At 41.1% G+C, this 115343-nt stretch carries 114 protein-coding genes and 1 tRNA gene (2 of these 115 running past the window's edge); 68 read left to right on the top strand and 47 right to left on the bottom strand.

Features of this window, described 5'->3' with window-relative positions; translation table 11 throughout:
* The 5 genes from BA81_RS11865 to BA81_RS11845 form a co-directional block, all read left to right on the top strand.
* Window positions 1-311, top strand: partial view of a hypothetical protein gene (locus BA81_RS11865; RefSeq protein ID WP_034282304.1) — the 3' end only. It extends 1156 nt beyond the left edge of the window; the window shows 311 of its 1467 coding nt (coding positions 1157-1467); its start codon lies off the left edge, out of view; the stop codon is at window positions 309-311.
* Window positions 295-1200, top strand: a complete 906-nt coding sequence (locus BA81_RS11860) for a PqqD family protein (RefSeq protein ID WP_034282303.1) — start codon at window positions 295-297, stop codon at window positions 1198-1200. The genes BA81_RS11865 and BA81_RS11860 overlap by 17 nt, the downstream gene beginning before the upstream one ends.
* Entirely contained in the window at window positions 1197-1478 is a 282-nt protein-coding gene (locus BA81_RS11855) for a hypothetical protein (protein WP_024425332.1), read from the top strand. Before BA81_RS11860 ends, BA81_RS11855 begins: the two co-directional genes overlap by 4 nt.
* Window positions 1479-1539: 61 nt before the next feature.
* On the top strand, window positions 1540-2196 hold the full coding sequence (locus BA81_RS11850; protein WP_034282302.1) for a hypothetical protein: 657 nt from the start codon (window positions 1540-1542) through the stop codon (window positions 2194-2196).
* A gap of 127 nt (window positions 2197-2323) precedes the next feature.
* Window positions 2324-2397: transfer RNA gene (locus BA81_RS11845), tRNA-Gly, on the top strand.
* 98 nt (window positions 2398-2495) lie between these two features.
* On the opposite strand, the gene BA81_RS11840 is transcribed toward BA81_RS11845, so the two are convergent.
* Complete coding sequence (locus BA81_RS11840; RefSeq protein ID WP_227001709.1) at window positions 2496-3092, bottom strand: hypothetical protein; 597 nt, start codon at window positions 3090-3092, stop codon at window positions 2496-2498.
* A gap of 83 nt (window positions 3093-3175) precedes the next feature.
* Here BA81_RS11840 and queG point away from each other — a divergent pair, with 83 nt between their 5' ends.
* From queG to BA81_RS11790, 10 genes are all read left to right on the top strand, one after another.
* Entirely contained in the window at window positions 3176-4324 is a 1149-nt protein-coding gene (gene queG, locus BA81_RS11835; protein ID WP_024427417.1) for a tRNA epoxyqueuosine(34) reductase QueG, read from the top strand.
* A 61-nt stretch (window positions 4325-4385) separates the two neighbouring features.
* Window positions 4386-5288: an amidase domain-containing protein gene (locus tag BA81_RS11830; protein ID WP_024427418.1), complete on the top strand. Its 903-nt coding sequence runs from the start codon at window positions 4386-4388 to the stop codon at window positions 5286-5288.
* Between the two features lie 43 nt (window positions 5289-5331).
* The gene (gene trmL, locus BA81_RS11825) at window positions 5332-5805 is read left to right on the top strand and encodes a tRNA (uridine(34)/cytosine(34)/5-carboxymethylaminomethyluridine(34)-2'-O)-methyltransferase TrmL (protein WP_034282301.1); all 474 of its coding nucleotides are present in this window, start codon (window positions 5332-5334) and stop codon (window positions 5803-5805) included.
* Window positions 5806-5978: 173 nt separating this feature from the next.
* Window positions 5979-6686, top strand: coding sequence for a YrpD family protein (locus tag BA81_RS11820; protein ID WP_034282300.1), 708 nt, complete (start codon window positions 5979-5981; stop codon window positions 6684-6686).
* Between the two features lie 375 nt (window positions 6687-7061).
* Window positions 7062-8957 (top strand): PrkA family serine protein kinase, encoded by a 1896-nt coding sequence (locus tag BA81_RS11815; protein WP_024425326.1) that lies wholly within the window; start codon window positions 7062-7064, stop codon window positions 8955-8957.
* A gap of 139 nt (window positions 8958-9096) precedes the next feature.
* The gene (gene yhbH / locus BA81_RS11810) at window positions 9097-10260 is read left to right on the top strand and encodes a sporulation protein YhbH (protein WP_034282299.1); all 1164 of its coding nucleotides are present in this window, start codon (window positions 9097-9099) and stop codon (window positions 10258-10260) included.
* 364 nt (window positions 10261-10624) lie between these two features.
* Window positions 10625-11257 (top strand): biotin/lipoyl-containing protein, encoded by a 633-nt coding sequence (locus BA81_RS11805; RefSeq protein WP_024425324.1) that lies wholly within the window; start codon window positions 10625-10627, stop codon window positions 11255-11257.
* A gap of 39 nt (window positions 11258-11296) precedes the next feature.
* Window positions 11297-12916 carry a DHA2 family efflux MFS transporter permease subunit gene (locus tag BA81_RS11800; RefSeq protein WP_034282298.1) on the top strand — a complete coding sequence of 540 codons (1620 nt, stop codon included), beginning with the start codon at window positions 11297-11299 and terminating at the stop codon, window positions 12914-12916.
* A 17-nt stretch (window positions 12917-12933) separates the two neighbouring features.
* Complete coding sequence (locus BA81_RS11795; protein WP_024425322.1) at window positions 12934-13458, top strand: NAD(P)H-dependent oxidoreductase; 525 nt, start codon at window positions 12934-12936, stop codon at window positions 13456-13458.
* Window positions 13459-13471: 13 nt separating this feature from the next.
* Window positions 13472-13831, top strand: a complete 360-nt coding sequence (locus BA81_RS11790) for a hypothetical protein (protein ID WP_034282297.1) — start codon at window positions 13472-13474, stop codon at window positions 13829-13831.
* A gap of 113 nt (window positions 13832-13944) precedes the next feature.
* Here the strand turns inward: BA81_RS11790 and cspB are convergent, their stop codons facing one another.
* The gene (gene cspB, locus BA81_RS11785) at window positions 13945-14145 is read right to left on the bottom strand and encodes a cold shock-like protein CspB (RefSeq protein ID WP_008349061.1); all 201 of its coding nucleotides are present in this window, start codon (window positions 14143-14145) and stop codon (window positions 13945-13947) included.
* A gap of 211 nt (window positions 14146-14356) precedes the next feature.
* A complete protein-coding gene (locus BA81_RS11780; RefSeq protein ID WP_034282296.1) occupies window positions 14357-15448 on the bottom strand; it encodes a GGDEF domain-containing protein in 1092 nt (363 codons plus the stop codon).
* Between the two features lie 238 nt (window positions 15449-15686).
* On the opposite strand from BA81_RS11780, the gene BA81_RS19920 reads away from it, so the two are divergent.
* Window positions 15687-15926: a hypothetical protein gene (locus BA81_RS19920; protein WP_227001710.1), complete on the top strand. Its 240-nt coding sequence runs from the start codon at window positions 15687-15689 to the stop codon at window positions 15924-15926.
* Between the two features lie 34 nt (window positions 15927-15960).
* On the opposite strand, the gene BA81_RS11770 is transcribed toward BA81_RS19920, so the two are convergent.
* The gene (locus BA81_RS11770) at window positions 15961-16359 is read right to left on the bottom strand and encodes a hypothetical protein (RefSeq protein WP_024426613.1); all 399 of its coding nucleotides are present in this window, start codon (window positions 16357-16359) and stop codon (window positions 15961-15963) included.
* Between the two features lie 151 nt (window positions 16360-16510).
* On the opposite strand from BA81_RS11770, the gene BA81_RS11765 reads away from it, so the two are divergent.
* Entirely contained in the window at window positions 16511-17017 is a 507-nt protein-coding gene (locus BA81_RS11765; protein ID WP_034282294.1) for a YhcN/YlaJ family sporulation lipoprotein, read from the top strand.
* A 156-nt stretch (window positions 17018-17173) separates the two neighbouring features.
* The gene (locus BA81_RS11760) at window positions 17174-18046 is read left to right on the top strand and encodes a hypothetical protein (protein ID WP_034282333.1); all 873 of its coding nucleotides are present in this window, start codon (window positions 17174-17176) and stop codon (window positions 18044-18046) included.
* A 24-nt stretch (window positions 18047-18070) separates the two neighbouring features.
* Here the strand turns inward: BA81_RS11760 and BA81_RS11755 are convergent, their stop codons facing one another.
* The gene (locus BA81_RS11755) at window positions 18071-18715 is read right to left on the bottom strand and encodes a spore coat protein (RefSeq protein ID WP_034282292.1); all 645 of its coding nucleotides are present in this window, start codon (window positions 18713-18715) and stop codon (window positions 18071-18073) included.
* A gap of 144 nt (window positions 18716-18859) precedes the next feature.
* Here BA81_RS11755 and BA81_RS11750 point away from each other — a divergent pair, with 144 nt between their 5' ends.
* From BA81_RS11750 to BA81_RS11740, 3 genes are all read left to right on the top strand, one after another.
* Window positions 18860-22240: a CheR family methyltransferase gene (locus BA81_RS11750; RefSeq protein WP_034282291.1), complete on the top strand. Its 3381-nt coding sequence runs from the start codon at window positions 18860-18862 to the stop codon at window positions 22238-22240.
* 86 nt (window positions 22241-22326) lie between these two features.
* Window positions 22327-25230 (top strand): 5'-nucleotidase C-terminal domain-containing protein, encoded by a 2904-nt coding sequence (locus tag BA81_RS11745; protein ID WP_034282289.1) that lies wholly within the window; start codon window positions 22327-22329, stop codon window positions 25228-25230.
* Window positions 25231-25275: 45 nt separating this feature from the next.
* Entirely contained in the window at window positions 25276-25842 is a 567-nt protein-coding gene (locus BA81_RS11740; protein WP_034282287.1) for a class D sortase, read from the top strand.
* A 38-nt stretch (window positions 25843-25880) separates the two neighbouring features.
* Here BA81_RS11740 and BA81_RS11735 read toward each other — a convergent pair whose 3' ends face one another.
* Window positions 25881-26789 (bottom strand): RluA family pseudouridine synthase, encoded by a 909-nt coding sequence (locus BA81_RS11735; RefSeq protein WP_034282286.1) that lies wholly within the window; start codon window positions 26787-26789, stop codon window positions 25881-25883.
* A gap of 109 nt (window positions 26790-26898) precedes the next feature.
* Between BA81_RS11735 and BA81_RS11730 the strand changes: the two genes are divergently transcribed.
* The 14 genes from BA81_RS11730 to BA81_RS11665 all read left to right on the top strand — a co-directional run bounded on the left by BA81_RS11730 (window position 26899) and on the right by BA81_RS11665 (window position 43499).
* Entirely contained in the window at window positions 26899-27246 is a 348-nt protein-coding gene (locus tag BA81_RS11730; protein WP_024425310.1) for a DUF5365 family protein, read from the top strand.
* 310 nt (window positions 27247-27556) lie between these two features.
* On the top strand, window positions 27557-28222 hold the full coding sequence (locus BA81_RS11725) for an HAD family hydrolase (protein ID WP_034282284.1): 666 nt from the start codon (window positions 27557-27559) through the stop codon (window positions 28220-28222).
* A 15-nt stretch (window positions 28223-28237) separates the two neighbouring features.
* Window positions 28238-29776 (top strand): bifunctional GNAT family N-acetyltransferase/carbon-nitrogen hydrolase family protein, encoded by a 1539-nt coding sequence (locus BA81_RS11720; RefSeq protein ID WP_034282283.1) that lies wholly within the window; start codon window positions 28238-28240, stop codon window positions 29774-29776.
* Window positions 29777-29904: 128 nt separating this feature from the next.
* Window positions 29905-30321, top strand: coding sequence for a VOC family protein (locus BA81_RS11715; RefSeq protein ID WP_034282281.1), 417 nt, complete (start codon window positions 29905-29907; stop codon window positions 30319-30321).
* A gap of 80 nt (window positions 30322-30401) precedes the next feature.
* Window positions 30402-31319: an AEC family transporter gene (locus BA81_RS11710; RefSeq protein ID WP_034282279.1), complete on the top strand. Its 918-nt coding sequence runs from the start codon at window positions 30402-30404 to the stop codon at window positions 31317-31319.
* Between the two features lie 33 nt (window positions 31320-31352).
* The gene (locus tag BA81_RS11705) at window positions 31353-32945 is read left to right on the top strand and encodes a PucR family transcriptional regulator (protein ID WP_034282277.1); all 1593 of its coding nucleotides are present in this window, start codon (window positions 31353-31355) and stop codon (window positions 32943-32945) included.
* A gap of 255 nt (window positions 32946-33200) precedes the next feature.
* Window positions 33201-34541, top strand: a complete 1341-nt coding sequence (locus BA81_RS11700; RefSeq protein WP_034282275.1) for an aspartate aminotransferase family protein — start codon at window positions 33201-33203, stop codon at window positions 34539-34541.
* A gap of 167 nt (window positions 34542-34708) precedes the next feature.
* A complete protein-coding gene (locus BA81_RS11695; protein WP_024425304.1) occupies window positions 34709-35266 on the top strand; it encodes a glycerol-3-phosphate responsive antiterminator in 558 nt (185 codons plus the stop codon).
* A 215-nt stretch (window positions 35267-35481) separates the two neighbouring features.
* The gene (locus BA81_RS11690; protein ID WP_024425303.1) at window positions 35482-36297 is read left to right on the top strand and encodes an MIP/aquaporin family protein; all 816 of its coding nucleotides are present in this window, start codon (window positions 35482-35484) and stop codon (window positions 36295-36297) included.
* Window positions 36298-36312: 15 nt separating this feature from the next.
* Entirely contained in the window at window positions 36313-37809 is a 1497-nt protein-coding gene (gene glpK, locus BA81_RS11685; RefSeq protein WP_034282273.1) for a glycerol kinase GlpK, read from the top strand.
* 140 nt (window positions 37810-37949) lie between these two features.
* The gene (gene glpD / locus BA81_RS11680) at window positions 37950-39611 is read left to right on the top strand and encodes a glycerol-3-phosphate dehydrogenase (RefSeq protein WP_034282271.1); all 1662 of its coding nucleotides are present in this window, start codon (window positions 37950-37952) and stop codon (window positions 39609-39611) included.
* Window positions 39612-39805: 194 nt separating this feature from the next.
* Window positions 39806-41551: a phospho-sugar mutase gene (locus tag BA81_RS11675; protein ID WP_034282270.1), complete on the top strand. Its 1746-nt coding sequence runs from the start codon at window positions 39806-39808 to the stop codon at window positions 41549-41551.
* Between the two features lie 155 nt (window positions 41552-41706).
* The gene (locus tag BA81_RS11670) at window positions 41707-42852 is read left to right on the top strand and encodes a GAF domain-containing sensor histidine kinase (protein WP_034282268.1); all 1146 of its coding nucleotides are present in this window, start codon (window positions 41707-41709) and stop codon (window positions 42850-42852) included.
* Complete coding sequence (locus tag BA81_RS11665; RefSeq protein ID WP_034282267.1) at window positions 42849-43499, top strand: response regulator; 651 nt, start codon at window positions 42849-42851, stop codon at window positions 43497-43499. The genes BA81_RS11670 and BA81_RS11665 overlap by 4 nt, the downstream gene beginning before the upstream one ends.
* A 374-nt stretch (window positions 43500-43873) precedes the next feature.
* Here BA81_RS11665 and BA81_RS11660 read toward each other — a convergent pair whose 3' ends face one another.
* Complete coding sequence (locus BA81_RS11660) at window positions 43874-44122, bottom strand: YhdB family protein (protein ID WP_024426598.1); 249 nt, start codon at window positions 44120-44122, stop codon at window positions 43874-43876.
* A 248-nt stretch (window positions 44123-44370) separates the two neighbouring features.
* Between BA81_RS11660 and BA81_RS11655 the strand changes: the two genes are divergently transcribed.
* Entirely contained in the window at window positions 44371-44634 is a 264-nt protein-coding gene (locus BA81_RS11655) for a YqzG/YhdC family protein (RefSeq protein WP_227001728.1), read from the top strand.
* Between the two features lie 110 nt (window positions 44635-44744).
* On the opposite strand, the gene BA81_RS11650 is transcribed toward BA81_RS11655, so the two are convergent.
* Together BA81_RS11650 and BA81_RS11645 are read right to left on the bottom strand one after the other, a co-directional pair.
* Window positions 44745-46220, bottom strand: coding sequence for a catalase (locus BA81_RS11650; RefSeq protein ID WP_034282264.1), 1476 nt, complete (start codon window positions 46218-46220; stop codon window positions 44745-44747).
* Window positions 46221-46379: 159 nt separating this feature from the next.
* The gene (locus tag BA81_RS11645) at window positions 46380-46811 is read right to left on the bottom strand and encodes an Rrf2 family transcriptional regulator (protein WP_034282262.1); all 432 of its coding nucleotides are present in this window, start codon (window positions 46809-46811) and stop codon (window positions 46380-46382) included.
* A 183-nt stretch (window positions 46812-46994) separates the two neighbouring features.
* Between BA81_RS11645 and BA81_RS11640 the strand changes: the two genes are divergently transcribed.
* Entirely contained in the window at window positions 46995-48194 is a 1200-nt protein-coding gene (locus tag BA81_RS11640) for a globin domain-containing protein (protein ID WP_034282260.1), read from the top strand.
* A gap of 67 nt (window positions 48195-48261) precedes the next feature.
* On the top strand, window positions 48262-49683 hold the full coding sequence (locus BA81_RS11635) for a SpoVR family protein (RefSeq protein WP_369810444.1): 1422 nt from the start codon (window positions 48262-48264) through the stop codon (window positions 49681-49683).
* Window positions 49684-49721: 38 nt separating this feature from the next.
* Here BA81_RS11635 and garD read toward each other — a convergent pair whose 3' ends face one another.
* The 7 genes from garD to BA81_RS11600 all read right to left on the bottom strand — a co-directional run bounded on the left by garD (window position 49722) and on the right by BA81_RS11600 (window position 58879).
* On the bottom strand, window positions 49722-51299 hold the full coding sequence (gene garD, locus BA81_RS11630; RefSeq protein ID WP_051627351.1) for a galactarate dehydratase: 1578 nt from the start codon (window positions 51297-51299) through the stop codon (window positions 49722-49724).
* 13 nt (window positions 51300-51312) lie between these two features.
* The gene (locus BA81_RS11625; protein ID WP_198423012.1) at window positions 51313-52005 is read right to left on the bottom strand and encodes a FadR/GntR family transcriptional regulator; all 693 of its coding nucleotides are present in this window, start codon (window positions 52003-52005) and stop codon (window positions 51313-51315) included.
* A gap of 83 nt (window positions 52006-52088) precedes the next feature.
* Entirely contained in the window at window positions 52089-53453 is a 1365-nt protein-coding gene (locus BA81_RS11620; RefSeq protein ID WP_034282254.1) for an enolase C-terminal domain-like protein, read from the bottom strand.
* A gap of 27 nt (window positions 53454-53480) precedes the next feature.
* Window positions 53481-54857, bottom strand: coding sequence for an MFS transporter (locus tag BA81_RS11615; RefSeq protein WP_046310382.1), 1377 nt, complete (start codon window positions 54855-54857; stop codon window positions 53481-53483).
* A gap of 65 nt (window positions 54858-54922) precedes the next feature.
* Window positions 54923-56389: an alpha-ketoglutaric semialdehyde dehydrogenase GucD gene (gucD, locus tag BA81_RS11610; protein WP_034282252.1), complete on the bottom strand. Its 1467-nt coding sequence runs from the start codon at window positions 56387-56389 to the stop codon at window positions 54923-54925.
* 21 nt (window positions 56390-56410) lie between these two features.
* The gene (gene kdgD / locus BA81_RS11605; protein WP_034282251.1) at window positions 56411-57337 is read right to left on the bottom strand and encodes a 5-dehydro-4-deoxyglucarate dehydratase; all 927 of its coding nucleotides are present in this window, start codon (window positions 57335-57337) and stop codon (window positions 56411-56413) included.
* A 180-nt stretch (window positions 57338-57517) separates the two neighbouring features.
* The gene (locus BA81_RS11600) at window positions 57518-58879 is read right to left on the bottom strand and encodes an alkaline phosphatase (RefSeq protein ID WP_034282249.1); all 1362 of its coding nucleotides are present in this window, start codon (window positions 58877-58879) and stop codon (window positions 57518-57520) included.
* Between the two features lie 353 nt (window positions 58880-59232).
* Between BA81_RS11600 and BA81_RS11595 the strand changes: the two genes are divergently transcribed.
* Together BA81_RS11595 and bcaP are read left to right on the top strand one after the other, a co-directional pair.
* The gene (locus BA81_RS11595) at window positions 59233-60063 is read left to right on the top strand and encodes a C40 family peptidase (protein ID WP_034282248.1); all 831 of its coding nucleotides are present in this window, start codon (window positions 59233-59235) and stop codon (window positions 60061-60063) included.
* Between the two features lie 452 nt (window positions 60064-60515).
* A complete protein-coding gene (gene bcaP, locus BA81_RS11590) occupies window positions 60516-61916 on the top strand; it encodes a branched-chain amino acid transporter BcaP (RefSeq protein WP_034282247.1) in 1401 nt (466 codons plus the stop codon).
* 64 nt (window positions 61917-61980) lie between these two features.
* On the opposite strand, the gene BA81_RS11585 is transcribed toward bcaP, so the two are convergent.
* The 3 genes from BA81_RS11585 to BA81_RS11575 are packed head-to-tail and all read right to left on the bottom strand — an operon-like array spanning window position 61981 to window position 63801.
* Window positions 61981-62271: a hypothetical protein gene (locus BA81_RS11585; protein ID WP_024425288.1), complete on the bottom strand. Its 291-nt coding sequence runs from the start codon at window positions 62269-62271 to the stop codon at window positions 61981-61983.
* Window positions 62259-63317 (bottom strand): anti-sigma factor, encoded by a 1059-nt coding sequence (locus tag BA81_RS11580; protein WP_034282246.1) that lies wholly within the window; start codon window positions 63315-63317, stop codon window positions 62259-62261. Before BA81_RS11580 ends, BA81_RS11585 begins: the two co-directional genes overlap by 13 nt.
* Window positions 63310-63801 carry a sigma-70 family RNA polymerase sigma factor gene (locus BA81_RS11575; protein ID WP_024425287.1) on the bottom strand — a complete coding sequence of 164 codons (492 nt, stop codon included), beginning with the start codon at window positions 63799-63801 and terminating at the stop codon, window positions 63310-63312. Before BA81_RS11575 ends, BA81_RS11580 begins: the two co-directional genes overlap by 8 nt.
* A 370-nt stretch (window positions 63802-64171) precedes the next feature.
* On the opposite strand from BA81_RS11575, the gene BA81_RS11570 reads away from it, so the two are divergent.
* Window positions 64172-64774 (top strand): lysophospholipid acyltransferase family protein, encoded by a 603-nt coding sequence (locus BA81_RS11570; RefSeq protein WP_024425286.1) that lies wholly within the window; start codon window positions 64172-64174, stop codon window positions 64772-64774.
* Between the two features lie 39 nt (window positions 64775-64813).
* On the opposite strand, the gene BA81_RS11565 is transcribed toward BA81_RS11570, so the two are convergent.
* Both BA81_RS11565 and BA81_RS19285 read right to left on the bottom strand, forming a co-directional pair.
* Window positions 64814-66145 carry a hemolysin family protein gene (locus BA81_RS11565; protein WP_034282244.1) on the bottom strand — a complete coding sequence of 444 codons (1332 nt, stop codon included), beginning with the start codon at window positions 66143-66145 and terminating at the stop codon, window positions 64814-64816.
* Window positions 66146-66203: 58 nt separating this feature from the next.
* Window positions 66204-66644 (bottom strand): MerR family transcriptional regulator, encoded by a 441-nt coding sequence (locus BA81_RS19285; RefSeq protein ID WP_034667702.1) that lies wholly within the window; start codon window positions 66642-66644, stop codon window positions 66204-66206.
* 337 nt (window positions 66645-66981) lie between these two features.
* Between BA81_RS19285 and BA81_RS11555 the strand changes: the two genes are divergently transcribed.
* Window positions 66982-68364 carry a hemolysin family protein gene (locus BA81_RS11555; RefSeq protein ID WP_034282243.1) on the top strand — a complete coding sequence of 461 codons (1383 nt, stop codon included), beginning with the start codon at window positions 66982-66984 and terminating at the stop codon, window positions 68362-68364.
* A 90-nt stretch (window positions 68365-68454) separates the two neighbouring features.
* Window positions 68455-68847 carry a hypothetical protein gene (locus BA81_RS11550; RefSeq protein ID WP_034282242.1) on the top strand — a complete coding sequence of 131 codons (393 nt, stop codon included), beginning with the start codon at window positions 68455-68457 and terminating at the stop codon, window positions 68845-68847.
* Here BA81_RS11550 and crcB (BA81_RS11545) read toward each other — a convergent pair.
* Genes crcB (BA81_RS11545) through BA81_RS11535 form a run of 3 tightly spaced genes read right to left on the bottom strand, consistent with a single transcriptional unit; the run spans window position 68844 to window position 70326 of the window.
* Entirely contained in the window at window positions 68844-69209 is a 366-nt protein-coding gene (gene crcB / locus BA81_RS11545) for a fluoride efflux transporter CrcB (protein WP_034282241.1), read from the bottom strand. The genes BA81_RS11550 and crcB (BA81_RS11545) overlap by 4 nt on opposite strands.
* A complete protein-coding gene (gene crcB / locus BA81_RS11540; protein ID WP_034282240.1) occupies window positions 69210-69605 on the bottom strand; it encodes a fluoride efflux transporter CrcB in 396 nt (131 codons plus the stop codon).
* 4 nt (window positions 69606-69609) lie between these two features.
* A complete protein-coding gene (locus BA81_RS11535; RefSeq protein WP_034282238.1) occupies window positions 69610-70326 on the bottom strand; it encodes a glycerophosphodiester phosphodiesterase in 717 nt (238 codons plus the stop codon).
* A 305-nt stretch (window positions 70327-70631) separates the two neighbouring features.
* On the opposite strand from BA81_RS11535, the gene BA81_RS19555 reads away from it, so the two are divergent.
* The 3 genes from BA81_RS19555 to BA81_RS11525 all read left to right on the top strand — a co-directional run bounded on the left by BA81_RS19555 (window position 70632) and on the right by BA81_RS11525 (window position 72747).
* Window positions 70632-70733, top strand: a complete 102-nt coding sequence (locus BA81_RS19555) for a YhdX family protein (RefSeq protein ID WP_017360338.1) — start codon at window positions 70632-70634, stop codon at window positions 70731-70733.
* Between the two features lie 164 nt (window positions 70734-70897).
* Window positions 70898-71986, top strand: a complete 1089-nt coding sequence (locus tag BA81_RS11530; protein ID WP_034282237.1) for a mechanosensitive ion channel family protein — start codon at window positions 70898-70900, stop codon at window positions 71984-71986.
* Between the two features lie 29 nt (window positions 71987-72015).
* Complete coding sequence (locus tag BA81_RS11525) at window positions 72016-72747, top strand: NAD-dependent protein deacylase (protein ID WP_034282330.1); 732 nt, start codon at window positions 72016-72018, stop codon at window positions 72745-72747.
* A 40-nt stretch (window positions 72748-72787) separates the two neighbouring features.
* Here the strand turns inward: BA81_RS11525 and BA81_RS11520 are convergent, their stop codons facing one another.
* Entirely contained in the window at window positions 72788-73642 is an 855-nt protein-coding gene (locus BA81_RS11520; protein WP_034282235.1) for a polysaccharide deacetylase family protein, read from the bottom strand.
* Window positions 73643-73938: 296 nt separating this feature from the next.
* On the opposite strand from BA81_RS11520, the gene dat reads away from it, so the two are divergent.
* Window positions 73939-74796 carry a D-amino-acid transaminase gene (dat, locus tag BA81_RS11515; protein ID WP_034282234.1) on the top strand — a complete coding sequence of 286 codons (858 nt, stop codon included), beginning with the start codon at window positions 73939-73941 and terminating at the stop codon, window positions 74794-74796.
* 45 nt (window positions 74797-74841) lie between these two features.
* Here the strand turns inward: dat and BA81_RS11510 are convergent, their stop codons facing one another.
* On the bottom strand, window positions 74842-75348 hold the full coding sequence (locus BA81_RS11510; RefSeq protein ID WP_034282233.1) for a universal stress protein: 507 nt from the start codon (window positions 75346-75348) through the stop codon (window positions 74842-74844).
* A 556-nt stretch (window positions 75349-75904) separates the two neighbouring features.
* On the opposite strand from BA81_RS11510, the gene bmrC reads away from it, so the two are divergent.
* Together bmrC and BA81_RS11500 are read left to right on the top strand one after the other, a co-directional pair.
* On the top strand, window positions 75905-77662 hold the full coding sequence (bmrC, locus tag BA81_RS11505) for a multidrug ABC transporter ATP-binding protein BmrC (RefSeq protein ID WP_034282232.1): 1758 nt from the start codon (window positions 75905-75907) through the stop codon (window positions 77660-77662).
* Window positions 77659-79674 carry an ABC transporter ATP-binding protein gene (locus BA81_RS11500; RefSeq protein ID WP_034282231.1) on the top strand — a complete coding sequence of 672 codons (2016 nt, stop codon included), beginning with the start codon at window positions 77659-77661 and terminating at the stop codon, window positions 79672-79674. The genes bmrC and BA81_RS11500 overlap by 4 nt, the downstream gene beginning before the upstream one ends.
* 117 nt (window positions 79675-79791) lie before the next feature.
* On the opposite strand, the gene BA81_RS11495 is transcribed toward BA81_RS11500, so the two are convergent.
* From BA81_RS11495 to BA81_RS11465, 7 genes are all read right to left on the bottom strand, one after another.
* Window positions 79792-80409 (bottom strand): NAD(P)-dependent oxidoreductase, encoded by a 618-nt coding sequence (locus BA81_RS11495; RefSeq protein WP_034282230.1) that lies wholly within the window; start codon window positions 80407-80409, stop codon window positions 79792-79794.
* Window positions 80410-80694: 285 nt separating this feature from the next.
* The gene (locus BA81_RS11490; protein WP_034282228.1) at window positions 80695-80898 is read right to left on the bottom strand and encodes an alpha/beta-type small acid-soluble spore protein; all 204 of its coding nucleotides are present in this window, start codon (window positions 80896-80898) and stop codon (window positions 80695-80697) included.
* Window positions 80899-81135: 237 nt separating this feature from the next.
* Window positions 81136-82242 (bottom strand): ABC transporter ATP-binding protein, encoded by a 1107-nt coding sequence (locus BA81_RS11485; RefSeq protein WP_034282227.1) that lies wholly within the window; start codon window positions 82240-82242, stop codon window positions 81136-81138.
* Between the two features lie 144 nt (window positions 82243-82386).
* Window positions 82387-83262, bottom strand: coding sequence for a helix-turn-helix domain-containing protein (locus tag BA81_RS11480; RefSeq protein WP_034282225.1), 876 nt, complete (start codon window positions 83260-83262; stop codon window positions 82387-82389).
* Between the two features lie 20 nt (window positions 83263-83282).
* A complete protein-coding gene (locus tag BA81_RS11475; RefSeq protein ID WP_003211787.1) occupies window positions 83283-83492 on the bottom strand; it encodes a YheE family protein in 210 nt (69 codons plus the stop codon).
* Window positions 83493-83644: 152 nt separating this feature from the next.
* Window positions 83645-85003, bottom strand: coding sequence for a YheC/YheD family endospore coat-associated protein (locus BA81_RS11470; RefSeq protein ID WP_034282224.1), 1359 nt, complete (start codon window positions 85001-85003; stop codon window positions 83645-83647).
* Window positions 84996-86072, bottom strand: a complete 1077-nt coding sequence (locus BA81_RS11465) for a YheC/YheD family protein (protein WP_034282328.1) — start codon at window positions 86070-86072, stop codon at window positions 84996-84998. Before BA81_RS11465 ends, BA81_RS11470 begins: the two co-directional genes overlap by 8 nt.
* Window positions 86073-86287: 215 nt before the next feature.
* Between BA81_RS11465 and BA81_RS11460 the strand changes: the two genes are divergently transcribed.
* From BA81_RS11460 to BA81_RS11435, 5 genes are all read left to right on the top strand, one after another.
* On the top strand, window positions 86288-87421 hold the full coding sequence (locus tag BA81_RS11460) for a DUF445 domain-containing protein (protein ID WP_034282223.1): 1134 nt from the start codon (window positions 86288-86290) through the stop codon (window positions 87419-87421).
* Between the two features lie 121 nt (window positions 87422-87542).
* Complete coding sequence (locus BA81_RS11455; protein WP_024425750.1) at window positions 87543-87899, top strand: YlbF/YmcA family competence regulator; 357 nt, start codon at window positions 87543-87545, stop codon at window positions 87897-87899.
* A gap of 451 nt (window positions 87900-88350) precedes the next feature.
* Window positions 88351-89217: a Cof-type HAD-IIB family hydrolase gene (locus BA81_RS11445; protein WP_034282222.1), complete on the top strand. Its 867-nt coding sequence runs from the start codon at window positions 88351-88353 to the stop codon at window positions 89215-89217.
* Between the two features lie 113 nt (window positions 89218-89330).
* The gene (locus tag BA81_RS11440) at window positions 89331-90830 is read left to right on the top strand and encodes a coproporphyrinogen III oxidase (RefSeq protein ID WP_034282220.1); all 1500 of its coding nucleotides are present in this window, start codon (window positions 89331-89333) and stop codon (window positions 90828-90830) included.
* A 75-nt stretch (window positions 90831-90905) separates the two neighbouring features.
* Window positions 90906-92180 carry a lysine N(6)-hydroxylase/L-ornithine N(5)-oxygenase family protein gene (locus BA81_RS11435; protein WP_034282219.1) on the top strand — a complete coding sequence of 425 codons (1275 nt, stop codon included), beginning with the start codon at window positions 90906-90908 and terminating at the stop codon, window positions 92178-92180.
* 37 nt (window positions 92181-92217) lie between these two features.
* Here the strand turns inward: BA81_RS11435 and BA81_RS11430 are convergent, their stop codons facing one another.
* From BA81_RS11430 to BA81_RS19280, 3 genes are all read right to left on the bottom strand, one after another.
* Window positions 92218-93441 (bottom strand): cation:proton antiporter, encoded by a 1224-nt coding sequence (locus tag BA81_RS11430; protein ID WP_034282218.1) that lies wholly within the window; start codon window positions 93439-93441, stop codon window positions 92218-92220.
* Window positions 93442-93444: 3 nt separating this feature from the next.
* Window positions 93445-93942 (bottom strand): cation:proton antiporter regulatory subunit, encoded by a 498-nt coding sequence (locus tag BA81_RS11425; protein WP_024425442.1) that lies wholly within the window; start codon window positions 93940-93942, stop codon window positions 93445-93447.
* Window positions 93943-94006: 64 nt separating this feature from the next.
* Complete coding sequence (locus BA81_RS19280; protein WP_227001712.1) at window positions 94007-94333, bottom strand: potassium:proton antiporter; 327 nt, start codon at window positions 94331-94333, stop codon at window positions 94007-94009.
* 181 nt (window positions 94334-94514) lie between these two features.
* Here BA81_RS19280 and BA81_RS11410 point away from each other — a divergent pair, with 181 nt between their 5' ends.
* Window positions 94515-95288, top strand: coding sequence for an enoyl-CoA hydratase (locus BA81_RS11410; RefSeq protein ID WP_051627350.1), 774 nt, complete (start codon window positions 94515-94517; stop codon window positions 95286-95288).
* 31 nt (window positions 95289-95319) lie between these two features.
* Here the strand turns inward: BA81_RS11410 and BA81_RS11405 are convergent, their stop codons facing one another.
* The gene (locus BA81_RS11405; protein ID WP_034282213.1) at window positions 95320-95508 is read right to left on the bottom strand and encodes a YhzD family protein; all 189 of its coding nucleotides are present in this window, start codon (window positions 95506-95508) and stop codon (window positions 95320-95322) included.
* 171 nt (window positions 95509-95679) lie between these two features.
* On the opposite strand from BA81_RS11405, the gene BA81_RS11400 reads away from it, so the two are divergent.
* From BA81_RS11400 to BA81_RS11385, 4 genes are all read left to right on the top strand, one after another.
* Window positions 95680-96894 (top strand): metallophosphoesterase family protein, encoded by a 1215-nt coding sequence (locus BA81_RS11400; protein WP_034282212.1) that lies wholly within the window; start codon window positions 95680-95682, stop codon window positions 96892-96894.
* Between the two features lie 16 nt (window positions 96895-96910).
* Window positions 96911-99697, top strand: a complete 2787-nt coding sequence (locus BA81_RS11395; protein ID WP_034282211.1) for an ATP-binding protein — start codon at window positions 96911-96913, stop codon at window positions 99695-99697.
* A gap of 62 nt (window positions 99698-99759) precedes the next feature.
* Window positions 99760-100707 (top strand): 3'-5' exoribonuclease YhaM, encoded by a 948-nt coding sequence (gene yhaM, locus BA81_RS11390; RefSeq protein ID WP_024425447.1) that lies wholly within the window; start codon window positions 99760-99762, stop codon window positions 100705-100707.
* A gap of 117 nt (window positions 100708-100824) precedes the next feature.
* On the top strand, window positions 100825-101055 hold the full coding sequence (locus BA81_RS11385; protein ID WP_034282326.1) for a sporulation YhaL family protein: 231 nt from the start codon (window positions 100825-100827) through the stop codon (window positions 101053-101055).
* A 53-nt stretch (window positions 101056-101108) separates the two neighbouring features.
* Here BA81_RS11385 and BA81_RS11380 read toward each other — a convergent pair whose 3' ends face one another.
* Complete coding sequence (locus BA81_RS11380; RefSeq protein ID WP_034282210.1) at window positions 101109-101993, bottom strand: peptidylprolyl isomerase; 885 nt, start codon at window positions 101991-101993, stop codon at window positions 101109-101111.
* Window positions 101994-102154: 161 nt separating this feature from the next.
* Between BA81_RS11380 and BA81_RS19275 the strand changes: the two genes are divergently transcribed.
* Together BA81_RS19275 and BA81_RS11370 are read left to right on the top strand one after the other, a co-directional pair.
* Window positions 102155-102241 carry a YjcZ family sporulation protein gene (locus BA81_RS19275; protein WP_008361129.1) on the top strand — a complete coding sequence of 29 codons (87 nt, stop codon included), beginning with the start codon at window positions 102155-102157 and terminating at the stop codon, window positions 102239-102241.
* A 145-nt stretch (window positions 102242-102386) separates the two neighbouring features.
* On the top strand, window positions 102387-102476 hold the full coding sequence (locus BA81_RS11370; RefSeq protein WP_017360317.1) for a YjcZ family sporulation protein: 90 nt from the start codon (window positions 102387-102389) through the stop codon (window positions 102474-102476).
* A 51-nt stretch (window positions 102477-102527) separates the two neighbouring features.
* Here the strand turns inward: BA81_RS11370 and BA81_RS19915 are convergent, their stop codons facing one another.
* Both BA81_RS19915 and BA81_RS11365 read right to left on the bottom strand, forming a co-directional pair.
* On the bottom strand, window positions 102528-102713 hold the full coding sequence (locus BA81_RS19915) for a hypothetical protein (protein ID WP_072368131.1): 186 nt from the start codon (window positions 102711-102713) through the stop codon (window positions 102528-102530).
* An 82-nt stretch (window positions 102714-102795) separates the two neighbouring features.
* The gene (locus BA81_RS11365; RefSeq protein WP_034282208.1) at window positions 102796-103317 is read right to left on the bottom strand and encodes a DUF3267 domain-containing protein; all 522 of its coding nucleotides are present in this window, start codon (window positions 103315-103317) and stop codon (window positions 102796-102798) included.
* A 232-nt stretch (window positions 103318-103549) separates the two neighbouring features.
* Here BA81_RS11365 and BA81_RS11360 point away from each other — a divergent pair, with 232 nt between their 5' ends.
* Window positions 103550-103894 (top strand): YhaI family protein, encoded by a 345-nt coding sequence (locus tag BA81_RS11360; protein WP_024426566.1) that lies wholly within the window; start codon window positions 103550-103552, stop codon window positions 103892-103894.
* On the opposite strand, the gene BA81_RS11355 is transcribed toward BA81_RS11360, so the two are convergent.
* Both BA81_RS11355 and BA81_RS11350 read right to left on the bottom strand, forming a co-directional pair.
* Window positions 103872-104492, bottom strand: a complete 621-nt coding sequence (locus BA81_RS11355; protein WP_034282207.1) for an HTH-type transcriptional regulator Hpr — start codon at window positions 104490-104492, stop codon at window positions 103872-103874. The genes BA81_RS11360 and BA81_RS11355 overlap by 23 nt on opposite strands.
* A gap of 187 nt (window positions 104493-104679) precedes the next feature.
* Window positions 104680-105036 carry a YtxH domain-containing protein gene (locus tag BA81_RS11350; RefSeq protein WP_024425453.1) on the bottom strand — a complete coding sequence of 119 codons (357 nt, stop codon included), beginning with the start codon at window positions 105034-105036 and terminating at the stop codon, window positions 104680-104682.
* A gap of 128 nt (window positions 105037-105164) precedes the next feature.
* Here BA81_RS11350 and yhzF point away from each other — a divergent pair, with 128 nt between their 5' ends.
* Entirely contained in the window at window positions 105165-105356 is a 192-nt protein-coding gene (yhzF, locus tag BA81_RS11345; protein WP_024425454.1) for a membrane protein YhzF, read from the top strand.
* 252 nt (window positions 105357-105608) lie between these two features.
* Here the strand turns inward: yhzF and BA81_RS11340 are convergent, their stop codons facing one another.
* The 3 genes from BA81_RS11340 to BA81_RS11330 form a co-directional block, all read right to left on the bottom strand.
* Window positions 105609-106127, bottom strand: coding sequence for a tryptophan transporter (locus BA81_RS11340; RefSeq protein ID WP_024425455.1), 519 nt, complete (start codon window positions 106125-106127; stop codon window positions 105609-105611).
* A 127-nt stretch (window positions 106128-106254) separates the two neighbouring features.
* Window positions 106255-107334, bottom strand: a complete 1080-nt coding sequence (gene serC / locus BA81_RS11335; protein WP_034282206.1) for a 3-phosphoserine/phosphohydroxythreonine transaminase — start codon at window positions 107332-107334, stop codon at window positions 106255-106257.
* Window positions 107335-107493: 159 nt separating this feature from the next.
* Window positions 107494-107922, bottom strand: a complete 429-nt coding sequence (locus BA81_RS11330) for an HIT family protein (protein ID WP_024425457.1) — start codon at window positions 107920-107922, stop codon at window positions 107494-107496.
* 485 nt (window positions 107923-108407) lie between these two features.
* Here BA81_RS11330 and BA81_RS11325 point away from each other — a divergent pair, with 485 nt between their 5' ends.
* From BA81_RS11325 to BA81_RS11315, 3 genes are read left to right on the top strand one after another with little or no spacing between them, the layout of a single operon-like run.
* A complete protein-coding gene (locus BA81_RS11325) occupies window positions 108408-109148 on the top strand; it encodes an ABC transporter ATP-binding protein (RefSeq protein ID WP_034282203.1) in 741 nt (246 codons plus the stop codon).
* Window positions 109141-110361: an ABC transporter permease gene (locus BA81_RS11320; RefSeq protein WP_034282200.1), complete on the top strand. Its 1221-nt coding sequence runs from the start codon at window positions 109141-109143 to the stop codon at window positions 110359-110361. Before BA81_RS11325 ends, BA81_RS11320 begins: the two co-directional genes overlap by 8 nt.
* A gap of 45 nt (window positions 110362-110406) precedes the next feature.
* On the top strand, window positions 110407-111114 hold the full coding sequence (locus BA81_RS11315) for an EcsC family protein (protein WP_034282199.1): 708 nt from the start codon (window positions 110407-110409) through the stop codon (window positions 111112-111114).
* 27 nt (window positions 111115-111141) lie between these two features.
* Here the strand turns inward: BA81_RS11315 and BA81_RS11310 are convergent, their stop codons facing one another.
* The gene (locus tag BA81_RS11310; RefSeq protein WP_034282198.1) at window positions 111142-112329 is read right to left on the bottom strand and encodes a M20 family metallopeptidase; all 1188 of its coding nucleotides are present in this window, start codon (window positions 112327-112329) and stop codon (window positions 111142-111144) included.
* Window positions 112330-112612: 283 nt separating this feature from the next.
* Here BA81_RS11310 and BA81_RS19910 point away from each other — a divergent pair, with 283 nt between their 5' ends.
* Window positions 112613-112765, top strand: a complete 153-nt coding sequence (locus tag BA81_RS19910; RefSeq protein WP_224426392.1) for a hypothetical protein — start codon at window positions 112613-112615, stop codon at window positions 112763-112765.
* A gap of 64 nt (window positions 112766-112829) precedes the next feature.
* On the opposite strand, the gene BA81_RS11300 is transcribed toward BA81_RS19910, so the two are convergent.
* Window positions 112830-113315, bottom strand: coding sequence for an antibiotic biosynthesis monooxygenase family protein (locus BA81_RS11300; RefSeq protein WP_034282197.1), 486 nt, complete (start codon window positions 113313-113315; stop codon window positions 112830-112832).
* Between the two features lie 127 nt (window positions 113316-113442).
* Here BA81_RS11300 and BA81_RS11295 point away from each other — a divergent pair, with 127 nt between their 5' ends.
* On the top strand, window positions 113443-115343 hold the 5' portion of the coding sequence (locus BA81_RS11295) for a transglycosylase domain-containing protein (protein ID WP_034282196.1). Its footprint extends 235 nt past the window's final position; 1901 of the gene's 2136 nt are visible here — the first part of the coding sequence; it begins with the start codon at window positions 113443-113445; the stop codon falls past the right edge of the window.

Here is a 115343-nt window from a genome sequence, read left to right as displayed (position 1 = left end):
TGACAACGCTGACGCTTCCTGATCAGATTTGGCACGCATTGATTGGTGCTGCTGTCTTATGCAATGCCACTGCGCTCTTTTATGTGGTGGGTATCTTACTTCCTCTTGATCGAAACAATCCCTATACAGGTATTTTTTCATTTGGAGCGCTTATTTTACTCATGATTCCGATTGTTTTTATTGGGAACTATGTCATAGGGGCGTCTAGTCAAGCGCTTCAGTGGCTGCTTATGGCTGCATTTGAGGGTCTGCTCATCTTTGCCATATACAAAGGTTTTTCATGGAGGTATTCACATGATTCAACTTCTTAACAATAAGCTAAAGATTGAGCGGGTACCGGCACTAGCGCCGTATGTGACCTTACAAAAGAGGCATCTCACGGATACGCAGTATGGAAGCACACTCCCGATCAATGAAAGTGCCTATCATATGTTAACGAAAGTGGACGGTAAAAGAACTGAAGCGAGTATTACCGCAGAGCTCGCCGATTTGTTTCAGGTCGATGAGTCGGTGATTGCTCGTGACTTTTATCAGCTGATGATGGGATTGAATCAGCATCACTTGCTGTCTATTCATTATCATTCACCATATCGGATTGTGACAGCCTGCTGTCAATTTTTCAAGCAGTATCAAGTCAAAATGAAGGAACGATTTGATTGTACTGGTCACTCGTTCCTTCACATTTTTGGGACGGCTTTGCTCATGGTGACACGTAAAATCATCTTTTTCTGGATGCTTTTCATGGTCATGGCAGGGATCGCTTTTTTATTCATTCCTGATCCGTCGATTGCAGCCATTGCGATTTATTTTACGATTATTTATTTCGGGTTAATTACCGGAACCGCCTTACATGAGGCGGCACATGGCTATGCGCATCGAAAATTTGCAGGGCGGGATGGGCCTCAAGGCTTTTTTGCGAGTGACATGATGTCAGTGAAGTTTGTAAGGCCCGTATTAGATCCATTTCAGAAAAAGCAGGTATGGATTACGCTGCTTGGCCCGCTTGTTCCCGGTGTGATTGGCGCAGCAGGCATCATCGTGACCATTTTATTTCTAAAAGAAAACCCGGTTTCGACAGGATTTTTCATTTTTTCAATCACGTATTTTATTCAATTACTCTATCTTCTTCCGTTTATGGGGGATGGTAAGTCCATTATGAAGCAGCTATTGCTTGGGGGAATGGGAGGACAACGATCATGAACGTACAGGCGATGAAACAAGGCGCGATAGTCGGTAGTTTTCTCGGATTCTTAGGCTTTCCGATGCTGACAATCGGTGTACTGTTCTATCATTTATTTCAATCAAAAACGAATGATGCTTTATTATTTAACAGTCTCGCTTTTGAAATGGAAGGCTCGTCCGCATTTACTTTTCAGATCAAGCCAAACTTTTTTATTTATATGATGGTGATTTTTGCTGTGAGTTTTCTCATTGTGGCATTCCTATCAGCCATGAAACAGAAAAAAGCAAAAGGTTAGGAGAATTCTCCTAACCTTTTTTTAGTATAATAGGAAATAAAAAACATCAAAGGGGATCACAATGTTTAAAAAATGGAGCATTCTTATCTTCACTGTTTTTCTATTAGCTGGATGCGGCGAGAAGGCCGAAGTAACCACGACAACCGAGAAGACGGTTTCGACCATAAAAACAGAGCCTGCCACTAAAAACCAAGTAACCATCGAACAAATGAAACTCTCAAAAAAAGAAAAAAACTTACTAGAAGCAGCAACGGCTAATGAAAAGGTGGCTCTGACACTGAAAGGATTAACGAAGAAGAATAAGAGTATTACGTTTATCGGGAGTCATTACAAAAATGGACGATTAGTGAATAAGGAAGCATCATCTGCTACCTTTTCTTTACACCAGGATGGAACCGACCAAACGGTGAATGTACTTCTTCAATTACATCATGAGAAAGATACATATGAATCACAATTTAGTATTTGGTCAAATAAAAAGAATGATGGGATGACGAAAGCGACATCAAGCTTCCCGTTCAAAGTAAGTGACTATGTATTTTCTGCACAATCTGAAACTGTCAAAGTTGCTTCCGGAGGAAAGGCACTGATTGCGTATACAGCGGCGATGGGGAAAGACGGGGGTTCAATAATATTTGAAGAGATTGAGGAGAATCCAAAGCAAGCACTGAAGAATAAGTCACATGCATACTTATTTTATATCCAGCTAGATAAATAACTATCGTAATATATACGGAGAATATGAAGTTTTTTGACGAAAAATTTTCATATTCTCTTGACGAATTGTTAAGAAAGTTGTAACATAATAAAAGTCAACGCGATGACGTCGCTTTTAAAAGATTGATGCGGGTGTAGTTTAGTGGTAAAACCTCAGCCTTCCAAGCTGATGTCGTGAGTTCGATTCTCATCACCCGCTCCAATACATAATTTTGTTTATAACGCAGTATTTCGTTTCTTAGATAAACGAAGTGTTGCGTTTTTTATTATGTCAGTATAATGTGAAAAAGCACTGTCAGGCTACAGTGCTTTTTCAATGAGTTCATATTTGCTTTCTCCGCCATGTATTTGTACAAACATCTTCGTCAAGGATTGAATAAGAGCTTCACTCTTTTCCCGGGAAATAGATGGCGGGAAAAGGATGATTTGAAGAATGTTCTTTGTGTCTTGAGAAATTTGTGCTTTACTTGTTTGAGAAAATAATCCATTCAGTCCTGCGTTGTCCTGCCATTCGATGTCACCAGCCTCATGTTTTGCCAGTGAAAGCGGTCCTTTGATGCGATCGGCATCTAATGTCAGGATAGGTAAGAAATATTTTAGTGAGAAAAATATCGACAAATCCTGTACGGAATTGGTCGAGTCAATAAATTGTTCCTTTTGGATGTTAGAAAGAAGTGGAAGGAAAGGAACGTCTTTTAAAAGATCCGTCCATTCTTTGATGGCTGGTACTTCTTCTAAGACTTTATCTTCGTATTCAAAAAATAAAGATTCTTGAAACAAGCGTAAGCGGCCTTTTAACATTTGAGGTGATGTACCCACTTCAATATGTGAATATTCAATCTGCCCAACATGGATAGACGGGTTTTGAGGATGAGAAATTTCCATATGTATCTTCACAGTGACTCACTCCAATCGGTCATGATACACTCGTATTATACTGAAAACAACAGAAGAAACAAAGAAAGGAGGTTTGCAAGGTGATTCATGTTGGAGAATTAAAAGAAGAATTGATTCAATATGCGAAAGAAATTGGTGTCGATAAAATTCGATTTGCAAGTGCCGATACATTTGATTCATTAAAGGACCGCCTCATCTTACATGAATCGTTAGGGTATTTGTCAGGTTTTGAAGAGCCTGATATTGAAAAAAGGACAAACCCTTCTTTGCTGCTTCCGAAGGCCAAATCAATTGTTGCGATAGCGCTCGCGTATCCTTCCAAAATGAAAGATGCTCCTCGAAGTACAAAGGATGCGAGACGGGGGATTTTTTGCCGGGCTTCATGGGGAACAGATTATCATGTTGTGCTGAAAAAAAAGCTTGATATGCTCGAAGAATTTCTGCGAAGCAAACATGTCGATATACGGACAAAATCAATGGTGGATACAGGAGAATTATCTGATCGTGCTGTAGCAGAACGTGCTGGCATTGGTTTTAGTGCAAAGAACTGTATGATTATCACGCCAGAGTTTGGATCTTATGTGTATTTGGCTGAAATGATCACAAATGTTCCGTTTGAACCGGATGAGAAAATTGAAGACCAGTGCGGAACTTGTAATAAATGTGTGGATTCGTGTCCAACGGGTGCGCTTGTGAATCCAGGGCAGCTGAATTCTCAGCGGTGCATTTCATTTTTAACGCAGACAAAAGGGTTTTTACCTGACGAATTTCGTTCGAAAATAGGGAATCGATTGTACGGGTGTGATACATGTCAAACTGTCTGCCCGATCAATAAAGGAAAAGACTTTCATCTGCATCCTGAAATGGAGCCGGACCCTGAAATTGCGAAGCCGCTGTTAAAGCCGCTTCTGACAATCAGCAATCGTGAGTTTAAGGAAAAATACGGTCATGTTTCAGGTTCATGGCGGGGGAAAAAGCCCATTCAGCGGAATGCAATTTTGGCACTCGCTCATTTTAAAGATACATCTGCCTTACCAGTGTTAATTGAGTTGATGCACAAGGATCCAAGACCGGTCATTCGGGGAACGGCTGCTTGGGCAATTGGCAAAATTGGCGATGATCAGCAGCTCCCAGAATTGGAAAAGGCCCTTGAGCGGGAAAGTGATGAAGAAGCGAAAGAGGAGATTGTGAAAGGGATTGAGCTTTTACAGACACCTTTAAATACTAAATAACATCCCTGTGAACATAGAATGAACCAAACAAAGTTTTTAAAAAATGTTTGGTGGTGTTTGTGTGAAACAATTATTAGAGAAAACTTTAGAAGACAGGCTGGCGTATTTAATCAATGACCGTGCAATCAAACAGCCGCAGCTTATGTCTGATGTGGAAGCAGTAGAGCGGAAAAAAGAGCTTTTTGCTAGAAGACAGGTTGAGATTGTGAAGGCGAAAGCAAAAACAAAACTTCTCGATTCAGCCATTCAAGATGATGGCGCTCAGCATGTGCAGTACCTTGCTCATCTCACATATGTATGTAAGGATGTAGACGATTCTTTTTATTTAGAGGAACAGGTGGAAAAAAGAGAAGCGTTTCTTTATAACAACATGCTTGTTAAAGATCGGATGATGTTAGAAGAGCGGCAAAGCGAAGAGCATATGGATGAGCGCTTTCAGATCGAAGAACAATTCGGGAGAGCCTTTCATTATGACCGGCGGGCAGCCGTGAAGTATGCGGAGACATATTGGAATAAACGGAATCCAGCCTATAAAAACTTTGAAGATAACTGTACAAATTTTATTTCACAATGTTTGAAAGCAGGGAACGCGCCAACGAGAGGGTATCCGAACCGCGGGTCTGGCTGGTGGGTGCGTCCGCATACGTGGAGCTATAGCTGGACGGTGGCTCATTCGATGAAAAATTATTTAGCGAATTCGAAAGCGGGTTTGAGAGCAAAGAAACTCAAAGAAGCCCACGAGCTTCAAATTGGTGATGTCATTTGCTACGATTTTGAAGGTGATGGAAGGTATAATCATACAACCATTGTCGTTGATCATGACAAAGGCGGAATGCCTCTTGTGAATGCACAGACGTATGACTCCCGCATGCGTTATTGGTCATACGAGGATTCGACAGCCTATACACCTGCTATTCGATATATGTTTTTTCACATTTTGGACGATGCCGCGAAGGATAGTTAGTGGTATAATGTTGAGCGGAAATGAAAATTAGAGGTGAACTTTTTTGGGACTTCATGTCGTTTTATATCAACCAGAGATTCCAGCTAATACTGGAAATATTGCGCGTACATGTGCAGCAACAAATACAACCCTTCATCTGATTCGTCCGCTTGGTTTTTCGACAGATGACAAAATGCTGAAGCGTGCAGGACTCGATTATTGGAAATATGCCAATGTGGTCTATCATGATTCACTTGATGAATTATTTGAGGCACATCCGAAGGGGCAATTTTTCTATATCACAAAATTTGGCCAAAAGCCGCATACAACATTTGATTACTCTCAGCTGGATGAAGACTATTTCTTTGTGTTTGGAAGAGAGACAAGTGGATTGCCAAAAGATTTGATTGAACAAAATATGGACCGTTGTCTTCGTTTACCGATGACAGAGCATGTTCGTTCTTTGAATCTGTCGAATACGGCAGCCATTCTTGTATATGAGGCACTTCGCCAGCAGCAATATCGCGATCTCATATAAGATCATGATTAAAAGCCGAGATACTGATCTCGGCTTTTTTATGTGAGTTAAGAAACAGAAAGATGAAAAATATGACTTAATTATACTTTTTTTAACATGTTAAAAAATAGGTAGTATGATAGATTGTGATCACGTTTTCAAAAAATGATGAATCCATTAGGAGGAATAATGAGATGAAAAAGCTACTGATCACTAGTGCCATTAGCTCAGCAATTTTAATGGGGACGCTTCCAGTCAGTATTCCAGGACTCTCTCAGACGCAGGAGATAGAAGCAGCGCAGTTATCAAAAGGGATTGGCGGGCGTACTTATATCAATAGTAACGGATCCATATTGGTCACAAAAATTCAACTCCCTTCCACAATGAGTGTGTCAAATGGTACAGCTTATATTTATTCTGGATTCACAGGTTCAAAGGAAGCGGATATTGGTCTTCAATACAGTTCAACCTATAATGTGTGGAAACCTACGATGAAAGTAGGAGCAAATAATCAAGAGACATATATCGAAGGAAAAGATGACTTCACGTATACAAAGGGATTTAAACCTGGAAGTACTGTTCAAATGACGATTTATAAAAATTTGAATGGGCATACAAGAGCGACGTTCTGGGGCACAAATAATGTTGGTTATACCGGCCGCATTATTACAGAAATTCAAAACTCAAACATTGGCTCTGTGACCAAGTGGAAACTACTGTCGACGGTAGCAGTAACTGACGATATTTATCGAAAAGACATTCGGGCGAATTTCTCTACTCGTTTTACTGACATCACATTGGATAATCGTGCCGTTACACCTGTGGTCGATACGCAAGACTTTACGAAGGTGCAGGTGTCAGGGAATACAGTGAATATGCAAGTGCTGAAAACAACGAACTAAATGAAAAAGGATGTTCCGCAAATGGAACATCCTTTTTTTCATTTACCAGGCTTGCCTTCGTAGCCAGCAGTGAAAATGGATACTAAAAACGTAATGATGACGCCCATCATAATGACCGTTCTCATATAAGCTCCCCCTTATCCCTTTGTTCCGTTCGCTGCCTGTTTCATATGATGTGAAGTTCACCTTGAAAAGCAGGAGAAGAAAATCATTTTTCTCCTATTTTTCCTTTATTATGAAGGGTCTTGCGGATGGTTGTCAATTCAGTTTGCCAATTCGTCATTTTGAAGAACGAAAGCATGTAAGAGGACGCCTCCGCATAGATTGTAAAACAGTATCTGATTTCTAGCTTCAATCTTGAAAGAGGAGGTTCATATGGATATTTTAAAGAAAATCGAACAGCACAGAGAAGAAGAGCAGCGTCTGAAATGGGAAGGCACATTCAGCGATTATTTAGACATTATTAAGGAAAATCCACTTGTCGCTCAATCTGCTCATTCTCGCGTTTATCATATGATTAAAGACAGCGGGATTGAAGAGGAGAATGGGGTCAGAACCTACAAATTTTTTGATCAGGAGCTGTTTGGGTTAGAGGAATCACTCGAAAGATTAGTGGAGGAATATTTTCACCCTGCTGCAAAGCGGCTGGATGTCAGGAAGCGTATTTTATTACTGATGGGACCAGTAAGCGGGGGAAAATCGACGCTTGTCACTAGATTGAAAAGAGGACTTGAAGAATATTCACTCACAGATCATGGCGCAGTCTATGCGATCAAAGGCTGCCCTATGCATGAAGATCCGCTTCATCTCATTCCGCAAAATCTGCGGGAGGATTTCTATAGAGAATATGGGATTCGTGTGCAGGGGAATTTGTCGCCTCTGAACATGATGAGACTAGAAGAGGAATATGGCGGCAGAATTGAGGATGTAAGGGTCGAGCGGATCTTTTTCTCTGAAGATAAACGGACCGGCATTGGTACCTTTAGTCCGTCTGATCCGAAATCTCAGGACATTGCCGATTTAACAGGAAGCATCGATTTTTCAACCATTGCTGAATTTGGATCAGAGTCAGATCCCCGCGCCTACCGCTTTGATGGAGAACTCAATAAAGCAAACCGAGGGATGATGGAGTTTCAGGAGATGTTAAAGTGTGATGAGAAATTTCTCTGGCACCTTCTGTCATTAACGCAGGAAGGAAATTTTAAGGCAGGAAGATTCGCCTTAATTAGTGCAGATGAATTGATCGTCGCCCATACGAATGAAACCGAGTACCGGTCGTTTATTTCAAATAAAAAGAACGAGGCGCTCCATTCAAGAATTATTGTGATGCCAATTCCTTATAACTTAAAGGTCACAGAAGAAGAACGCATTTATCATAAAATGATTTCAGAAAGTGATGTCTCAGATGTGCATATTGCCCCGCATACGCTGAAGGTAGCAGCAATGTTCTCCATTTTGACGAGACTGAAAGAGCCGAAGCGTTCTGATATTGATTTGGTGAAAAAAATGCGTCTGTATGACGGAGAAAGTGTCGAAGGCTTCCAATCAGTCGACATTGATGAGATGAAAAAGGAATTTCATGACGAAGGGATGAGCGGAATTGATCCGCGGTATGTGATTAACCGAATTTCATCTACCATCATTCGAAAGAATATGGAATCGATCAATGCACTGGATGTCCTTCGCTCCTTAAAAGAAGGGCTCGATCAGCATCCGTCTATCTCCAGCGAGGATCGGGAGCGTTATTTGAATTTCATTTCAGTCGCGCGAAAAGAGTATGATGATATTGCGAAGAAGGAAGTGCAAAAGGCCTTTGTGTATTCCTATGAGGAGTCTGCGAAAACGCTGATGGATAATTACTTAGATAATGTCGAGGCATACTGCAATAAAAACAAGCTGCGTGATCCGTTAACGGGTGAAGAAATGAATCCTGATGAAAAGCTCATGCGTTCAATTGAGGAGCAGATTGGTATTTCTGAAAACGCCAAAAAGGCATTTAGAGAAGAAATTCTGATTCGTATCTCGGCTTATGCGAGAAAGGGAAAACGCTTTGATTATAATTCACATGAGAGATTGCGGGAGGCCATTCAGAAGAAGCTGTTTGCTGATCTAAAAGATGTGGTGAAAATCACGACATCGACGAAGACACCGGATGAACAGCAGCTGAAGAAGGTCAATGAAGTAGTGGCTAGATTAATTGATGAGCATGGCTATAATTCAACAAGTGCAAATGAACTTTTAAAATATGTAGGCAGTCTTCTGAATCGATAATAAATGAAGGAGGCATTATTGGCGCATCAGCACCGGTAATGTCTTTTTTAGAAATGATCGTCAACTTGGATGACGAGCAGCATAGGATAAAGGAATCGATGGCTAGAAGAATTGTGCAAATAGGTGAGGAGGGGGATGGATGTCCCGGCAAGAAAAAAGTCAGTTTATTGTGTCTCAGGAAGACTGGTCCCTCCATCGAAAAGGCTATGACGACCAGCAGCGTCATCAGAAAAAAGTCAAAGAGGCGATTAAAAATAATTTGCCGGATCTTGTTACAGAAGAAAGCATCATCATGTCGAATGGAAAAGATGTTGTGAAAATTCCGATCCGTTCATTAGATGAATATAAAATTCGGTATAACTACGACAAAAATAAACATGTGGGTCAAGGCGATGGAGACAGCGAGGTTGGCGATGTTGTTGCGCGTGACGGCTCAGACAGCAAGCAGGGTCAAGGAAAGGGGCAGGGTGCTGGAGATCAAGCTGGTGAGGATTATTACGAAGCAGAAGTCTCATTAATGGATCTCGAGGAAGCACTGTTTCGTGAACTGGAGCTGCCAAACCTCAAGCAAAAGGAGCTTGACGACATCATTGTTGAACAAATTGAGTTTAACGATATTCGCAAAACCGGGTTAACAGGAAATATCCACAAAAAACGAACGATGCTGTCGGCATTTAAACGAAATGCGATGACAGGCAGTCCTTCCTTTTATCCGATTTACCCAGAGGATATCAAGTATAAAACGTGGAATGAAGTGACCAAACCAGAGTCGAAAGCTGTCGTTTTGGCGATGATGGATACGAGCGGAAGTATGGGGCTTTGGGAAAAATATATGGCGAGAAGTTTTTTCTTTTGGATGACACGTTTCTTACGGACAAAGTATGAGACGGTCGATATTGAATTTATTGCCCACCATACAGAGGCGAAGGTGGTAGACGAAGAACATTTCTTCTCACGGGGTGAGAGCGGGGGGACCATTTGCTCGTCTGTCTATCGAAAGGCACTAGAGCTCATAGACGAACGATACCCGCCGTCGCGATATAATATTTATCCTTTTCATTTTTCTGATGGTGACAATTTGACCTCAGACAACGCCCGGTGTGTGAAACTTGTTTCTGAGATCATGAAAAAAGCCAATTTATTCTGCTATGGTGAAGTCAATCAATATAACCGGCATTCTACGTTAATGTCAGCATATAAACACATTCAGGATGAGAAATTTAAGCATTATATTTTGAAGCAAAAATCAGACGTTTTTCTCGCACTAAAAAAATTTTTTCAGCAGGAAGAAGTTCATTCATAACGAGCACATTTGAAAAAACCTTTCAGCATAAGGGCTGAAAGGTTTTTTGTGTGGAGAAGGAAAGGATCGCCAAAAAAAAAGTAAAACTTTCTCTTTGACATTTCAATTTTCATTTATTAATATTTAATCTTGTTAAATATAAGTTTTTCAAAAAAGATGCCGATCGTCTTTTCTTCTTTTTCTGCTCTTTGCTCATAAGTGAACAATAAGTATAAATGGGCTGCACACCATGATAGGGGCGGGAGTAGAAGAAGGGAAAAGGACAGAGTGTTGAGCTTGTTTCATATTCTGTCAGATGATGGGCATTCTAAGTTTGCTAAAGCAGATGACACTATATTTTTATACATGAAAGGAGAAACAAAACATGAACAGAGGGCGTTTATTGCTAACGAACATTATTGGCCTTATTGTGATTCTTGCCATTATTGCCGGAGGTGCTTATTACTACTATGAAAGCACAAACTTTGTCAAAACAGATGAGGCAAAAGTGACAGGTGACATGTATCAAATTACAGCACCAGCAGCTGGACAAATCAAAGGCTGGGATATCAACGAAGGTGACGAAGTGGAAAAAGACAGCACAGTTGCAAAAGTTGAAGGACAAACAAAAACAAACATTAAAGCAGTGGCTGATGGCACATTAGTCAAAAAAGAAGTACAAAACAATCAACAAGTGCAGCCTGGTACAGTTCTTGGTGAAACAATTGATTTAAGCAAGCTTTACATCACAGCAAATATTAAGGAAACAGATATTAAAAACATTGAAAAAGGCGACAAAGTCGACATCGTTGTAGATGGAGATCCTGATACAACATTTGAAGGAACTGTTGAACAAATTGGTTATGCGACAAACTCAACATTCAATATGCTGCCAGCAACTAATTCAAGTGGAAACTATACAAAAGTAACGCAAAAAGTAGCAGTGAAAATTTCAATTAAAAATCCATCAGACAAAGTGCTTCCAGGTATGAATGCTTCTGTCAAAATTTCATCTTAATGATGATTGATATCAAAATATGAAAGGAGGTTGTCTGAGATGGCAAATCAACCTGCAACGACAAAACAGGGAACAGGCTCCTTGTCTTTACTGATCATTTTAATGGCCGGTTTGTTCGTAGCGATTTTAAACCAAACGCTTTTGAACGTAGCTATGCCCCATTTAATGACAGAATTTAATGTGAGTGCAACGACGATTCAGTGGCTGACAACAGGCTACATGCTTGTCAACGGTGTGCTGATTCCGTTGTCTGCGTTTTTAATCACACGTTTTGGACAGCGCAGCTTATTCCTAGTGGCTATGATCTCGTTTACACTAGGTACATTTATTTGCGGCATTGCGCCAAACTTTTCAACGATGCTTATTGGCCGTTTGATTCAGGCTGTCGGCGGCGGTATCTTACAGCCGCTCGTTATGACAACAATCCTTTTTATTTTCCCTCCGGAAAACAGAGGGAAAGGAATGGGGATTTTTGGTCTTGCGATGATGTTTGCTCCTGCAGTAGGACCAACATTATCTGGTTACATTATTGAACATTATTCTTGGCGTATTATGTTTTATGGACTTGTGCCAATCGGTGCGATTGTCATTATCGCGGCTTTCTTTATGTTTAAAAATATTGTAGAGCCTAAAAAAATCAAGCTGGACAGTCTTGGTGCGATTCTTTCAATCGTCGGTTTTGCTTCCCTTCTATACGGTGTGAGTGAAGCAGGAAGTGATGGTTGGACAGATCCGATCGTCTTATCTACGATTATTATTGGTGCGATTGCGATCATTCTCTTTATTTTCCAACAGTTGAAAGTTGATAATCCGATGCTTGATTTCCGCGTATTTAAATACAGCATTTTCTCATTATCAAGTGTCATTAACATCATTATTACGGTTGCTTTATATACGGGGATGTTCTTACTTCCGATTTATCTGCAAAACCTCGTTGGGTTTACGGCATTGCAATCTGGGCTATTAATGCTTCCAGGGGCACTCGCGATGCTCATTATGTCCCCGATTTCAGGGATCTTGTTTGATAAATTTGGACCTCGTCCGCTTGCCATTGTGGGGATGCTCATTACCGTTGTCACGACGTATGAGTTTACGAGGCTGACCATTGATACTTCCTATAGTCACATTGTGCTCATGTATGCAGTACGCGCATTTGGTATGTCACTCTTGATGATGCCGGTTATGACAGCAGGGATGAACCAATTACCGCAGCACTTAAACAGCCATGGTACAGCGATGTCTAATACATTAAGACAAATTAGTGGTTCCATTGGTACGAGTTTGATCACAACGATTTATACGAATCGGACGACATTCCATTATTCCAATATGGCGGATCAAACAAATACTGCGGACCCGTTCTTTATGAATTCATTCCAGGCGGCTGTATCGAATGTGATGCATCATATGGGCATGACAGCAGAAGCTGCTCAAAAATATGTATCTACCCAGCTCTTTACAAAAGCACAGGTTGATTCAAACGTGATGGGCATCAACGATGCTTACATGTGGGTGACATTATTCTGTGCCGCTGGTGTCATTCTCAGCTTGTTCCTGCGAGATGTTCGTAAGGATAAAAAGCGAAAAGAACAGCAGCATAAGAAACAAGAAATATCACTGCTTCCGGCACCTAAGGAAGCTAACCAAGATGCAAGATAAGTGTGGAGGGACCGTACATGAAAATTTATGTTGTATACGATAGTGAAGGTGACCATACAAAAGCACTTGCAGAAGCGATTGCAGCAGGCGCAGGTGAAACAGAGCAAGCTGAAGTATTCATTGATCACGTGAAAGATGCAGACATTCGCAAACTCGATCAAATGGATGCGATCATTTGGGGCTGCCCTGGTCACTTTGGTACCATTAGTTCTGGGTTAAAGACATGGATTGACCGTCTCGGCTACTTATGGGCAGAAGGAAAACTAATCGATAAAGTCGGTGCTGTTTTCTGTACAACTGCTACAACACACGGCGGTTTAGAAATGACAATGCATAATTTGATTACACCAATGTTCCACCAAGGAATGCTTGTTGTCGGCCTTCCTGGAAATGTTCCAGAGAATGCTTTATACGGCTCTTACTATGGAGCTGGTGTGACATGTCCGATCGATTCAGATGAATTGATTTCGACTGAAGGCATTGAACTTGGAAAAGCACTAGGAAGACGTGTAGCATCAGTCACTGCATCATTTAAGCGATAAGGAGAGGGTTCTTTTGGCGACGATTATTGTAGCATTAGTAGCTGCTGTTCTAGTCATTATTGGATTAGTAGCGTTCAATGTCAGACACGCATCAGCCGATAAGGAAGAGATCAAAGAAGATGTCTCCAATCAGCCTGACGTGCCGCATAGCGAGCCAGAAGCTGTGGCGAGACCTGTAGAGCCTGAAGTTGAAAAAAAAGCGTCAGAGCCTTCTCGAACGGATGATGCTGCGTCTGGCGACGATTTCTATAGACAGGCGCTTCAAAAGTTTAAACAGCCAGAACCACCTGTCAAAGAAGAAGAACCAGAGACAAAAATGAATGATGATATGTATCGTTCTGCTTTGCAGAAGCTAAAGCAGAAGGACAAATAAAAAAGAGAACCTCTCAACAGGTTCTCTTTTTTTATGGCACAAAAAAACCGCCGGCAGAAGCCGGGCGGTTTTCCTTCACTCTATAAAGTGCTAAAAGAGCAGATGCTCTTAAATTACGCTTTGTTAACGTTAGCAGCTTGTGGTCCACGGTTACCTTCAACGATTTCGAAAGAAACTGATTGACCTTCTTCTAAAGTTTTGAAGCCTTCGCCTTGGATAGCAGAGAAGTGAACGAATACATCGTCTTGACCTTCTACTTCGATGAATCCGAAACCTTTTTCAGAGTTGAACCATTTTACTTTACCTTCTAACATGAAATTTCCTCCTAAAGCGATCTTAACGCTTAAATTCACTATTCTTGCTCTTACACAAACTTCAAAGACGAAAACTCTTTCAAAACTTTCTTCTTAAAGATGATACGAACAAAAATAATTACCTTTACTTTACCAGTGTTTGCGGGAAAAAACAACTGTTATACGAAAACTTTTTTAAAAATAATTAGTGCTAACAAATTGAGGAAAATGCCTATGTTAAATGGTCTTTTTTTCTCTCTGAAAAGCTCACTTGATTTCGGCCAGACTCCTTCGCTTTATAGAGCTCCTGGTCAGCTATAATTGGTAATTGCTTGATGTCTGCACTCGTTCCATGAGAATAAGCACATCCAATTGATACCGTAGTGTGAATGGACATACCATTTTTTAAATAAATCGGCTGATCGGCTATTTTTTTTCGTAAGCGTTCTGCAATCTGCCATGTTTTTTCAATTGTACAATTTGGTAGAAGGACAGCGAATTCTTCACCGCCAATCCGACCAATATAATCAGAGCTTCTTGTGTTTTTAATCAGCCTTGTACCGATTTCTTTTAAAACAATATCTCCCTCATGATGCCCATATTGATCATTGATGGTTTTGAAGTAATCGATGTCTAGGTAAATAAGGGACATTTGATGGATAGGCTGCTTCAACTTCTTAGTAAAAGCTTCTCTTAATACCTCATCGAACTTCCGTTTATTTAAAACACCTGTTAAAAAGTCATAATGAGCTTGGAATTTATATAAATTTAACAGCTGATATGCTTTTGTTTGATGTTCAATGACATAAAAGTTAAACAATCCAGCAATATATGAGAAAATCCAATATGTAGAATGCAGCTGAAATGATGTCTCATGCACGATCAAGATGAACAGGCTTGTGGCAACCACATTACCAATCGTAATGGATAACAGCATTTTCACAACATGATTCATATGACGCTCTGCAATCAAAAAAGAAGAGGCTGCGATAAACATCATGGAAAAAATATTGATGGAAGAAGCGATGTTGGCTTCAATTAATAATCGGCCAATGATCACAAAAAAAGCTGCAATCATTGTTTGGGCGATGCCTCCATAAAAGGCCGTTAAAATAAGGGGAATATGTCTTAAATCGATGATCGCTGGTCCTGTTTTAATAGAGAAGAACATTAAAAGGACACCGAGTAACCCAGAAAGCATGCCTTTGCATATTTGCCTGAGCAAGGTATCTTCTTTCTTCAGAAAATTCTCTTTAAACACAAGCATAAATAAATAATGGAAAGTGACAAGAATTGTTAAATTAATAAAGAGGTCTCTTAGCAAAATAGAATCACCTTTTTAAAATTACTAAAATTTGTTGCAAAAGAAAAGGGGAAAAAGGATAATTAATAAAAATTTTAATGATGAGGAATTGAAGAAAATGCGGGGAAAACGCTTTCCAGATCAAACGGACTGGCTTTCTTTTTTTGAAAAAATGCCAGATGCCTGATTTGAAAAAGAAATGCCGGTTGAATATCAAGATTTGACGTTTCGGTTCGAGAATCAGGAGGAGCGATTTGTTGTGAACATGTCGCTTGCTATGCAGGAGTTTACCTTAAAGGTCGTTCGAAAAAAGACCGAATCCGTTTTAGGAATATATGATTTTAAAACAGTCCAGCATGTAGAGATTAAAAAAGATCGGAAGGAAGAAAAGGAGCTGTTGCTGATATTAGAGCATCGTGACGACTTCATCACAACAATCGAAATCACATTTCTACCTTCCTTTTGTCTTATGGTCAAAGAACATTTTTCAGGAGAATAAACAGGAGCCTCTTTTTATGAAGGCTCCTGTTTTATTATTTGTGCTCGATGTCATTGATGACTTGCTGGATCGATTCATCATCCATCACATTCATCACACTTTCATCAATGTGAAGAGATTGCGCATAAGATTCTCTTGGCTGATGAGTTCTTGATGGTGATTGGTGCTGGTTCGTTTGATTTGGCTGGACAGCTGTGAATGCCTGCTTGATCATTTGGCCAACTTCACCTGTTCCTTTTGATTCCTTATGTGAGCGGGACTCATGACGAGATGAATCTTGGTGCTGATGGTTTGCGCCTTTCATCATTGAAGACATATTCATTTGTGTCATGCTTTTCAGTCTTCTTCGTAAAACCGGGGAGAATAATGCAATGATTGCTGTTGATACTGCGATCATTGCGCCAGTGCTCATACCTTTTCTTTTTTTAAACAAACGAATCCCTCCATTTGATCGTGATGATCTTTCATCAAGTTTAGGATGACCAATCACAGCTGAATTATGAATTCATTTTGCGGAAAGAGAGGATATGTGCATAAAAAGCCGGCTGGATGAAAAACCTATGAGCAAAAGGAGGGAATAATTGATGAATAAGAAATGGATGCTATCTTTACTGCTCGTGCCAACATTAATCACCGCTGGGTGTGGAATGAACAACCAAGGCGATGAGCGTAGAGGAACAATGAAAAGGCAGTATGAAAATGTCACATATAAAAATGACAACATGAGACAGGATCAGCCAGATGTTCAAACACCTCAGAAGGTCAAAGTGGCAGATAAGGCGTCAGAGCTTGTAGCCAATATGTCTGAAGTGAAGACAGCAAACGTGCTTGTCACAGGAAAAAATGCATTTGTTGCCGTTGTACTTGAAGGCAATAAAAGCGGTGATGTGACGGACGATCTGAAAAAGAAAATTTCAGACAAAGTCAAATCAACGGATCAACAAATCGACAACGTGTATGTATCTGCTAATCCAGACTTTGTCGATCGTATGCAAGGTTATGGAAAACGTATTAAAAGCGGAGAGCCGATTTCAGGATTTTTCGATGAATTTACTGAAACGGTTAGACGTGTCTTCCCTGAATCAAAATAGCTACGACAAAAGCCGTATGTCATATGCGGCTTTTTTGTTTGGAACCGCACCTCGCGCACCTGACTGCATAAAGTAAAAAATATATCACCTCTTGTTGATCTTTGTTTCTTCATAGAGAGAGAAAGAGGGTTCAGGATGAATTCAGGTGGGGAGCAAATGAAAGCAGGGCCGTCATTGATTCATAAAAAACTTGTAAGCGGGATGATTGCAGCAGGTCTGATTTTTTATGCTTTCACCGCGTACTTGATTTATGTTGCGTTTCAGCTGACAGGACAATATTTGGAGCAGTCTTCTCCTAAAACGGTTATCACGGAGGGACTCAATAAGCAAGTCTATGAACATATTCGAATCTACTATGCAGAGGAAGAGGATGCTTTTGTTGATCTGACCATAGAGGCCATGAAGCAGGCAGAGAAGAGGACAGCGTCAGTGTTTCAATTTGAAGCTGACAGACCTTTAGACGTTATTTATTTTGATGATAAAGAGACGATCGAACAAATCGCTGGTATCAAGCATATTACGGGATTTTACTCCGATCATGATCAAATGATTGGGTTATATCCAGATAAACGGGAAGCATTATTGAAGAAAGAGACACTGCCTTTATACTTTTTCAATACGCTTTTTATTCATGAGTATGCTCATTTTGTTTTCTATGAAAAGGTCCATTCATATGAAGTATCTCCAGGCATTTTTCCGCTTTGGTTTCACGAAGGAACAGCAGAGTGGACGGCCTATGATGTGTTAAATGCTACGTCTGAACGCTTCGATGTAATTCCATTTCAATCTCTTCATTCTGATCAAGACTGGCAGAACTCCCGGGTAACGTATGAGACAGATGTCTATTTACAAAGCTATTATATGATCTATGAGCTGGTGCAGCTTTACGGACGAGACATCATACATGAGATCATGGAGGAAACTGCGAAAACGGGCCAATTTGCTAGCGGTTTTGAACAGGCGACGGGGGAGAGGCTCACAGATTTTGAAGAACAGTTTAAAGTGATGTATCAAAGAAAAAACGGCTGACCAGAGAAGGGGTCAGCCGTTTTTTTAATGAAGCGGTTTTTGTTGATCTGCCTTGCTAGGAGGCATTTGAACCTGCCCCTGAAGCGGTGCAAAAGCTGACGTCATGGCTGTCATATCTTGTTTGGAAAGCTGAGGAACTTGATAGTAGCCATGCTTGTTTTGATACAAGAAAATTTCATATGCCATTTCGATAAAGTTCGGAATCTGCGCAGCAAGCACACGTCTGACAACAGGATTTGTTACTTCTAATGCGGACATGGAAAGTAGCCCAGCGTGTGATTTGACTAGGCTGAGCATATGTCCTGTGATGCCTAAGTCTTTTACATCCTGTAATGACTGATTCGGCTTCTTCGGCTGAGAAGGTTTGATTCCGTATGTCACTTGTGTGTGTTCTTTCATCATATAAGTAGCGGTTTCTTCACTAGGCTTTTGGCCTGTAGAAAAACAATCTACAGTGACATTGTACTGTGATAAAACGAACTGATATTGTCGATCCAGGATGTCGCATAATGCAGGATCTTGAATAAATTGCCGCAGGATCATATATTGATCCAAAATATTAATCGTGCCGGCTAAAATTTCATGTAAATCGAATAACTCATGCCCGCCATGGTTGAGCTCAGGCTGCTGAGCGCTTCCTTGAAACATTGGCTGCTGATCGTTTTGCATTGATATTCCTCCTTCTGTTTATACAATCTGTTTTAATGTGAGGATATTTTCTCGTTTTCATGCAAAAAACATTATTTACAATTAGAGGGTTTTCTTTCTTTTTGTCGAAAAAAAGTATCAGACGAATGAACATGGGGGTACCAGATGCAGGACAAAATCATTAATCGTTTGATAGAAGACGAACATGTGCAGGCACCAGTGATCGGCATCGGTGTTTCGCCGTTTGAACAGCATCATCTTGAGGCTTTTTTTCAATCGTTGCCACATGAATTAAATGCCTCTTTTATTGTTGTGCAAAATCACGTGACAGGCGATTGTATAACAGATTTGGAAGCACTTGTTTTACCGATTGGCTACCGGGCAAAAACGATTAAACATGGTGAGAAAGTCATGAAGAAGACCATCTATTTTTGTCCGCAGCATGCGGCTGTGACGTTAACAGAAGATCATCGGCTTCATGTATCTGAGCAGCTGCCAACAAACAAGGGATGCTCTGTCGACTCGCTTTTTAAGTCACTTGCCAGTGTTCAAAAGGAAGAGGCGTTTGCGATCTTTTTTCAAAAAGGTCATTGTGTGGGGAGTGGATTGCTTCGGTTGGTAGAGCAAGGCGGTACAGCGTTATCGTGCAGTGAGGTAGAGAGTGGTTTTGACAGCATGTATCATCACACATTCAAAAATCCATCCACCCTTGCAGCTTATATGGCCAATATCATCAATGTCCCGCATGCGGATGAGACGGATCCAGCTTTACTAAGAATCATTGAACGTCTCGAAATGTATAAAGGGATTGCCTTTTCAACCTATGAAAAGAAAAGGCTGCTTTCTGTTATTCAAAAACGCATGCGCACTGCAAACGAACCAATGTCATTATTAACAGAGTACGATCGTTTATTAGAAAGAGAACCAGATGAGCTTGACCGCCTGCATGCCCAGCTCCTAAGCGGCACGACTGCTTTCTTTAGAGATATGGAGGCTTTTCGAGTATGTGAACAGAAGGTGATCCCGTCAATCATTGACCATTCGATGAACAACGGGAAATCTCGGTGCCGAATTTGGATTGCGGGATGTTCGACAGGGGAAGAAGCTTATTCTTTTACGATTTTATTTTTAGAAGAAATGAAGCGAAGAGATGTGTCCATTGAACTTCAAGTCTTTGCGACAGATATCAACCGAAAAGCCATTCAAATAGCTAGTAAAGGTCTTTACTCGATAGAGTCTATGGCAAGCATACCGGAAAAATGGCGGGCGCGATATTTCGAAAAAAAAGGTGACGCTTTTATTGTGAAGCAGTCGCTTAGAAAACATATTGTTTTTGCTCCTCACAATTTATTGATTGATTCACCTTTTATCCACCTCGATTTTATCAGTTGCCGAAATGTTCTGATGTACTTTGAGCCAGAAGTACAAAAACGAGTATTATCCCGATTCCAATATGCTTTAAAAGATCAAGGGGTGTTAATCTTAGGGCCAAATGAAACTGTTCCCAATATTCCTCGATTGTTTCAATTGTTCAATGAGAAGTGGAACATTTACACCTATTCAAATGTTCCTGCATCTAGTGTCCCTTGGGTATATGACGCTCGTGATGCCGAGTTAAAAAAGCGAGCTGCACAATATATGGAAGAAGTGGGCGGAGAATATGACGCATGCATGGTGATCAATGATTGTGATAAAATTCTGGCGATGTCAAATGGGGCCTATTCCTTTTTAGACCGTACAGAAGTGTCAGATCAATCATGTGAATATGTCACACCTGATTATTTGAAAGAGATGTTGAGTCAAACCTTTCAAAAGGTATGGACGGACGAGACAGAGGTTGTGTTTCAGCATGTCCTCATTTCGGAAAAAGGAAAAAAGCAGTATGCGGATTTTATTGTAAAGAGTTTTGATCACCGTTTTAAAGGGGTATACGTCATTCTCATTCGAATGAATGAGAGAGGGAAAATCCAAAAGAACAGCAGGGAAAAAGGGATGCCAGATCAGAATTCAGTTTATCAGCAGCGTATTGTCGATTTAGAAATTGAACTCAATGAAATTAAACAAAAAGAGCAGGAGGCAAGGGCTCAATTAAAAGTGAAAAACACGCAAATAGCGGAGCTTGAGAAAAAACATGAACATTTTATTAATATCATAAACAACTTAAGGGTAACAAGGGAAGAACTGTATAGACCTTCTGTTAAGCCTCAGCTTGCGACGTTGTTTGTGGACCGGGACATGAATATTCGCTATTACACTCCTACAGCCGCCTCTTTATTTACTTCAGCACAAATAAGGCAACAGCAATCCTTTCAGGCGATGGCTAAAAAGCTTACACAGGAAACACTCTATCATGACATACAATCGGTTATCTCGGACAGGCGCGTCATCGAACGAGAAATTGAAACGAATGAAGGAGAACAATTTACTGTTCACATCACACCTATCTTTGATCAAGATCATGAGGGAGCGGTGATGACGTGGATTAAAATGACGGAAATGACAAAAATCAAACAGTCACTCCATCTAGCGGTAACAGCACTGGATAACAGCCATATCCATATTGTTGTTGCAACTGAGGAAGGGGTCATTCAATGCGTGAATCAGCGCTTTTGCCAGTTTGTACAGCAGCATGAATATGACCTGATCGGCAAAGATATTTTTTCTGTCTATCATTCGCTGTGTCAATGTGATGATTTAGAAAAGCAATGGGACGTTTGTTTAAAAGAAGGCAGCTGGACTGGTGAGCTGTACTTTCAGGATTTATCAGGCCGTGAACGATGGGAGAGAGTCTCTTTACACCGAATTGATGATCCTGACAAAATGCAGTCAACCGTGATGCGGATTTCTGAGGACATTACCAATCAAAAGCAGTCAGAGAAGATGCTGATGAAGTCCGAGATGCTGTCCGCAGTTGGTCAGCTTGCAGCCGGCATCGCCCATGAGATACGGAACCCGCTGACGTCGTTAAAGGGATTTTTACAGCTGATGATTCAAAGTAAGAAATATCAGAAGGATTATGCAGATGTGATGATGTCTGAATTTAATCGGCTTGAAGCCATTATTAATGAATTCCTTGTGCTCTCTAGAAGCAAATCGGTGAAATTTGAGCCGGTACATGTCAATCTTCTGCTCGAAGAAGTGATCATGGTCGTTGAATCACAGGCGGTTTTAAAAGGCGTGTCTATTCAGAAGAATTTGTCTCCGTCGCTGCCAAACATTCAAGGTATACCAAATGAGCTGAAACAAGTTTTCTTAAACATTCTTAAAAACGGAATTGAAGCGATGGATGGTGTGACAGGTGTCATTCAAGTCACATCCGTATTGGAACATAATCAGATGATGCTGATTTTTGAAGACCAAGGAAAGGGCATACCAGAAGAAGAACTAGGGAAACTGGGTGAACCTTTTTATACAACGAAAGAAAAAGGGACTGGCCTTGGTTTAATGATGACGATTAAAATCATTGAAAGCCATGGCGGCAGCATTCGTTTTGAAAGCAAAAGCTTTGAGGGGACACGAGTGATTATTACGTTTCCAATGAGCTGACAGACATAAGATTTACAAGAAATCCATCTACCATCAATATTTACTTAGTACACTATGAGAGATAAAGCTCGGAAGGGGAGGGTCTAATGAAACGTGTTCGTTCCATTCGAATGATCTGCTGTCTGGTTTTAGTGATCTTTAGTCTGCAATCCTTACTGCCTGGCATGATTACAGCAGAACAAGCCATTGCGTCTGAAAAGAAGGAAACGGTTTGGAACCAAAAGAAGCCAATGAAAATCAAGAAAGCCCGTCTGCTGATCGGAGAAACGGTGACGGTGAGTGGAATTGTGACAGCAGACCAATCGGCTATAGGCAATGGGAAACTGTCAACGTACATTCAAGACAAATCAGCTGGAATCAATATTTATTCAGCACAGCCCAACAACTTCCCAGAACTGAAAAGAGGCATGAAGGTGACAGTAACGGGGAAGATCACGTCTTATAAAGGACTGATTGAAATTGTGCCGGATCGAGTTGCCCTGAAGGTAGATGCTGTCAATCAAACCTTGCCAAAGCCGAAGCGAGTCTCACTGAAACAACTAGAAACGGATCAGGCACATAAACATGAAGGAAAACTTGTGAAGATCAAAGGCTATGTTGAATCAAAGCCAGAGCAGCCGGCTGGCGGTGGATATAATGTCGTGATTATTGATAAAAAATATCACAGCACCATCCTTAGAGTGATGGTGGATACAAGTGCCATTGATGAAGTAAAGACAGGGAAATGGTATGAGTTTACAGGAGTTTTAAGCAGATATGATACGCTGCAGGTGCTTCCAAGACACAAGGGTGATATCAGTCTGCTGAAACGCCAGCCAAAGCCGCCAAAAATCAAGAAAGAATACGAGGCAACGGTTGACCGGGTAGTGGATGGTGATACGATTCATTTAAAGAAGCCTGTGCTTGGTACAACAAAGGTGCGCTTTGTGAATATGGACACGCCGGAAACGTACCATAAGCCAAAAAATGAATTAGATCAAAACCAGCTGCGTTTTGGACAGAAGGCGGCGGACTATTTAAATACGCTGCTTTCAAGCGGAGATAAAGTCACATTAAAGATTGGTCCTGAAGCGAAGGACGACTATGGACGTCTTTTAGCTCAAGTGAAAACCAAAAAAGGGGTCAATACGAATTTAGAGCTTGTGAAAAAAGGATATGCTCCCACGTATTTCATCTGGCCGGTTGGAGATGAAAAGGACTATCAGATGTTCCAAAAAGCGGTCAAAGAGGCGAAAGAAAAAGGGCTGGGCATATGGAACGAAGCGGACCCGCTGCTGGAACAGCCGTTTGAATTTAGAGCACGTGAACAGAAAAAAGGACTGACACGCTACGTCGGTGATTCATCAGCGAAAACGTACGTATCGCCTGACAGCTGGAAAGAAATCGCTGTAGATAAACGCATCTTTTTTGCTTCAAAAGAAGAAGCAGAACAGGCTGGCTATCAGACGGCAGAGGAAGCTGAGGAAGTCCCGTTAACCATTTTAAGCATGAATGATTTACACGGGAAAATTGATCAACAATACGAGCTGGATCTAAAAGGTGATGGCAATAAAGGAACGTATGGACGGATGGATTATGTGGCGGCTTATATGAAACAAAAACAAGCAGCAAACAAAAATACGATCACAGTTCACGCCGGAGATATGATTGGCGGCAGCTCTCCAATATCGTCTCTTCTGCAGGATGAACCAACTGTTGAACTCATGGAGAACATTGGTTTTGATGTTGGCACGGTTGGTAACCATGAATTTGATGAAGGGGTGGACGAGCTATTACGGATCATAAATGGCGGAGATCATCCTAAAGGCACAAAGGGATATGACGGACAGAATTTTCCGCTCGTTTGTGCAAACTGTGAATACAAGGATACAGGTAAACCACTTTTACCTGCTTATGAAATCATGGATGTCGAGGGAATTCCTGTAGCATTTATCGGTGTTGTGACAAAGTCAGCCGCAGGAATGGTGATGCCAGAAGGGATTAAAGACATTCAGTTTACAGATGAAGTCAAAGCCGTTAATGAAGCCGCGAAGGAATTAAAACAAAAAGGGATCAAAGCCATTGCGGTCTTAGCTCATATGACAGCCTCTCAAAATGGAGATACCATCACTGGAGAAAGTGCGAAGCTGGCCAAAGAAGGCGATGATGAAATTGATGTCATCTTTGCAGGGCATAATCACGAAGTGGTAAACGGAGAGGTCAATGGGAAATTAATTGTTCAAGCCTTTGAATATGGGAAGGCCGTTGGCGAAGTCAATGTAACACTTGACCGCAAAACGAAGGATATTGTCAAAAAGAGTGCAAATATCCAGTATGTAGACCAGTCTGGTATTGAAAAGGACAAGGAAGCAGCCGGCATCTTGGCTCATTACGGGAAAGAAGTTGAGCCGATTATTAGTGAGGTAGTTGGAGAAGCTGGTGTCAAAATGGAAGGCGGCTATTCAAATGATGGAGACACGCCGCTCGGTAATTTGATTGCTGATGGTATGAGGTATTCTATGAAAAGTGATTTTGCCATGATGAATGGCGGCGGCATCAGGCAAAACCTTGAAAAAGGGCCGATTACGTGGGGAGATCTGTTTAATATTCAGCCTTTTGGCAACGTCTTAGTTAAACTTGAGATTAAGGGGAAAGACTTGGCTGAGATCATTGAAGCGCAAATTTCTCCTCAATTTGGACCAGATTATAGCATTTCGGGTTTTTCATATTCCTATGATCCGGTAACATATAAAGTAGTCGACTTAAAGCTGCCAGATGGATCAGACGTTGCGCTCGATCAAACGTATACACTCACGGTGAATAACTTTATGGCAACTGCAACTGGCAGTAAGTATGCACCGATAGGAAGGCTGGGGAAAAATCCTGAAACAGGTCCAGAGGATTTAGAAGCCACTGTCGCTTTTGTGAAGAGCTTTGAAGGAGCTTCCATTGTGTATCAAAAAGAGGGACGCATTCAAAAAGCAAAACAAGAAGAAAAAGCAGCAAGCTAAAGAGCGTTTCATCTAAGGAAATGTAACAGGTAAAGGAGTTTAAGCATGAAAAAGTGGCTTGCACTTACTGTGATGACAGCAGGAATTGTCTTGCTCGGCTGGGGAATTTGGCAAATCGCCTCTACACACCTTCAAACAGCACAATCATTAGAAGCCGCGAAGAAAGCGGTAGCGGACGATCAAAGGATGTCAAAGAAGCAGTTTTCTCCTGAAGTGGGGAAAGCCTCTGGCATCCTGACGATTCCGAAATTAAAAGCAGACCTTCCCATTGTCGAAGGGACAGATGCGGATGATCTTGCCAAAGGAGTCGGGCATTACAAAGGCAGTTATTACCCTGATCAAAAGGGACAAATCGTCCTATCTGGCCATCGCGACACGGTATTTCGCCGAACAGGTGAGCTGGATATTGGGGATCAGCTGAAAATCACTGTGCCGTATGGTGAGTTTCTTTATGAAATCACACATACGAAAATCGTGGATCAGCATGATACATCCATTATTACTTTGCAGAATGAAAAGGAAGAGCTCGTGTTAACGACATGCTATCCATTTCATTTCGTGGGCAATGCACCAGAGCGATATATTATTTATGCAAAAAGAGCATCTGTCTAATGAAAAAAGAGCCTGCATTTAATCAGCAGGCTCTTTTTTTAATGAATGATCTCGTCCATGAGCTGAGCCATATCTGGTGGAAGCGGCGCTTCTATGCTCAGTTGCTCACCTGTAAAAGGATGTGTCATGTCTACTTGTTTGGCGTGAAGAGCGCATCTGTTGATATAAGCGCGAGCACCGCCATAAAGTGAATCCCCGGCTAAAGGATGCCCAAGACTGCTAAGATGGACACGAATTTGATGTGTTCTTCCGGTCTCAAGTTGCAGCTTAACCGCTGTCATTTGCAGACGTTTATTAGTGTCCATAACCTGAAAATGAGTCACAGCACTTTGACCAGTAGGAGAGATTCTTCGTCTGACGGCATGATGCTTGTCACGGCCGATCGCTGCATCGATCGTGCCTTTCTTTTTCTTGAAAAGTCCTTCTGCGATAGCGATGTATGTTCTACGGATCGTTTTCTTAGAAAGCATTTGATCAAGCACAGCATGAGCTAACCTGTGTTTAGCAAAAATGACCGTGCCGCTTGTATCTTGGTCAAGCCTGTGGATATGTCTCACTCGCTTTTCCTCGCCATTTGCTTGAAAATGAAAGGCCACAAGGTTTGCCAGTGTGCCCGTTTGTCCCTTTTCATTCGGGTGCGTTGGCCGTCCAGCGGGCTTTTGCACAATCAATAAGTGCTCGTCCTCAAAGAGCACCTCTAATTCACCATATTCTGGCGTCACATCACTCTCTTCCATTTCAAATAAATCGATCAAGATGTGATCGCCTGTACTGACTTTTGCCGCGTGATGGGCAGGCTTTTGATTTAAACGTATTTTTTGATGCTCCATCCAAAAATGGATAATCGGTTTTGAGGCCGATACGGCTGTTTTTAAAAACTGACTAAGTGAAGTGTCATGATGCTGCTCACCTGCTTTTAGTGAGAGCGTGTGCCCGTTAATATTCATAATATCCGTTCCTCTCTTTGGGTATATATAGGAAACACTTACCTTGGCGAACGCCTTTTTTTCTGTGCTATTCTGAATGGAGAACTAACGACAGAGAGGTAGATGCCACGTGAGAATAATGAAAGCTGCTACAGACCTGCAAGAGCAGGCAATTGAAGAAATATCAAAGGATGTTGAAGATCTTCTATCCCATGCTGTCGGTGAAAACCCAGCTGCGCGTCAACAAGAACGCCCGCTGACCTTTGTTGAAGGGGTTTATAACGGAACGATGGACGATGCTTTTCGTATTTTATCGGGACTTCAGCTATTACATACCATTATTGTAAAACCTAAACGCCATATTACAAAGCGTGATCGTGAGCTATTCGAGCGAAACCGTGAGCAGGTCAATGCATGCGGCTTTTCTTTTCCGTTTGATTTAGACGATTTTGCCAGCCGCCGCCTTCAAAATGCGTAAAAGTTGGTGTGAACTTCCTTGTTAACTTACAAGGCTGCCGCACATACTATTTTTAAGGGAACGGAGAAACCTTTAGATCTGTAATACCAAACCCGCTCTTTTTCAACATTGCCTATTTCTCCACGAATCGGAGCGCTTGGACCTCTTGCAGAATAAACCGAACACGGGTAGGAGCCTGACAAAATGGTACAGGCTCCTTTTATACATAATTATTTTAGCAGACATTCATCTTTGAAAGTCAATTTTATTCACGATATGATAGCATTGAGTATCATATTAAAGACTTTCGTAAAAAAAAGGAGTGGCCTCGTTGGTAAAGGCGATTATATTTGATTTTGACGGATTAATTTTAGATACAGAAACACATGAATATGAAGTTTTACAAGAAATGTTTGCAGAGCATGAGTCGGAACTGCCTCTTTCTGTATGGGGCAACGTCATCGGGACGCAGGCGGGCTTTAAGCCTTTTGAATACTTAGAAAAGCAGCTAGGAAAGACGCTCGATCATGAGGCACTCACAGCGGACCGGCGTTCTCGTTTTCAAAAGAGAATGAAGGATGAATCAGCACGACCTGGCGTAGAAGCTTATTTACAGGCAGCGAAGGAGCTTGGAATCAAGATTGGACTTGCTTCCAGCTCAGACTATAAATGGGTGTCTGATCACCTGAAGCAAATCGGTCTTTTCGATTACTTTGAATGTATCCGTACGTCAGATGATGTGGAAGAAGTCAAACCTCATCCAGAGCTTTATTTGCAAACCGCAAGCTGCTTAGGTGTAGAGCCAAAGGATTGTGTGGCATTTGAGGATTCAGTGAATGGATCAATTGCTGCCAAACGTGCAGGCATGAAATGCGTCATCGTCCCAAACAAAGTGACGAGCACGCTGCAGTTTGAAGAATATGATGTCAGATTAGAATCCATGGCTGAAATCGAATTGCTCCAGCTATTCCATCAGCTTGAAAAAGAGGATCAGTAAGGGGGCAAAAACATCATGGCAGAAAAACTCGATTTAACGCGGTTTGAAAAAAGAATGGTGATCCGTAATATCCGGGAAGAAGATATTGATCGAATCATCGCCTTGCAGGAGGTATGCTTTCCGGGCATGGACCCTTGGAAACGAGAGCACCTTGAAAGCCATCTTGAGCATTTCCCAGAAGGTCAGTTTTGTGCTGAATTTGAGGGAGAAATCATTGGCTCTTGTTCAAGTTTATTAATTAACTTTGATGAATACGATGACCGTCATACTTGGCAGGACATCACAGATGATGGGTACATCACTAACCATAATCCAGATGGGATGAATATGTATGGAATTGAAGTGATGGTTAGTCCTGAATACCGCCGCATGAAAATTGGCCATCGTTTATATGAAGCAAGAAAAGACTTAGCTAGAAGATTAAATTTAAAAAGCATCATCATTGGCGGACGCATCCCGAATTATCATAAATACCAAGAGGAAATGACGCCTCGTCAATATGTGGAGCAGGTCATGCTTCACCAAATTTATGATCCTGTTTTATCTTTTCAGCTGTTAAATGAATTCAGCCTCATGCGGATCAATCCGAATTACTTGCCGGATGATAAGGCATCCAGCACATATGCGACGTTAATGGAATGGAATAATGTTGATTATCGTCCGCAATCGAAAAGATTTTATAAATCGGCGTTCCCAGTTCGCATTTGCGTCATTCAATATGCGATGAAACAAATTCATTCCTTCGAGGAATTTATGAATCAGGTGGAGTATTATGTTGATGTCGCATCAGATGCGTCAGCTGACTTTGCCGTATTCCCAGAAATTTTTACAACGCAGCTCATGTCTTACTTAGAGGAGCGCTCCCCAAGTCTTGCAGTTCAGCGGATCACGGAATATACCGAGGATTACATTAATTTGTTTACAGACCTTTCTGTGAAGTACAACATTAACATCATCGGCGGATCACATTTCGTTGAAGAGGAAGGGAAAATCTACAATATCGCTTATTTATTTAGACGAGATGGAACGATTGAAAAGCAATATAAGCTCCATATCACTCCGAATGAAAGAAAATGGTGGGGGATTTCAGCAGGTGATCAAGTTCGGGTATTTGATACAGACTGCGGTAAAATTGCGATCCAAATTTGCTATGATATTGAATTTCCAGAGCTTGCTCGGATTGCAGCTGATAAAGGAGCGAAAATTATCTTTACGCCGTTCTGTACAGAAGACCGCCAAGGCTATTTAAGAGTGCGTTACTGTGCACAGGCTAGAGCGGTTGAAAATCAGATTTATACCGTGATCTCAGGAACTGTCGGAAACCTTCCGCAAACCGAAAATATGGATGTCCAATATGCACAGTCAGCAATTTTTGCGCCATCTGACTTTGAATTTGCAAGAGATGGGATTGTAGGTGAGTGTAATCCGAATATAGAAATGGTTGTCGTTGGCGATGTCGATTTAGAAATTTTAAGAAGACAGCGGCAAGATGGAACGGTACGTCAGCTCAAAGACCGAAGAAGAGACGTGTACCATATTGAATATAAGAAATAATGAAAGGAAGCGCCTATTGTTGAGGCGCTTCTTTTTGATGACATCAGATTTTTTCAATTGACAAAGGGATGCTGGAGAAAAAGCCGAATATACTGAAAGGAGATTATGTGTTCAAAAAGGAGAGGAACATGGGGCGACAATCTAAACATTTGTATATCAATTTGCCGGTAAATCATGTGAAGGAATCTATCGCTTTTTTTGAGCGGCTGGGTTTTGACTTTGAGCAGCAGTTCACGAATGATCAGGCGGCCTGTTTGGTCATTGATGACACGATCACCGTCATGCTGTTATCTCTTAGGCATTTTCAATCCATTTCAGAGAAACAATTAGTGGATGCAAAAAAAGCATCAGAGGTGATAATCTCTATGCGCGTTCATTCACGGGAAGAGGTCGATGAGCTGGTGGAGCAGGCGATGGCAGCAGGCGGGTCACCGTTTAAGGAAAAGCAGGATCATGGGTACATGTATGGCTGGAGCTTTCAGGATCTTGATGGTCATTTGTGGGAAGTGTTCTATTTGGATGAAGAGAGAAGCGGCCTTTCATAAGGGTGCTTCTTTTTTATTGTTTAGCAGTGGTATGATTATGAGGAAGAATAGGAATTCATCTAGAGAAAAGTAGGTGCAGCATGGAGTTTTTAATTGTCTTACTGCCAGTGTTCGGTATCTTTCTTATCGGGTATATTGGGCAGAAGGCCATTGGTTTTGACATACATACGCTCTCATCAATGTCTTTATATTTAATGTCACCATTTCTTGCGTTTGAAACCTTTTATCAAAACAAAGTATCGATGGACTATGTGTACCTATCTATTTTTGTCGTCGGACTTTGTCTTTCACTTGTTTTATGCGTTTTTATTTTATCTCGTATTTATGGTTATTCGAATGAAATGTATTGTGCCATGATTCTGTCGTCAGCATTTATGAACAATGGGAATTACGGCACACCCGTTGTCCTGCTTGTCTTCGGAGCTGCTGGTTTAGATATTGCCATCGTTTTAATGGTACTGCAGCAGCTTGTCATGAGTACAATCGGTATGTATTATGCAGCAAAGGGCGGAGAGGATGCAGGAGATGGAAAGGTTGTGCTGAAAAAAGTGCTGCGTATGCCTGTTGCATATGGGGCACTCCTCGGGCTATTATTTCAGCTGCTTGATCTTTCATTACCTAAAGAGGTGATGACGGGTGTCCAGCTTGTGGGGGATGCCGCCATACCGACGATTATGCTTATTTTAGGCATGCAGCTCGCCGTCATTTCTTTTAAGCAAGTGGATTATCGAAATATTTCTTATGCTGTATTGCTGAAGCTGTTTATCTCACCTCTCATCGCATTTGGTTTTACGCTCATTTTACCGGTAGATGATTTGGTGAAACAAATTATGATCTTAGTTGCAGCCATGCCGACAGCAGCAAATACCACGCTGATGGCTGTACAATTTCGAACGAAGCCTGAGTTTGTCTCAAGCACGACATTTCTCAGTACCGTTTTAAGCATCGTGACATTACCAGTTTTATTATGGATTTTATCTATGCACCCTCTGGGATAGGGGATAGGCGGCAAAACAAAGGGGGACATATCAATGAATGCAGATGTTCATTTTCAAGTGAGTGATGTGTTGAAAACAAAGTATTTTGCCCATGCAAAAGTGTTAGCAGGAGAAAAGGGATTGTTTCGGCAGGTCAAATGGGTCCATGTGCTAGAAGTGCCTGCTGTAGAAGATTTGTTAAATGGGGGAGAGCTCATACTAACAACAGCCGCAGGCTTTCATGATCAATTGGATGTGTTTCAAGCATTTTTAAAACAGCTGATCGATTCTGGTGCGGCAGGCTTGTGTATTGAATTTGTTCCGCTCAGATTCGATGTGCCGGAAGAACTGATTGCGTATGCAGAAGAAAGAGATTTTCCGCTGATTCTGTTTACAAAAGAAGTGAAATTCGTCAACATTACACAGCATCTCCATACGAGGATGATTGAACGCCAGTATCAAATGATGGCTGATTTAGAAGCACTGTCATCAAAGCTGAATGAGCTTTTATTGACTCCCCATCCGCAGATGGATATTTTGGATCAAGTGTATCAGCACGTAAGGGGCATTCTTTTACTCATTCCTGTTCAGGGGGAGCCGATTATTTTATGTGATTCCTCTAAACAAACCGAAGAGCTGGTCATGAATTATTTACAGTTTGCTTCCTTGCCAAAAGGATATGAAGTGACCAAAAAAGAAGTGCTTGCACTCAAGCAGACATTTGCAGACCTTGTGCTCATTCATCAAACAAACACACTCTCAGAATTCGAACTGCTCGTTATGGATAAAGGAGCAAATGCTCTTGCCCAGCAAACGCTAAGAGAGCTTTATACAGAAGAATTGAAGAAGACAAAAGAGAACGAATGGCTGCAAAAATGGTTCCAAGAAGAGCATTCAGAAAGAGATATTTTAGAGCATCTTGAAGAAACAGAAGGATTGAAAAAACCAACCGGCTGTGTGGTCATGCTCTTTCAAAAGAATCATCAAATCGAAGAAATTGCAGGAAATCTTTATTTTCTCGTATCGTGCCGCTCCATCTTTCAGCGAGCAGGTTTCCACTTGATTCCGTATGAGCATCAAGGACAAACCTTGTTTATTTTATTGAACACGAGAAAGAAGGAGGACTGGAAAGAGCGTGCAGAGAAGGCGGCAGCTGACATCAAACAATTGTATGATCGGGAGCAGCCACGAGGAACTGTGATCAATTTTGGCATCGGTCCATATTGTGAACAGTTTCAGCATATGAGAAAAAGCTTTCAGGCAGCCAAGGAAGTGCTGCATATAAAGAAAGTGATGCCCCAGCGGGTGGAAAGCCCATTTTATCAAGATTTGCATATGCTCCGTCTTATGCCTGTCATGCAGGAAAGCGGACTGCTTGAATGTATGGTGAAAGAGTATTTGGAGCCTGTGATTTTATATGATAAGCAAAATAGCGGAAGACTCTATCAAACGCTGAATATCTTTTTACAGACAAACGGTTCTAAAAAGGAAACTGCAAGCCGGCTCTATATTGTCAGGCAGACCCTTTATCATAGACTCGATAAACTGCATGCATTGCTTGGTGAGGATATGATGCAGGCACCGAAACGACAGGCGCTTGAATTTGCGATTCTTGCATATGAATTCCTGCAAGGAAATCGTCGTTAACAACGTATGTTAGATTTGCTAAGGCAACCGAGTAGAGTGTCTTATGGTTCTTTTCAATCAGTTGACGATCTGTCTAATGTAATCAGCCCGTCCCCTTTTTTATAATGAAAGTAACGATTGGTTCTCTCTTACGGGCGGCCTAGTTTCAGTTTCATATGCCTCCCTTTTCATCCATATAATGAATGGAGAGGCAGTGTGCTGCTGAACCGGTCTAAGCTTCTTTAATGATGAAAACGGATACATGGGGGCGGGAAGATGAAAATACATGAGCAGGCTCAAAATCTTCAGGCGAAAGATGATCAGTTGATCTGGCACCATATGAAAGGGACAAACAAGGAAAATGAAAGCATGGTCATTCACGAGGCAGAAGGCGCATGGGTGACTGATATTCATGGGAATCGATATTTAGACGGGATGTCAGGTCTTTGGTGTGTAAATGCCGGTTATGGCAGAAAAGAGCTGGCAGAAGCTTCATATAAGCAGCTAAATACAATGCCTTACTATCCGCTGACGCAAAGCCATGTGCCAGCGATTCAGCTGGCTGAAAAGCTAAATGAATGGCTTGGCGGGGACTATGTCATCTTCTTTTCTAACAGCGGTTCTGAAGCCAATGAAGCCGCATTTAAGATCGCCAAACAATATCATGCGCAAAAAGAAGAGAGCACAAGAACAAAGTTCATCTCCAGGTATCGGTCGTATCACGGCAATACAGCAGCAGCCCTTGCCGCAACGGGGCAGGCGCAGCGTAAATATAAATATGAACCATTAGGTCAAGGCTTTATCCATGTCGCACCGCCTGATATGTATCGTCATCCTGAGGATCAAGATACATTGGCAAGTGCAGCGGCAATCGATCAAGCCATGACGTGGGAACTAAGTGAGACCATTGCTGGGGTCATTATGGAGCCGATTATTACAGGCGGCGGTATCTTAATGCCTCCGAAAGGGTATTTGAAGAAGGTCAAAGACATCTGTGAGGCTCATGGAGCGCTTCTCATTGTGGATGAAGTCATCTGCGGATTTGGCCGGACAGGGAAGCGGTTTGGTTTTATGCATGAGGAAGTAAAGCCGGACATTATCACAATGGCAAAAGGGATCACAAGCGGCTACTTACCTCTTTCTGCAACGTGCGTGAAACGAGAAATTTATGAAGCGTACGCAGGGGAAGATACGTATGACAGGCTGCGCCATGTAAATACATTTGGCGGTCACCCTGCTTCTTGTGCGGTTGCACTTGCCAACCTAGAGATCATGGAAAACGAGAAATTAGTAGAACGGTCTGACACGCTTGGGCAAGACATGCTCGAACGTTTGCAAGAGTTAAAAGAGCATCCATTTGTCGGTGATGTCAGAGGGAAAGGCCTGCTGTTTGGAATTGAGCTTGTCCAGGATCAACAGTCCAAAAAACCAGCTGATCCACAGGTTGTCGGTCAATTGATTGCTGAATGTAAAAAACGCGGACTGATCATCGGGAAAAATGGTGATACGGTTGCCGGCTATAATAACGTTGCCCAGCTTGCACCTCCGCTAAATATAACAGCCGAAGACGCTTCGTTTATTATCAACACGCTAAAAGAAAGCATGGCACAGTTATAGCAGAGAGATTTCTCTGCTTTTTTCTGTGGAAAAAGCACATACATAGATCCAGTAAGATGCTGCTAGGTGAAATCAGCATTGGATACACTAGGTGTATTGAAAAATAGAAGAGATTCTATTACTGTTAGGAGAAGACTGAACCAATACACTTTAGAAGGAGACGGCATATGAGTTTTCATGATCAACCCATTCTACCTGCTGTTCGCAATATGAAGCAATTTGAGGAATTTTTAAAAAGTCCATTTACATACGGGGTGTTACTTGATGTCCATTTAGGCCGGCTAAAGGGCATCATGAATGAGGCAAATGCCCATCATAAAAAAATGTTTGTCCATGTCGATCTCATTCATGGGATCAAACATGATGAGTATGGAACGGAATTTATTTGTCAGGAAATGAAGCCGGCAGGAATTATTTCTACTAGGTCTTCTGTCATAGTAAAAGCTAAGCAAAAGAAGGTATATGCCATTCAGCGAATGTTTTTACTTGATACAAGTGCCATGGAAAAAAGCATGGAGTTCGTAGGGAAACATCGCCCAGATTTTATTGAAGTATTGCCAGGGGTTGTGCCGGATTTAATTACAGAAGTGCGCGAGCGAGCTGGTATTCCAATATTTGCAGGCGGGTTTATCCGCACAAAAGAAGATGTAGAAAGAGCACTTGAAGCAGGAGCTACAGCTGTGACAACATCGAATACAGCCCTTTGGAAAGCGTTCCAAAAGTGAAAAAGATAAAATGTGAAAATTGATTGACAACGTTTTCATCCTCTGATACTATAGCACTAAGTTAATATCATGTGATGGAGAAACGGAGATCCACAACAGCGCTTTACTAGGTGACAAATGACCCTGATGTAAAGTATGTTTGTTGTGGATCTTTTTTCTTTATCTATTTTTACACATTCATAGGGGATGGCAACTGAACCAGAGGAGGAATTTTCATGACACCATTTTGGGGTGAAGTCGTAGGTACAATGCTTCTCATTATTTTTGGAGGCGGTGTATGTGCGGCAGTCAATTTAAAGAAATCGCTCGCATATCAGTCCGGCTGGATTGTAATCGCTTTCGGATGGGGATTTGCAGTAGCCATAGCAGCTTATGCAACAGGTGGAATCAGCGGAGCGCATTTGAATCCAGCACTAACAATTGGGCTTGCGCTTGAAGGAAGTTTTCCTTGGGCTGACGTACCAATGTATATTGCCGGTCAAATGCTTGGCGCATTAATAGGAGCTATTATTGTCTTTTTACATTACTTACCGCACTGGAAAGCAACAGACGATCCAGGTGCAAAGCTGGGTGTATTCTCAACTGGTCCTGCGATTCCGCATACTTTTGCAAACGTACTTAGTGAAGTCATCGGTACATTTGTATTGGTTCTAGGAATCTTAGCGATTGGTGCAAATAAATTCGCAGACGGAATCAATCCGCTGATTGTTGGATTCTTAATTGTGGCAATTGGTCTTTCTTTAGGCGGAACAACTGGTTATGCAATCAATCCTGCACGTGATTTAGGTCCGAGAATTGCACATGCGATTCTGCCGATTCCAGGTAAAGGCCCATCGAATTGGAAGTATGCTTGGGTGCCAGTCGTTGGTCCAATTTTAGGCGGCGCATTTGGCGGTGTTTTCTACAATGCAGCCTTTAAAGCGAACATCACTCCAGCCTTTTGGATTGTAAGCGTTATTTTAGTTGTGGTATTGTTAGGACTCTATGTCTCTACGAAAAATCAAACAAATGCTGTAAATGAAAGTATGTAAGGGGAGGAAAACATCATGGCAAAAGAAAAATATATTCTCGCTTTAGATCAAGGGACAACAAGCTCAAGAGCGATCTTATTTGATCAAGAAGGCAAAATTGCTCATACAGCACAGAAGGAATTTAATCAATATTTTCCGAACCCAGGCTGGGTAGAACATAATGCAAATGAAATTTGGAGCTCTGTTCTATCCGTCATTTCAACTGCTTTAATTGAATCAGGCATTGAAGCAGATCAAATCGCCGGTATCGGAATTACGAACCAGCGTGAGACAGCAGTTGTTTGGGATAAACATACAGGCGCACCCGTTTATAATGCAATTGTTTGGCAGTCTAGACAAACGTCTGGCATTTGTGAAGAGTTAAAAGCGCAAGGACACAATGAAACGTTTAGAAATAAAACGGGTCTTCTCATTGATGCTTATTTCTCAGGGACAAAAGTAAAATGGATTTTAGATAATGTAGAAGGTGCTCGTGAGAAAGCAGAAAATGGCGACTTGCTGTTTGGCACAATTGATACATGGCTCATTTGGAAGATGACAGGCGGTCAATCACACGTCACAGATTACTCCAACGCGTCAAGAACATTAATGTTCAACATTTACGATCTGAAATGGGATGAAGAATTACTTGATATTCTTGGCGTACCTGCTTCTATGCTTCCAGAGGTGAAACCATCCTCACACATCTATGGTGAAACAACAGACTATCACTTCTTCGGCAGAAATATCCCGATTGCAGGAGCGGCGGGAGACCAGCAGTCTGCACTATTCGGTCAGGCTTGCTTTGAAGAAGGAATGGCGAAGAACACGTATGGTACAGGATGTTTCATGTTGATGAATACAGGGGAAAAAGCAATTAAGTCGGATCATGGTTTATTAACGACAATTGCATGGGGCATTGACGGTAAAGTTGAATATGCTTTAGAGGGAAGTATTTTCGTAGCTGGTTCAGCGATTCAGTGGCTGCGCGACGGACTGAGAATGTTTAAAGACTCAAAAGACAGCGAAGCCTATGCAAAGCGCGTTGAGTCAACAGAGGGCGTATATGTCGTTCCAGCATTCGTTGGTCTAGGCACACCATACTGGGACAGTGATGTCAGAGGCGCTGTATTCGGATTAACACGCGGTACTTCTAAAGAGCACTTTGTCCGTGCAACGTTAGAATCACTTGCTTATCAAACGAAGGATGTTTTAGATGCGATGGAAAAGGATTCAAACATCTCATTAAAAACGTTGCGTGTGGATGGCGGAGCTGTAAAGAATGATTTCTTAATGGGCTTCCAAAGTGATTTGCTGGATGTACCAGTAGAGCGTCCAGAAATTAATGAAACGACGGCACTCGGTGCGGCCTATCTTGCGGGAATAGCAGTTGGCTTCTGGAACGACCGTTCAGACATTGCAAAACAATGGAACCTTGACAAGCGCTTTGACCCTAAAATGGAAGAGGACAGCCGCGACTCGTTATACAGCGGGTGGAAAAAGGCTGTAAAAGCAGCTCAAGCTTTCAAATAAACCAAAAGTATGGTATACTTCAAAGTAAGTTAATAGAACGGTTGGAGAACTGGAGAGACCGCAGGCACCGAAGTGTAGAAATACGCTTTGGGTGTTTGCGGTCTCTTTTTCTTTACCGTACAACATGGGAGGAACAAGAGATGACTTTTTCTAGCTTAGAAAGAGAACAAATGCTGCAGGAAATGACAAAAAAACCATATGATGTGTTTATCATTGGTGGGGGTATAACAGGCGCTGGTACAGCACTTGACGCGGCTTCACGCGGAATGCGTGTCGGTCTTGCAGAAATGCAGGATTTCGCTGCAGGTACGTCTAGCCGCTCAACGAAACTAGTGCACGGCGGACTTCGTTATTTAAAACAATTTGAAGTGAAAATGGTCGCAGAGGTCGGTAAAGAGCGTGCCATTGTATACGAAAATGGTCCTCATGTCACAACGCCAGAATGGATGCTTCTTCCGATGCATAAAGGCGGGACATTTGGTAAGTTTTCAACCTCTATTGGGCTTAGAGTGTATGACTTTTTAGCTGGCGTAAAGCATAGCGAACGCAGAAGCATGCTAAGTGCAAAAGAAACACTTGAAAAAGAACCGCTTGTCAAAAAGGACGGCTTAAAAGGCGGCGGCTACTATGTTGAATACCGTACAGATGATGCACGCCTCACAATCGAAGTCATGAAAGAGGCTGTGAAATTTGGAGCGGAGGCGGTCAACTATGCGAAAGTAAAAGAATTTATTTATGATAAAGGCAAAGTGGTTGGTGTTGTCATTGAAGATGTCATGACACAGAAAACCTACGATGTGTATGCGAAGAAGATCGTCAATGCGACAGGTCCATGGGTAGATCAGCTGAGAGACAAGGACCACTCAAAAGAAGGAAAACATTTACAGCATACAAAAGGAATTCACTTAGTATTTGACCAATCGGTCTTTCCATTAAAACAAGCGATTTACTTTGACACACCTGATAAACGTATGGTCTTTGCCATTCCAAGAGAAGGCAAAACGTACGTTGGAACAACAGATACAGTGTACAAGAAACAGCTGGAGCACCCGCGTATGACAAAGGCCGATCGTGACTATGTCATCCAAGCGATTCAGTACATGTTCCCTGATCTCAATATTACAGAAAAAGATGTAGAATCCAATTGGGCCGGTCTTCGTCCGCTCATTCATGAAGAGGGCAAGGATCCTTCAGAAATTTCTCGTAAAGATGAAGTGTGGACATCATCTTCAGGCTTAATCACCATTGCTGGCGGTAAATTAACAGGCTACCGTAAAATGGCTGAGCATATTGTCGATCTAGTACGTGATGGACTGAAACAGGAAACGGGCAAAGATTATGGACCGTGTAAAACAAAACATATGCCAATCTCAGGCGGCCATGTAGGCGGATCTAAAAACATGGCAGCCTTTGTTCAAGCGAAAACAGCAGAAGGTGCATCTGTTGGTTTAACAGAACCGATTGCACAAAAACTAGCTGAAAAATATGGCTCAAATGTCAGCAGTCTCTTCAAACGTGTCGAGCAGCTTCAAGGGGAAGCAGACAAACGAAATATTCCAGCGTATGTACTGGCAGAGCTTGTCTATGCGATTGAAGAAGAATTAGCCGTTACTCCTGTTGACTTCTTCTTAAGAAGAACAGGAAGCCTATTATTTAATATCAATTGGGCAAAAAAATATGCACAGCCAGTCATCGATTATATGGCAGAACGTTTTGGCTGGGATGAAGCAGCAAAACAGAAATATCAAACAGAATTAGATCAACTATTCCATGAAGCAGTCGTACCGCTTGATGCTGAATAAAAAGAAGACAAAGGGCTAAAGCAAGATCATTTTAACCCTTTGTGAACAAACTGAAAGCCGATCATGTATCGGCTTTTTTTATTTGTGCAGCATTTTTTCCAACTGCTAATGATATAGCATGACATAAAGGATGATTCCATATAAAATAACAGTAGATGTTATTTTATTGATGATAAGAGCTGGGGAGGACGACCATGAGTTGGAAGACGAATTATGAGCGATGGATCAATGAGAAGCACCTGGATACTGAACTAAAGGAATGGCTGGAGACGCATCAAGATGACCACCAGGCCCTTGAAGACTGTTTCTACAAAAACCTTGAGTTCGGCACTGGAGGAATGCGCGGTGAGATTGGTGCAGGCACGAACCGAATGAATGTGTACACTGTTCGTAAAGCATCAGCAGGTCTTGCTGCGTATATTGCGAAACATGGAGAGGATGCAAAAAGAAGAGGCGTCGCCATTGCATATGATTCACGCCATAAATCGCCTGAATTTGCAATGGAAGCAGCCAGAACACTTGCTTCACAGGGCATTCAAACGTACGTATTTAATGAATTGCGTCCGACACCAGAGCTCTCCTTTGCGGTTCGTGAGCTGCATGCATTTGCTGGAATCGTCGTGACAGCAAGTCATAATCCACCAGAATATAATGGCTATAAAGTGTATGGTGAAGATGGCGGGCAGCTGCCTCCATTTGAAGCAGATCAAGTCATTCAAGAAGTAGATGCAATTGAAAATGAACTGTCGATTTCAGTTGATTCTGAAGAAACGTTGAAACAGCAAGGGCTGATCAAAATAATCGGAGAAGAAATCGACCATGCTTATATTGAAAAATTAAAAACTATTAGTGTGCACCCTGAGCTGGCACATGAGGTCGATGTCAAAGTCGTGTTTACTCCGCTTCATGGGACAGCCAATCACCCTGTCAGAAACGGGCTGCAGGCTCTTGGATATCAGCATGTCACTGTTGTGCCTGAGCAGGAAAAACCAGATCCACAATTCTCAACAGTGACCTCGCCGAATCCAGAGGAGCATGCAGCATTTGAGTACGCCATCAAGCTTGGTGAAAAACAAAATGCAGATATTCTCATTGCCACAGACCCAGACGCTGACAGGTTAGGCATTGCGGTCAGAGATCACGAAGGAGAATTTACTGTCTTAACAGGCAACCAGACAGGCGCCCTGCTGCTTCATTATTTATTGTCTGAAAAACAAAAGCTGGGTCAATTGCCGCCTCGTCCCGTTGTGATGAAAACCATTGTCACAAGTGAGCTTGGGCGCGCTGTAGCATCAGCTTTTGGTGCCGACACGATAGACACCCTCACAGGCTTTAAATTTATTGGAGAAAAAATTAAGCAGTTTGAAAAGAGCGGAGAATACACGTTTCAATTCGGTTATGAAGAGAGCTATGGCTATTTAATCGGTGACTTTGCCCGAGATAAAGATGCGGTGCAAGCGGCACTTTTAGCCGTTGAAGTTGCTGCTTTCTATAAAAAGCAGGGCAAGTCCTTGTACGATGCGCTTGTCGATATTTTTAAGCAATTTGGATTTTACCGGGAAGGATTAAAGTCGTTAACCTTAAAAGGAAAAGAAGGAGCAGAGCAGATTTCAGCGATCCTTCATACCTTTAGAACAAATCCGCCAGCTGCCATCGCAGGGCAGCGCATCACAGTGATTGAGGATTATCAATCAAGTCAAAGACAACTTGTGGCTGAAAAGAAAGAGGAAACCATTCACCTGCCAGCATCAAATGTGCTGAAATATTTCCTTGAGGATGGTTCGTGGTTCTGCTTAAGACCTTCCGGCACTGAGCCTAAAGTGAAATTTTATATTGCAGTCAAAGGCACGTCTTTAACAGATAGTGAAGAAAAGCTAAAGCATTTGTCAGAAGAAGTGATGAAAGTCGTTTATGATATTGTGGAAGAAACAGCGAAATAACGAAAGACAAGGCCATCGTGTATGAATGCATGATGGCCTTTTCTCAGCCAAAAGGATGAGAAGAAATCATTCTTTTGGAGAAAGAGCGACGAGGGGGCTCATGGTATAATGAGCGTAATGATAAGTGAAGGCTGCAAATGCCGGGGGTAAACAGTATGGGAGAATACCAAGAGAAGGTTGAAACATTAAAAACGTTAAAAGAAATTGCTGAAAAGCTAAATGAAGGCATGGAAATGAAAGAAACGCTCCATGAAGTGCTCCATATGCTGATGGATGTCACAGGCTTTCATTCAGCATGGATTTATTTTATAGAAAAAGACGGGTCATATGAACTGATGGCAGAGGTTTCCTTACCTGAAGCACTTGCAAAGCATCAAAAGCAGCTCATGTGTCAAAATGATTGTTATTGCATCAACCGATACACAAAAGGCTCGCTGCAATCAGCCACCAATATTATTAACTGCAAACGGATTGAAACGGCAATTGAAGAAAAGTTTGGGGATACAGAAGGAATTACTCATCATGCGACTGTACCGCTAAAAGCGTGTAAGCGTACGTTCGGCTTATTAAATGTGGCGGCAAAAGGAAAAGTCACATTTACGCAAGAGGAGCTGAATTTGCTTGAAAGCATTGCACTTCAAATTGGCACCGCCATTCAGCGGATGAAGCTTGTGCAAAATGAACAGCAGCACGCACTTCTGGAAGAAAGAAACCGGCTCGCACAGGACTTGCATGATTCTGTCAACCAAATGCTGTTCTCTGTGAGTCTGACTGCTAAGGCTGCACGGCAAATGACAAGCGATCAACATCTAGGGGAAATGATTGATTTTATTCAGCATTTGTCACAAGATGCTCTGATTGAAATGCGGTCACTCATTTGGCAGCTGAGACCCAGAGGCCTTGAAAAAGGGTTTACGACAGCAATTGAAGAGTATGCACAGCTTTTAGGATTACGCTGCACTTTATCTTTATCAGGCTGTATAGAAATGGACCATTCTCACAATGAAACTTTGTTTCGGGTATGTCAAGAAGCGCTCAATAACTGTCAAAAACATGCGGAAGTAGAAGAAGTCGAGGTCAAGCTTGAGCAATCAAAAGACACGTTGGAGATGAAAATCATTGACCACGGAAAAGGTTTTCAATATGACGAGCAGATGAGCCTTCCTTCACTTGGGCTGAAAGGGATGTCTGACCGCATCCGAAGAGCAGGTGGTACATTTTGTATCCATTCAGAGTTAGGTAAAGGAACTACGATTCATGTAAAAGTGCCATTTTCACAAGAAAGGAAGGGATCGTCATGAGAGTTGTCATTGCAGATGATCATCATATTGTGAGAAAAGGGCTTGTGTTTTTCTTGCAGACACAGTCTGATGTGGACATCGTTGGTGAGGCGTCCAATGGGCAAGAGGCATTAGAGGTTGTCAGAGAAACCCGGCCTGACATTGTCTTAATGGATTTGTCTATGCCTGTAATGAATGGCATTGAGGCAACGAAACAAATGACGCTGGAAATGCCGGACTCCCGCATTGTGATCCTGACAAGCTATGCGGATAAAGATTATGTCATTCCCGCCATTCAAGCAGGGGCGAAAGCCTATCAATTAAAGGATGTAGCACCAGAAAAGCTGCTTTCGACCATGATTGAAGTTCAAAATGGCACCTACCAGTTAGATGGTCATATCACGACCTTTCTCGTGCAGCATCTGACAGAGCCAAAAGAGCAGAAATGGGCATTGATGAAAGAGCTCACCAATAGAGAGCGAGATGTCTTATTTGAGATTGCAAAAGGCAAAAGCAACAAAGAAATTGCCTCATCGCTGTTTATTTCTGAAAAAACTGTCAAAACGCACGTATCTCATGTATTATCAAAATTAGAGCTGGCAGATCGAACCCAAGCGGCTCTGTATGCAGTGGATTATCAAAAAAATCAGCTGAAAGAGCTGCTATGACAGAAGGAGATCTAGGCGTCATGCTAAAACGTTTAAGCGCTCATTCAATTCAATGAATTGAATAAAAAAGAGAAGCATGAACAGTCTAATTTCTAATAGAAAAACCATAAAAGACTTGATGAGTGTATGCTCATCAAGTCTTTTTTTATTTTAAAGGAGGTGATGAACCGGTCAATCACAGGTGAATGTAAAATAGGAGGGGATCTAGTGGAGGCATATGAATTAGTAAGTGATTTTCGTCATGATGACAAATTAAAAGAGAACTTGAATAAGCTTGCGATCCATACATTATCTCTAACGCTTCCCATTACAGCGCACTGCTAATTGTATATAAAAGGGAAGGGCTAAAAAAAATTCATTTTAGCCCTTTTTCTTTATGTGTACATCGGTTGTGAATAAACTTCAGAAGCAGCAGCCTCTGAAGCATGATCAATGTACTGCAGGAGCCCATATAAACATTTTTCAACATCTGCATCGTTCCGGTTAAATTGATACGCATGTAAGAAATGCTCAATACGTTTCGAGAGCAAATCATCTTGCGTACGTACCATAAGAATAAGTAAATTATCCCATTGCGAGCGATGCGTATAATAAAGTGCTTTATCATAATCCGCCACATTCATTAAACCTTCTCCTTTCCCTTGAGAAGTCTTCATTAGTTTGCTCGGATCATATCGACTTTTTCAGGGGAAAAGTTGGTGTCCGCATCAATCGTGTACCGGGAATTATAGGCTGAATAATTGCTTCATGTATGAAAAAGGACAGGCTTGCTAAACCTAAACAAAACATATATGAAAGTGAGTTCAATGATATCATGCAGCCGAAATGGTGGATGCTTATTGCAGCAGGAATCGTTTTGCTTGGCAGTTTGATGATTCATCCTGCATCAAAAGCAGCGGTGCTGCCGTTTGAAAATTGGGAAAGACTTGCGTACACAGCGTTTAAAGATGAATATAAAGGTGCCGCTTTAAATGATTATCATTACATTGGCCGGACAGAAGTGAATGATGAGCAGACAAAAGATGTGTTTCGCGTCACTGTAAAGGAAGGATCAACTCGCTTTGCCGCACATGCAGAAATTTATTTTCATCCGGTGACTGGTCATTTGATTAGTATTAACGTGTTTCGACTATAAAGAAGCACCTTTTTTTGTAAAGGGTGCTCGAGGCGTTCAGTCAAAAAAGACAAAGGGCTAAAATAAAGATCATTTCAGCCCTTTGTCCAACAATTTTTTTCGAAATGGAATTACTTCATGCTACCTTGAAGATAAGCGCGAATATCCACACCAAGTGAATCTGCTAATCGCTGGCCGTAATCTTCATCGGCACGATAGAAGTTGCAGATTGCAAGTAATTTTGTTTGGTCATTCACATCTTTCAAATCAGCTGTGAGGTTTTTAATCAATGCTTGTTTCTCTTCTTCAGAGTAGCTTCGATATTTTTCTCCAGCTTGTTTGAAATCGTTCGGTTTTTCAATTTTTTGTCTCACCATACGGTCACCGTGAAGAACTGGCTCACTTTCTTTGTAGTGAGGGTTTTCTTTTGGCTGATCGGCATAGCGGTTTGGTTCATAGTTAATATGACCGCTTGGACGAGTCGTTGTCATAAAGCCATCCTGCTGGTTATTGTGTACAGGTGCATAAGGGCAGTTAACCGGAATGCGCATGTAGTTCGCACCAAGTCGGTGGCGCTGCGTATCAGGATATGAGAACAGACGGCCTTGAAGCAGTTTATCTTCAGATGCCTCAATTCCTGGAACAAATGCACTTGGCGTGAAAGCAGACTGTTCTGTTTCAGCAAAGAAGTTATCAGGATTGCGGTTGAGTGTCATGCGTCCTACTTTTTGAAGCGGGTAATCTTCCTCGCTCCACGTTTTTGTTGGGTCACATGGATCATAATCAAGTTCATCATAATCGCTAAGCGGCATAAGCTGAACATATAAGTCCCATGCTGGGAAGTTGCCTTTTTCAATGCGGTCATATAAATCTCTTGTCGCATGCTGGAAATCGTTTGCTTGAATTTCCGCTGCTTCTTCCATAGATAAGTTGCGAATACCTTCAGAAGGTCTCCAGTGATATTTTACATATTTTGCTTCGCCGTATTTATTCACCCATCTAAATGTATGCACACCAGAACCGCGCATTTCAGCATAGTTTGCAGGGATTCCTTCGTCAGAGAAAAGCCATGTGAGCATATGAGTGGATTCAGGCGTTAAGGTCATAAAATCCCAATAACGGTCAGGATCTTGAATATTGGTTACAGGATCTGGCTTGAGAGAGTGAACCATATCAGGGAATTTCAATGCATCACGAATAAAGAAGATCGGCAAGTTGTTACCAACGAGATCATAGTTGCCTTCTTCTGTATAAAATTTGACAGCAAAGCCGCGCGGGTCACGCAATGTTTCAGGTGAACCTTTCGGATGAATAACGGTGGAGAAGCGAACAAAAACGTCTGTTTGTTTTCCTTCTTCACTTAAGAAGGCTGCTTTTGTATGTTTCTCCATGCTGTTTTCTACTTCAAACACACCGTAAGCGCCGGCGCCTCTTGCATGAACGACGCGCTCTGGAATACGTTCACGATCAAAGTGTGCGAGTTTTTCAATCAAATGGTAATCATCAAGAAAGGTAGGTCCGCGGTGACCAGCTGTTCTTGAGTTTTGGTTATCGCCAACAGGCACGCCTTGGTTCGTTGTCAAATTTTTATGATTTGAATTTGTCATTCTTTTCTCCTCCTGTAAACAAAAAAGTGTTTTCTAGCAATCTATATACCCTAATTATATTGAATCAAACATGATAGTCAATATTTATTTATAATAATTTTAAATAAATTATTATTACAAGAAGGTAAAGAAAAAGACGAAAGAATAAATTCTTTCGCCTTAAAGCAGGAGCTCTCTAAGAGCATCTTTGTTTCGTGTTAAATCGTTTAGTGTGTATCGGTCTAGAACGCTTAAATAAGCAGTGAGTGCTTCATGAAGTACATGCTTTAATGAACAAATTGGGGAGATAATGCAGCTGTTTTTCTTTGGATCAAAGCATTCAACCATGACTAAATCATCCTCTGTATAACGGACAACCTCTCCAATATTAATGCTTTCTGGGCTTTTTCCAAGCCTGATCCCGCCATTTCTTCCGCGAATCGTTTCCACATACCCGCGTTTTCCAAGATGATAAATCACCTTCGTCAGATGATTTTTAGAAATGCCATAAACATCGGCGATCTGCTGAATATTTGACAGTTCATTATTTTCTCTCGAAGCTAAATAAATGAGTACCCTTAATGAGAAATCTGTGTAATTCGTAAGTTTCATTTTGACGACCTCTAAACCTAATAGAGTTTTGTATCATCGTAACACATTTTAGACAAAAACTGTTCGAGAAAGTGTAAAATGTGACAACATTTAAAACATGTATTATAAATATTGCTTTTAGAGACTGTCATCCATTACGATAAAGATGTATTTAAAATACTTCTTTTGAAAGAAGGAATGACGATGTTATCTAAAGATCAAATGAATGCAATAAAGCAATCAGCTCCTCTACTAAAAGCCGAGGGAACCAAACTTGTCACTGTTTTTTATCAAAATATGATTCGCCAGCACCCGGAGCTGCTCAATCAATTTAATAAAACAAATCTGATGAACGGAAGTCAGCCAGAGGCACTTGCTGCGACACTATATCAAGCTGCACTGCACATTGATCGATTAGAGGAATTACTTCCTGCGGTCAAACAAATTGCCCATAAGCATGTCAGTGTCATGGTCAAAAAAGAACAATACCCAATTGTCGGATATCACCTGATTGAAGCGATGAAAGATGTGTTTGGCTTAAGAGAAGAAGATGCCACTTTATTAGCTTGGAAAGCTGCATATGACATCATTGCGAATATTTTCATGACCATAGAAGCAGAAATGATGGATGAAAATGTGAAACAGACAGGCGGATGGGCAGATGTGAAGCCGTTTGTGATTAAGAAAAAGAAGCAAGAATCTCCATCGCTTATCTCTTTTTATTTAGTACCAGAAGATGAATCAGAGCTGCCATTGTATCAAGCAGGCCAATACATTACGGTTCAGGCAGATATGCCAGGAGAAGCCTATATGTGCAGCAGACAATATAGCTTATCAGACGAGCATCATCCATCTTATTACCGTATTACAGTGAAGCGTGATGGTCATGTGTCTACATTTTTGCATGATGAAATGGAAGAAGGGGACGTTCTTCAAGTGAGTATGCCGCAGGGAATGTTCTGCTTGCAAGGAGACACAAAAGAGCCTGTTTATTTCATCAGTGCTGGGTCTGGTGTCACTCCAATGATTGGTTTAGTAAAAACTGCCGCACAAAACAGCCAGACATTCACGATGATTCATGCAGATCGATTAGAGGATGTAAATGCTTTTGAAAATGAGTTTGAACGCGTTCTAGCTTCAGCTTCCCATGGGCGCATCATCCTATGTAACGAACAATTTGCGCAGTCTGGAAAGGGTGAGCTTGTTGAGAAAGCGTCTTCCCGCATTGACCGTCCATTTCTTCAATCGGTGATCGGAGAAGGGAAAGGCCAATTTTATCTATGCGGTTCCCCGGTGTTTACACAGGAGATCATTCATATTTTAAAAGAGCTTGGAATTCCATCGCGCAATATTCATTTCGAAGCATTTGGCGGGCAATCCACAAAAGAAATGGAAGTCGTCTAAACGGTTGGCGGAACATCATGTTTTTTTACATACGCTCATATAGTAGGGATAAGTCCGATGAGGAGGGATGGTTTCCTTGAGCGTATCTGAAAAACGTCTTTTACAAAGAGCGATTGATGAAATTACAGAAATTGCAGAAGGATTTGGTCTAGATTTTTATCCGATGAGGTATGAAATCTGTCCCGCGGAAATTATTTATACGTTCGGTGCATATGGAATGCCAACACGATTCAGCCACTGGAGCTTTGGGAAGCAATTTCATAAAATGAAGCTTCATTATGATTTAGGATTAAGCAAAATTTATGAACTGGTCATCAATTCAAATCCTTGCTACGCCTTTCTACTAGATAATAATACGCTCGTTCAAAATAAATTAATTGTGGCTCATGTATTGGCACACTGTGATTTCTTCAAAAATAATTGCCGTTTCCAAAACACAAAACGAGATATGGTCGAAAGCATGTCAGCAGCGGCAGAGCGGATCAAAGAATATGAGCATATCCACGGAACAAAAGAAGTCGAAGCCTTTTTAGATGCCGTATTGGCTATCCAGGAGCATATTGATCCGTCTCTTGTTCGATCAAAATTAAGCTGGAATATGGACGATGAAGAAAGTGAAGATGATAAACCAAAACGTCAAACGCCTTATGATGATTTGTGGGGAATGGATGAGCCGAAAATGCGTGAGAAAAAGAAAACCGTTAAGCAATTTCCGCCAAAGCCTGAAAAGGATCTTTTACTCTTTATTGAAGCGCATTCCCGGGAGCTGGAGCCATGGCAGCGGGATGTTCTTACCATGCTGAGAGAAGAAATGCTCTATTTTTGGCCGCAGCTGGAAACAAAGATTATGAATGAAGGCTGGGCATCGTATTGGCACCAGCGGATTATGCGGGAGCTTGATTTGGATTCAAGTGAATCGATAGAGTTTGCGAAATTAAATGCAGGTGTGGTGCAGCCATCTAAAACAGGCATCAATCCTTACTATTTAGGGCTGAAAATTTTTGAAGATATTGAAGAACGCTATAACAACCCATGTGAAGAATTAAAAAAAGCAGGGGTCAAAGAAGGATCTGGCCGCAGTAAAATGTTTGAAGTCAGGGAAATTGAATCGGATATTTCCTTTATTCGAAACTACTTAACGAAAGACCTTGTGATGAGAGAAGACTTGTACTTGTTTCAAAAGCAGGGGAGAGACTATAAAGTCATTGATAAAGAATGGAAGGCGGTTCGTGATCAGTTAGTCAGTATGAGAGTGAATGGCGGCTTTCCTTATTTGACCGTGATCGATGGCGACTATTTAAAAAATAACGAACTTTATATCAAGCATTGGTATGAAGGCATTGAACTTGATCTGAAATACTTAGAAAAAGTCCTTCCGTATTTATATCAGCTGTGGGGAAGAAGTGTGCATATCGAGTCAGTTCTTGAAGGAAAAGAAGTGATGTTTTCTTATGATGGAAAAGGGGTTCATAGGAAATATCTCGCTTAATGATCATAAAAAAAGATGTCCTCAAACGGACATCTCTTTTATGTGACTGGGGCTGGATTAAATAGACACAAATCGTTATGAATCCCCCAATGATCGGCCCATGTTTCTTTCCGGCCGCTGGCGATATCTAGTATATAATGAAACAGGTCTGTACCGACTTCCTCGATTGTTGCTTCTCCGGTTGCAATACGGCCGGCATCAAAATCAATAAGATCCGGCCATTGTGTCTGTAAGCTGGTTTTCGTAGAAACTTTTATTACAGGTGCTGCTGCTAGGCTGTATGGAGTTCCTCGGCCTGTTGTGAAAATTTGTACATTCATACCAGAGGCGAGCTGCAGTGTTCCACAAACAAAATCGCTTGCCGGCGTCGCAGCAAATATCAGCCCTTTGGTGGCCGCTTTCTCACCAGGCCCAATCACACTAGATATTGGACTTGTGCCAGATTTGGCGATAGAACCAAGCGCCTTTTCTACGACATTGGATAAACCGCCTTTTTTATTTCCTGGGGAAGGATTTGCACTTCTATCTGCTTGACCTCTGCTTAAATAGTCGTCGTACCATTTCATTTCCCGTATAAGTGCCTGCCTCGTTTCTTCATTCAAAGTTCTTGGAGTTAATAGGTGAATGGCATCACGCACTTCTGTCACTTCTGAAAAAAGAACCGTTGCTCCTGCTTTGACAAGGAGGTCTGCTGCATATCCAACGGCGGGGTTTGCAGTTACACCTGAGAATGCATCGCTTCCACCGCATTGTAAGCCTACCACTAAATCCGAAACAGGACATGGGACGCGTGTCCGCCTATTGAGTTTCTTTAGTTTGTGCTCTGCAGCCTTCAGAATGGAGGTAATCATTGAAGAAAAGCCTGATTCCTCCTGTAATGTTAAAATATCGTCTTGCCGCTCTTCTGACACAATGCGTGATGGTATGAGTTTTTCACAGCCTAATCCAATGACGAGCACTTCTCCGCCAAAGTTCGGATGTGTGGCTAAGTTTTGGATGGTTCTGATCGGAATGACCGCATCTGGTGCATGAATGGCCACACCGCAGCCGTATTGGTGGTGGAGGGGAATTACGTCATCCACATTTGGATATTTCGGCAGCAGATCTTCCTTGATTTTTTTGACCGCATAGTCAAGAACCCCAACGACACATTGCACGCTTGTTGTAATCCCGAGAATATTTTTAGTACCAACAGAATGATCTGGATTTCGGTATCCCTGAAATTCATAACCATCAAGCTTTTTAAGCGGAGGACCGCTGTATGTTAGGCATGATAATTTGTCTAAAGGAGGAGGAGCTGGCATTTGAACGAGCTCTTCTTTCACCCAGCTTCCCTGTATGATGGTTTCGCTAGCGTATCCAATGATTTCACCATATCTCACAATTGGTGCATGCTGTTCAATTGTCTTAAGTGCAACTTTATGCCCTTGAGGGATGCGTTCAGTTAACGTCAATCCACTTGAAAAGCTGGTGCCAGCTGGTAGTCCGCCATCATTTACGATGATTGCTACATTATCCTTTGAACTTACCTGAATATATAGGGGTGCTTCATTTGCTTTTTGATTCAAGAGATCACTCCTTTGAAAGCGCTGTCTTTTTAAGAGGAGAGGAAGCATATCCGCTTCCGTATCATGGCGTTTGATTTAATCCTTTTAAAATCTTATCACGTACAAACTTCAAATGTTCATGCATATGGAAGTGTGCTTGATATGGGTCTCTAAGCTGAAGCGCTTCATAAATTTTCTGATGATAATTAACGGTCACGTTTTTTTCTCGATAAGGAATTTGGCTGTCAATCTTGGCGTGTGATACTAAAAGCGCCTGAATCATGCCTTCAACAACTGGATTGTTTGCACTTAAGGCAATAATCCGGTGGAATTCTTTATCGGCTTCACCATAGTTGTTATCTGTACTTTCCTCAATCATTTCAATGGTTCTTTCTAATTTTTTTAATTCTTCATCACTAATTTTCTCAGCAGCAACGGTGACAAGGCCTAGTTCTAGTACCATACGAGCTTCTAGAATGGCTGGTAAATTATCTTGAGCCAGTGCGAGCATAACTGAAAATGGCTGATTGCTAATTTTATCATTAAAATATGTACCGCCTCGTGTTTTTCTAGTGATAACGCCTAATGTTTCAAGAGAACTTAAAGCTTCGCGCAACACAGGGCGGCTTACCGATAAAATATCCATGAGTTCCATTTCTGTTGGCAGTTTGTCACCAGCTTTTAATTGTCCGCTAGACAATAAATGAACGATACGTTCTATGACTTGTTTTGCTAATGTTTTTCGATTCACTGTTTCAAATTTAAGTTCATCCATACTTTCATTCACGAGTCATTCTCTCCCTTCAGTTGTTCAATTGTAAGACAAAATGAAGGGAAATACAATCATTTACAGTCAAACTACCGAATCAAACACGGTTTTTTCGGGTCGAATGTCCAGCCATTCATGAGATATTGCATCTGAATGGCATCATTTCTTGCACCAAGCTTCATTTGTTTATATAAACGGTTGGCTTCCTCTATCTTTTCTAGATCAATTTGAATACCCAGCCCAGGTTCTTGTGGCACTTTGACACGACCTTCTTTGATTGAAAGTGGGTTCCTTGTTAAATGCTGGCCATCTTGCCATATCCAGTGGGTATCAATCGCTGTTATATGACCTGGTGCAGCAGCGGCAACGTGTGTAAACATGGCCAGAGAAATATCAAAATGGTTGTTTGAGTGCGATCCCCAAGTCAAGCCGTTATCATGACACGTTTGAGCGACTCTAACTGAACCTTCCATTGTCCAAAAGTGCGGGTCCGCCAGTGGAATATCAACTGCATGTAATTGGATGGCGTGTGACAATTGACGGAAATCAGTTGCGATCATATTTGTAGCCACTTGAATGCCGGTAGCTCGTTTGAATTCGGCCATAATTTCTCTTGATGAGAATCCGTCTTCTGCTCCACATGGATCCTCTGCATATGCAAGCACATGTTGTTTTCCTTTGCAAAGCTGAATGGCTTCATCAAGAGACCACGCTCCATTAGGATCAAGTGTGATGCGCGCATTTGGAAAACGTTTTGAAAGAGATTCTACAGCTTCCATCTCTGCTTCCCCGGAAAAGACACCTCCTTTTAACTTGAAATCCTGAAATCCATAGCGTTCATAAGCCGCTTCAGCCAAACGGACAATGTCCATCGGTGTTAGTGCTTTTTGACGCCTTAGCCGGAACCAGCTGCAAGATGAATGATCTTCTTTCAAATAGGGGAGAGGGGTTTTCATTTGATCCCCTATGTAAAATAAATACCCAAGCATGTCAACGACCTGTCTTTGTTGACCTGTTCCTAATAAAGAGGCAACCGGTTCTTCTAAAAATTGACCTAATAAATCCAAGAGAGCCGCCTCTATCGCTGTAACAGCATGTATTGTTGTCCGTAAGTCAAAGGTTTGATTGCCTCTCCCGCTTCTATCGAGGTCTTGATATGTTTGCTGCACCGATTGCAGGATGGCATGATATTGCCCAATTGGTTTTTGGAGGACAAGTCTGGCGGCTTTTTCAAGTGTTTGTCGAATGTTTTCACCGCCGGGAACTTCTCCGACTCCTTGACGGCCGCTGCTGTCTGTTAGTATGACAACATTTCTTGTGAAAAAAGGTCCATGCGCTCCGCTTAGATTCAAAAGCATACTGTCATAGCCGGCAACAGGAATCACCTTCATGTCAGTAATGTAAGGGAGATTGTTTGCTCGTTCCTTTTTGACTTCTTTTAAGTATTGATTCATATAAATCCTCCTTTATATAAAGCGCTTTCAAATAGAGCTGGATGGGACTTGGGCCGGAGGTGTTGAAGGGGGTTCTTTTAACTTCACACGTTTAATGGGACCCACAAGGAATAAATAACTTAAGATTGCAATAACGGCATTACTGCCGACAAAGACGAGCGCACCACTGAAAGAGCCTGTCGCATTGACAATATATCCAATGATAATGGGTGTTGTAATGGATGCAATGTTGCCAAAGGTATTAAATAAACCGCCGCTTAACCCGGCACATTCCTTTGGGGAGGTATCTGATACAACGGCCCAGCCAAGTGCACCGAATCCTTTTCCAAAGAAAGCAAGCGACATAATCGCAACAACAATCCATGAAGATTCTGTATAGTTGCAGATGATCATACTGCATGAAAGAAGCATGCCGATAATAATGGGTGTCTTTCGTGCGAAAGTAAGCGATTTCCCGCTTTTTAATAAAAAATCGGATAACAAGCCGCCAAGGATTCCGCCTAAAAAACCGCAGAGAGCTGGCAGGGAAGCAACAAAACCTGCTTCGAGAATGGACATTCCTTTTGCTTGAACAAGATACACAGGAAACCACGTCAAGAAAAAATAAGTGAGGGTGGTAATGCAATATTGAGCAATATAAACCCCAATTAACATCCGATTTGAAAGTAATTGTTTCACGTATGGCCATTTGGATTCTTTGTTTTGCTGGCTCTTTTCATCGTCCATTGAGGTCAAAGCCCCGCCTTTTGATATGTAATCGAGCTCTGCTGCGTTAATTTTCGGGTGTTGTTTTGGATTATAGACGGTTTTTATCCAAAGAAAAGACAGCAAAATACCGAGGATTCCCATAACAACAAAAACAGAATGCCATCCTAAAGAATGTGTAAGCCAGCCCATAATTGGAGAGAAAATGACAAGCGCAAAATACTGAGCTGAATTAAAGAAAGCAGAAGCTGTTCCACGTTCAGAACTAGGAAACCATGCAGCCACTACACGGCTATTGCCTGGAAAGGAAGGAGCTTCCGCCAGCCCTACTAAAAATCGCAGGGTAAAAAGGAGAATAATCGCAGTACCCGCTGTAAAAAAACCTATGGCACCTTGAAACAATGTAAACAATGACCAAAAGAAAATACTGCAGGCAATCACCATTTTAGAACCGAATTTATCCAATAAATAACCGCCAGGCAATTGGCCAATGACATATGCCCAGCCAAAAGCAGAAAAGACATAACCCATTGATACAGAGCTAAGACCAAGGTCATGTTGAACAGAATCTCCAGCAATAGAAAGGGTAGCACGATCTGCATAATTGACAGAAGTGACAAGAAACAGCATGAAGACGATAAACCAGCGGACAGACGTTTTTTTATCAGTTTGTGAAGCATGGAAGAGGTTATTTATCATCATTTCTTCTCCTTTTCTAAAATAGAGAATTGAGGAGGGCAGATGCCCTCTCAAATGCTTCAATTTTACGATTTAATGAAAACGGTTTGAATGGCTGTAAAGAATTCCTTTGCCGCTTCTCCTTGTTCACGAGAATGAGAGCTTGATTGTTTCATTCCACCAAATGGTGCCTGTAACTCTACACCAGCACTTTCTGCATTAATTCTAATGAGCCCAGCTTGGATATTCTGAATAAAGGACAGCATACGACCGATATTTTGTGTGAAAATAGAAGCGCTTAAGCCAAAAACCACATCATTGGCAATGTGAAATGCTTCATTGATATCTTGCACTTTGATTAAAGCAATGACAGGACCAAATATTTCTTCTTGAGCGATGGTCATGTCTGAGGTGACATGTTCGAAAATAGCAGGCTCAATAAAATAACCATTCTGATAATCACCATCTGTTAATGGTTCCCCGCCAAAAAGGAGGGTGGCACCTTCTTTTTTTCCAGTTTCAATATAGGAAAGGCATTGATCAAGCTGCTGTTTGCTTGCGATCGGACCCATCCATACGTCTTTTTTTAAACTGTCCCCAATAGTGATCTCTTGCGTTTTTTGAACGAGTTTTTCTTTAAAGGCATCATAGATGTCTTCTTGGACAATGACTCGGCTCGTTGCTGTACATTTTTGTCCAGTTGACCGGAAGGCTCCTGTAATGGCTGCTTCTACCGCAAGATCAAGATCCGCATCATTGGCTACGATAACGGGGTTTTTTCCTCCCATTTCAAGCTGATACTTAATCCCGCGATCAAAGGCTTTCTGACCGATGGCTTTACCCGTTGCATTTGATCCAGTAAATGTAATTCCTTGGATATTTGGATGTTCAATCATTCCTTGACCTACGACAGCTCCCGATCCTGTGACCATATTGACTACTCCTTTTGGAAGGTGGGCATCTGCAAAGCAGGCCATGATTTTTGCGCAAGTAACGGCAGTTTCTGTCGCAGGTTTAATGACGACCGTGTTCCCATAAATGAGTGCAGGAGCCATTTTCCAAATAGGGATCGCAATAGGGAAATTCCAAGGAGAGATGATGCCTACAACACCTAATGGAACCCTTTTAGTGAACATGAGTGCCTCTCGGTCAGTAGAAGGAATGACATCGCCTTCTTTGCGCATTCCTTCGCCGGCATAGTAGCGGAGAATGGCTACACCGCGTGCCGCTTCTCCTTTTGCCTCAGGCAGAGTTTTACCCATTTCTTTTACAGCAGTAATGGCAATGTCATCGAGACGTTCTTCCAGCAAATCAGCTGCTTTATAAAGATATTGTCCTCGTTCTGCACCTGATAAATCTCGCCACATCGTCTTTGCTTCATGAGCTGCAGTGATGGCTGCGTTTACATCTTCGAGACTTGAGCGCTGCACATATCCAGCAGCCTCCTCTTTGTCGGCAGGATTTTGAATGGGGATCACTTCTCCTGTGGAAGCCTTTACCCATTCACCATTGATATAATTGAAGTACGTTTTTTGTTTCACTGAAGTGGACATAATATGAGCTCCTTTCTTTCGTTAATTCACAGCCGCTTTTTTCGGGAAGCGTTCCATTGCGTGCTGTAAAATGTTCTCTAGTTCTTGATAGTGTTCTTTTTCTACAGGAACAACAGGCGGTCTTGCTGAATTGCGGACAGAATGTCCCATAATGTTCATGCCGGCTTTAATGAGTGAGACGGCATAGCCCTTTCTCTGTTGGCGAATCCGGTTAATCGGTAGAATAACAGTTGTGTAAATGTCCTTGACCATTTCTTGATCACCCGTTTTTAGTGCGTGATAAAACATTCTTGAGATGTGCGGGATATAATTAGAAATTGCGGAGGAATAGGAATGAAAACCAATCGGTAAGTAAGCCGGCATTGTGACCTCTGCCATAGGCAATCCATTTATATAGCTGAGCCTGCTGCCTATTGTATAGGAAAGATTCACGTTTAAATCCATATCACCGACCCCATCTTTTACACCAACAAGCTGTTCAAAAGAAGTGAGCCGTTTGATTTGCTGAACAGAAAGAACAGCATTATCTCGTTGATATAAGATGGCATTTAGGTTTGTACTTTCTATAATGGTTTTGGCGTATTCATATAGTCCTTCTTGTTCACCATGAATTAAATAAGGAGGGAGTAATAAGTAACCGTCAACGCCTTTTTCCTCGGAAATTTTCGCCCACTCCAGTGCGGTATTTAAATTTCCTCCAACTCCTGAATAAACAGGAACTTGACCACCGGCAGCTGCAAGTGCCACATCAATCATTTGCTCGTATTCTTTTTGACTAATAGACTGAAATTCTCCCGACCCACATGCAATAAAAATGGCATCGAGCCCTTCGTCTAGTAAGAATTGAATGTTTTGAAATAGTGCTTCCTCAGAAAGCTGACCATTTGCTTGAAAAGGAGCGATAGGAAAACCTAATATGCCTTCTGGTGCTCTTCTACCTTGAATCATTGCTAAAAACCTCCTGTAATTTGTTAAAAAGAAAGGTAAGCGCTACCAAAAACTCTTTTGTTTAATTGTAAGACAAATAAACAATTTGTCAATATCTTTATTTTCAGAAATTTCAACTGGAAGATTGAACAATAAAAAGAGCAGGCATTTTCTACACCTGCTCTTACAATGTTCTTCGTTTTATTGATGAAGTAATTTAAAGATATGTTTTGCTTGATCTGTATTTTCCATCAGACCTTTTAGCTGCTGGCTTGTTGGGCCATACGCAAAGAATGGAACTTCATCACCGGTATGACCAGAAGTTGTCCAGCCTGTATGTGATCTTGTATTGATCACTTCTTCAATCGCATCATCAATTTTAACAGTATCTTTTGTTTCAGCGGCCTTTTGAATAGATGCTGTTTCTTCTTTTGTGAAATCAAGATTGATATATTGTTTCAGCGCTGACTCGACAGTCATGCCGCTGACAATTTTGTTTGCGATAAAGTCAGGCGTTTTTTTCGCTGCTTTGACCGGTTTGTAATCCCAGCTGCCTGAACCGTCTGCTCCGAAGGAAAGTCCGCCAGTTGAATGATCTGCGGTCGTGATGACTAACGTGTTTTTATCCTTTTTCGCAAAACGAATCGCTTCTTCAAATGCTTTTTCAAAATCCTTCATTTCGCTCATTGCACTGACAATATCATGATCATGTCCAGCCCAGTCAATTTGACTGCCTTCGACCATAAGGAAAAATCCTTTTTTGTTTTTAGACAGCTGTTTGATAGCTGAGGATGTCATATCTTGCAGGGAAGGGGTCGTTTGATCACGATCAATGGCTTTATCGAGACCTCCATCAGCAAAAATGCCTAACACCTTTTGATTTTTGTTTTTTTGTAAGGCGGCTTTATTGGTGACATAATCATAACCGGCTCGTTTGAATTCTTTTGTCAGATCACGATCCTTTCGGACAAAATCGACAAGTCCTCCGCCAAGCATGACATCGACTGTATGCTGTTTCCCGATTTTCTCATCGAAGAAATCATCAGCGATGGCTGCAGTGTTTTTCCTAGACACATCGTGAGCGGCATACGCAGCAGGCGTAGCATTTGTTAATTCAGATGTCACGACAAGACCCGTCGATTTTCCCTTTCGTTTGGCTTCTTCTAAAACGGTTTTTAGTTTTTTGCCGTTTTTGTTTACACCAATGGCATTGTTGTATGTCTTTTTACCAGTGGCCATGGCTGTACCAGCTGCTGCTGAATCGGTAATGTTACTTTTAGAGTCGTCAGGGTATGTTTTATGCATGCCAGTGAGGTAAGGGTCAAACGCTGTTTGCTTTGAAAGGTCACCGTTGTGTTTAAATGAGCGGTAAGTTGAAAGATAAGGTGTTCCCATGCCATCTCCAATCAGCACGATCACATTTTGCACGTCATTTTTCGGTTTCTTTTTAGCCTCAGCTTTGTCAGCTTGTCCAAATTCAATCCCTGAAAAAATGCCAATCGATAGCACAGATGCTGCTGCTACTGCAGCGATTTTCGTTTTCGAGCTTTTCAACACACTCATTCATTTTGCCTCCTCATTGTTTATGTATCGCTCTTACGTTTACAATGGTAGAGCAGAAGTGTGGATTCCTCTTTACAGCACCGTAAAGTTCACTTTAAAATTGTAAAGGTCCACTTTACATAGAATGAACCAAAAAGAGAAATGAATGTATCATTTATCCATGACAAGATGCGATTATTTTGTCATGATTGTGTAATAAAAATGAAATAAAAAGAACCCTAAAAAAAAATAAATTTTGCCGAATTAATAAGCATAATGTCGTAGGAAGTCAAGACTATTTCTTCTGGTATTTGATCCTTATAATAGGGAGTAGATAAAAATTCGGATCAGATAGATACATACAGGAGGAACAAATGAAAAAACAATTGATCACAGCTGCAAGTGCAGTTCTACTTGGGACGACATTATTTGCCGGCGCTGCCTCAGCACAATCAGTAAAAGTTCAAAAAGGTGACTCTCTTTCTGTTCTAGCGAAAAGATACAAAACAAGCGTGAGCAAAATTAAATCAGACAATAAGCTGAAATCTAACGTGATTTATGTTGGACAAACCTTAAAAGTGAATGGCACTTCTTCGAAAAAAGCAGTGAAGACATCAAAAACAACAACAAAAGTAAAAACGGCTTCAGCAACTGCCACTCATAAAGTTGCCAAAGGTGATACATTATCTAAGATCGGCAAAAAATACGGGATGACTGTGAAAGAGTTGAAATCGTTAAATAAACTTAAAACAGACCTCATTAAAATCGGGCAAAAGCTAAAGGTGAAAAAGACGTCTAAAGTAAAGGCGAAACCTGTGAAAGAAAAAACAGTCTCTACTTCTTCCTTAAACACGTCTAAGCTCATAGCAGATGCTAAAGCGCAAAACGGTACTCCATATAGATGGGGTGGAACGACACCGAAGGGCTTTGATTGTAGCGGATTTATGTGGTATATCATTAACAAACAAAAAAAGATTTCAAGACAAACAACTGAAGGTTTCTGGGGATCGATGAGAAGTGTATCCAAACCAAAGGCTGGAGATTTTGTCTTCTTTACAACGTATAAATCGGGTCCATCTCACATGGGTGTCTACCTTGGGAACAATAAGTTTATCCATGCTGCTTCTGACGGTGTAACGATCAGTGATATGACATCAAGCTATTGGAAGCCTATTTATCTTGGAGCGAAAACATTTGTAAACTAATTCATTTTAAGAGACTGCTATGAAGCAGTCTCTTTTTTCATATATCATTTGTGCCGCAGAACTGGTCTTTTTCTCATAGATCACTATCGGTCTAAAGGCTTTAAAATAACATAATTGTGACCCCACTTTTAAAAAAAGGGTCTTATTTTTGTTGAATAATAAGTATATGAAAAAAATATAATCTTCCATGTTGTATCATAAATAGAGGGAGACAAACTATCAATTGAATAAGGATTGAAGAAAATCTAACCGTTTTATTGACAATATTTTCGTTGATATATAAGAATTTTCACTCTATTTTTCAAAAAAGTGTTTTCATTTTTTAATTTTCATATATAATAATTTTACGCCACCAATTTATTGTGCTAAATTTAATCTAAATATTCAGAAAATATTGTGAATTATATGAATGTGGCGTCTTTAGACTGATACTAAGTTTTGGGAGTGATGGTATGAGCAATTCGTTGTTTAGAAAAAAGAGCATTTCAGAGCTCATTGCGGCAACACAAGGGGAAAAAGCATTAAAAAAGGAATTGGGTTCATTTGATTTAACCATGCTGGGCATTGGAGCCATAATCGGGACAGGGATATTTGTTCTAACAGGTACAGGAGCCGTCACTGCGGGGCCAGGACTTGTGCTATCATTTGTCATCGCAGGTCTTGCTTGTTTGTTTGCAGCACTGTCATATGCGGAATTTGCTTCCACAGTGCCTGTATCAGGGTCTGTGTATACATTTACGTACGCATCAATGGGGGAATTTCTAGCATTCATCATTGGCTGGGATTTAATATTAGAATATATGCTGGCTGCTAGTGCCGTTTCAGCGGGCTGGTCAGGCTATTTTGTGTCTTTTTTAAATGGGATAGGGATTCATATACCAGTTGAGTTAACAGCAGCACCAGGTGGTTTAAAGGGGCACGTGACATATTTTAATCTTCCAGCATTTATTATTTTAATGGTCATCACCTTCCTGCTGTACTTTGGTATTAAAGAATCAAAACGAGTAAATAACATCATGGTTATTATGAAAATTGCTGTGATTCTGCTCTTTATTTTAGTCGCTGTGAAATATGTAAAACCTGAAAACTGGACACCATTCGTTCCATTTGGGACATCAGGGGTCTTAAGTGCAGCAGCCCTAGTATTCTTTGCATTTATCGGGTTTGATGCAGTTGCTTCTGCGGCAGAGGAGACAAAAAATCCATCACGCAACCTGCCTAGAGGAATTATTACTTCCTTATTGATTTGTACGCTGCTTTATGTCGTTGTCAGTGCGATTATGACCGGCATCGTTCCTTTCATGAATTTTGAAGGAGTATCACATCCAGTGTCTCTCGTTTTACAAGTAGCCGGACAAAACTGGGTGGCTGGTATTGTGGATGTCGGAGCGATTCTAGGGATGACAACCGTGATGCTTGTCATGCTGTACGGCCAGACACGCGTGATGTTTGCTATGTCTCGTGATGGCTTGGTGCCAAAGGTATTATCAAAAGTTCACCCAAAGCATAAAACTCCTTACATCAATACATTGTTCTTCGGTACATTGTCAGCATTAATGGGTGGTTTTATTCCACTTGATGAGCTGGCAAGTTTAGTGAACATCGGGACACTTTCAGCATTCATTTTGATTTCAGTGGCGGTCATTGTGATGAGAAAAACGCAGCCGGACTTACCAAGAGCTTTCAGATGCCCAGCAGTTCCGCTTATTCCGATCTTAGCTATTCTATCTTGCGGATTGCTCATTTATAAGCTTGGTGCAATCACCTTTGTACGTTTCTTAATCTGGCTTGCCATTGGGCTGGTTGTGTATTTCTTATATTCAAGAAAGCATTCAGAATTGAATAAAAAATAAATGAAAAAAGCCAGTGATGCTTGGCATTAGTCAAGTAACACGGGCTTTTGCTTTTGAGTGCTGATTAAAAACCTAATTGAAGATCGACATCGATTGATACGATGGCATAGACACAAACAATGACAAAGATATTCAGTACGACACCGAGGAAACCTGGACCCGTACGGCCTTTTTTAATGAACAGTTCAATAATGCCAAATGGAACTGCGGCCATTGCAAAAGGAAGCATTTGAAAAGAATAAAATGTCACGTTGCTGATAATGGCGAGGTTTAGCATGAGCAGGGATAATATCGCTGTGCCGACAGAAATCCAGCCAAATACATTATGCTCTTTAAAAATTCTTACCAATTCCATAATTCCACCTCGCTCACTTTTGCCGTTTTAATGCGTTTTGTCTTTACAAATTTCTCAATCTCTTTTGAAGGCCCAGTGACCACAGAGCCATAAATCGTGACGCCATTTTGATCGATATAGCGTATACGATTAGACAGGTCAAGATCAGGTCTGCCAGAAATCGTTGTTGCCCATGTCGGGTGCTGATTAACATAAGCAAGGGCATCTTTGAATTGATCTACCTCAGTTTTTGATGTGTGCTGAAGCTCTTTTAAAAATTCAGAGTCCTTCCCAGGAAAGCCGATTGGCCGCTGATTTCCACTTAATGAATCCTCTGTTTTAATCGCATTCCACAGCACTTTCATATCGTATTTTTTAGCAAAGGAATAAACATCCTTTGGTGTGTAAGCTCTGTCATAGGATACATACACTTCACTTACTGTTCCTTCAGGAAGCTTGTCTAACGTAGTGAGTGTTTGTTTTTTTGAGGCATCTGCCTGCGCCGAAGGATGGGTAAAGAAATCCTCCGTTTCGCGTGCGCTGTCACCATAATAAGAGATGGTAGGCTGCTTTAATTTATCGAAAAACATCTCGATTTGTTCACTGCCAATAGCTTCTGTTTTATTGCCAATTTGCTTTTGCAGCTTCAATTCGGTGTTCATCCCAAAAAGTTTGACCTGACCTTTTAAATCCTTCATATCAATGGCCACGTTTGGTTTGGTTAAAGCGACGGTGACAGCTGCTGTTTCCATGAAATGATTGCCTTTGCTCTCGGCGCCGCCAACGCCGTAGTATAAATAACTTCCTAATGTACAAAGCGGTAAAATAATGAGTGTCGATATGACAGCAAGTACGGAAATACGTAAATATGACTTTCTTTTTCCGTATTGTAAAATGGCTTTTTGCTTCTCAGGACTGATGGAAAAATCTGTCCAATCTGAGTCGTTCAGTTCCTGGCTTAAGCGTTTTTCGTTTTCTTCAAGTTCTTCTTCAAACGCTATCATTTCTTCCTCATTCATCTCACCATTATTATATTGTTCCCATCGCTTGTTAAACTCTTCATTCATCATTAACACCTCTGTTGTAAAGTGCTTTTAGGCGCTGCCTTGCACGAAATAAAACACTTTTAAAATTTGCTTCAGTAATATTCATGACCTTGGATGCTTCCTTGTAATTTAGCTCTTTTAAATAATACAATGTCAACGCTTCCTTGTAGTTATCTGGAAGCTGCTCCAAATACATGGTGAGAACTTCCTTTATTTCAACCTGTTCAGCAGGGCTTTGTACAGACGTTTGTAAAAGACCGCCAATGAGGTCATCCGATATGGTCACTTCTTTTTTATGTTTCCTGACATAATCAATAAAAGCATTTCGTGCCACCTGAAATAACCAAGGTTTCACTTTGCTATGGTCGTAGGAATGAATATGTATATACGCACGCATAAAGGTTTCCTGCAATAAGTCTTCTGCCAAATGTTTGTCTTTTGTCATGGAGAGCAGAAACCTGTAAACATCGTTCATATACATTTGATAAATTTCATCGATCGTCACTGATTTTTCTCCCCTCTATGTTATACACGCATAAGAAAGGCATAAAGTTGCACGAAACTTCTCATTACCGTACATTACTCATTTCTTTCGCCGAATCAAAATCATTTCTCCTTATCATAGCGAAATTTGCATCATTTATAAAGTATTTTCAATAGAACAAATCAGGAAAAAACATCGAAAAACGACAAAATTGGACACAATTCCTATTCTATTCTCCCCTAAAACCTTGTGCTTGAATACAGTCAGAACGTTCATTTTAAACGAAAAAAATAGGGAGGATTGGACTGCGTACAAATTTTTAGTACCAGGTAATAAAAAATTTGTTATAATAGAGACAAATCCTTCATTCTTCAAACAAAGGAAGTGCACTATGTATAAATTTTCAGGCTATACCGTCAAATTATTATTTGGTCTCCGAGGTGGAATCAAAGTATATCAAAAAGAGAATCTGCCAACTGATCGGGGTTTTGTCATTGCTTGTACACATGAGGGTTTTGTGGATGTTCTTGCATTAGGCGCAGGAATTCTTCCGTTTGAGATCCACTACATGGCGAAAAAAGAATTGTTTGCAAATAAATGGATCGGTGGATTTTTAAAAAAGATTCATGCCTTTCCAGTTGATCGAGAGAATCCTGGGCCAAGCAGTATTAAAACGCCCATTAAATTATTAAAAGAGGGAAAGATCGTTGGGATTTTTCCAAGCGGCACACGTACTACAGAGGATGTTCCTTTAAAAAGAGGAGCGGTTACCATTGCGCAGCTCGGTAAAGCGCCAATTGTTCCAGCCGCATACAAAGGACCTTCAAATGCGAAAAGCCTTTTCAAAAAAGGAAAAATGCGCTTAATTATCGGTGAACCGATTGAGCTGTCTGAATTTGACCATCTGCCGCCAAAAGAAAGATTAGGTGCCATGACAGAAGTATTAAACACAAGAATCAAAGAGCTAGAAGCTCAATTAATGGAAAAGGCATAAGAAAAACGACCGCTTGCTTAGGCAAGGGTCGTTTTTTTCTTAAGAAGCGCCTTCTTCAGCTGCTTCTAATAATTGTTCATTTAACTTTTTTACTTCGATGTATGCCACATGGTGTCCATCGACTTCATTAATAATAAATTCATAGCCTTGTTCACGAATGGCGTCATTTTTCTCTACTTCATATTTCTGAGTAAGGAACCAGCCGCCGATTGTGTCGACCTCTTCATTATCAAGCTGTATACCTAATAGCAGGTTGACTTGATCAACAAGAACCTTGCCATCAAAGATGTAATGGTCTTCTCCAAGTTTACGCACTTCGTTGATTTCATCAATGTCGAACTCATCACGAATTTCACCAACGATTTCTTCAAGGATGTCTTCAACAGTGACAAGACCTGCTGTACCGCCATATTCATCTGATAAAATGGCCATGTGTACACGTTCACGCTGCATTTTGAGCAGTAAATCATGAACAGGAACCGTTTCAATCACATGAATAATCGGATTTACAAACTTTTCGATCGTATCGCTTGTAGAGCACTCACCGCTAATGCAGGCAGTGAGAACCTCTTTAATGTTAAGAACACCGATAATGTTATCTTTGTCGCCATCTTCAATTGGATAACGTGTATATTTCTCTACCTTTGTTACCTTCAGCATTTCCTCAATGGTAATATCATATGGGAAGCTGACAACTTCGGTACGAGGAATCATAATTTCTTTCGCCAGACGGTCATCAAATTCGAAAATTTTATTTACATATTTGAATTCAGACTGGTTAATCTCGCCGCTCTTATAGCTCTCTGATAAAATAATCCGCAATTCTTCCTCAGAGTGCGCCATGTCATGCTCAGATACTTGCTGAAGACCGAACGCTTTCGTTAACAAACGAGCAGATCCATTTAATACCCAAATGAACGGGAACATCACTTTATAAAAGATCATCAGTGGTCTAGCAAAAAGAAGGGATACTTGCTCAGCCTTTTGAATGGCGAGTGTTTTCGGTGCAAGTTCTCCAACGACAACGTGTAAAAACGTCATGATACTAAACGCGATAATAAAAGTGACAATAGAACTAGCTGATTGAGGAATGGACAGCTCTGCAAAGAGCGGCGCAAGCATATGCGCAATTGTTTCTTCCCCTAACCAACCAATACCAAGGGCGGTAATGGTAATACCAAGCTGACAGGCTGATAGGTACTCATCAAGATGAGTCGTTACATGCTTGACAGCAACTGCTGTTTTATTACCTTCTGCGATTAACTGATCAATTCTTGAGCTTCTTAAGCGAATGATCGCAAACTCTGATGCAACGAAAAACGCGGTTAAAGCTATAAGTAAAGCGACTATGAGTAAATTAACTATGTCCAATTAAGGCCTTCGTTCTGACTTTGAGAACGAAGGTAACACCTCCTGTTTAGTAAAAATTTTAACTTAACAGCAGTAAAAATGATTGGACAGCCGTCATTTTTTCAGGAGTAAGCTGCTCTTTTAGTTTTTCACGTTGTTCTGGCTGAAGCTGCTTACAACGTGCCAAAATGCGGTCCATATGCTCATTCATCCGATCGATATCAGAGGTTAAATGGACAAGTTCATCATGATCTTCCTTTTGAGAAGGGAATTGTTCATCTAATCTGGATTTGATGTCAGAAAGAGCCAATCTCTGCTGTTTGCAAAGAACGATTAATTGTAATCGTTTTAAAGCATATTCATCGTAATAACGATAATTTGAGCAAGATCTAACAGGCGCAAGCAAACCTAGATTTGTATAATAATCTACAGTTCGTTTCGTCACCTGTGCAATCTGTGCTAGTTCACCAATACGATACTTTTTCTCAGCCCCATCTGAACATCTCCTCCTAACCGTCACGTTATAGTTTATGAAAATAGTTTAATATAATTCTAGTCTGAAACACAAGTTAATTGTTCATATTTCCTGCCAATAAGAAGAAACAGAGGAGGATTTCCCTCAATTTAGTCAGTCATGTCAAAAACAGCATGATGATACAGGAATTTTCAGATTATTTATGGTAAGATAAAATGAATACCGTTTCATATATATGTAGAGAGGCGGAATTTTACGTGAACCGGAGGTGGTTAAGTGGGGCCCTCAATGTAGTCTTATTTAATCAGTTAACCGTTTTGCAAAACATAACATCATCAATCAGGAGGTGACTCCTTGTTCTTCTAAGAAAGAGCAAGGTTAAATGGACGATATTGTTAATCTGAGTATAGTCGGTGTTTTGATTGCTTTAACAGCTTTCTTTGTTGCATCTGAATTTGCCATAGTAAAGGTGAGAAGTTCAAGAATTAATCAGCTTGTTGCCGAAGGGTCCAAAAAGGCCATCATGGCGAAAAAGGTGACATCAAGGCTAGATGAATATTTGTCAGCCTGTCAGCTCGGTATTACAGTGACATCCCTTGGTTTAGGGTGGATTGGTAAGCCGGCTGTGAAAGAACTTTTGGTTCGAGGTTTTGGTTTGACAAACATTCCTGATTCAGCAATCAGCCTGATCTCAGCAACACTTGCGTTCTCTATTATTACCTTTTTGCATGTAGTTGTAGGTGAGCTAGCACCAAAAACGCTTGCCATTCAAAAGGCGGAAAAAATGACGCTATGGCTGTCAGGCCCGCTGCATGCATTTTATATCCTTATGTTCCCTTTCATTTATGTGTTAAACGGATCAGCCCGTTTGCTAACTAAAATGATGGGCATCGATATGGGGTCTGAAAAAGAACATTCCCATTCTGAAGAGGAATTGAAGATTTTATTATCTGAGAGCTTAAAAAATGGGGAAATCAACCCATCAGAATATAATTATATGAACAAGATTTTCGATTTCGATAATCGAATTGCCAGAGAGATCATGATACCGCGGAGAGAAATTTGTGCGATTCCAGAAGATATGCCGTTAGATGATATCCTCGCCATCATGACGCAGGAAAAGTATACACGTTTCCCTGTTTTTTCAGGAGATAAAGACCATGTCATCGGCATGCTGAACAAAAAGCAGCTCTTTGCAGATCTTGTGTATCAAGGAGAAAAAGATCAACTGAAAATTCAAGATTATATATATCCAGTGATTGAGGTCATCGACACGATTCCTATTCAAGAGCTTCTCGTTAAGATGCAGCGTGATAGAATGCATATGGCGATCTTAACTGACGAATATGGCGGAACGTCTGGACTTGTCACAACGGAAGATATTTTAGAAGAGATTGTCGGAGATATTCGAGATGAATTCGATGAAGATGAGCAGCCAGTTATTCAAAAAAGAGCCGATCATCATTATGTTTTAGATGGCAAAGTGAGATTAGATGAAGTTCAAGATTTGATCGAGATCTCTTATCATGATGAGGAAATTGATACAATCGGCGGACTCATCTTAAAAGAGAATATTGATATCAGAGAAGGACAATCCGTCTATCTTGATGATATTCGAATGAAAGTGCTGGAAATGGATGGACGCTACGTTAAAAAGATCGATTTGAAAAAAGGCGTCACATCGCCAGAAAAAGGCAGCGCACGCACTGGGCTTGATATAAAGGAGCCGCTTTTAGTAAACGAAATGACCTTGAGCGAAAAATAAGCTCAAGGTTTTTTTAGGTATTTAGTCTCTTTTGAACGAATGTACGTTCGGTATATAATAAGAACAAACGTTCGATAGAGGGGGATGGACATGCTTTGGTATGAAACAGCAAGTATCACGGAGAAAAAAACCTCAATGAAACGAATTGAGTTTCATTTAAAGAATTTCAAAAATTATCAAGCAGCGATCTTAAATATCGAAAGGCAGCTTGAAAAAAGAAGCCCGCATCATCTCGACCACATGACTCGGAAAAAGTTAGAAGAACAAAAAAGTCAGTATGAACTCATCGTTGCTTGTATTGAAACGGCATTAAAAGAGTTGGACGAAATAGAGCAGCAGCTCATCGATTACAAATATTTTCGAGATTGGCGGATGGCAAAGTGTGCAATGGAAATTGGCTATAGTGAAAAAACACTCTTTTTGATGAAGCGCCAGCTCATGGATCAGCTGCTCATCAGCTTAGCCGCCATTACCAATATTTAAAAAAGATGCTGTCCTATTTGATAAAACGCAGCAAAGAGACATAAAGACCCGATGATTGTGACCAGCAAGTAGACAGCAAGAAGTCCAATTTGCCGCTCATGCAGCATGGACGCAGCTTCTACACTAAATGTAGAGAATGTTGTAAAACCACCGAAAAACCCAGTACCAATGATCATAAGCAGCGGATCATTGTCAGACACTGCACCTGTCAGTAAACCTAAACCGGCAGCGCCGAGTAAGTTGATGAGAATAATACTATACGGAAAACGAGTATGAAACTTGGTTTTCTGAATCGATTGACTGAGGAAAAAACGAAGGGCACTGCCCATCCCGCCGGCAACAGCTGTATAAAATACAATCATTTATCTGCTTCCTTTCGGCTGCTCATTTTGTTTAAAGAGGCGCTGAGCGGTGATCAATCCACATAAGGCAGCGCCCACTCCAGCAATCACTGAGAGTAGAATGTACATGATACTTGATGTGAACAGTCCATCCTGTAATAAGAGAACTGTTTCTTTAGAAAAAGTGGACATAGTCGTAAAACCACCGCAAAATCCTGTTCCGATCAAAGCAGCAAGATATTTTTTTCCTTTCCGAAACATAAAATATCCTGTTGAAAAGCCAAGAAACAGACTGCCTGTCATGTTTTCAATCAGTGTTGCATAGGGGAATGTCTGGCTGACAACGGATTGGCTAAGTTCATATCTGCAAAGGGTACCAACCAATCCACCGATAAATACGGCGAGATATGCTTTCATTTAATCATTTCTCCTTTAGAAAAAATGGCGGGTGATCCGTCACCACTCCATCAATGAGGTATGTTTTCATCCTGTCGGCTGTTTTTTGATCTTTCACTGTCCATATAAAGACATCCATTCCAAATGAGTGGATGCGGTCAATCCACCATCTGTTGATCATCGTTTTCTTCATATTAAGGCAATTCGCAAAGGAGCTGTACTCCGCTAATTTCCTTTTCGTCAGTTTAAAGGCAGAGGGTTTTATAATAAAAGCTGTTCGAAGAGAAGGGGCGTAAGCTTTGACTCTTTGAAGTGCATTGGCATCAAAAGATTGAACCATGATGTGACGGGAATAGGCAAACCGGTTGATGATGTCGACAACTGCCTTTTCAATCCCAATCTGCCGTTTTGGATGCTTGATCTCAATCAGTATCCCGACACGATGAGTGTACCTTTCAAGAATTTCCTGTAAGGTGGGAATTCGTTCGTTGGCGTACTGTGAATCAAACCAGCTTCCTGCATCCAGTTTCTTCAGCCGATCAAGTGTATAACTTTTCACTAAGCCGCTCCCGTTAGTTGTTCGATTAACGGTATCATCATGGATGACGGCTACGTGCTGATCCATTGTCAGCTGGACGTCTAACTCAATATAATCCGCACCTTGCTGAACAGCTAAATCAAATGCGGCGATTGTATTTTCTGGGGCAGCGCTTGAAGACCCTCTATGCGCGATAATATACACATGCTCCAGCTCCTGACATAAGTTCTGGTCTTATCATATCAAATTTTTGCTGTTTTTCCTTCTTTACTATATGGAACGAGGGAGAGCTGTATGTAATGGAACATGGCGTGTGGTGAGAAAGCATCGTGTATAAAAGGTGAAAAGTTGCAGGAATATCCCAAGCTCTTATTGAGTAAATCTGAACTACATCATTTTTTCTTCGATCAATTTTGTCCAAATCGTCAGCGTTCGTCAAAATATTAGTGCTTTCGTCATGTTGACTGAAAATTCTGATGTTTTATAATGATGAAAAGGAGGCGAGATGATTGGGTAAAGGGAGAATTAGAGTGGAAGAACGTATTAAGGCTGAAACGGATGCTGAAATGTTTAAAGCGACTCTCCTTGATCAGGCTCAGAAGAAAAAGTAGTTTGCTGCCCGTCGATATGTCTCTAGCCAAAATTTCATATTTGAACTTCATGCCTCGGGATCAGTCCCGAGGCTTTTTATGTAGAGGTCAGACATTTAAGAGAGGACATGAACGAAGGTTATATTATAAACTAGAGAGGATTGTTTTAAAGGAGAGAGACAGACATGTTTACACAAAAATGGATGGATACATATTTTACAGTAGATATTGCGATCCAGATTGGTATTAGCCTTTGTATTTTATTGCTTTTTTTATTGCTTCGGAAAGTATTTACGAAGTATTTATTTCAGCTTCTGTTTAGGCTGACGAATCGGTCTAAAACGGAGGTCATTAACCAAATTGTTGTGGCATTTGAAAAACCAGCCAGGCTGTTTTTCGTGGCACTTGGTTTATATTTTGCGTTAAGACAGGCACCATACTTTGAGCATCATATGGATGTCATCGTTAAATTGTATAGATCTTCTATTATATTAATGCTGACGTGGGGGCTTTGTAATTTAACCGCTGCATCTTCTTTCTTGTTTCAAAAGGTCAATTCGAAATTTGAATTAGATATGGATGATATTTTAGCACCATTTTTATCAAAGGTACTTCGTTTCATTATTATTGCACTGAGTATTAGCGTCATTGCACAAGAATTTAATTATGACGTAAATGGACTTGTGGCAGGGCTTGGTCTAGGTGGTCTAGCATTTGCGCTCGCTGCTCAGGATACAGTGGCTAACTTTTTTGGAGGGATCGTCATCATTACGGAGAAGCCTTTTACGATGGGCGACTTTGTGGAGACACCAAGTGTACTTGGGACTGTGGAGGACATTACATTTCGAAGCACAAGGTTTCGAACACCTGCTGAAGCCGTCGTGACCGTTCCTAATTCTACGCTTTCTAAGGAGCCAATCACAAACTGGACAAGAATGAATAAACGTCAGATTACGTTCTCTGTTCGCGTTTCCTACAATACACCAAAGGAAAATATTGATCAGTGTATTAAGCGTCTCAAACAGATGCTTCACGAGCATGATGGGGTGCATAAAGAGACGATTATGGTAAATCTCGATGTACTGGCAGACAGCTATTTGAACTTGTTTTTCAACTTTTACACTAATACGACAGCTTGGTCTGAAAACCTTGATATTAAGCAGGATATTAACTATCGCATCATAGATATTTTCCACGAGGAAGGCGTAGAATTTGCTTTCCCTGGTCAGGCCATTTATATGAAACAAAAAGGTGAGAAGCAGCTGGGTGAATAAAGGAGGAATGGTGCGTGGATCAAACAAAAGTGGAAGCACTAAGAGAGAAATTATCACAGGCTTCACATATCACAGTACTCTCAGGTGCAGGTATGAGTACAGAATCGGGTATTCCTGATTTTAGATCAACGGGTGGTCTGTGGACAGAAGATACTTCCCGCATGGAGGCGATGAGCCGGTCCTACTTTTTATCAAACCCTCATCAATTCTGGCCGAAATTTAAGGATTTGTTTCAAATGAAAATGAGTGGAGAATACGAACCAAATAGCGGGCATACCTTTTTAGCCAGCCTTGAGCAACAAGGGAAGCATGTGGATATTTTTACCCAAAATATTGACGGTCTTCATAAAAAGGCGGGAAGCCAGCATGTATATGAACTCCATGGCTCCATTCAAACGGCTACTTGTCCATCGTGCCACGCGGTATATGATCTGCCTTATTTATTAAAAGAAGAGGTGCCGGTCTGTCAAAAGGTTTCCTCAGACGGCAGTACGTGTGGACGTGTGCTAAAAACAGATGTTGTCCTATTTGGCGATATGGTCAAACATTTAGACCAAGTGGAGACATCACTTCAGAAAACGGACATGCTCCTCGTCATGGGGACTTCCCTGGAGGTAGCGCCAGCAAGATATATTCCAGAAGATGCAGCTCATGATCCTTCCATCTTCATGGTGATGACGAATTTGAGTGAAACAGAATTCGATCCGCTTTTTGATCTTGTCTTTCATGAGCGAATTGGCGATCTCGTGAAAGCTTTATAAATCATTAAAAAACCCGCATCCTAAAGGTGCGGGTTTTACTTTATTGCTGCAGCGGCTTCATTGTTTCATCAAGGACTTCAAATGTATAGCCCTTTGCCTTTAGCTGCGTGATTAAGCTGCTTAAGTATTTTGCCGTCGCCGGCTGATCATGCATTAAGATGATTTTTGGTTCTTTTGGATATTTTGTCTCCAGCACTTGCAGCTGATTTAATACCTCTGGTACATATTTTGAGCTTTTATATTTCCAGTCAAGACTGTCAATGGTCCAGTCCCAGTAGACAAAGCCTTTTTGTTTTAAACGTGCTTTTTGCTGATCGGTTAAATTTGGGGTGCTGCCATAAGGTGTTCTTACAAGATGGGTATACTCACCTGTGACAGAAGCCAAAATGCGCTGATCTTCCTTCATCTCGTTAACAGGAGAATCACTTTTTTGATAAAAGCGTTTCACATCATGGGTAATACCATGAAGCCCTAATTGATGACCTTCTTGATGGAGTCTTTTCACAGCTGCCGGGTGTTCTTTAATCTGCGGTCCGAGCATAAAGAATGTGGCTTTCACTTGATGCGCTTTTAGCACATCTAACAGCTGATTTGAAGTCGCTGATGGACCATCATCGAAGGTTAAAAAGATCGTTTGATCCGTTACATGTTTATTTGAATGGATCTTAAAATGTGCATCTAATGTTTTCCGAGAAGCATCTTTTGCTTTCATACTAGTACTTGTGTCCCTAAATTGACTGCTCGCAGACAATTTCGCCGGCTGATCTGCTGCCTGCATATTGGTTTTGGACATATCCCAAATAAAAAAGAGGATTAGTGTCAGGATGACAAAACCAATCGCCTTTGAGAGCAGCATTGTGTTTGAAGGTGTCTGTTTTTTTTTAACCCGTTGCATTACAATCGCTCCAATAAATCAAAAATTTGTGTCGAATCATGTAGTGGATTCTGTCTTATTTCGCTGTTTTTTGTCGTGTTTATATGGAGTAAGTATACAGGAAAAAAGAGCCTATGAATATAGAAGATGCTAAAAAATTGGAATCTTTTTGGTTATCAAACTATATTTGTTACAATAGAAGGTTATCCATTTCATACGATGTGAAATAATTCTGAATAATCATTGAAACGAACCCATTTATCCGCTAAGATAGCATCAGATTCAACCATTATTGCAAAGCGAAGGGGAGATTCCATATGAAAATATTGTACAATGGAGATTTCATTGAAAAAAAGGATGCACATGTTGATATTGAGGACAGAGGCTATCAATTTGGTGACGGAGTCTATGAGGTCATCCGTGTATACAATGGTACTTTGTTTACGTTAAAGGAACATACAGAGCGTCTGTTCAAGAGTGCAAAGGAAATTGGCATTCATCTGCAAGGTACAGTATCAGATATGGAAGAAAAGTTACAACAGCTCGTCGCTCACAATCAATTAACAGATGGCGGTGTGTATATTCAAGTCACGCGGGGTGTCGCCCCTCGTAAACATCAATATAGTGATTCTCTTACTCCTCAAATCACGGCATATACGTTCCAGGTGAAAAAGCCTGTTCAAGAGCAGAAAGCTGGGGCAAAAGCCATTTTATCTGAGGATCTTCGCTGGTTAAGGTGTGATATCAAAAGCTTAAATCTTTTATATAACATCATGGAAAAGCAGAAAGCATCTGAAGCTGGTGCGTTTGAAGCAATCCTTGTGAGAAACGGTTTTGTGACCGAGGGAACCTCCTCGAATGTATATGCCGTGATTGATGGCGTGATTCGTACTCATCCTGCAAACAATCTCATTTTAAACGGCATTACTCGTAGAAAGCTGCTGGAGGTATGTGAGGAAGAAGGATGTACGGTTGAAGAAACTCGTTTAAGCAAAGAAGAACTGCTGCGCGCTCAGGAAATCTTCATCAGCTCGACGACAGCTGAAGTCATTCCGATTGTTGAAATAGATGGCGAGCCCGTAGGGGAAGGCGTTCCAGGAGAGCTGACAAAGCGCGTACAGGAAGGCTTCCAGCAAAAAATTAAACATGAAAGTGAAGCATCCATCTCTTCATAAATAAAAAAGGCTGTAAACCAATGTTTACAGCCTTTTGTGATGCATTTATTTCACAATAAGCACAGGTATATCTGATTTTGCTGATAACTTTTCACTCACACTGCCAAACAGCATTTTTTTCAATCTGCTTTGGTCACGTGCTCCCATGACGATGAGGTCTGCTGATATTTCCTCCGCATATTCGATAATCGCTTCTGCTGGTTCTCCTTCTACAATTTCAATGGCAGCCTCAAACTGCTCCTCATTTAAAAGCATTCGTGCTTCCGCAACGACCTCTTCTGTATGGTCTTCAAAAATCAAGGGACTTTGCTGTTCATCGTGAGGTACATATACAGGGGGAGTTTGAAGATCTGCCGTACCGCCGCCGATATAAGCTCCGCCAGTCATTGGGCGCGGTGCATCAAACACCTGTCTGTCTGTTTTGCCATCATGTGCATAGGTAACGGTCAGCTTGGCATGCAAGGTTTTAGCTAAAGCGATTGCCTTTTTTAATGCTTTCTTACTGTCTTCATGTCCATCAAACGCTACGACCATCCGATCAGCTTGAAACAATGTCCTCATTCCTTTCAAAAGGAGTCTTTACACTCATGGTATACCCGTTAATAGAAAAAGATACACATGAAGGAGAATGATTTTTGTTAGAAAATTTCATTTATTGAAAAATATTTATTGACAAAATAGTGACAGCCGCTATAAGATAAAAAAAGATTCAAGAGCCAAAAGGAGGAAATGTCATGTGCAACATTGGAAGAATGAAACCAAACTGCATGAATGGGTTGATTCACGTGACAATTACACCTTCATTGGTCATTGAAAAGGAACTCGTCTGTTCCAATTGATCGGATGAATCAAGGCGTATGTTGCGTATTTGTCAACATGCGCCTTTTTACATGACGAAAAGAGGCGTACCAGCAAGCTGGTGGCCTCTTTTTTTGTTGAATTCATTTCGCATTTCGAAATAATGGGATGGAGATCAACGAATAAATGAAGAGGAGTGAAAGCATGTGAACATGCCAAAATCAAGACAAATGACAAAAGCTCAAAAAACGAAACAAGGTGACTTGCAGGAAAATTTAGAAAGCGGCTAGCTTGAAAAGGAGAGACAAACATGTTTTCAGTATTTGCGAAATTAGGCTGGTTCTTTAAACAAGAGTGGAGGCGTTATACGATTGCTATTACGCTCCTGCTCATTGTGAATGTGCTTGAAATGCTGCCGCCAAGATACCTTGGCCAGGCAGTTGATGACATTCGTTCTGGTCAATTTACAACATCCAGTATTGTGTTTTATGTAACCATTTTTTGCTTACTAGGTGTCGTCGTCTATACACTTACATATTTTTGGATGTATCAGTTATTTGGCGGCGCAAATGTCATGGAGCGTGTGATGCGCGGGAAACTGATGCGCCACTTGCTTAAGATGACGCCTACCTTTTATGAAAAGAAAAAAACAGGCAACTTAATGGCATTAGGTACAAACGACTTGAATGCTGTGGCCTTAACAACAGGCTTTGGCGTTCTGACCTTGGTTGATTCCACTGCTTATATGCTGATGATCTTCTTTACGATGGGGCTGACGATTAGCTGGAAATTAACCTTAATGGCGATTATTCCTATGCCGCTGATGGCGCTCTTGATTGCGTTTTATGGAAGCAAAATCCATGAGCGCTTTACAGTCGCTCAAGATGCATTTGGTGATATGAACGATCGCGTTCTTGAATCAGTGGCAGGTGTCCGGGTCATTCGCTCTTTTGTGCAGGAGAAACAAGATGTCGAACGCTTTCGAGAAATGACAGATGATGTATTTCAAAAAAACATGCGAGTGGCGATCATTGATTCTTTGTTTGAGCCGACAGTGAAATTACTTGTGGGGATCAGCTACTTAATCGGAATCGGCTACGGAGCATACCTCGTGTTCCAAAGTGATTTAACCATTGGGGAGCTTGTTGCATTTAACGTCTATCTTGGCATGATGATCTGGCCAATGTTTGCGATCGGCGAATTGATTAATATTATGCAAAGAGGAAATGCGTCGTTAGACCGGTTAAATCATACACTCAGCTACAAGCCGGACGTAACAGATGCTGCTCAGCCGAAAACGTTACAAGAGCCTGGAGATATTGAGTTCGATCATGTGACATTCAGGTATCCAACTTCATCTAAAGATAATCTCATTGATGTGTCCTTTACTGTACGAAAAGGGCAGACGATTGGGATTACAGGCAAAACGGGAAGCGGCAAAACGACCATTGTCAAACAGCTTTTGCGCCAGTACCCGGCAGGTGATGGGCAAATCTTGCTATCAGGTGTTCCAATCCAAGACATTGAATTAGATCAGTTATTTCAATGGATTGGATACGTACCGCAGGATCATATACTTTTCTCAAAAAGCGTGGAACAGAATATGCGCTTTGGTCATCGTGACGCGAAACAAGATGAGTTAGCACAAGCAATCAAAGATGCTTATTTTGAAAAGGATTTACGCCTTTTGCCAGAGGGTCTGGAAACCATGGTTGGGGAAAAAGGTGTGGCGCTGTCAGGCGGACAAAAACAGCGAATATCCATTGCACGTGCTTTATTAATTGATCCAGACATTTTAATTCTGGATGACTCATTATCTGCGGTAGATGCAAAAACAGAAACCGCTATTTTAGAAAATCTAAGACAAAACCGTCATGGCAAAACGACGTTTATTACAACTCATCGCCTATCAGCTGTTGAACATGCGGATCTCATTCTTGTCATGGAAGAGGGACGCATTGTCCAAAAGGGCACACACAACGAGCTCATCCAGCAGGATGGGTGGTACAAAGAACAATTTTTGCGTCAGCAGCTGACAAATCAGCTGGAAGGAGGGGATGAGGCATGACAACAGGAAGAAGACTCCTTGCCTACGCACTCCTATATAAGAAAGTATTGTCTGTTGCCTTAATCTTTCTAATGATTGCAGTTGGTGCTGAGCTGACAGGACCGTTTATTGGGAAGAAAATGATTGATGATCATATTTTAGGTGTAGAAAAACCGTATGTCGAGGTCAATGAAAAGACAGACAAAACCGTTTATTACCAGGGAAATAACTATATACGAAGAGATCGATTAAATAATGGAATGGATTCTGGAAAGCAAATCAATGTAGTGCAAGTCGGGTTCGGTTACTATTTTGTGAATGAGCCGATTCGTTTTGATGGAAACAGAAAAATATCGGGAGATCAGCTCACCATTGATAATGGGAACGAGCGTGAAACCTATGAGGTAAAGCGTTTATCAAAAGAGGAGATTTTCGCTTTTTATCAGCCAGAAATCAATGGTTTGGTGCAGCTTGTTCTATTTTATCTAGGACTGCTCATCGTTGCGATTTTCTTTCAGTATGGGCAGCATTATTTGCTCCAGAGGATTGCAAATCGAATTATTCAAAAAATGAGGGTAGACGTATTTGAGCACATCCAAACACTGCCGATCCGATATTTTGATAATTTACCGGCTGGAAAGGTTGTCGCGAGAATCACAAATGACACGGAAACCATTCGTGATTTATATGTAACAGTCCTTGCTAATTTCGTGACGAGTGCCATTTACATGATTGGGATTTACATTGCCATGTTTTTGTTAAATGTAAAGCTGGCACTCATTTGTTTGGTCGCAGTACCGATTATTTTCCTATGGTCGATGACTTACAGAAAGTTTGCATCAGTGTACAATCACCGCATTCGTTCGATCATCAGTGAAATCAATGCCAAGCTAAATGAAGCCATTCAAGGGATGACAATCATTCAAGCGTTTCGTCATGAAAAAGCGACGCAAGACGAATTTGATGAGCTGAACAACAATCACTTTCGATATCAGCGAAAGATGCTGCATTTAAATTCACTTCTTTCACATAACTTGGTTAACCTGCTGCGAAATTTAGCATATGTGGCACTCATTTGGTATTTTGGAGGTGCTTCGTTAAGTGCGACAGGCATTGTGTCCATTGGTGTGCTCTATGCGTTTGTCGATTATTTAAATCGATTGTTCCAGCCGATTACAGGCATTGTGAATCAATTCTCTAGGTTGGAACTAGCAAGGGTTTCATCGGAAAGGGTTTTCAGGTTATTAGATGAACCAGGAACAGAAGTGGAAGAACCTGTTCAGAAGAAGCTGGAGGGACACGTTCAATTCAAAGATGTCACCTTTGCTTATAATGAAGGGAAAAATGTCTTAAAGAACATTACGTTTGAAGCAAAGAAAGGTCAAACGGTTGCACTTGTGGGGCATACTGGTTCTGGGAAAAGCTCGATCATGAACTTGCTGCTGCGTTTTTATGACATTCAGCAAGGAGACATTCTCATAGATGGTGAAAGCATTTATGATCAGTCGCGCCAAACGCTGCGTAAACAAATGGGCATTGTGCTGCAAGACCCGTATTTATTTTCTGGAACAATTGCCTCCAATGTCAGCTTAGGAAATGAAGATATCAAAAGAGAAACCATTGAATCTTCATTAAAGCAAGTAGGCGCAGCAGAGTTATTGAAGCACCTGCCAGAAGGTTTTGATGAACCAGTCGTTGAAAAGGGAAGCACCCTTTCCTCAGGGGAACGTCAGTTGATTTCATTTGCGCGCGCATTGGCGTACGATCCAGCGATATTAATTTTAGATGAAGCCACAGCCAACATTGATACAGAAACAGAAGCGATCATTCAACGGGCACTTGATGTAGTCAAAGAAGGACGGACGACTTTTGTGATTGCTCACCGATTATCCACTATTAAGAAAGCCGATATGATCTTGGTGTTAGAAAAAGGTGAAATCGTCGAGCGTGGCAGTCATGAACAACTCATGCAGCAAGAAGGGCTGTATGCACAAATGTATGAACTGCAAAAAGGTGCTGTTGCCAACAGCTGATGAATAGTAGAAAAAAGAGCCTCTTCCAATTGAATGAGGCTCTTTTCCTTTGCATAAAAAAGTCGGAGATTCTGTTCTCGACTTTTATTGATTATATTGTTTGGACAGGCTGCATCATCAATAAGCGATGCCGACGCGTTGATGTACAAACTCCTTCGAATTTAACTGCTGATATAAAAAGTGTGCGGTATCTTCAACTGAAATTTTCTTTCCATCTATAGGGAGAAAATCTTTCTCATAGCGATATGACCGTGTCACTTCTCCATCTGGTAAATAGGTTGGACAAATAATGGTCCAATCTAGATCAGTCGATTGAAGGATTTCAAACGCTTTCGCATGCTCTTTAGCTGCTCGGGAAGTGGTCCGTCTTGATTCATTTGTTTCAAAACGGTAGAGCTCCGGCTGCTTTCTTGCTTTTAAAATACCTGCTGTACCAATTGTAATAATTCTAGATGTATTTGTTTGCTTCATGGCTTGTACGATATGCTCCATTGAAACAGATAATGTATCGTCACCATCTGTTGATAGACAGCTCACAACAATATCTGCTCCTTTGATTGTCTCAAGCACATCTTCCCGATTTCTTGAATTGCCGGTGACTTGAAACATACCCGCAAGCATTTCTTCTCGGTTTGTTCGAATCAATGAACGAACCATGTAACGATCATCTACTTGAACGAAACGAAGAAATGCTTGTCCTACACGTCCATGAGCACCGAAAAGAGCTATTTTCATCTGTTCGATCCCTCCACTACATACTATAAGTGAAAAGGGCACAAAATGGTACAACTTTTATGTGATGCTTTTTTTATATAAATGAAAGGACCGAATACTATGAGCATATTCACATAATAGAGAGATACCTACAAATTGTAAAAGTTCAAAGTTCATACCAGAAATAATGTCCATGAAGATCCGCTCCTTTCTACTACATGATATGAGCTGAAAGGAGTTTGGTGAGGGATAAAAACAAAAAAAGAAGACACCATAAGAGGTGCCTTCTATGATCCAAATATGAAATTAAGCTTTTGTTCCGCCAAGATTTTGTTGAGCGAAAGACACAAGACGTTTTGTGATTTCTCCACCAACTGAACCGTTAGCACGAGATGTTGTTTCTGCTCCAAGGTTTACACCACATTCCGCAGCGATTTCGTATTTCATTTGATCGATCGCTTGCTCTGCTCCAGGAACTAGTAATTGGTTTGAACTATTAGAATTTGCCATGATGTGATTCTCCTTTTTGTATATGTTTTGTTTTTTTGGTTGGGTTTGCTGGAATCGCACCAGCGAAATGATCCAAGTCATTTGCCACTTGGCGAAACCCAATGCAGTAACTGCTTTGTACTAAGTATTATGGTTATTTCCGAAAAAAACATACGAGAAAAGAACATGGTAAATGTTGTGTTAACATACAAAAAACCATCACCCAATGATGAGTGATGGCGCTGCTTATATATCTTCTTATTCTGCTGAGCGGATGCGCAGCTCCGTATCCGCATCAAAGAAATGGGCTTTGTTCATATTAATTGCAAGAGGGATAGACTGTCCGGCCTGTACATCGGTACGAGAATCAACACGTGCAATAAACGATTGACCATCGATAGAAGAATAAAGCATCGTTTCTGCTCCCATTAATTCAGCTACTTCTACATCAGCATTAATTTTTGTGCCTTCAGACGCCTCTATAAATACTGGTTCATCGTGAAAATCTTCTGGTCTGATGCCTAAAATGACATCCTTTCCAATATAGCCTTGGCTGCGTAATACTTTCATTTTTCCTTCTGGTACACGAATATGTGTTTTTCCAACCGCAATGGCACCGTCAGAGAGCTTTCCTGTGAAAAAGTTCATCGCAGGTGAGCCGATAAATCCACCTACAAACACATTCTCTGGGTTTTCATATACATCTTTCGGGGCTCCAACCTGTTGAATAAATCCATCTTTCATGACAACAAGGCGGGTTGCCATTGTCATGGCTTCAGTCTGATCATGTGTCACATAGATAAATGTCGTTTGCAGACGCTGATGAAGCTTAGAAATTTCAGCACGCATCTGAACACGGAGTTTTGCATCTAAATTAGAAAGCGGCTCATCCAAAAGAAAAACCTTTGCATCACGTACAATTGCTCTGCCAAGTGCAACACGCTGCCTTTGACCGCCAGACAGTGCTTTTGGTTTCCTGTCTAAATATTGCTCAAGCCCTAATATTTTAGCGGCATTTCGAACCCGCTCATCAATTTCTGCTTTCGGAAACTTCCGAAGCTTTAATCCAAAAGCCATATTATCGTACACGTTCATATGAGGATATAATGCATAGTTTTGGAAAACCATTGCGATATCCCGGTCTTTCGGCGCTACATCATTCATCCGTTTTCCATCTAACAGAAAGTCTCCTTGTGATATTTCTTCTAGACCTGCAATCATGCGAAGGGTTGTTGATTTTCCGCAGCCTGATGGACCAACAAACACAATAAATTCTTTATCTTCTATATGTAGATTAAAGTTATCTACTGCTGTTACCTTGTTATCGTACACTTTATAAATTTGATTCAGCATCATTTCAGCCATTAGCTGTCAGCCTCCCCAGTCCCTCTTTTTTTGAAAGCGCTTTACTAGTAAATAAAGTGTATAAAATGAGGAAGAGTCTGTAAATGGACAACGTGCACAACATCCTATTTTCATTTTTGGGCAGGGTGCTCATGTCTTCGTTCTTTATGAAAGATCGAGTAGAATCATCATCAAATAAGCAGCTGATGCTTCTGGAAAATGACGTATATCTAGACCAGTGCGCTCAATAAATTTATCAATTCGATATTGAAGACTGTTTCTGTGAACATATAACGCTTTTGCTGCCTTGGATGCGTTTAAATTACATTGCATATAGGTCATGAGAGTGCGATAAACATCCCGGTCAAAGACCGCTTCTTTAAAAGCATCTGAAATAGCGTGAGAGAGTGCAGATGCATCATAACAAATGAACGATGGCAGGCATTGATAAAATGTGGCAGCCCCTGATCTAAGCTTTTCTCGCTGCAGATGGCATAAAAAGAGCTGTTGTTCATTTAATAACCTCATCTGTAAATGGTCATTAGGCAAATGCAGCTGTCCTTGCATAAAGACTGAGTCTGTTAAAAAATCACTTGTAATAGCCAGAGACAAATCATTTAACTGATCTAATTGACTGTTTTCTGATGTGGCGTTTGGTTGAATCAGCATAGCTGTTTCAGGGCCTGTCCATATGAAATGAGTATGTTCGAGGCTGTTATTCACAGCCTCTTTTATTTGCTGTCTTTGTTCTTCTTGATGGATCATTTGAAAATAATAAACACGGACGGGATGTTGGACAGTTAGTGGTTTGTTTTCAAAAAGATAGCTGAACCATTTTTGTTCATCCTCGGTCTGCGTTTTTTGAAATAGATCAATTGGTGTAAGAAAAGAGTTGAGAAGAAGTGTTTCTCTTTCTGAAAGCTCCGATTTGTTTACTCCAAATATTTCACCTTCGTCTGTTTGATACCAAAGAATTTGTTTGTCATGAGTAGGTGTGCTGATGATATGGTTTCCGTAAACAAGTTTTAATTTTTCTAACATGGCGGGGCTCCTTAAACAGTTTAATCATAGACATGGAACAGCATTAATTCGTGGATTTCTTCTTTTAAAGTTGGTTCTACTTCATGGGGCGGAAGCTGAGAGCCCCATTCAATGTCACCTGTTTTGTGGTAGATGCCTTCATAGTGCGCACCGTTGTGGAAAAAGGATATTTTCCAGCCTGGCAATTGTGCTTTCTTAAAAAGGGGTTTCCATTGAAAATGAGAAATCATATCATCATTGCCTCCTTGCTTTTATTGATGAAACAATAAACAAACACGACAACACGGAAACAACCTTGAACTTGATTTTATTGTATCTCATCTCATGAAAAGAGCATAGAAAAAGCATAGATTTAAGAGCACTGACATGTGACAAAAAAGCGTCAGTAGACGTTTGCGTGATCTGAAGTTGTGAGTGCCGTTTTTGAAAGGTAAGATGCGTAATCCATGATACTTTTCCCAATCATCCATTCTGATTTTTTCAAAGAGACATGCTGGAAAATCTCTCGGCCAGGGCGAGAATTAGCTTCGAACAACCAAATTGCACCTGTTTGATCAATGCCTAAGTCAAAACCGATTTCACCAATATGCCCGGACATTTTTTTATCTATCACCTGGCTGAGCATGATGGCAGTATGAGAAAGCTGCTGTAAAATCTGCAAACGTTTCTTTTCTTCTGGAAAGACAGCATAAAGTGTTTTCACCGTTCCCCCGTGTAACTGGTGAGTTGTGATGTTATGATCTCCAGAAACCTTTGCTGCTGCTGCTGTGACTGTCCAATCACCTTCTTTATTTTTATTCGTATGAACTCTGAAATCCATCGGTTGATTGTCTATTTGAAGGAGCTCAATTCTTTGTTGTGCAATAAATTCATGAATTGCATGATCTTTTCGCAGCTTTTGAACAAACTGATCTATTGAATCATATGGAATAGACCTTCCCGAATTTGAGTATACAGTGATTCCGTGATTTTCCTTCTTTAACTGATAAATACCGTCTCCATGACTTCCGTTTGTCGGTTTTAAGTATATAATTTGATGCAGGTGGAGAAGTGTTTCAATTTTAATTAGAGCGTCCACGGGATCTAATTGTACAGAATGTGGGAGTAAGGACCATGTTTTTTCATCTGTTAATAGCTGTTCATGAATCTCCCATTTATTAAAAAAGTAAGGATTGAACCAAGGGATATCATAGTCTTGAGTGAGTTTTCGCTTCGTTTCTTGTATGAGTGCCGACTGAGCAGCTTTTCTATTTGGAAGCCGGTCATAAATGACTGACGGAAGGGGAAGCTGTTTTTTAACCCATGAATCTTGCTGGTACAACAGTCCTTCTACAATTCCTTTTTCCCATTCAATCGAATGTGGCCCAAAAAGATAGGCAAAACCAGGATGCTGCCTGAAAGAGTGCAGCAGTTTGATAAAAAATTCTGATCTCGTTCCCAATGGCTGTGTACTTTGCTCAAAACCCGCAGTGAAAATGCCCATCAACGGCCCTATAAAAAGTGTATGGTCAATGATGATCACATCAGCTTTTGATTGGTAAGGAATCAGTAATCCTCTGTATAGATCTTCAGATAATAAAATTTTATTTGGATGCAGATGATAGGAAATGTTGAAGCCATCTACTAAACGGGACCCTAGAGCAAGAGAATAGATGGCATCTTTCTGTTTATAATGGACGGGAAGATGAATTGTTTTTTCACTTGTGAGGTGTGGGGCGATGATGCAGCGCTTTCTATTCATAAGAAACCTCCTTCGGTTGAGACTTTATCGTTTGCGCATGTTCAAGAATGGTACGAATCAATTGGTGTTCCTTCTCAGGGTAAGCTTTTAAAAAAGCGGACCGCCCTGGCTTTGATCTGATATTTGATATGAAAAGTCTGCCTTCACTTGAATGAAGTAAGTCTACTGCGAATTCAAAGCAAGGAGAGTAAGTTTTATCTATATAAGCTGGGATTGATGCCTGAATGGATGCAATATCATCTAAAAGGAGCTCCTTGATGTGTGGCTGCAATGTATTTAGATAGTGTTCAAAGCCTATCACAGGAGCTGATTTTTGTGTATGACTCAAAAGACTATTTTCTGCAGGTGATTTTGTGTGAATTCCCATGCGTTTCCATTGATTTTGTGAATCTTTCATAAGGAAAATCTTGATTTCATTGAATAAAAGTTCTTTTTGATCATTCGTGTTGAAAAATTGAAGAAAATACCGGCCTGCATATTTTTTGCACCAGCGCTCCAGCTCTGACGTACGAGAAAATGTAATGGTTTGATTGGAACTTAGCTGAACGGTAAATGTTGATTTGCCATCAAAGGAAATGAAGTAAGTAGATGCTGCATGCTGATGGGAGAGAGGCTGCATTCTACAATAACCGCCAGCCCCGCACTCCCTTACCATATTGATCAGGTCTGAGGGCTCTTTTAATATAAAGCAGCCAGGTAAATATGGCTGTAAAGCAGAGCGGAGACGGAGCTGCTCAAATAGCACCATTTTATTTGAAATGCCGGTATTCAAAAAATTTGTTTTTGGATATTTTTTTAGCCATTCCATGATGGGTTTTGCTTTTTTAGATTGTGCGTCATGCCGGTAAAGACATCGGTCATAAATCAAGTCGGGAATCGGAAATTGTGCGTCGGCAAACCCTTGGCCATTCATATATGTTTGGCCTTGTATCAAATTTGAAGCCGGCTTTAAATCAAATGGTGTAAAACGAACAACCACTAAACGATAAGAAGAGGCAGCTTTGGCGAGCTGCCGTGTGAATGCCTCTTCATACTGCGGAGAAAGGCTCACAATACCTAATGTTGTCATTAAAAAACACCTTCTTTTCAACTTCTTTTTTTTACCATCACAAAAAAATTTTTTTATGATTTTACATAAAGCTTGCGCTCCTTTATCATTACGACAGATCGCTTGATCATATGTCTCGCTGCATGCTTCATTTGCTTGGGAACTTGACAACAACTATAATACGTATAGATCAAAACAATAAACCTCGGGTGTTGTTTGAAAGGTAGATGACGACTTTGAATATATTCACAACGTTTATCTTTATGATTGTTATCGGCGCAGTCATAGGAGCAGCGACAAACCATCTTGCAATTAAAATGCTTTTTCGGCCTTATAAGCCATATTACTTATTCGGAAAACAGCTTCCATTTACACCAGGGCTTATCCCTAAAAGAAGAGACGAAGTAGCCAAGCAGGTTGGTGTCATGGTTATGGAGCATTTGCTCACGCCAGAAGGTATTCAAAAGCGATTTGAATCATCGGATGCAAAGCAGGAGATCCTGCGTACAGTCCATCAATATATTGACAAAGGCGCAAATATGGAGATCACCGTATTCTCCCTGCTAGAAAAATTCGGCGTTACAGAGGCTGATGTCAAAGCAGATAGATGGCTCCATCAGTGGTCTGACCAGAAGCTCGCTTCATTGCTTGAAACATATAACGAGCAAACTTTATCTGAATTGCTCCCGGTAGAAGTGGAAACCAAAATATCATCAAAAATTCCAGATGCAGCAGATTATATTTTAAAGAGAGGCATTCATTATTTTGAAAGTGATGAAGGCAAAGCCAGGCTTGGCAATATGATTGATGATTTCTTAAAAGAACGGGGAATGCTTGGCAGTATGGTCCAAATGTTTCTAGGGAATTCAAGCTTAATTGACCGTGTGCATCCAGAAATTATCAAGTTCTTAAGGAATGCAGAAACAAAAAGATTTTTATCAGATTTACTTGTTCAAGAATGGGACAAGGTGAAGCTATTTTCTCTTCATGAGCTTGATGAAAAATGGAATGTGAAGGAACTTATTTTTAGTGTGAAAAATCAATTGCTTTCTCATTTCTCTACAAAGCTGATATTAGACAAACCAGTTGGAACATATGTCAGTGCTGTAGCGGATGACCTTAAAACACATTTTGCGCCAGTGTTGATTGATAAGGGGATCGAAGCGGCTTCAAATGCTTTAGAGAGTCTGCTTGCAAAGCTGCAATTTGAAGATATCATTCGTGAACAAATTGAACTTTTCCCGCTTGAAAAAATGGAAGAGCTTGTAGTCAGCATCTCTAATAAGGAGCTGAAGATGATAACATTTCTAGGCGGTCTTTTAGGCGGGATGATTGGTGCTATACAGGCAGTTTTTGTGGCGCTATTCTAAGACAAGCTATAGAAATTTTAATGAATTCATTGTATATATGTGAAACGAAAGCCATAGTTTGTTATAGTGGAGTGGTGTCCGCCGATCATATCGGTGATAACGGATAGAAAGGAGACATAACATGTCTGTAAATCTTTATGATGTTGCATATGACCTTGAAAAAGCATTGCGTCATAGCGAAGAATATTCAACTTTAAGAAATCTTTATGATGAGGTAAACGCGGATGAGTCCTCTAAAAGAATGTTTGAGAACTTCCGTGACATTCAAGTAAACCTTCAACAAAAACAAATGACTGGTCAAGAGATCACACAAGAAGAAGTGGAGCAAGCTCAAAAAACAGTTGCTCTTGTTCAGCAGCACGATAAAATCTCTCAGTTGATGGAAGCAGAACAACGTGTGAGTGTTCTTATCGGTGAATTAAATAAAATTATCATGAAGCCACTTGAAGAGCTTTATGGGAATCCAGAAGAAAACTAATGGAAAGGGCGATGTCATTCGCCCTTTTTTGTTTTATCTTTTCTCCTCAATATCTTTTAAAAAAAGGTTGTCGAAGCACATAAATTCTGCGATAATACTTATATTGAAAGTGCTTTCAAAAGGCGCTCTCAAGGGACAATTGGGTGCGTTTCACTTGGGATTTATGGCGGTGAGCCAAACGAGAGAGAAGCGCTTCTGGGAGAAACGCAAAGCATCATAAGGGGATCTGATATAAGCAATGCTTTGGTGTGTAAATGATAAGGGGATCATGGGGAGCTTCATCACTCCATTGTAACGCATCCAAACCATACATAAAAAAAAGCCTAGGGGTAGGCTTTTTTTATTTATCCATCTATTCATAACCTGGGGCTCTTTCAACTGCATGTTCTAAAGCACCAAGCTAGGGCATATCCTCATCGTAAGTACAGTCATCAAGAAGGGGGATGCCTCAGTGTCAAAAAAACTACTTGCACTCAATATAGATGGGACGTTACTTCGTTCCAATGGTAAAATCCATTCTGCTACAAAAGAAGCTGTGGAATATGTAAAGAAAAAAGGGGTTTACGTGACGATTGTCACCAACCGGCATTTTCGTTCCGCTCAAAAAATTGCCAAGGCGTTGAAGATTCCAACATCAACCCTTGTGACGCATAGTGGTGCATTTATCGCCGATAAACTCGATGAGCCGCTTCATGTGAAAAAATTAACGGAAGAAAAGACATTTAATCTTGTGCAAATCCTTGAAAGCTTCGATTGTAATGTCCGCTTGCTGCATGAAAAATTCTCGATCGGCAACCGGAAAAAAACGCAGTCTCAGCTGATGGGAAAGACGCTTATTCATCCGTCTGATCCAATTTTCTATCCCGTTCAATTTGTTGAATCGTTAAGTGATATGCTGATGGATGAACCAGTCAGTACTCCAGTGATTGAAGTATATTCGACCGCGGAGCTTCAGCCTGAGATTCACAGGACCATTCAACAAGCATTCCCATCTGTTGATCTTATTAGGATCAGTGATGAGAAAATGAATATTGTATGCAAAGGGGTTTCGAAGGAAGCGGGACTTTCTCTTTTAACCTCTGCACTCGGTTTTACTTTAGAAGATACGGTTGTCATTGGTCATGGAACAGATGACATTCCAATGCTTGAATTGGCTGGGTTAGGGGTTGGTAGGGGAAATGCCCCCAATGATGTCAAGCGTAAAGCCGATTGGGTGACGCGCTCGCATGATGAACAGGGTGTGGCTTATATGATCAAGGAATACTTTAGAATGCAGCAAAGAGAAGGATTTTTGCATCAATTCGATATTAAGAGATAATACAGTGAAGGCCCTGTCAATCAAGAAATGACAGGGCCTTCGTCTGTTCCCTTCATTGCTTTTCCTACATGAATTTTGTAAAATGAAACAAGTTTGAAGATAAAGGTGATATGATGCGAATTTTAATTAAAGGGCTGTCAGATGAACGATTTCATCGCCCGCTTGTCAATATAGCCAATTTATTTGAAGAAGATAGTGAAGTGATGTTTGATCCAAGTGAATTGGATGATGGTTTGGTCATGGTATTTAACTGGAAGGAAGAAAATGGCATGGTGGAAGCATCTGGTCATATCGATGGATCAGACATCACCAGTCGTTTTTCGCGGGATGTCCCAGAGAGCTTGAACGATAAGGAGCGCTGGAAACAAATCAAAAACACAGTGCTGTCTGTTTATTTACACTTGCTTCAGGAGCACACAGGAATGACACAAAAGTGGGGCATTCTCACAGGAATACGTCCTACGAAATTGCTTCATAAGATGCTGAGAGAAGGCATGTCAAAGGAAGATGCACATGCGGCATTAAAGCGTGATTACTTGATTCATGATGAAAAAATCAATTTGATGCAGGAGATTGTCGATCGTCAGCTTCAAGCCATTCCAGATCTGTATGACCTTCAGCAGGAAGTGAGTATTTATATTGGTATTCCTTTCTGCCCCACAAAATGTGCTTATTGCACGTTCCCTGCTTACGCCATTAAAGGACAAGCTGGCAGAGTGGGAACGTTTTTGTTTGGTCTGCATTATGAAATGCAAAAAATGGGCGCATGGCTAAAAGAACACGGGATCAAAGTGACGACCGTTTACTTTGGCGGAGGCACGCCAACGAGCATTACAGCGGAAGAAATGGATTTGCTGTATGAAGAAATGTACCGCTCGTTCCCAGATGTGAAGCATATACGGGAAGTGACTGTCGAAGCAGGGCGTCCTGATACGATTTCGCCTGATAAGCTAGAGGTGCTAAACCGCTACAATATTGACCGGATTAGCATTAACCCGCAATCGTATGAGAATGAAACACTAAAGGCTATTGGCCGGCATCATAGTGTCGAAGAAACGATTGAAAAGTATCACTTATCAAGACAGTACGGCATGAATAATATCAATATGGACTTAATCATTGGATTGCCGGGAGAAGGGCTCAAAGAATTTCAGCACTCCTTGCAGCAGACTGAAGAGCTCAAGCCTGAATCTTTAACCGTGCATACACTCTCCTTTAAAAGAGCATCTGAAATGACGCGCAATAAGGAGAAATATCAAGTAGCCGACCGAGAAGAAATCACACGTATGATGGATGAAGCGGTCACTTGGACGAAAGCACATCATTATCACCCATATTATTTATATAGACAAAAAAATATTTTAGGGAATCTTGAAAATGTCGGGTATTCATTAGATGGACAGGAAAGTTTGTATAATATTATTATCATGGAAGAAGTACAGACAATCATTGGCATTGGATGCGGTGCAGCAAGTAAATTCATTGATCCACGATCAGGAAAAATTACGCAGTATGCCAATCCAAAAGATCCAAAATCGTATAATGACCGCTATGAACACTATACAGAAGAGAAAATTCAATTCCTTGAATCATTATTTGTTTCTCACGTTTAAACACTGCGATGACGCAGTGTTTTTTTCATTTGTAAAAGGGTATATAAGTGATAAACAGTTAAAGCAGGTGTACATATGATAGATGTGATCGGAATTGGGATTGGGCCCGCCAATTTAGGGTTGGCCGCTTTGTTAGAGGAGTATGAGGATGTCTCATGCTGTTTTTTTGAACAAGAGTCTGAGTTTGCCTGGCATCCTGGTATGCTGATCAAAGGAACGGATTTGCAAGTTTCCTTTTTAGCAGATCTTGTCACAATGGCGAATCCAAGGAGCAGGTATACATTTTTAAATTATTTACATGAAGCAAATAGACTTCACCGGTTCTATACATTTGAACAGTTTGATATCCCGCGGAGAGAATTCAATGAGTATTTATCATGGGTGGCAGGAGAATTAGACAGCTGTCAGTTCGGGATGAAGGTAGAAGAAGTGACGGACTGCCAAGAAGGCTACCTTGTGAGAGTCAGACGATTAAAAGATGGTTCGCTTTCTGAATATCGTGCAAAGCATGTCGTGTTAGGCACAGGAAGCAAACCGATGATTCCAGTCGATGTGCCTGAAGCAGCTTACCCATATGTGACCCATAGCAGCCGTTATTTAGATCAGCAGAAAGCACTTCATGAAGCTGAGTCGGTGGCGGTGATCGGCTCAGGGCAGAGTGCAGCCGAAATTTTCTTAGACCTGCTTCAGCATCAAAAGAAAGGACAGCAGCTTTCATGGTTTACGCGTTCTAGTGAATTTAGAGAGCTGGAGACGGCAGAGCTTGGCCAAGAACTTTTTACACCAAAGTATGTCGAGTATTTTCATTCGCTTCCTTATGAAGAACGTATGAACACATTGCCCAGGCTGACAGGATTAAGAAATGGCATCGATGCATCAACGCTTTCGCGCATTTATCAGGAGTTGTATCATCGCTCCGTTTCAGGTGAAGAGCCATCTGTGTTCATTCAGCCAATGACCGAGCTTGAAGCGATTCAAAGAGGAGAGCATCAGCCTTTGGAGCTGCATCTCAAGCAGTGGCAGCTGAAGAAAGAAAAAAGCATAACTGTAGATCACGCTGTATTGGCTACAGGATACACACCGAATATTCCTGAATGGTTTAGCGCATATGAACCTTTGATTGAATGGGAAAGTGATGAGCATTTTAAAGTGACAGACGACTTCAAGCTTGTGTTCAAAGACAAGCGTTCAAATCATTTCTTTACATTCACGAATCTTGATCATTCTCATGGAACAGCGGCGACCAATTTGAAACTATCGATTTACCGCAACCAGAAAGTCATTCGAACCATTCGCGGTGTCGAGGAAGCGCCAGTCAAACAAGAAACTGCATTTCAGCAATTTGAATAAGACATAAAAAAGGGCCCAAGCATAGGGCCCTTTTTTATTAGATCGTCGTTTCTTTTTTTACTTTTGGTTTTTCAGGTTTCCATTTGAAGATTTTGTTTAGGATTTGATAGATTTTTTTAGATTCTTTCGTTACGAGCGGTCCTAAGATCGCAAGGATTAAGACATACAATGCAGCAAAGGGCTTCAAAGTAGCGGCAAGTCCGCCGGCAATGCCAAGCTCGGCAACAATGATTGAAAACTCTCCTCTCGATACGATGGTTAATCCAATATTAGAAGAGGCTTTATGAGAAAATCCAGCTCTCCGTCCAGCGAACATTCCGGCAGTGAAGTTCCCAATTAAGGTAAGAATCACAGCGCCGATCGCAAGCCAGAAGGCATCACCCAATGTAAACGGATCGATACTGAGACCAAAGCTGAAAAAGAACATCGCTCCAAAGAAATCTCTAAACGGAACCACGAGATGCTCGATGCGGTCTGAGTGCTCTGTTTCTGAGAAAACAAGACCAAGTAAGAGAGCTCCAATAGCCTCTGCTACATGAATCGTTTCTGAAAAACCAGCGACAAAGAACAAAGCGGCAAAAATCACAATGATGAACACTTCGTTCGAACGGATATCAAACAACTTATTTAATAGTTTTGGCAGCTTCCGCGCAATGATAAAGAAAAGCATCATATAACCAAAAGCGATTAAAATCGATAATAAGGCACCGCCAACAGTAGTGGCATCTCCAAGGACAAGACCTGATACGACGGATAAATAAACGGCAAGGAAAATATCCTCAAACATAATAATCCCTAGAATTAACTCTGTTTCAGGATTCGCCGTTCGTTTCAAATCGACAAGGACTTTGGCCACAATGGCACTGGATGAAATGGTGATCACCCCTGCCATAATGAGAACCTCAAGGAATCCAAACCCTGTGATAAAACCGTAGAGCAGACCTAAGCTGAAGTTGATCAAAATATAAATAGATCCGCCGACTGCAATAGATTTACCCGATTTAATGAGTTTTCCGACAGAGAACTCAAGTCCAAGATAGAAAAGAAGGAACAGGACGCCCATTCTGCCAAAAAACGAAATAATCTCCGTGCTTTCGATAAATTTCAAATCAATGATCCCGATAGTTGGAGCATGCGGCCCAACAATCATTCCGAGGACAATGAGAAAAGGGATGATAGAAAATTTAATTTTATTGGCGATTAAGCTGGCGATGGCGATAAGAATTAGCGCCGTCCCAACTTCAAAGACTAAATGATCCATTCATCACTCTCCCCCTCTAGAAAGAAAATCACGTACCAATCGCTTCAAGTGTTTTCTTTCGCCCGAAATGACCATCGTATCATTTGCTTGAATAATCGAATCGGCACCAGGGTTGAGTAATTTTTCATTTGTATGTTTAATGATCGCAATCACGGTGACTTCATAATTTTGTCTCACATCTAAATCACCGAGTGTATGTCCAACCGCTTTTGCACCTTTTTCCACTTTAAACCATTCAATGATCAAGTCGTTGAAGGCCATTTCAATGGTTTCTAGTGCCTGCGGTTTATACACCATACCGCCGATAATAGCAGCGATTTGCCGGGATTCAGCATCATCGAGTGAAATGGTAGACAGCACTTCATCTGGATCATCATCGTCAAAACGATAAATTTCCCGTCTGCCATCATCATGAATCACAATCGTCATCTTTTCTCTATTTCTCGTTTCAATTTCAAATTTCTTTCCGATCCCAGGAAGATCATTTTCTTTAATGTTCATTTTATCCCTCCGAATTTGATAGGCTGTGTTTTTCAAATAGTAAATGCGGATGAAATAAAATGAATCAGTAGAGGTAATTAGATTGATACATAACGGGGATCGCACACTTCATTTCCAAAAAACATAGATCAATGGACAATGCAGCTGATGGGGCAGGCTTTGGCAGAAAAGTCTTGGCATACGCCCTTGATAATCTGTCCTTCAACAGAATGGATGAAGCATGTTTTTTTGAAAATGAAGGTGTCTTCACAGCATTGATTTCTTCATCATAAATGGATGGAGAAATCAGGCTAGGTATACTCGCTTCTGCCTGTGAAGCAAAAACGACATTTGAAAAAGGAGAAAACATGACGATGAAGCTAACCAATATCATGATGGAACATCTGATCAATCATCCTCCTCCTTTCAAATTTATTTTCTTTCTTTTTTTACTATATAAAAATATATTTCTTGTTTCAATCATTATGCTTATTTTAGTATCAATTGATCTTGAAATTTTTTATTTAGAGAAAAAGGTTTTACATGATGAAAATGGAAGTAAGTGATGAGCTTTTAAAAGAAGAGGGGGATGGATGATGACATATATCAATTGTCAGTTAGACGGGGATGTTTTTGAAATCGTTTTCAATAGGCCTGAAGCTTATAATTCTTTTCATGTGGACATGTTTGCTGAATTCAAAGAAGCATGTGATGCAGCGGAGGAAAGCAGTGCAAAAGTCGTTGTCATCAAGGGAGCGGGAAAAGGATTCTCAGCAGGCGGAGATATTGGGATGATGCTCAAGCAGGAAAGTGAAGAAGATTTCCATCGTGTGATGGATTTGATCGAGGGAATTACACTTTCTCTAGCTAGTATGAAAAAAGTGACGATTGCGCTTGTTCACGGGTCAGCAGCAGGCCTCGCTTTTAGCTTTGCTCTAAGCTGTGACTACTTGTTTATGCATCAGGATGCAAAACTCGCCATGAATTTTAATGGAGTAGGATTAATTCCAGATGGCGGGGGGCATTTTTTCCTCACAAAAAGAGTGAGTGAGCAAACCGCTAAACAATTGATTTGGAGCGGACAAAAGCTGCCGGCTGAAGAAGCGTTAAAGCTGCGCCTTGCAGACGGGGTGTTCCAGGATGAGGTCGATACGTATCAAAAAGTGTGTGTGAAGCCATTTATGAACATGCCGCTTCAAGCCTTTATCGAAACAAAGATGATCTATTTCCAGCAGTCAGAATCAAAGCTCTTAGCAGTTCTTCAAAAAGAGAGAGCAGCACAGGCAAGACTGAGAAAAAGTCATGATCACAAGGAAGGTATACAGGCCTTTTTAGAAAAAAGACGTCCTGTCTTTCAAAAAGCATAAATGAACATGAGGCCGGCGAAAGCCGGCTTTTTTAACGTTCAAATAAAAGCAGCTTTCCTGCTTGATCAACGAGTCGATGAGAATGCTTTGTGTATTGCTGTTCCATTAAGCGATGACGTCCTAATTCCTTTGCTTTCTCGTCACCATCCGCTGTGATTTTTTCATTTAATAAAGTCTCACCCGACCGGTCAAATACGGTTAAAAAGTATGTCTTCTCCATTCCTCATCTTCCTTTCTTCTGTTTTTAATGTAATTAAACATGGAATAAGACAAAACCTCTTTTTTAGCCCTTAAAAATGTGTTTTTTAGAAGAAGAGTGATAGAACGTGCATTCGTAAAAATGGCATGATAAAATATGGACAATGACAGTATCGGACAAGGAGATAGACGTTTGACTAAGCTCACCTTTATTCATGCCGCAGATTTACATTTAGACAGTCCATTTGCAGGAATGTCGACTATACCTAGTTCTATATTTAAGCGGCTCAAAGAAAGTACATTTCAAAGTGCTAAGAACATCTTTGATCTCGCCGTTGCGCGGGAGGTAGACTTTGTGCTGCTGAGCGGTGATTTATTTGATGAATCCAATCGCAGCTTAAAAGCACAGCTGTTTTTAAGAAATCAGTTTGTAAGACTGCAAACGCACGGGATTGAAGTCTTTATTATTTATGGGAATCATGATCATTTAGGCGGTGAATGGACACCGATTGAGTGGCCCGAGAATGTACATGTCTTTTCGAGCAGTACACCAAGTGAGCACTCCTATTATCGAGGGGATCAGCTTGTCGCGAGTATTTATGGGTTTAGCTACAAAGAGCGGGCTGTATATGAAAATATGACATCTCATTATGTCAAAACAACAGATGCTGCCTATCACATTGCGATGCTTCACGGCACATTAGCCGGACAAGAAGGACATGATGCATATGCCCCATTTCAGCTTCAGCAGCTCATAGCACAGGATTTTGATTATTGGGCGCTTGGACATATACATAAAAGAGCCCTTCTGCATGAAGACCCATATATAATTTATCCTGGTAATGTGCAGGGCAGACATATAAAAGAAACGGGAGAAAAAGGCTGTTACTTGATTCACCTCTCCGAAGATTCACGGGCAGCGGATTTTATCAGCTGTGCAGATATCATCTTTGAGAAACTGGCAATAGACATCACAGAAACAACTCATATGACGGATCTTGTCACACTTGTGGAAGGCAAAATCAATGAGCTGAAAGAGGAAGGCATTCCTCATTTTGTGAGAATTGAATTGACAGGTGATGCGCCTTCTTACTTTGAGCATACGCAGCTTGAGGTCCTCGAAGAGCTGATGACTGTTTTTCATGAGCAGGAGGAAGATGAAGATGTGTTTGTTTGGGTGATGTCAATTGATTGCCGAACAAACGAGGATGTGATTGATCCAGAAGATTCCTTTTTGAAGGAACTAACGGCAGAAATTGCACAGTTTGAGTCATATGAAGAGCTGCTTTCACCGATCAAGCGTCACCCAACCTACAGGAAGTCAGGAAAAGCGCTCACAAAAGAGGATGAAGTGGATATAAAAGAAGAGGCACAAAGGCTGCTGACGGAACAGCTGAAGCAATTATGAGAAAAGGAGAGGTATGATGAAAATACGTTCACTCCATATAGCGAATTTCGGGAAATTTTCAAATCGAACCTTTCACTTTTCTGATGACGGTTTTCAGCTAGTTTACGGCCTGAATGAATCGGGGAAAACGACATTGAAGGCATTTATTGAGTCGATGTTATTTGGTTTTTCAAAAAACAAGATATACAAGCCGAAACAAGGATCTTTCTATGGCGGCTCCCTCACTTGCTTAGATGAGGAGTTAGGTGTCATTCACATTGAGAGATCGTCCGATCGAGGCGGTCAAACGCAGGTGTTTTTACCGAATGGTGAAGTGAAAGATGAAGCATTTCTACGAACTCTTTTAAAGGGAACAGATCGCAGATTATTCCAATCAATCTATTCATTTGATGTGTTTGGACTGCAAAATGTCCAAGCCTTAAACGAAGATCAAATCGGTGAATTTCTCCTTTTCTCAAGTTTATTTGGCTCAGATGCTGCCTCCAAGATGGATAGCAGGCTGCTTAAGCAGCAGGAGCAGCTGTTTAAACCAAATGGACGCAAGCCGGAATTAAACCAGCAGCTTGATCGTTTAAAAGAGCTGGCTGCCCAGCTGAAACAAGCTAGATTGGCAGAAGGCCGTTATACAGAAAAAAAACGGGAGCATTCTGAATTCATAGAGACGATCACAGCGCTTCAAAAGGAAATGAAGCAGACAGAAGAACAGATTCAGCAGTTAAACGAACACATTCGACTTTATCCCATGTTAGAGAAGAAGATGGAGTTAAAAAAAGAATTAGCCCGTTATCCAGAACGAGTCAAACGCTTTAGAGCAGAAACAGAGCATGAATTGGATAAATTAGAATCACACCATCACCCGAAAAAGGCTCAAATGACTGCACTAAAGCAAAAATTAGATCATTTGCAAACCTCGCTGGCACAAGTTCAACCGCTTTATGACAAGGATACATTACTGGAGATGAAGCGTGTCGTTGATGAATCTTCTCATGCTGAACGTGTCAAAAACCGCTTAGCTGAATGTAAAGCAGAACGTGATTCATTGAAACAAAAAATGGACGAAGCCGCAGCGAAGCTGAAGTGGCAGCGTTCAGTCAAGCTTGAGCAGATTGACGACTCCCTTGAATTTGAGTGGGAATTAAAGGAGGCTGTCAGCCACTACGTTCGTTTAATGGACAGAAAGGCACAGCTGGATGACCGGTTTGATCATGCAAGACATGAGCTGGAAGAAGCGGAAACCGCTTTAAAAGGATTAAAGGAACAGCAGGCCAAATCGCACAGTTCAGTGGAAGCTGGGGAAACAAGAGCAAAAGAGAAACAGGTTCATTCCCGGGCGTGGTTATTCCCTGTGATGGTGATATTTGATGCTGCATTTCTGCTTGTCCTTTTCTTTTTAACAGAGTGGTGGGTTACTTTCTTATTTGCAGGGTTTTCTGTTTTTGTCTTCTTTGCTATTTACCCATTTTTGAAATCGACACAGGTGAAACAGGGAAGCGGCGGGGGAACATTCGATTCCTTCCAAGTACAGGCAGCTTCAGCTGAAACGCTTGTGAGGCAGAAGGAGCTTTTGTACGAAAGGATCATCCGGCAATATGAAGACTGGGAGCAGGAGCTGGAACCTGTCCAGCAGCAAGTAGAGGAAAAGAAAAAACAGCTGGGCTTGTCCTCAGAGCTTTCTTTCCTAGTAGAAGCCTTCCTTATCCTGAAGCAATTAAAAACGAATACAGCGGGATATGAGGAGCTTAGCCGGGAAATAGACGAGCTTGCCGGCCAGCAGTCCAATTATGAGCAAAGGGTGGAAGCGTTAAGCAGTCTTCTGCAGCGAAAGGAAGGCACCATTCAAGAGAACATCTCGGCCTTTCAAGAGATATTGAAAGATGAGGCGAAAAGAGAAAAAGAACGTCAGACATTGGATGTATCGATTCAACATGTGAAACAGCAGATCACGACGCTGGAAGGGGAAATTGACTATTACGAAAAACAAATGGACGCGCTTTTTCGCCAAGTAGAGGCAGAGTCCAAAAAAGATTACCAAATTCTTTCCCATCTGTCGAAAGAATATCGGGAACGGCTTTCCCATTTGCAGCAGCTGAATCAAGAGCTGCATAGAAGCGGCTGCTTTGATGAGGAAGAATCGATTGTTCGTAAAGGATTGCGTCTTCTTGAAGAAGAGTGTGCGGAAGCAAAGCAGCACCTGAATAACATACAATCGAATGCGGCGAATATGGAAAAACGTCTGGCAGAACGAGCAGTGGAAATCCGGCAAATAGAAGCTTCAGGTACGGTGTCTGATTTGACTCATCAGCTTTCAGCTGAGCAGGAGCATGCAAAGCACCTTGCGAAAAAATGGGCGGCGATTCAGCTTGTCCGCTCCGTCATTCGAGAAAAATTGAATGAACATAAAGAAAAAAGGCTGCCAGCACTGCTGCAAACAGCTTCCCGCTTTATTCAGCCGTTAACGAATGATCGATATGAAGCCATTTTATTTTCACCAGAGGATGACCGGCTGATCGTGAAAAGGATGGATGGACGAATATTCCGCCCAGACGAGCTCTCGCAAGCAACCTGTGAACAAGTCTATCTGGCCATTCGTTTTGCACTCGCCTTGTCTCATCAGCAGGAATGTCAGCTTCCGTTTATGATGGATGACAGCTTCGTTCATTTTGATCATGTTCGTCTAGGAAGAGTGCTGGAATTGATGAATGAACTCACGCGTTTTGAAACACAGCTGTTTTATTTTACCTGTCATCAGCATATGGCGCAGGCTGCAAAAGATGGACAGATTACGAGTTTAGCAGTTGAATGATTGACAAATAATGACTTATGTTATACTTATATGAGCAGAAACATGGAAGGAGCTTTTATTGAATGGCTAAAGGGATCATGACCTATGATGTCGGCGAACAAGTTGACCTGCATTTATTAATTAAATCATCTACTAAAGGAATTGCAAGTAATGGCAAACCATTTTTAACGCTCATTCTTCAAGATCAAAGTGGAGATATTGAGGCAAAACTATGGGATGCAAAGCAGAATGATGAAATCACCTATGGACCGCAAACCATCGTGAAGGTAGTAGGCGACATTCATCATTATCGCGGGAGGAATCAGCTGAAGCTTAGGAATATACGCCCTGTTGCTGAAAACGAGCAAATTCGAATTGATGACTTTCTCGAAACAGCTCCTATTCCAAAACACGATATGATGGATACGATTATGCAATATATCTTTGATATGAAAAACCCTAATATTCAGCGTGTTACAAGGCATTTGCTGAAGAAATATGGACAGGAATTTGCTGATTATCCAGCAGCGACAAAAAATCATCACGAATTTGTCTCTGGACTCGCCTACCACGTCGTGTCTATGCTGCATTTAGCAAAATCCATTGTTGACCTATATCCATCACTAGATCGAGATCTTTTATATTCAGGTATCATTCTTCATGATTTAGGGAAAGTCAAAGAGCTTTCGGGCCCAGTCTCCACGACATATACTGTGGAAGGGAATTTAATTGGCCACATTTCCATTATGGTGACAGAAATTGCGAAAGCTGCGGAAGAGCTTAGCATTGATTCAGAGGAAATTCTTATTTTACAGCACTTAGTCCTGAGTCATCATGGAAAAGGAGAATGGGGCAGCCCGAAACCACCAATGGTAAAAGAAGCTGAAATTCTCCACTATATTGATAATTTAGATGCGAAAATGAACATGATGGATCGTGCGCTTGAGCATGTGAAACCAGGAGAATATACAGAACGTATTTTTGCACTTGAGAATCGTTCGTTTTATAAACCAACCTTCCATCACGAATAATCATGTCAAAACGTCCGTTTATGCGGGCGTTTTTTTTCATAACTTGTCTTCTTTTCGCATAAGCATGTAACACAAAGGAAGAGAGGAATGTCCTTAAGAAAAGGAGGCGATGAAAAAATGTTGTTTTTTCCGTGGTGGGTGTATGCATGTATCATCGGCATTATTTTCTGTGCGTATAAATTAATGACAACAGCCAAAGAGGAGCAAGAGATTGATCAATCCTTTATTGAAAAGGAAGGAGAAATTTTTATCGAGCGAATGGAACAGGAAAGAGAGCGCAGACGTCAGGATCAGCAGGTGAAAAGATCGCAGGATACTGCGGGACATGAAGATCATTCGATTGCTTAATCTCGTCATACAAAAACCCCTCTGCACGATGACGGCAGAGGGGTTTTTTGTGATTACTGGTTCTGTTGTGTCTGCTGATTTTGTGCAGGCTGTTCAGATTTTTCTTTGAACGTTTTTTGAAGCTCTTTATCTTTTACTTTCACATCAGCATCTTTTACTAATTTGTTTAAGATGTTTTGGATTTCATTTGTGTCTGCTTGTTTTTGGTCAAGCAGTTCTTTTTTCAAGTCCGCTTTCATGTCATCATATTTACCGCGTTCTTCAGTCTTTTTAATGATATGGTAGCCGAATTGGGATTTTACTGGCTTGCTGATTTCATTTACTTTTAGTTTGAAAGCAGCTTTGCTGAAGTTCTCGTCCATTTGGCCTTCTTTTGCGAACCAGCCTACATCGCCGCCTTGTGCTGCTGAAGCAGTATCAGTTGAATATTCAGAGACAAGGGCATCCCATTTTTCACCTTTATCTAATTTCTTTTCCACTTCGTCAGCTGTTTTCTTATCAGCTACTAAAATGTGGCTTGCGCGGATTTTTCCTTTAAGGTCATCGTAATACGATTTTACTTCTTTATCAGTGATTTTGATGTTAGCTTTGGCAGCCTTTTGAGTCAGCAGCTCATATTTCACTTGATCTTTGATGTAATCTTTACCGAATTCATCTTGAAGCTGTTTTAAACGATCTTCACCAAGTGTCTTTTTATATTCTTCCAATTTCTTATCAATTTCTTTATCAGATACTTTGTATTTGTCAGCAAGAACCTTTTGTTGAACAAGTAGGTTTAAAGCATCTCCACCTGCTTGTTTCTTAAGAGTAGTATAAAGTTCTCCTTTTGTGACATCTCCTGATTTTGTTGTGGCGATCACATCTTTATCACCGCTACTGCATGCGCCAAGAGTTAAAACACTTACTGCTGTTACAGCTGCTAAAGCCATTTTTTTCATTCAAAAAACACTCCTAATCTTTCCAATTTATTTATCATTGCTTGTATCATAACATATTGTGACACGCTGTAAAAAGAAATGCAAATGGAAGGGCATTCGTCTAGTCAAAAAATTGCGCGCGACATACACATATAGTGATCACAAAAAGGAGGCTGAATTATATGGGAGCAGGATATTCTAATGGGTTTGCTTTATTGGTCGTGCTATTCATTTTGCTGATCATCGTTGGTGCAGCATATCTTTACTAATTAAATCGCTGTGACAGAAGGGAGCCGTCCTGCCGTGCGTGAGGGCGGTTCTTTTTTCAAACGATGACAGGTGCCTAAACGTTTTTTATTTTTCTGCATACACTGAGCTTAGAACAGAGGAAGAACTGGCAGGAGGTGTTTTCACATGGGAGGAGAAGTCTTTGCTGGCGGTTTTGCACTAGTCGTCGTATTATTTATTTTATTGATCATCATCGGTGCATCTTGGATTTGCTAATGAAAATATACACAAAAAGCTGCCCTCAAACTGGCAGCTTTTGCTTTGATCTTAAATGGAAATGGTAATTTCAACAAATGATGAGATAAGTAAGATCAGTATCGATACATTGATAAAGCGAAACACCTTATCTTGCCGTTCTTCAGGAATCTCTCTGACAAGGCATAATGTATTAGTAAGCCTGTTTATTGAATACACAATAAACGCGGCAAAGACGATGAAGTAAAATAAAACTATCGGAGATCCCCCCTCTCTATGCTATTCCCATACTACATTACCAAATTTTTTATGAAAAAGATAGAAGTTGGCTTTAAAAACCTCATGATGAGGAAGTTTGGTCAACTAAAATATCAAACTCGTCTTGAGCTTGATCGATGATGCAGGATTTAGGTGCTTTGAGCAGCTTCCATGCAAATAAAAAGTCAGGCAAACAATAGCCTGCATGTATACTTGCGATGATGATAAAATAGTGTGCGTACATAGGAAACGCCACGCCTAACAAAAAGTAAACCGGTGAGATGACACAAAACGGGCTGAGAAGTGAAAAAAGCATCACTTTCTTAGGCACGCGCTGCCAGCAATTTCGTTTCATCAATAGCGTCATTTTTTTCTTATTTTTCATCACTGGGATCAAGTGAACCACACGGTGGACAAGCAATGTCACAAGTAAGAGCACGGCAAAAAGCGGTGCGTTATGGCTGCTTAGCCGCGTTTCAGGATGAGTCAGTTGAAAACATAAAAATGCCATAATGAAAAAAAGGATAGCAAGACTTATGGCTGAAATCATCATTCTCGTATAACCATAATCCTTTTCAAGATTAATGGTCTTCCAACAATTCATTTTTCATCCTTCCAATCTAAAAATCGAATTGAATATCTCAAGATAATTTACTCTTCCTGAGGATAAAAATCAATGGTTTTGATGAAAAAAAATAAAATGGTGCCTTCATATGGAATAAAGAGAGGAAACTTTGGGTTTTTCAAGAAAAAAGAACAGAAGGGGGAGGTTCGTCTCTTTCGTCAATGAGTAATTTCGGCTAAAATAGAAGGACTAAGAGAAAGAGGGAACGTACATGAGTATTGAGGAACGAATGAGCCAGCTTGAATATTACATGGAACTTTTATTGACGGCAGCCGATATGAGCCGTTATCCATATTATGCGTTATTGATCAGGCAGCGTGTATCGAAAGAAGAGGCAGAGGAAATTGAGCGTATTTGTGCTGAGCTTTCAGAGGAAATGGATAAGCAAAAAGCACAAGGCTACGTCATGTTTGACGATCTCCTTGCGCTCTTTGCGGGACAGTTAATTGAAAAGCTGGATGTTCATGAGACGATATTTGCTTTGCATGATCAGGGGCTGTTTCAGCCGCTAATGAATGAATTTATAAAGATCATTAAACAATTTGATTTGTTTTAGCCGCTTTTTCTGCTGCCTCAGCTGAGTTTTCAAGTTCCTCAGTCTTTTTTGTGACTTTTCCTCGCTCATTCAAAAAGTCCTTCTCAATGTTTGAAAACGATTTCTCAAAAATCTCCATGAAATCCTCACCATAAATGTTTCGGATAATACACATCATTTCTAAAATCTCAGGGAACTTTCCGTAAATGTCATGAAGCGGCTGTGCGCCTTTGACAATACCAGTTCGTGCCGGGTCATAATCTTCGAGTAGTTTATGGAATGTCTCTTCGCCTTTTGGCGTTAGCTCAATATACGTATTGCGTTTATCGTTTAACTTTTTAGAAAATTTTAAAAATCCTCGTTCCTCCAGTTTCTTGGAGAAGTTAAACGCCGTTGATACATGCATGACGCCAAACTTTGCAATTTCTGATATTGAAGCTCCTTTTAATTGATACGCAATCCACAAAATATGATGTTCATTGATATTTAGGTTATACGGTTTGATCCACTGCTGCCAGTCCTTTTCAATGGATTTCCAAAGAGCTTTGCTCAATTGGGCCATTCTTTGACTGAATAAAAGTGCTTCTTTTACATCGAAAGGCTGTTCCGAATGATTCATCCATTTCACCTACTTCTCTTTTTCTTGTAATTCTATTATGCCAATAAAATAAAGATTAATAAAGCTGAAAATTCAAGAATTTTTAAAAGTCATGAAAAACATTGTCAAAATAACCTTTTTTCAACAAAAAAAGTGCGGGATACGCACCCCGCACACTTTTGTAAACGAATATTTTTTTGTGAGTATATTAGTTTTGTAAGGTTTTCTCCAGTTGTTTGAGCTTTTCTTCAATTTCCTGAATTTCCTTTTGTAAGTCCTGCTGATGAGGTTTGATTTCTTCGCGCCATTGCTGAATCGATGTTTGCAATTCAGACCCGACTTCTTTAATCACCTCTGCGCTTTCTTTTGCTGTTTCCACAATTTGTTCTTTTAAAGCTTGTCCGTCTCTTTTTAATTTTGTCAGCGTATCTTCGAATTTGTCATAGCCGTCTTTCACTTTTCCGCGCACATCTCTGCCAGAAGAGGGAGTCGTCAGGAGCACTGCCGCACCTCCGAGGAGACCGCCTACAAATAATCCTGTTAATAAAGAACGTCCACTAGCCATTCAAATCACCTCTAGTCAAATTTTACACATTCGCATGTTCTCTCTGAGCTGACGATCAGCTTCATTGAACTTCCATACATAGCTTGCTTTATTTTAGCATACTTTTGAAGAAAAGGGAGGGGAGAAGGTTGTCTGTCTTTCTGTTCGTTTTTATGTGTATCGTCATCGTTTTTACAGGTGGTTCTATTCATTATGCAAGACAGCTTGGGTATGCAGGGTCTTATCCGCCAAAACATGTATTAAAGCAAAAAGCACTTGTGTGTGCGGCTGGTGCAGGAATTTCGCTCCTCATTTTGCTGCTGACCCTTTTTCTTTTATAAAAGCATGAAAAAAACCTCTTCATCTATCATGAAGAGGTTCCAGCGTGTAGACAAACCCTCGCATTCTTTGTCAGTCCTGCGTGCTGGTGCTCACGAATATCAAATTCGCTCCGCGCCAGTACTCGTCCTTCCTAGACTTCAAAGGTTTTCTATCACGCTGAAAAGAAGACAAAGGGCTAAAATCAAGATCATTTTAGCCTTTATCAACAATCTGAAACCTCTTCATCTATCATGAAGAGGTTCGGTTATTCGTTAAGCAACTTCTATCATTCTTGCACGTCTCAAAATGGACTGAGCAATTGGGAAGACAAATACCATAGCAATGGTATTAATCACGGCTGCTGGCAGGACCACGCCCACAAGAAGTGCCGGTAATGCAGCTGGCAGTCCAGTGATCAGTAAAGCGGCAGATAGGAAAATCACACCGGATACGATGGTTCCAATCGCAGTTAACACAGCGGTCAGCACCACTTTGTTCTTTATCTTCAAGCAAGATAAGAAAAGGGCTAGGAAGATAAAGGCTGTCACTGGTTTATCAATCATATTCGGAATTTGTCCGCCTGGGAATCCCGTTGTTAATGCAGAAATCACGCCAGTCACTAGCGCAATCACGACAACATGCTGAACCTTTGGGAAAAGGATGATGCTTAAAAACATCATGACCAGCATCATATCAGGTTTCATTCCGAAAAAGATGGGCGGGAAAATCGTATGCAAAACAGCTCCCATTGCTGCAAGCAATGACATAATCACTAATTCTTTTGTTTTCATTTCTATGCTCTCCTCTGCTAAGCTCTTATAGGACTCTCCAATAATATGGCTCATCATTTATTGCAAGAGTCATGACTTTATATTTCTCGTTATTATAACAAATTTATTTCCCTATAGAAAAGCCTTTTTACTCATTTTCTTGCTGGAACTTTTTCATAAAGTCCGCAAGCTTTTGGCAGTCTTCTATTGAGACCGCATTGTAAATAGATGCTCTGCATCCGCCGACAGAACGGTGGCCGGCAAGTCCAACCATTTGCTCTTGCTTTGCTTTTTCCACAAAGGAAGAAGTAAGTGCATCATCACGAAGAGTAAAGGTGACGTTCATATGAGAACGGCTGTCAGCACGCGCATGTCCTTGATAAAAACCGCCGCTTTGATCAATGGTATCATAGAGAATGCCTGCTTTTTGTTCATTGCGTTTTTCCGCTGCTTCTACACCGCCAGCATGTTTGACATGCTCAAGGACAAGTGACAGCATATAAATCGCAAAAGTCGGTGGTGTATGATAAAGAGAATTGGCTTTTGCGTGTGTTGAATATTTTAATATTTTTGGCGTGCTGCTTTTCTCTTTCTCTAATAAACGTTTGCGCGCAATCACAATCGTGATACCTGAAGGCCCTAGGTTTTTTTGTGCCCCGGCATAGATGAGATCAAATGAAGAAACGTCTATTTTTTTGCTGAGAATATCACTGGACATATCCGCAATGAGCGGGAGTGACGTGTTCGGGAACGTTTTCCACTGAGTGCCGAAGATCGTATTGTTCGATGTGATATGTAAGTAAGCGCCATCTGTTAAACCGGATGCATCTACTTCTGGAATATACGAGTAGTTGTCATCTTCACTTGAAGCAAGCACAGATGTCTGCCCAAACCCTTTTGCTTCTGACAATGCTTTTTCTGACCAAGCGCCTGTTTGAATGAAATGAGCTGTTTCGCCTTCATGTAAGAAGTTCATTGGAATCATCGCAAATTGAAGACTAGCTCCGCCTTGTAAAAAGAGGACTTCATAATCTTCTGGAATGTCCATCAGTTCCACTAAAAGCGCTTTTGCTTTATTGTGGACTGCTTCATATTCACCGCTGCGATGAGAAAGCTCCATCACAGACATCCCAGTTTGTTTAAAATCAACAAGTTCTTCCTGTGCTTTTTGAAGCACTTCTAGCGGCAATGCCGCCGGACCAGCATTAAAATTCGTCGTTCGCTTCATCACAATCTCTCCCTATTTCTCGCGTTAATGGATCAAAAGATAAAACCATCCTATCACAAATTTGAAGCATTTGGACAAAAAAATTGAATCGTTCAAAATATCTTACTATTAAAAGGCGGAAGCGATGAAAAGGGGTGAAAATAAGAAAAACCTCATCTGTTAAGATGAGGTAAGCCGCGTGTGGATGGCAGAAGAAATGTCTTTTAAATCCTCTGACGTGTATTGATCTTGATGTGATTTCCATACGGCACCAAAGCCATCACCTTTTCCGTAGCGCGGAATGATGTGCATATGGTAATGGAATACCGATTGTCCGGCTTTTTCACCGTTGTTGTTCAGGAGGTTTAACCCGATTGGTTCAAATTCCTGTTTGATCGCCCTTGCAATTTTCGGAATCGCTTGGAAGTAGTGGTTAGACACTTCTGGTGTCATCTCATAGATGTTTTCTTTATGTATTTTCGGGATTACAAGGGTATGTCCTTTTGTTACTTGGCTGATATCAAGAAAAGCCAATACATGCTCGTCTTCATATACTTTTGCACATGGAATGTCTCCATCAATGATCTTGCAAAAAATGCAGTCGCTCACGCCATGTCACTCCTCATTATTTTTCCTTTATCGTATCACAAAAAGAAGCAAAAAAGAAAACAGGACAAGCGAACTCCTTTGGTCGCTCATCCTGCTCCTGCAGAAGAAATGCTGATGCTTTCATTCGAATGCCTTTTGAATTCTCTATTTACTGAAATAAAGAATTCATATGCCTGCTATTTCTGCCGTAAACACCTCATTTGACGTTTTGGTTTGTCGTATACATATTGTATAGGACACAAAAATCAAGAATCAGTGAAGCAAAACAGAAGCTAAGGTTTTAGATGAAAAACCAACTTGTCATGCGGTTCTTTGCCTTTAACAAACACCTCATTTACTTATTGGTCATCAAGTTCATTTCTTCTACATACATTATGATGACCAAAGCGCCTATTTTTTATTCATGACTCGTCTATAGGTAAACATTTCAAATTATCATTCGTTTTTGTTACTATAAAGGAAAAAAGAAAGAAAGGAACGAATTCATGTCCCTTCTCACTGTAAAAGATGTAACGGGCGGATATACGAAGAATCCCGTTCTAAAAAGTATTTCATTTGAATTAGAAAGAAATCAAATCGTCGGTCTCATTGGCTTAAACGGGGCGGGGAAAAGTACAACCATCCGCCATATTATCGGGCTCATGAAACCGCATAAAGGTGTCATTCAATTGAATGGACGAACCCTTCAAGACGACCAAGAGGCGTATCGTTCACAATTTACATTTATTCCTGAAACACCTGTTTTATATGAAGAATTAACGCTAAAAGAACATTTAGAGCTGACAGCGATGGCTTACGGTCTATCAAAGGAACAATTAGACGAACGCCTGCCATCATTGCTGAAAGAATTTCGAATGGAGAAACGGCTGAAATGGTTCCCTGCTCATTTTTCAAAAGGAATGAAGCAGAAGGTCATGATTATGTGTGCATTCCTTGTGGAACCAGAGCTGTATATCATCGATGAACCGTTTTTAGGGCTTGATCCTCTTGCGATCAATGCACTGCTTGAACGGATGAATGCTGCGAAGAAAAATGGCGCTAGTGTCCTGATGTCAACGCATATTTTGGCGACAGCTGAACGCTATTGTGATTCCTTTATTATTTTGCACGAAGGGGAAATCAGAGCGAAAGGAACGCTGGCAGAGCTGAGAGAACAGTTCAATATGAGAGATGCGACACTCGATGATCTTTATTTGGAATTAACAAAGGAAGAAAGCTATGAGTAAAACAACACAAACCATTTGGAAATCAAGACTAGAGGAACACGTACAAGAAACAAGAAAATACTTAAAATACATGTTCAACGATCATCTGGTCATTGTGCTCATTTTTTTCCTTGCAGGCGGAGCAAGCTGGTACAGCAGCTGGCTTAAACATATTCCGGCTCACTTCCCATCCTACTGGGTGATGGCAGTTGTTTTCTCATTGGTACTCACAAGCTCATACGTACGTACGTTGATTAAAGAAGCCGATCTCGTGTTTTTGCTTCCTTTGGAAGGGAAGATGGAGCCTTACCTAAAACAAGCGTTTAACTTTAGCTTCATTTCTCAGCTGTTTCCTCTCATTGCTGTATCCATTGTCGCACTTCCGCTTTATTCGGCAGTGTCTTCAGGAGGCATCACGGGATATGTGCTGATATTGGCACAAATGATCTTAATAAAGGGCCTGAATACAGCCATTCAATGGAGAATCACATATTTTCAAGGAAAACACGTGAGATGGCTCGATGCAGCTCTTCGTTTTCTATTAAATGTGATGTTGATCTACACCGTCTTACAGGCAGCCTATGCGATTGCAATCGTTTTTTATCTTATCTATGGTGTATATCTCGTTTACTTAACAAATACAGTGAAAAAACAGCCCTTTCAATGGGAAATGCATATTTCTGATGAATTAAAACGGAAGCAGCGCTTTTATCGTTTGGCAAACTTATTTACAGATGTGCCTCACTTAAAGAAACAGGTGAAAAGAAGAGCATACATGGATTGGCTTATGATGTTTGTTCCTTACGATCAGCGTAAAACTTTTTCTTATATGTATGTGAGGGCGTTTGTACGCTCAAATGATTATTTTGGTCTGGTGTTTAGATTAACGGCCGTGTTTGTCCTGATTATTTTGTATACAGGTGCAGCAGGCTGGGTGGGTGCGTTACTAGTCTTGTTCACAGTATTTATCACAGGTGTACAGCTTGTGCCGTTAACGAAGCACTTTGCTCATCTTTCATTACAGGCACTTTATCCAGTTTCTCAAAAAGAAAAGGATCGAAGCTTTTTTGTTCTCGTCCGTAATGTGCTGATCATCCAATCAATCTTGCTGAGCTGTGCGGTACTTCCAGCGGGAGGCTGGCAGGGAAGCGGACTTGCCTTTCTTATTTCTTTAGCATTTGTGCTTGTCCTCTTTAAGCCTTACGTACAAAGCAGGTTAAAAAAGATGAGATAAGTGGAGATTACAGCGAGCGTATGATGACATCAAGGAGGGAACCGGATGAATGCAGCTGAACGAGAGTTGTATGAAGAAGCCATTCTTTTTCAAACACGTTTTTTAAGAAAACCTTCAAAGATCGAACGGTTTTCAAAAGGAGTTCAGCAGCATGTGAACCGCCGAATTCCTGCCAGGTTTCATCAAGTCATCACAAGTGCAGTCAAAACAATGGTTGAATCCACCGTATCAGGATCACACTTTACTTCATTTTCAGTGATTGATGAACAATTATCTATTGTAGAACGAAATGAACTGGCAAAGGATAAAGTGAAGTATTACCAAAAGGCGGCTGCTATCGAAGGGGTTGGAACAGGTGCAGGCGGTTTATTCCTCGGAATGGCAGACTTTCCGCTGCTGTTAAGCATAAAGATGAAATGCCTTTATGAGCTGGCGTGTATTTATGGCTTTGATTTATCTCAAAAGGAGGAAAGACTCTTTTTGCTCTGTATATTTCAGCTCGCCTTTTCCAGCAGTGCCCATCGTCAAAAAATGATGAAGATCATAGATGATTGGGAAACGAGCCGCGAGGAAATGGATTGGTACAGCTTTCAGCAGGAGTATCGAGATTACATTGATCTTGTAAAGCTGTTTCAATTAATGCCGGTCGTCGGAGCCGCTGTTGGCGGGGTGGCGAATCATCAGCTGACAGGACAGCTCGGAGAGGTCGCACGCCATGTGTTTCACTTGCGAATATTGAAAGAAATGATATAGAAAAGCCGCTGATGACAGCGGCTTTTTTTATTCATTGTAGGAAAGAACGGCGTTCGCGAGTACCATTGCTGCAATAGGCATTGCTTTTTCGTTGATATCAAACTTTGGATGATGATGTGGATACACGTCCTGGCTGTTTTCGGGCATGGCGCCTGTGTAGAAGAAGGTACCAGGGACATGCTGAAGGTAGTAAGCAAAGTCTTCTCCGCCCATTTGGGTTTCCGCTTCTTTTACTTCTGTGACACCTTCTGTCTGGTTTGCGATGCCAGCAATATATTCCGTCGGCTTTGGATGGTTTTTGACAGCAGGGTATCCTCTGACGTACTCATATGTGTAGGCAGCATCATGCATCTGGCATACCCCTTTTACCACCTGTTCAATTTCTCGTTCGATAATATGCCGTGCACTTTCTTCAAAGGATCGTGCAGTACCAGTTAAAACAGCTGAATCTGCAATAACGTTAAAGGCATTCTCTGCTACAAAACCGCCAACAGAAACAACAGCAGAATCAATCGGATTGACTTTACGTGCAACGACTTGCTGCAGGTTTGCGACGATTTGTGAACCGATGAGTACGGCATCTTTTGTTAAATGAGGCTGAGCGCCGTGTCCGCCTTTCCCTTGGACTTGAATGGAGAAACGATCGGCCGCTGCCATAAAGTTCCCGCTTTTATAAAGAATCGTGCCACAAGGCTCTGAAGACCAAAGGTGCGTACCGAATATCACATCGACACCGTCTAAACAGCCGTCTTCAATCATTGGTTTTGCACCGCCGGGAGCATATTCTTCTGCATGCTGATGAATGAGGACGATCTTTCCTTTTAATTGATCACGATGCGTATGCAAGACTTTTGCTAATACAAGAAGTGTCGCAGTATGCCCATCGTGACCGCACGCATGCATCACACCAGGCTTTGTTGATTTGTAAGGTACATCTTTTTCATCGTGGATGGGAAGTGCATCAAAATCAGCTCTGAGGGCAATGGTTGGTCCCGGAGAAGCTCCTTCAATAAAAGCGAGTACGCCATGACCGCCCACCTTGGTGCGCGTAGGTATTTGTAATGTATCATAGTAGCTGGCGATGAAAGCGGCTGTTTCTTCTTCCTGAAAAGAAAGTTCAGGATTCATATGGAGATGGCGTCTAATTTCAACCATTTCCTCATAATGTTCATCAAGACGTTCATTGATGCTTTTTTGTAAAGTGGATATTGTCATTGAATCGAAAACCTCCTTCATGCTCTTTTACTGATTGTATGGTAATTGTTAGAATCTTTCAACAGAAGAGGATTTCGTGGTCAGTAGCAAAAGGTCATTTTACATAAAAGTCGAAGTTGATATGAAGCAGGGAAAGGGAGGAGTAGCGTTGGGAAGCTGTCCAAATTGTTCAAAAACATTTTCTTTCGTCGAAAAATTTCATTTATCACATACGAAAATGATGATGTGTCCAAGCTGCCGGCATCAAATTAAAGAAACATTTCTCTCAAAAATGAGTTTTTTCATGATCTGCTTGATTCCACTATTGGTGCTGCTGATTCAATTGAAAGGTGCTTCACCTATGTTGAAGTGGCCGGTCTTATTAGGTTGGATATTGCTGAATTTCTATGTGCTTCAGCCGATCATTCATCGGTACGAGCTGAAATCAAGCTCATAAAATGAAGAGCCCATCGACTGGGCTTTTTTTGATGAAAAAAAGAAGTGCTGAGAGCAGCACTTCCTTAATTGTCTGTGACGGCATGATAGGATGTGAGGTAAGCTGGACGAGAGAAAATGGAGCCTGTATCCTCGTGTGGCTGAAAGAATGCTTCTGATTCTTGAAAGTCTTGAAATAAGTCCTCTGATTCCCAAAGTGTCAAAATCAAATAAACTTCTTCATCTTTTTGCGGTCTTAAAACGCGAATAGCCTGGAAGCCGCGCTGATGTTCTGAGATGTTCGTCTTTTTCTGAAAGGTGGATTCAAACAGTGCTCTGCTTTCAAGCTTAACAGGGATATGATTCAAGGTGACGAAACCAGATTGGACAAGCGCGCCTTTCGCATAAATCACATCATAGGCATGAGGGGCTTTAAATACAGTCTCACCCTCCGTTTCATGAAAAAGAGCTGCTTGTTCTTTTCCGACCATATAAAGCAGATTTTCCAGATGGTGTTTCTTTGCGATTTTATGCAAAAAATCTGCTGTTCCATATGTAATATAGAAATTCATCTAAACCGCCTCCTGCTTGATAGTATAACAAAAGAATGATATATAATTCTTTGGCAGTCAATCCATAAAACATATTATGAAGCAATACATCCCATACTATCCGTATAAAGGAATGAGGTGACCTAATTTGAAGAAAAAGAAGATAATCATTCCATTAGTCATTGCAGGAAGTACAATCGTACTCTCATTTATTGGCTATCTGACGATTTTATTTTTAGGACATTATGTCATAGATGAAAAGAAGCTTGTTTTTCACGCTTCCTCCAAAATCATTGATCAGAATGGAAAAGAACTCACAAGCATGTATTCAGAAAATCGGGATCCTGTGTCATTAAAAGAGGTGCCTGATAAAGTAGCAAAAGCTTTTGTGGCTGTTGAGGACAAGCGTTTTTATGAGCATCACGGCATTGATGCACAGTCTATTTCAAGGGCGGTTTATCGAGATATATTAGCAGGAGGGAAGGTAGAGGGCGGCAGTACAATCACCCAGCAGCTCGCAAAAAATATTTTTCTCACAAATGACAAAACCTTTCTTCGAAAAACAAAAGAAGTCATTATTGCCATTAACTTAGAAAGAGATTATTCAAAGGATAAGCTGCTTGAGATGTATTTGAATCAGCTATACTTTGGCCATGGTGTTTATGGTATTCAGGCAGCAGCCAATTATTACTTTAGTAAGGATGTCAAAGATTTAACGGTCAGCGAAGGTGCCACACTCGCTGCGATGCCAAAGGCACCATCTTCTTATTCGCCTGTTTTACACCCTGATAAAAATAAACAAAGGCGGGACACCATCCTGAATTTAATGAACGAACAAGGATATTTGTCTTCAACAGAAACAGTAGAAGCAAAAGGGAGAACACTAGGCATTCATTTGAAAAAGAAATCAGAAACGCCTTGGGTGGACAGCTATGTTGATCTCATCATTAAAGAAGCAGAGTCAGAGTATGCCATTTCACATGAACAATTGCTTCAAGGCGGCTATACCATTACAGTTCCGATTGATATGAATCTGCAAAAAACCGCATATGATGCGATGAAGAACAACCGTTATTTCCCGGGAAAAAGCGGTTCTCCGGAAGGCAGCGCCGTATTCATTGATAACGAGTCTGGTGGAGTGAAAGCAGCCATCGGTGGACGAGAATATCAGGCGAGAGGCTACAACAGGGTGACAGCTGTTAGGCAGCCTGGATCTGTTTTTAAGCCGATCGCGGTCTACGGTCCGGCAATGCAGGAGAAAAAATTCAGACCTTATTCATTGCTTGAAGACAAAGAAAAAAGCTATGACGGCTATTCACCAAAGAATTACGATGGGCAGTATGAAGGAAGGGTCACAATGGTGGATGCCCTCATGAAAAGTAAAAATACCGCTGCTGTGTGGACGTTAAGCCAGCTGGGCATTGACACGTCGAAATCATATCTTGAGAAAATGGGGATAGATATCTCGGATAAAGGACTAGCCATGGCGCTTGGCGGTTTAGAAAAAGGAGTTTCTCCATTACAGATCGCTGGAGCCTTCCATACATTTGCAAATGAAGGCGTATATAAAAAGCCTTTCTTCATTCAGAAAATCACCAATGATGAAGGAGAAACTGTAGAAAAGAATCGTGGTAAGCAAGAACGAGTGTTTAGCGTGCAGAATGCTTGGAATATGACAAGAATGCTTCAGCAAGTCGTCAAAGGCGGGACAGCCCAGAGCGGTTCATACGCTGGAGATTTAGCAGGTAAGACAGGTACGACCACATATTCAGGTGTGAAAGGTGCAACAAAGGATGCTTGGTTTGCCGGCTATACGCCTAGTACAACGGGTGCGATTTGGATGGGGTATGACAAAACCGATAACAGTCACTATTTAACCGGCGGCAGTCAATTCCCGGTGCAGCTGTTTAAAGATATTTTAACAGCAGCTCAAATCACCAATGAAACGTTTGAAAAACCAGAGGGGATAAAAGAGCTCGAGTCGCCTATCCATTTAGAGGGACTATCAGGATTTGAAGCCCGCTATGCGTTTAAAATCAAAGGATTGTT

It is taken from the genome of Bacillus safensis FO-36b (assembly GCF_000691165.1).
In the GTDB taxonomy this organism is placed as follows: domain Bacteria; phylum Bacillota; class Bacilli; order Bacillales; family Bacillaceae; genus Bacillus; species Bacillus safensis.
Note: the sequence above shows the minus strand (reverse complement) of the source record. Positions and strands in the feature narration are given on the sequence as shown.

Bases quoted from the DNA above. Each gene is read 5' to 3' on its own strand.
- BA81_RS11795 (WP_024425322.1), top strand. From the start codon at position 12,934: ATGAAAATTTATGTTGTATACGATAGTGAAGGTGACCATACAAAAGCA.
- BA81_RS11625 (WP_198423012.1), bottom strand. From the start codon at position 52,005: ATGGATGAACTTAAATTTGAAACAGTGAATCGAAAAACATTAGCAAAA.
- BA81_RS11705 (WP_034282277.1), top strand. From the start codon at position 31,353: ATGAATGCAGATGTTCATTTTCAAGTGAGTGATGTGTTGAAAACAAAG.
- yhbH (WP_034282299.1), top strand. From the start codon at position 9,097: ATGTCCCGGCAAGAAAAAAGTCAGTTTATTGTGTCTCAGGAAGACTGG.
- BA81_RS11615 (WP_046310382.1), bottom strand. From the start codon at position 54,857: ATGATAAATAACCTCTTCCATGCTTCACAAACTGATAAAAAAACGTCT.
- BA81_RS11520 (WP_034282235.1), bottom strand. From the start codon at position 73,642: ATGCAACGGGTTAAAAAAAAACAGACACCTTCAAACACAATGCTGCTC.
- BA81_RS11455 (WP_024425750.1), top strand. From the start codon at position 87,543: ATGTCTGTAAATCTTTATGATGTTGCATATGACCTTGAAAAAGCATTG.
- BA81_RS11640 (WP_034282260.1), top strand. From the start codon at position 46,995: ATGTTATCTAAAGATCAAATGAATGCAATAAAGCAATCAGCTCCTCTA.
- BA81_RS11740 (WP_034282287.1), top strand. From the start codon at position 25,276: ATGAAAAAGTGGCTTGCACTTACTGTGATGACAGCAGGAATTGTCTTG.
- BA81_RS11425 (WP_024425442.1), bottom strand. From the start codon at position 93,942: ATGAACATTAAAGAAAATGATCTTCCTGGGATCGGAAAGAAATTTGAA.
- BA81_RS19275 (WP_008361129.1), top strand. From the start codon at position 102,155: ATGGGAGCAGGATATTCTAATGGGTTTGCTTTATTGGTCGTGCTATTC.
- BA81_RS11670 (WP_034282268.1), top strand. From the start codon at position 41,707: ATGGGAGAATACCAAGAGAAGGTTGAAACATTAAAAACGTTAAAAGAA.
- crcB (WP_034282240.1), bottom strand. From the start codon at position 69,605: ATGAAAGCATATCTCGCCGTATTTATCGGTGGATTGGTTGGTACCCTT.
- BA81_RS11435 (WP_034282219.1), top strand. From the start codon at position 90,906: ATGATAGATGTGATCGGAATTGGGATTGGGCCCGCCAATTTAGGGTTG.
- BA81_RS11820 (WP_034282300.1), top strand. From the start codon at position 5,979: ATGAAAAAGCTACTGATCACTAGTGCCATTAGCTCAGCAATTTTAATG.
- BA81_RS11620 (WP_034282254.1), bottom strand. From the start codon at position 53,453: ATGAATCAATACTTAAAAGAAGTCAAAAAGGAACGAGCAAACAATCTC.
- BA81_RS11315 (WP_034282199.1), top strand. From the start codon at position 110,407: ATGAATGCAGCTGAACGAGAGTTGTATGAAGAAGCCATTCTTTTTCAA.
- BA81_RS11370 (WP_017360317.1), top strand. From the start codon at position 102,387: ATGGGAGGAGAAGTCTTTGCTGGCGGTTTTGCACTAGTCGTCGTATTA.
- BA81_RS11710 (WP_034282279.1), top strand. From the start codon at position 30,402: ATGGAGTTTTTAATTGTCTTACTGCCAGTGTTCGGTATCTTTCTTATC.
- BA81_RS11635 (WP_369810444.1), top strand. From the start codon at position 48,262: ATGGTTTCCTTGAGCGTATCTGAAAAACGTCTTTTACAAAGAGCGATT.
- serC (WP_034282206.1), bottom strand. From the start codon at position 107,334: ATGAAGCGAACGACGAATTTTAATGCTGGTCCGGCGGCATTGCCGCTA.
- BA81_RS11470 (WP_034282224.1), bottom strand. From the start codon at position 85,003: ATGAATAGAAAGCGCTGCATCATCGCCCCACACCTCACAAGTGAAAAA.
- BA81_RS11495 (WP_034282230.1), bottom strand. From the start codon at position 80,409: ATGAAAATAGCTCTTTTCGGTGCTCATGGACGTGTAGGACAAGCATTT.
- BA81_RS11485 (WP_034282227.1), bottom strand. From the start codon at position 82,242: ATGGCTGAAATGATGCTGAATCAAATTTATAAAGTGTACGATAACAAG.
- BA81_RS11570 (WP_024425286.1), top strand. From the start codon at position 64,172: ATGTATAAATTTTCAGGCTATACCGTCAAATTATTATTTGGTCTCCGA.
- BA81_RS11320 (WP_034282200.1), top strand. From the start codon at position 109,141: ATGAGTAAAACAACACAAACCATTTGGAAATCAAGACTAGAGGAACAC.
- BA81_RS11430 (WP_034282218.1), bottom strand. From the start codon at position 93,441: ATGGATCATTTAGTCTTTGAAGTTGGGACGGCGCTAATTCTTATCGCC.
- gucD (WP_034282252.1), bottom strand. From the start codon at position 56,389: ATGTCCACTTCAGTGAAACAAAAAACGTACTTCAATTATATCAATGGT.
- BA81_RS11765 (WP_034282294.1), top strand. From the start codon at position 16,511: ATGAATAAGAAATGGATGCTATCTTTACTGCTCGTGCCAACATTAATC.
- BA81_RS11580 (WP_034282246.1), bottom strand. From the start codon at position 63,317: ATGAATGAAGAGTTTAACAAGCGATGGGAACAATATAATAATGGTGAG.
- BA81_RS11530 (WP_034282237.1), top strand. From the start codon at position 70,898: ATGTTTACACAAAAATGGATGGATACATATTTTACAGTAGATATTGCG.
- dat (WP_034282234.1), top strand. From the start codon at position 73,939: ATGAAAATATTGTACAATGGAGATTTCATTGAAAAAAAGGATGCACAT.
- BA81_RS11800 (WP_034282298.1), top strand. From the start codon at position 11,297: ATGGCAAATCAACCTGCAACGACAAAACAGGGAACAGGCTCCTTGTCT.
- kdgD (WP_034282251.1), bottom strand. From the start codon at position 57,337: ATGATTCAAGGTAGAAGAGCACCAGAAGGCATATTAGGTTTTCCTATC.
- BA81_RS11555 (WP_034282243.1), top strand. From the start codon at position 66,982: ATGGACGATATTGTTAATCTGAGTATAGTCGGTGTTTTGATTGCTTTA.
- BA81_RS11440 (WP_034282220.1), top strand. From the start codon at position 89,331: ATGCGAATTTTAATTAAAGGGCTGTCAGATGAACGATTTCATCGCCCG.
- BA81_RS11405 (WP_034282213.1), bottom strand. From the start codon at position 95,508: ATGGAGAAGACATACTTTTTAACCGTATTTGACCGGTCGGGTGAGACT.
- bmrC (WP_034282232.1), top strand. From the start codon at position 75,905: ATGTTTTCAGTATTTGCGAAATTAGGCTGGTTCTTTAAACAAGAGTGG.
- BA81_RS11860 (WP_034282303.1), top strand. From the start codon at position 295: ATGATTCAACTTCTTAACAATAAGCTAAAGATTGAGCGGGTACCGGCA.
- BA81_RS11760 (WP_034282333.1), top strand. From the start codon at position 17,174: ATGAAAGCAGGGCCGTCATTGATTCATAAAAAACTTGTAAGCGGGATG.
- BA81_RS11675 (WP_034282270.1), top strand. From the start codon at position 39,806: ATGAGTTGGAAGACGAATTATGAGCGATGGATCAATGAGAAGCACCTG.
- BA81_RS11395 (WP_034282211.1), top strand. From the start codon at position 96,911: ATGAAAATACGTTCACTCCATATAGCGAATTTCGGGAAATTTTCAAAT.
- BA81_RS11650 (WP_034282264.1), bottom strand. From the start codon at position 46,220: ATGACAAATTCAAATCATAAAAATTTGACAACGAACCAAGGCGTGCCT.
- BA81_RS11360 (WP_024426566.1), top strand. From the start codon at position 103,550: ATGAGTATTGAGGAACGAATGAGCCAGCTTGAATATTACATGGAACTT.
- BA81_RS11850 (WP_034282302.1), top strand. From the start codon at position 1,540: ATGTTTAAAAAATGGAGCATTCTTATCTTCACTGTTTTTCTATTAGCT.
- BA81_RS11410 (WP_051627350.1), top strand. From the start codon at position 94,515: ATGATGACATATATCAATTGTCAGTTAGACGGGGATGTTTTTGAAATC.
- BA81_RS11695 (WP_024425304.1), top strand. From the start codon at position 34,709: ATGAGTTTTCATGATCAACCCATTCTACCTGCTGTTCGCAATATGAAG.
- BA81_RS11715 (WP_034282281.1), top strand. From the start codon at position 29,905: ATGGGGCGACAATCTAAACATTTGTATATCAATTTGCCGGTAAATCAT.
- cspB (WP_008349061.1), bottom strand. From the start codon at position 14,145: ATGTTAGAAGGTAAAGTAAAATGGTTCAACTCTGAAAAAGGTTTCGGA.
- BA81_RS11805 (WP_024425324.1), top strand. From the start codon at position 10,625: ATGAACAGAGGGCGTTTATTGCTAACGAACATTATTGGCCTTATTGTG.
- BA81_RS11385 (WP_034282326.1), top strand. From the start codon at position 100,825: ATGTTGTTTTTTCCGTGGTGGGTGTATGCATGTATCATCGGCATTATT.
- BA81_RS11815 (WP_024425326.1), top strand. From the start codon at position 7,062: ATGGATATTTTAAAGAAAATCGAACAGCACAGAGAAGAAGAGCAGCGT.
- BA81_RS19910 (WP_224426392.1), top strand. From the start codon at position 112,613: ATGATCTGCTTGATTCCACTATTGGTGCTGCTGATTCAATTGAAAGGT.
- BA81_RS11665 (WP_034282267.1), top strand. From the start codon at position 42,849: ATGAGAGTTGTCATTGCAGATGATCATCATATTGTGAGAAAAGGGCTT.
- BA81_RS11325 (WP_034282203.1), top strand. From the start codon at position 108,408: ATGTCCCTTCTCACTGTAAAAGATGTAACGGGCGGATATACGAAGAAT.
- bcaP (WP_034282247.1), top strand. From the start codon at position 60,516: ATGAGCAATTCGTTGTTTAGAAAAAAGAGCATTTCAGAGCTCATTGCG.
- BA81_RS11475 (WP_003211787.1), bottom strand. From the start codon at position 83,492: ATGATTTCTCATTTTCAATGGAAACCCCTTTTTAAGAAAGCACAATTG.
- glpK (WP_034282273.1), top strand. From the start codon at position 36,313: ATGGCAAAAGAAAAATATATTCTCGCTTTAGATCAAGGGACAACAAGC.
- BA81_RS11480 (WP_034282225.1), bottom strand. From the start codon at position 83,262: ATGTTAGAAAAATTAAAACTTGTTTACGGAAACCATATCATCAGCACA.
- BA81_RS11595 (WP_034282248.1), top strand. From the start codon at position 59,233: ATGAAAAAACAATTGATCACAGCTGCAAGTGCAGTTCTACTTGGGACG.
- glpD (WP_034282271.1), top strand. From the start codon at position 37,950: ATGACTTTTTCTAGCTTAGAAAGAGAACAAATGCTGCAGGAAATGACA.
- BA81_RS11550 (WP_034282242.1), top strand. From the start codon at position 68,455: ATGCTTTGGTATGAAACAGCAAGTATCACGGAGAAAAAAACCTCAATG.
- BA81_RS11645 (WP_034282262.1), bottom strand. From the start codon at position 46,811: ATGAAACTTACGAATTACACAGATTTCTCATTAAGGGTACTCATTTAT.
- BA81_RS11755 (WP_034282292.1), bottom strand. From the start codon at position 18,715: ATGCAAAACGATCAGCAGCCAATGTTTCAAGGAAGCGCTCAGCAGCCT.
- BA81_RS11720 (WP_034282283.1), top strand. From the start codon at position 28,238: ATGGCAGAAAAACTCGATTTAACGCGGTTTGAAAAAAGAATGGTGATC.
- BA81_RS11700 (WP_034282275.1), top strand. From the start codon at position 33,201: ATGAAAATACATGAGCAGGCTCAAAATCTTCAGGCGAAAGATGATCAG.
- BA81_RS11855 (WP_024425332.1), top strand. From the start codon at position 1,197: ATGAACGTACAGGCGATGAAACAAGGCGCGATAGTCGGTAGTTTTCTC.
- BA81_RS11310 (WP_034282198.1), bottom strand. From the start codon at position 112,329: ATGACAATATCCACTTTACAAAAAAGCATCAATGAACGTCTTGATGAA.
- BA81_RS11655 (WP_227001728.1), top strand. From the start codon at position 44,371: ATGATTCATCCTGCATCAAAAGCAGCGGTGCTGCCGTTTGAAAATTGG.
- BA81_RS11300 (WP_034282197.1), bottom strand. From the start codon at position 113,315: ATGAATTTCTATATTACATATGGAACAGCAGATTTTTTGCATAAAATC.
- crcB (WP_034282241.1), bottom strand. From the start codon at position 69,209: ATGATTGTATTTTATACAGCTGTTGCCGGCGGGATGGGCAGTGCCCTT.
- BA81_RS11690 (WP_024425303.1), top strand. From the start codon at position 35,482: ATGACACCATTTTGGGGTGAAGTCGTAGGTACAATGCTTCTCATTATT.
- BA81_RS11365 (WP_034282208.1), bottom strand. From the start codon at position 103,317: ATGAATTGTTGGAAGACCATTAATCTTGAAAAGGATTATGGTTATACG.
- BA81_RS11380 (WP_034282210.1), bottom strand. From the start codon at position 101,993: ATGAAAAAAATGGCTTTAGCAGCTGTAACAGCAGTAAGTGTTTTAACT.
- BA81_RS11600 (WP_034282249.1), bottom strand. From the start codon at position 58,879: ATGAGTGTGTTGAAAAGCTCGAAAACGAAAATCGCTGCAGTAGCAGCA.
- BA81_RS11355 (WP_034282207.1), bottom strand. From the start codon at position 104,492: ATGAATCATTCGGAACAGCCTTTCGATGTAAAAGAAGCACTTTTATTC.
- BA81_RS11340 (WP_024425455.1), bottom strand. From the start codon at position 106,127: ATGAAAACAAAAGAATTAGTGATTATGTCATTGCTTGCAGCAATGGGA.
- BA81_RS11465 (WP_034282328.1), bottom strand. From the start codon at position 86,072: ATGACAACATTAGGTATTGTGAGCCTTTCTCCGCAGTATGAAGAGGCA.
- BA81_RS11735 (WP_034282286.1), bottom strand. From the start codon at position 26,789: ATGAATATTAACGGGCACACGCTCTCACTAAAAGCAGGTGAGCAGCAT.
- garD (WP_051627351.1), bottom strand. From the start codon at position 51,299: ATGCTTCCTCTCCTCTTAAAAAGACAGCGCTTTCAAAGGAGTGATCTC.
- BA81_RS11490 (WP_034282228.1), bottom strand. From the start codon at position 80,898: ATGGCAAATTCTAATAGTTCAAACCAATTACTAGTTCCTGGAGCAGAG.
- BA81_RS11350 (WP_024425453.1), bottom strand. From the start codon at position 105,036: ATGGCTAGTGGACGTTCTTTATTAACAGGATTATTTGTAGGCGGTCTC.
- BA81_RS11745 (WP_034282289.1), top strand. From the start codon at position 22,327: ATGAAACGTGTTCGTTCCATTCGAATGATCTGCTGTCTGGTTTTAGTG.
- BA81_RS11500 (WP_034282231.1), top strand. From the start codon at position 77,659: ATGACAACAGGAAGAAGACTCCTTGCCTACGCACTCCTATATAAGAAA.
- BA81_RS11660 (WP_024426598.1), bottom strand. From the start codon at position 44,122: ATGAATGTGGCGGATTATGATAAAGCACTTTATTATACGCATCGCTCG.
- yhaM (WP_024425447.1), top strand. From the start codon at position 99,760: ATGGCTAAAGGGATCATGACCTATGATGTCGGCGAACAAGTTGACCTG.
- BA81_RS11585 (WP_024425288.1), bottom strand. From the start codon at position 62,271: ATGGAATTGGTAAGAATTTTTAAAGAGCATAATGTATTTGGCTGGATT.
- BA81_RS11750 (WP_034282291.1), top strand. From the start codon at position 18,860: ATGCAGGACAAAATCATTAATCGTTTGATAGAAGACGAACATGTGCAG.